This window comes from Acidithrix sp. C25 (genome assembly GCF_904848545.2).
Genome location: NZ_CAJHCI020000001.1, coordinates 1 through 115,343, shown reverse-complemented (window position 1 = coordinate 115,343; position 115,343 = coordinate 1). Strand labels below are relative to the sequence as shown.

Annotated in this window: 85 protein-coding genes, 1 tRNA gene and 7 pseudogenes; 29 read left to right on the top strand and 64 right to left on the bottom strand. The window is 49.0% G+C overall.

Features of this window, described 5'->3' with window-relative positions; genetic code table 11:
- Window positions 1–94: 94 nt before the first annotated feature.
- Window positions 95–580, top strand: coding sequence for a flagellar basal body-associated FliL family protein (locus ACIDITHRIX25_RS87150; protein ID WP_052603866.1), 486 nt, complete (start codon window positions 95–97; stop codon window positions 578–580).
- Between the two features lie 549 nt (window positions 581–1,129).
- Here ACIDITHRIX25_RS87150 and truB read toward each other — a convergent pair.
- The 19 genes from truB to ltrA all read right to left on the bottom strand — a co-directional run bounded on the left by truB (window position 1,130) and on the right by ltrA (window position 27,229).
- Window positions 1,130–2,074, bottom strand: a complete 945-nt coding sequence (gene truB, locus ACIDITHRIX25_RS87145; RefSeq protein ID WP_201732225.1) for a tRNA pseudouridine(55) synthase TruB — start codon at window positions 2,072–2,074, stop codon at window positions 1,130–1,132.
- A 20-nt stretch (window positions 2,075–2,094) separates the two neighbouring features.
- Window positions 2,095–2,484, bottom strand: a complete 390-nt coding sequence (locus ACIDITHRIX25_RS87140) for a ribosome-binding factor A (protein WP_052603864.1) — start codon at window positions 2,482–2,484, stop codon at window positions 2,095–2,097.
- 26 nt (window positions 2,485–2,510) lie between these two features.
- Window positions 2,511–6,227: a translation initiation factor IF-2 gene (gene infB, locus ACIDITHRIX25_RS87135; RefSeq protein WP_201732224.1), complete on the bottom strand. Its 3,717-nt coding sequence runs from the start codon at window positions 6,225–6,227 to the stop codon at window positions 2,511–2,513.
- 161 nt (window positions 6,228–6,388) lie between these two features.
- The gene (locus ACIDITHRIX25_RS87130; RefSeq protein WP_160291668.1) at window positions 6,389–6,583 is read right to left on the bottom strand and encodes a hypothetical protein; all 195 of its coding nucleotides are present in this window, start codon (window positions 6,581–6,583) and stop codon (window positions 6,389–6,391) included.
- A gap of 75 nt (window positions 6,584–6,658) precedes the next feature.
- A complete protein-coding gene (gene nusA / locus ACIDITHRIX25_RS87125; RefSeq protein ID WP_201732222.1) occupies window positions 6,659–7,699 on the bottom strand; it encodes a transcription termination factor NusA in 1,041 nt (346 codons plus the stop codon).
- A 61-nt stretch (window positions 7,700–7,760) separates the two neighbouring features.
- Window positions 7,761–8,309, bottom strand: a complete 549-nt coding sequence (locus ACIDITHRIX25_RS87120) for an LSm family protein (protein WP_201732221.1) — start codon at window positions 8,307–8,309, stop codon at window positions 7,761–7,763.
- Window positions 8,310–8,433: 124 nt separating this feature from the next.
- Window positions 8,434–10,164: a proline--tRNA ligase gene (locus ACIDITHRIX25_RS87115; RefSeq protein WP_201732220.1), complete on the bottom strand. Its 1,731-nt coding sequence runs from the start codon at window positions 10,162–10,164 to the stop codon at window positions 8,434–8,436.
- Between the two features lie 80 nt (window positions 10,165–10,244).
- The gene (ispG, locus tag ACIDITHRIX25_RS87110) at window positions 10,245–11,480 is read right to left on the bottom strand and encodes a flavodoxin-dependent (E)-4-hydroxy-3-methylbut-2-enyl-diphosphate synthase (protein ID WP_201732931.1); all 1,236 of its coding nucleotides are present in this window, start codon (window positions 11,478–11,480) and stop codon (window positions 10,245–10,247) included.
- A 184-nt stretch (window positions 11,481–11,664) separates the two neighbouring features.
- Entirely contained in the window at window positions 11,665–13,002 is a 1,338-nt protein-coding gene (locus ACIDITHRIX25_RS87105) for a M50 family metallopeptidase (protein WP_201732219.1), read from the bottom strand.
- Between the two features lie 41 nt (window positions 13,003–13,043).
- Entirely contained in the window at window positions 13,044–14,234 is a 1,191-nt protein-coding gene (gene dxr, locus ACIDITHRIX25_RS87100) for a 1-deoxy-D-xylulose-5-phosphate reductoisomerase (protein WP_249685609.1), read from the bottom strand.
- Window positions 14,235–14,514: 280 nt separating this feature from the next.
- Window positions 14,515–16,233 carry a phosphatidate cytidylyltransferase gene (locus ACIDITHRIX25_RS87095; RefSeq protein ID WP_201732218.1) on the bottom strand — a complete coding sequence of 573 codons (1,719 nt, stop codon included), beginning with the start codon at window positions 16,231–16,233 and terminating at the stop codon, window positions 14,515–14,517.
- Window positions 16,234–16,279: 46 nt separating this feature from the next.
- Entirely contained in the window at window positions 16,280–16,849 is a 570-nt protein-coding gene (gene frr / locus ACIDITHRIX25_RS87090) for a ribosome recycling factor (protein ID WP_052603857.1), read from the bottom strand.
- A complete protein-coding gene (pyrH, locus tag ACIDITHRIX25_RS87085) occupies window positions 16,849–17,592 on the bottom strand; it encodes a UMP kinase (protein WP_052603856.1) in 744 nt (247 codons plus the stop codon). Before pyrH ends, frr begins: the two co-directional genes overlap by 1 nt.
- A gap of 3 nt (window positions 17,593–17,595) precedes the next feature.
- On the bottom strand, window positions 17,596–18,390 hold the full coding sequence (gene tsf / locus ACIDITHRIX25_RS87080; protein WP_052603855.1) for a translation elongation factor Ts: 795 nt from the start codon (window positions 18,388–18,390) through the stop codon (window positions 17,596–17,598).
- Window positions 18,391–18,575: 185 nt separating this feature from the next.
- Window positions 18,576–19,439, bottom strand: a complete 864-nt coding sequence (rpsB, locus tag ACIDITHRIX25_RS87075) for a 30S ribosomal protein S2 (protein ID WP_052603854.1) — start codon at window positions 19,437–19,439, stop codon at window positions 18,576–18,578.
- Between the two features lie 906 nt (window positions 19,440–20,345).
- Window positions 20,346–21,131: an RNA polymerase sigma factor WhiG gene (whiG, locus tag ACIDITHRIX25_RS87070; protein ID WP_052603982.1), complete on the bottom strand. Its 786-nt coding sequence runs from the start codon at window positions 21,129–21,131 to the stop codon at window positions 20,346–20,348.
- 1 nt (window position 21,132) lies between these two features.
- Entirely contained in the window at window positions 21,133–22,104 is a 972-nt protein-coding gene (locus ACIDITHRIX25_RS87065) for a tyrosine-type recombinase/integrase (protein WP_201732217.1), read from the bottom strand.
- 1,495 nt (window positions 22,105–23,599) lie between these two features.
- Window positions 23,600–24,235, bottom strand: coding sequence for an acetate uptake transporter (locus tag ACIDITHRIX25_RS87060; protein ID WP_052603852.1), 636 nt, complete (start codon window positions 24,233–24,235; stop codon window positions 23,600–23,602).
- Window positions 24,236–26,086: 1,851 nt separating this feature from the next.
- A complete protein-coding gene (ltrA, locus tag ACIDITHRIX25_RS87055; protein ID WP_249685607.1) occupies window positions 26,087–27,229 on the bottom strand; it encodes a group II intron reverse transcriptase/maturase in 1,143 nt (380 codons plus the stop codon).
- A 1,757-nt stretch (window positions 27,230–28,986) separates the two neighbouring features.
- Here ltrA and ACIDITHRIX25_RS87050 point away from each other — a divergent pair.
- Window positions 28,987–29,724: a GntR family transcriptional regulator gene (locus ACIDITHRIX25_RS87050; protein ID WP_201732216.1), complete on the top strand. Its 738-nt coding sequence runs from the start codon at window positions 28,987–28,989 to the stop codon at window positions 29,722–29,724.
- Here ACIDITHRIX25_RS87050 and ACIDITHRIX25_RS87045 read toward each other — a convergent pair.
- From ACIDITHRIX25_RS87045 to ACIDITHRIX25_RS87020, 6 genes and pseudogenes are all read right to left on the bottom strand, one after another.
- On the bottom strand, window positions 29,680–32,574 hold the full coding sequence (locus ACIDITHRIX25_RS87045; RefSeq protein ID WP_201732215.1) for an FAD-binding and (Fe-S)-binding domain-containing protein: 2,895 nt from the start codon (window positions 32,572–32,574) through the stop codon (window positions 29,680–29,682). The genes ACIDITHRIX25_RS87050 and ACIDITHRIX25_RS87045 overlap by 45 nt on opposite strands.
- A 686-nt stretch (window positions 32,575–33,260) precedes the next feature.
- Window positions 33,261–33,509 carry a hypothetical protein gene (locus tag ACIDITHRIX25_RS87040; RefSeq protein ID WP_201732157.1) on the bottom strand — a complete coding sequence of 83 codons (249 nt, stop codon included), beginning with the start codon at window positions 33,507–33,509 and terminating at the stop codon, window positions 33,261–33,263.
- Between the two features lie 2 nt (window positions 33,510–33,511).
- On the bottom strand, window positions 33,512–34,378 hold the full coding sequence (locus ACIDITHRIX25_RS87035; protein WP_249685604.1) for an IS3 family transposase: 867 nt from the start codon (window positions 34,376–34,378) through the stop codon (window positions 33,512–33,514).
- On the bottom strand, window positions 34,378–34,698 hold the full coding sequence (locus tag ACIDITHRIX25_RS87030; RefSeq protein ID WP_201732214.1) for a transposase: 321 nt from the start codon (window positions 34,696–34,698) through the stop codon (window positions 34,378–34,380). Before ACIDITHRIX25_RS87030 ends, ACIDITHRIX25_RS87035 begins: the two co-directional genes overlap by 1 nt.
- 12 nt (window positions 34,699–34,710) lie before the next feature.
- Entirely contained in the window at window positions 34,711–34,941 is a 231-nt protein-coding gene (locus tag ACIDITHRIX25_RS87025; RefSeq protein ID WP_201732213.1) for a hypothetical protein, read from the bottom strand.
- 34 nt (window positions 34,942–34,975) lie between these two features.
- A pseudogene (locus ACIDITHRIX25_RS87020) lies at window positions 34,976–35,209 on the bottom strand (recombinase family protein); the annotation flags it as partial.
- Window positions 35,210–35,412: 203 nt separating this feature from the next.
- Between ACIDITHRIX25_RS87020 and ACIDITHRIX25_RS87015 the strand changes: the two are divergent.
- A complete protein-coding gene (locus tag ACIDITHRIX25_RS87015; protein WP_201732211.1) occupies window positions 35,413–37,596 on the top strand; it encodes an IS1634 family transposase in 2,184 nt (727 codons plus the stop codon).
- Between the two features lie 27 nt (window positions 37,597–37,623).
- Here the strand turns inward: ACIDITHRIX25_RS87015 and ACIDITHRIX25_RS87010 are convergent, their stop codons facing one another.
- From ACIDITHRIX25_RS87010 to ACIDITHRIX25_RS86995, 4 genes and pseudogenes are all read right to left on the bottom strand, one after another.
- On the bottom strand, window positions 37,624–37,869 hold the full coding sequence (locus ACIDITHRIX25_RS87010) for a recombinase family protein (protein WP_349632140.1): 246 nt from the start codon (window positions 37,867–37,869) through the stop codon (window positions 37,624–37,626).
- Between the two features lie 268 nt (window positions 37,870–38,137).
- Window positions 38,138–38,509, bottom strand: a complete 372-nt coding sequence (locus ACIDITHRIX25_RS87005; protein ID WP_201732209.1) for a hypothetical protein — start codon at window positions 38,507–38,509, stop codon at window positions 38,138–38,140.
- 931 nt (window positions 38,510–39,440) lie between these two features.
- Window positions 39,441–39,920 (bottom strand): hypothetical protein, encoded by a 480-nt coding sequence (locus ACIDITHRIX25_RS87000; RefSeq protein ID WP_201732208.1) that lies wholly within the window; start codon window positions 39,918–39,920, stop codon window positions 39,441–39,443.
- 127 nt (window positions 39,921–40,047) lie between these two features.
- Window positions 40,048–40,981 (bottom strand): annotated as a pseudogene (locus ACIDITHRIX25_RS86995) (IS1595 family transposase).
- 250 nt (window positions 40,982–41,231) lie between these two features.
- On the opposite strand from ACIDITHRIX25_RS86995, the gene ACIDITHRIX25_RS86990 reads away from it, so the two are divergent.
- Window positions 41,232–41,870: a TetR/AcrR family transcriptional regulator gene (locus ACIDITHRIX25_RS86990; protein WP_052604013.1), complete on the top strand. Its 639-nt coding sequence runs from the start codon at window positions 41,232–41,234 to the stop codon at window positions 41,868–41,870.
- 271 nt (window positions 41,871–42,141) lie between these two features.
- On the opposite strand, the gene ACIDITHRIX25_RS86985 is transcribed toward ACIDITHRIX25_RS86990, so the two are convergent.
- The 4 genes from ACIDITHRIX25_RS86985 to ACIDITHRIX25_RS86970 form a co-directional block, all read right to left on the bottom strand.
- Window positions 42,142–42,576 (bottom strand): reverse transcriptase domain-containing protein, encoded by a 435-nt coding sequence (locus tag ACIDITHRIX25_RS86985; RefSeq protein ID WP_201732207.1) that lies wholly within the window; start codon window positions 42,574–42,576, stop codon window positions 42,142–42,144.
- Between the two features lie 314 nt (window positions 42,577–42,890).
- Window positions 42,891–43,907, bottom strand: a complete 1,017-nt coding sequence (locus ACIDITHRIX25_RS86980) for a reverse transcriptase domain-containing protein (protein ID WP_201732206.1) — start codon at window positions 43,905–43,907, stop codon at window positions 42,891–42,893.
- The gene (locus ACIDITHRIX25_RS86975) at window positions 43,790–44,080 is read right to left on the bottom strand and encodes a hypothetical protein (protein ID WP_201732154.1); all 291 of its coding nucleotides are present in this window, start codon (window positions 44,078–44,080) and stop codon (window positions 43,790–43,792) included. Before ACIDITHRIX25_RS86975 ends, ACIDITHRIX25_RS86980 begins: the two co-directional genes overlap by 118 nt.
- Window positions 44,081–44,562: 482 nt before the next feature.
- Window positions 44,563–44,745, bottom strand: coding sequence for a hypothetical protein (locus ACIDITHRIX25_RS86970; protein ID WP_201732205.1), 183 nt, complete (start codon window positions 44,743–44,745; stop codon window positions 44,563–44,565).
- 949 nt (window positions 44,746–45,694) lie between these two features.
- On the opposite strand from ACIDITHRIX25_RS86970, the gene ACIDITHRIX25_RS86965 reads away from it, so the two are divergent.
- On the top strand, window positions 45,695–46,135 hold the full coding sequence (locus ACIDITHRIX25_RS86965; RefSeq protein WP_201732204.1) for a helix-turn-helix domain-containing protein: 441 nt from the start codon (window positions 45,695–45,697) through the stop codon (window positions 46,133–46,135).
- 137 nt (window positions 46,136–46,272) lie between these two features.
- Here ACIDITHRIX25_RS86965 and ACIDITHRIX25_RS86960 read toward each other — a convergent pair whose 3' ends face one another.
- The 5 genes from ACIDITHRIX25_RS86960 to ACIDITHRIX25_RS86940 all read right to left on the bottom strand — a co-directional run bounded on the left by ACIDITHRIX25_RS86960 (window position 46,273) and on the right by ACIDITHRIX25_RS86940 (window position 51,336).
- Window positions 46,273–46,749, bottom strand: a complete 477-nt coding sequence (locus tag ACIDITHRIX25_RS86960; protein WP_201732203.1) for a DUF4260 family protein — start codon at window positions 46,747–46,749, stop codon at window positions 46,273–46,275.
- Window positions 46,746–47,336: a TetR/AcrR family transcriptional regulator gene (locus tag ACIDITHRIX25_RS86955; RefSeq protein ID WP_201732202.1), complete on the bottom strand. Its 591-nt coding sequence runs from the start codon at window positions 47,334–47,336 to the stop codon at window positions 46,746–46,748. The genes ACIDITHRIX25_RS86960 and ACIDITHRIX25_RS86955 overlap by 4 nt, the downstream gene beginning before the upstream one ends.
- Window positions 47,329–48,150, bottom strand: coding sequence for an alpha/beta fold hydrolase (locus ACIDITHRIX25_RS86950; RefSeq protein ID WP_201732201.1), 822 nt, complete (start codon window positions 48,148–48,150; stop codon window positions 47,329–47,331). Before ACIDITHRIX25_RS86950 ends, ACIDITHRIX25_RS86955 begins: the two co-directional genes overlap by 8 nt.
- A gap of 119 nt (window positions 48,151–48,269) precedes the next feature.
- Window positions 48,270–48,476, bottom strand: a complete 207-nt coding sequence (locus ACIDITHRIX25_RS86945; protein WP_201732200.1) for a hypothetical protein — start codon at window positions 48,474–48,476, stop codon at window positions 48,270–48,272.
- A gap of 1,165 nt (window positions 48,477–49,641) precedes the next feature.
- Window positions 49,642–51,336 carry a hypothetical protein gene (locus ACIDITHRIX25_RS86940; protein WP_201732199.1) on the bottom strand — a complete coding sequence of 565 codons (1,695 nt, stop codon included), beginning with the start codon at window positions 51,334–51,336 and terminating at the stop codon, window positions 49,642–49,644.
- 322 nt (window positions 51,337–51,658) lie between these two features.
- Here ACIDITHRIX25_RS86940 and ACIDITHRIX25_RS86935 point away from each other — a divergent pair, with 322 nt between their 5' ends.
- From ACIDITHRIX25_RS86935 to ACIDITHRIX25_RS86925, 3 genes are read left to right on the top strand one after another with little or no spacing between them, the layout of a single operon-like run.
- A complete protein-coding gene (locus ACIDITHRIX25_RS86935) occupies window positions 51,659–52,864 on the top strand; it encodes a site-specific integrase (protein WP_349632131.1) in 1,206 nt (401 codons plus the stop codon).
- On the top strand, window positions 52,861–53,790 hold the full coding sequence (locus ACIDITHRIX25_RS86930; RefSeq protein WP_201732197.1) for a tyrosine-type recombinase/integrase: 930 nt from the start codon (window positions 52,861–52,863) through the stop codon (window positions 53,788–53,790). The genes ACIDITHRIX25_RS86935 and ACIDITHRIX25_RS86930 overlap by 4 nt, the downstream gene beginning before the upstream one ends.
- Entirely contained in the window at window positions 53,787–54,776 is a 990-nt protein-coding gene (locus ACIDITHRIX25_RS86925; RefSeq protein WP_201732196.1) for a tyrosine-type recombinase/integrase, read from the top strand. Before ACIDITHRIX25_RS86930 ends, ACIDITHRIX25_RS86925 begins: the two co-directional genes overlap by 4 nt.
- A 345-nt stretch (window positions 54,777–55,121) precedes the next feature.
- Here ACIDITHRIX25_RS86925 and ACIDITHRIX25_RS86920 read toward each other — a convergent pair whose 3' ends face one another.
- The 10 genes and pseudogenes from ACIDITHRIX25_RS86920 to ACIDITHRIX25_RS86875 form a co-directional block, all read right to left on the bottom strand.
- The gene (locus ACIDITHRIX25_RS86920; RefSeq protein WP_201732195.1) at window positions 55,122–57,698 is read right to left on the bottom strand and encodes an AAA family ATPase; all 2,577 of its coding nucleotides are present in this window, start codon (window positions 57,696–57,698) and stop codon (window positions 55,122–55,124) included.
- Complete coding sequence (locus ACIDITHRIX25_RS86915) at window positions 57,698–57,919, bottom strand: hypothetical protein (RefSeq protein ID WP_201732194.1); 222 nt, start codon at window positions 57,917–57,919, stop codon at window positions 57,698–57,700. The genes ACIDITHRIX25_RS86920 and ACIDITHRIX25_RS86915 overlap by 1 nt, the downstream gene beginning before the upstream one ends.
- A complete protein-coding gene (locus tag ACIDITHRIX25_RS86910) occupies window positions 57,912–59,210 on the bottom strand; it encodes a DUF2130 domain-containing protein (RefSeq protein WP_201732193.1) in 1,299 nt (432 codons plus the stop codon). Before ACIDITHRIX25_RS86910 ends, ACIDITHRIX25_RS86915 begins: the two co-directional genes overlap by 8 nt.
- Complete coding sequence (locus ACIDITHRIX25_RS86905; RefSeq protein ID WP_201732192.1) at window positions 59,207–61,591, bottom strand: AAA family ATPase; 2,385 nt, start codon at window positions 61,589–61,591, stop codon at window positions 59,207–59,209. Before ACIDITHRIX25_RS86905 ends, ACIDITHRIX25_RS86910 begins: the two co-directional genes overlap by 4 nt.
- The gene (locus ACIDITHRIX25_RS86900; protein WP_201732191.1) at window positions 61,591–64,635 is read right to left on the bottom strand and encodes a type I restriction endonuclease subunit R; all 3,045 of its coding nucleotides are present in this window, start codon (window positions 64,633–64,635) and stop codon (window positions 61,591–61,593) included. The genes ACIDITHRIX25_RS86905 and ACIDITHRIX25_RS86900 overlap by 1 nt, the downstream gene beginning before the upstream one ends.
- Complete coding sequence (locus tag ACIDITHRIX25_RS86895; RefSeq protein ID WP_201732190.1) at window positions 64,632–65,837, bottom strand: restriction endonuclease subunit S; 1,206 nt, start codon at window positions 65,835–65,837, stop codon at window positions 64,632–64,634. The genes ACIDITHRIX25_RS86900 and ACIDITHRIX25_RS86895 overlap by 4 nt, the downstream gene beginning before the upstream one ends.
- Window positions 65,834–66,481: pseudogene (locus tag ACIDITHRIX25_RS86890) on the bottom strand (type I restriction-modification system subunit M); the annotation flags it as partial. The gene ACIDITHRIX25_RS86895 and the pseudogene ACIDITHRIX25_RS86890, both read right to left, overlap by 4 nt.
- A gap of 392 nt (window positions 66,482–66,873) precedes the next feature.
- A pseudogene (locus ACIDITHRIX25_RS86885) lies at window positions 66,874–67,809 on the bottom strand (type I restriction-modification system subunit M); the annotation flags it as partial.
- Window positions 67,806–68,705, bottom strand: coding sequence for a restriction endonuclease (locus ACIDITHRIX25_RS86880; protein ID WP_201732188.1), 900 nt, complete (start codon window positions 68,703–68,705; stop codon window positions 67,806–67,808). The gene ACIDITHRIX25_RS86880 and the pseudogene ACIDITHRIX25_RS86885, both read right to left, overlap by 4 nt.
- A gap of 308 nt (window positions 68,706–69,013) precedes the next feature.
- Window positions 69,014–69,982 (bottom strand): hypothetical protein, encoded by a 969-nt coding sequence (locus ACIDITHRIX25_RS86875; RefSeq protein WP_201732187.1) that lies wholly within the window; start codon window positions 69,980–69,982, stop codon window positions 69,014–69,016.
- Window positions 69,983–70,208: 226 nt separating this feature from the next.
- Between ACIDITHRIX25_RS86875 and ACIDITHRIX25_RS86870 the strand changes: the two genes are divergently transcribed.
- From ACIDITHRIX25_RS86870 to ACIDITHRIX25_RS86840, 7 genes are all read left to right on the top strand, one after another.
- Window positions 70,209–70,538, top strand: coding sequence for a hypothetical protein (locus ACIDITHRIX25_RS86870; RefSeq protein WP_201732186.1), 330 nt, complete (start codon window positions 70,209–70,211; stop codon window positions 70,536–70,538).
- A complete protein-coding gene (locus ACIDITHRIX25_RS86865) occupies window positions 70,538–70,774 on the top strand; it encodes a hypothetical protein (RefSeq protein WP_201732185.1) in 237 nt (78 codons plus the stop codon). Before ACIDITHRIX25_RS86870 ends, ACIDITHRIX25_RS86865 begins: the two co-directional genes overlap by 1 nt.
- Window positions 70,775–70,968: 194 nt before the next feature.
- The gene (locus ACIDITHRIX25_RS86860) at window positions 70,969–71,574 is read left to right on the top strand and encodes an MT-A70 family methyltransferase (protein ID WP_201732184.1); all 606 of its coding nucleotides are present in this window, start codon (window positions 70,969–70,971) and stop codon (window positions 71,572–71,574) included.
- On the top strand, window positions 71,574–71,822 hold the full coding sequence (locus ACIDITHRIX25_RS86855) for a hypothetical protein (protein ID WP_201732183.1): 249 nt from the start codon (window positions 71,574–71,576) through the stop codon (window positions 71,820–71,822). The genes ACIDITHRIX25_RS86860 and ACIDITHRIX25_RS86855 overlap by 1 nt, the downstream gene beginning before the upstream one ends.
- 173 nt (window positions 71,823–71,995) lie before the next feature.
- On the top strand, window positions 71,996–74,179 hold the full coding sequence (locus ACIDITHRIX25_RS86850; protein WP_201732182.1) for a type IV secretory system conjugative DNA transfer family protein: 2,184 nt from the start codon (window positions 71,996–71,998) through the stop codon (window positions 74,177–74,179).
- A gap of 154 nt (window positions 74,180–74,333) precedes the next feature.
- Window positions 74,334–75,179, top strand: a complete 846-nt coding sequence (locus ACIDITHRIX25_RS86845) for a replication-relaxation family protein (protein WP_201732181.1) — start codon at window positions 74,334–74,336, stop codon at window positions 75,177–75,179.
- Window positions 75,176–77,035, top strand: coding sequence for a recombinase family protein (locus tag ACIDITHRIX25_RS86840; protein WP_201732180.1), 1,860 nt, complete (start codon window positions 75,176–75,178; stop codon window positions 77,033–77,035). Before ACIDITHRIX25_RS86845 ends, ACIDITHRIX25_RS86840 begins: the two co-directional genes overlap by 4 nt.
- Here ACIDITHRIX25_RS86840 and ACIDITHRIX25_RS86835 read toward each other — a convergent pair.
- From ACIDITHRIX25_RS86835 to ACIDITHRIX25_RS86825, 3 genes are all read right to left on the bottom strand, one after another.
- Window positions 76,998–77,074, bottom strand: a tRNA-Val gene (locus ACIDITHRIX25_RS86835). The genes ACIDITHRIX25_RS86840 and ACIDITHRIX25_RS86835 overlap by 38 nt on opposite strands.
- Before the next feature lie 64 nt (window positions 77,075–77,138).
- Window positions 77,139–77,771, bottom strand: a complete 633-nt coding sequence (locus ACIDITHRIX25_RS86830) for an inositol monophosphatase family protein (protein WP_249685672.1) — start codon at window positions 77,769–77,771, stop codon at window positions 77,139–77,141.
- Between the two features lie 200 nt (window positions 77,772–77,971).
- Window positions 77,972–78,820 (bottom strand): oxygenase MpaB family protein, encoded by an 849-nt coding sequence (locus tag ACIDITHRIX25_RS86825; protein ID WP_052604696.1) that lies wholly within the window; start codon window positions 78,818–78,820, stop codon window positions 77,972–77,974.
- Window positions 78,821–79,024: 204 nt separating this feature from the next.
- Between ACIDITHRIX25_RS86825 and ACIDITHRIX25_RS86820 the strand changes: the two genes are divergently transcribed.
- The 3 genes from ACIDITHRIX25_RS86820 (at window position 79,025) to ACIDITHRIX25_RS86810 (ending at window position 81,284) form a co-directional block, all read left to right on the top strand.
- Window positions 79,025–79,522, top strand: coding sequence for a hypothetical protein (locus tag ACIDITHRIX25_RS86820; protein ID WP_052604697.1), 498 nt, complete (start codon window positions 79,025–79,027; stop codon window positions 79,520–79,522).
- 96 nt (window positions 79,523–79,618) lie between these two features.
- On the top strand, window positions 79,619–80,419 hold the full coding sequence (locus tag ACIDITHRIX25_RS86815; RefSeq protein WP_052604698.1) for a Cof-type HAD-IIB family hydrolase: 801 nt from the start codon (window positions 79,619–79,621) through the stop codon (window positions 80,417–80,419).
- 721 nt (window positions 80,420–81,140) lie between these two features.
- Window positions 81,141–81,284, top strand: coding sequence for a hypothetical protein (locus ACIDITHRIX25_RS86810; RefSeq protein ID WP_160291729.1), 144 nt, complete (start codon window positions 81,141–81,143; stop codon window positions 81,282–81,284).
- Window positions 81,285–81,319: 35 nt separating this feature from the next.
- Here ACIDITHRIX25_RS86810 and ACIDITHRIX25_RS86805 read toward each other — a convergent pair.
- The 3 genes and pseudogenes from ACIDITHRIX25_RS86805 to ACIDITHRIX25_RS86795 all read right to left on the bottom strand — a co-directional run.
- A pseudogene (locus ACIDITHRIX25_RS86805) lies at window positions 81,320–81,439 on the bottom strand (Rv3103c transmembrane domain-containing protein); the annotation flags it as partial.
- 2 nt (window positions 81,440–81,441) lie between these two features.
- Window positions 81,442–82,317: a mechanosensitive ion channel family protein gene (locus ACIDITHRIX25_RS86800; protein ID WP_201732179.1), complete on the bottom strand. Its 876-nt coding sequence runs from the start codon at window positions 82,315–82,317 to the stop codon at window positions 81,442–81,444.
- A 248-nt stretch (window positions 82,318–82,565) separates the two neighbouring features.
- Window positions 82,566–83,498: pseudogene (locus ACIDITHRIX25_RS86795) on the bottom strand (IS1595 family transposase).
- A gap of 311 nt (window positions 83,499–83,809) precedes the next feature.
- Here ACIDITHRIX25_RS86795 and ACIDITHRIX25_RS86790 point away from each other — a divergent pair.
- The gene (locus ACIDITHRIX25_RS86790; RefSeq protein WP_201732178.1) at window positions 83,810–84,835 is read left to right on the top strand and encodes an IS630 family transposase; all 1,026 of its coding nucleotides are present in this window, start codon (window positions 83,810–83,812) and stop codon (window positions 84,833–84,835) included.
- A 298-nt stretch (window positions 84,836–85,133) separates the two neighbouring features.
- Here the strand turns inward: ACIDITHRIX25_RS86790 and ACIDITHRIX25_RS86785 are convergent, their stop codons facing one another.
- Window positions 85,134–86,573 carry a methyl-accepting chemotaxis protein gene (locus ACIDITHRIX25_RS86785; RefSeq protein ID WP_201732177.1) on the bottom strand — a complete coding sequence of 480 codons (1,440 nt, stop codon included), beginning with the start codon at window positions 86,571–86,573 and terminating at the stop codon, window positions 85,134–85,136.
- A gap of 273 nt (window positions 86,574–86,846) precedes the next feature.
- On the opposite strand from ACIDITHRIX25_RS86785, the pseudogene ACIDITHRIX25_RS86780 reads away from it, so the two are divergent.
- Both ACIDITHRIX25_RS86780 and ACIDITHRIX25_RS86775 read left to right on the top strand, forming a co-directional pair.
- Window positions 86,847–87,038 (top strand): annotated as a pseudogene (locus tag ACIDITHRIX25_RS86780) (transposase); the annotation flags it as partial.
- Window positions 86,971–87,228, top strand: coding sequence for an IS3 family transposase (locus tag ACIDITHRIX25_RS86775; protein WP_502756204.1), 258 nt, complete (start codon window positions 86,971–86,973; stop codon window positions 87,226–87,228). The pseudogene ACIDITHRIX25_RS86780 and the gene ACIDITHRIX25_RS86775, both read left to right, overlap by 68 nt.
- A 71-nt stretch (window positions 87,229–87,299) precedes the next feature.
- Here ACIDITHRIX25_RS86775 and ACIDITHRIX25_RS86770 read toward each other — a convergent pair whose 3' ends face one another.
- From ACIDITHRIX25_RS86770 to ACIDITHRIX25_RS86760, 3 genes are all read right to left on the bottom strand, one after another.
- Window positions 87,300–87,740 (bottom strand): hypothetical protein, encoded by a 441-nt coding sequence (locus ACIDITHRIX25_RS86770; protein ID WP_052604704.1) that lies wholly within the window; start codon window positions 87,738–87,740, stop codon window positions 87,300–87,302.
- 122 nt (window positions 87,741–87,862) lie between these two features.
- A complete protein-coding gene (locus tag ACIDITHRIX25_RS86765) occupies window positions 87,863–88,312 on the bottom strand; it encodes a DUF3293 domain-containing protein (protein WP_052604705.1) in 450 nt (149 codons plus the stop codon).
- A 1,242-nt stretch (window positions 88,313–89,554) separates the two neighbouring features.
- Window positions 89,555–89,935, bottom strand: a complete 381-nt coding sequence (locus ACIDITHRIX25_RS86760) for a hypothetical protein (RefSeq protein ID WP_052604706.1) — start codon at window positions 89,933–89,935, stop codon at window positions 89,555–89,557.
- Window positions 89,936–91,008: 1,073 nt separating this feature from the next.
- Here ACIDITHRIX25_RS86760 and ACIDITHRIX25_RS86755 point away from each other — a divergent pair.
- From ACIDITHRIX25_RS86755 to ACIDITHRIX25_RS86735, 5 genes are all read left to right on the top strand, one after another.
- Window positions 91,009–92,301 (top strand): alkyl sulfatase dimerization domain-containing protein, encoded by a 1,293-nt coding sequence (locus ACIDITHRIX25_RS86755; protein ID WP_052604708.1) that lies wholly within the window; start codon window positions 91,009–91,011, stop codon window positions 92,299–92,301.
- A gap of 570 nt (window positions 92,302–92,871) precedes the next feature.
- Window positions 92,872–93,255, top strand: a complete 384-nt coding sequence (locus tag ACIDITHRIX25_RS86750) for a PPOX class F420-dependent oxidoreductase (protein ID WP_052604709.1) — start codon at window positions 92,872–92,874, stop codon at window positions 93,253–93,255.
- 973 nt (window positions 93,256–94,228) lie between these two features.
- On the top strand, window positions 94,229–95,107 hold the full coding sequence (locus ACIDITHRIX25_RS86745; RefSeq protein WP_052604710.1) for an ArdC-like ssDNA-binding domain-containing protein: 879 nt from the start codon (window positions 94,229–94,231) through the stop codon (window positions 95,105–95,107).
- A gap of 162 nt (window positions 95,108–95,269) precedes the next feature.
- Complete coding sequence (locus tag ACIDITHRIX25_RS86740) at window positions 95,270–96,484, top strand: acyl-CoA dehydrogenase family protein (protein WP_052604711.1); 1,215 nt, start codon at window positions 95,270–95,272, stop codon at window positions 96,482–96,484.
- A gap of 258 nt (window positions 96,485–96,742) precedes the next feature.
- On the top strand, window positions 96,743–98,275 hold the full coding sequence (locus ACIDITHRIX25_RS86735; RefSeq protein ID WP_052604712.1) for an acyl-CoA carboxylase subunit beta: 1,533 nt from the start codon (window positions 96,743–96,745) through the stop codon (window positions 98,273–98,275).
- A 98-nt stretch (window positions 98,276–98,373) separates the two neighbouring features.
- Here the strand turns inward: ACIDITHRIX25_RS86735 and ACIDITHRIX25_RS86730 are convergent, their stop codons facing one another.
- From ACIDITHRIX25_RS86730 to ACIDITHRIX25_RS86720, 3 genes are all read right to left on the bottom strand, one after another.
- Complete coding sequence (locus ACIDITHRIX25_RS86730; protein WP_082058478.1) at window positions 98,374–99,246, bottom strand: MIP/aquaporin family protein; 873 nt, start codon at window positions 99,244–99,246, stop codon at window positions 98,374–98,376.
- Window positions 99,247–99,645: 399 nt separating this feature from the next.
- Window positions 99,646–100,659 (bottom strand): transglycosylase family protein, encoded by a 1,014-nt coding sequence (locus ACIDITHRIX25_RS86725; protein ID WP_052604713.1) that lies wholly within the window; start codon window positions 100,657–100,659, stop codon window positions 99,646–99,648.
- Between the two features lie 263 nt (window positions 100,660–100,922).
- Entirely contained in the window at window positions 100,923–102,494 is a 1,572-nt protein-coding gene (locus tag ACIDITHRIX25_RS86720) for an acyl-CoA synthetase (RefSeq protein ID WP_200891186.1), read from the bottom strand.
- A gap of 141 nt (window positions 102,495–102,635) precedes the next feature.
- Between ACIDITHRIX25_RS86720 and ACIDITHRIX25_RS86715 the strand changes: the two genes are divergently transcribed.
- Window positions 102,636–103,799, top strand: coding sequence for an acyl-CoA dehydrogenase family protein (locus ACIDITHRIX25_RS86715; protein WP_052604715.1), 1,164 nt, complete (start codon window positions 102,636–102,638; stop codon window positions 103,797–103,799).
- 112 nt (window positions 103,800–103,911) lie between these two features.
- Window positions 103,912–105,567, top strand: a complete 1,656-nt coding sequence (locus tag ACIDITHRIX25_RS86710) for an acyl-CoA dehydrogenase family protein (RefSeq protein ID WP_201732175.1) — start codon at window positions 103,912–103,914, stop codon at window positions 105,565–105,567.
- Between the two features lie 1,627 nt (window positions 105,568–107,194).
- Here ACIDITHRIX25_RS86710 and ACIDITHRIX25_RS86705 read toward each other — a convergent pair.
- The 3 genes from ACIDITHRIX25_RS86705 to ACIDITHRIX25_RS86695 form a co-directional block, all read right to left on the bottom strand.
- Entirely contained in the window at window positions 107,195–108,400 is a 1,206-nt protein-coding gene (locus ACIDITHRIX25_RS86705; RefSeq protein WP_052604717.1) for an FAD-dependent oxidoreductase, read from the bottom strand.
- 346 nt (window positions 108,401–108,746) lie between these two features.
- Complete coding sequence (locus ACIDITHRIX25_RS86700; RefSeq protein WP_200891187.1) at window positions 108,747–109,910, bottom strand: CaiB/BaiF CoA transferase family protein; 1,164 nt, start codon at window positions 109,908–109,910, stop codon at window positions 108,747–108,749.
- Window positions 109,911–110,571: 661 nt separating this feature from the next.
- Window positions 110,572–110,844, bottom strand: a complete 273-nt coding sequence (locus ACIDITHRIX25_RS86695; RefSeq protein ID WP_235347605.1) for a metal-sensitive transcriptional regulator — start codon at window positions 110,842–110,844, stop codon at window positions 110,572–110,574.
- Window positions 110,845–111,868: 1,024 nt separating this feature from the next.
- Between ACIDITHRIX25_RS86695 and ACIDITHRIX25_RS86690 the strand changes: the two genes are divergently transcribed.
- Window positions 111,869–114,298, top strand: a complete 2,430-nt coding sequence (locus ACIDITHRIX25_RS86690) for an enoyl-CoA hydratase-related protein (RefSeq protein ID WP_201732174.1) — start codon at window positions 111,869–111,871, stop codon at window positions 114,296–114,298.
- Window positions 114,299–115,343: the final 1,045 nt, after the last annotated feature.

The following is a 115,343-nucleotide window of genomic DNA, read 5'->3' as shown; positions in this document are numbered from 1 at the left end:
GGAATGTGTATCCTAGGCCCCTCGATTGACGTAAAGAGATAGAAAATTTTATCTCAATGAGGCGGCACGCAACTGGAAGTTAAGTGAGGATCGAATGGCTACAGCTACCAAGAAAGCCGAAGAAAGCTCGGCTAAAGAAGAAAAGAAGGGGTCAAAAAAGAAGCTCATTTTGATCATACTGCTGGTGGTTTTAGCAGCTGGAGGAGGGGGCTTTGGCGCATTGACCTTTCTTGGATCATCAAAACCGCATAAGGCTGCCTTTGTACCTCCCAAAGTTGGACCGATCTATGGCTTTGGTACCATCACAACAAATCTCTCAGATGGTCATTTGATACAGCTAGGGATGAGCCTCCAATTGGGAGTCAAAGACCTGACAACAGCGATCACCCCATTGAATAAGGATATGACCGACGTCGTAATTACTGATCTTTCGGGTTGGACCTACGCTCAGCTTCTGTCGCCCATAGCCAAACTCACCTTAAAGAAACAGCTAATTCTTGATCTAAATAAGATCGTAAAGGTAGCAACCGGTAAAAACGAAATCACCGACATCTATTTCACATCATTCATAATGCAATAGTCGCCATTGTCACCAATAGACGTTGGAGCAATTTGCCCGATAGGCTAGTTATGGATAATCTTTTAGAAACCCTCATCTAACATATCTAAAACGTTAAAACACCCACTAGCCCAACACAACATCAATGAAGACAAATTAGATAGATACGGCTGATACTCGGAGCAATCATAAATTGAGCAGTCACTAGGAGCCTAAACAGTTCACCAAATCCCAACAGGTCCTAGCAAAAACATCGCCGTGAGCGAAAAAGCCACTGCGTCTAATCCAGCCTACCATTTGATATACGATCGAAAACCAAGGCCCAGCCCAAACACAGAGCAAATTGAACATACGAGAGCTTGATACCATCCAGCTAAAATCGTAAACAAAAAGAGCATCTAAGCCGAGAAACCCCCGCTCAATAACGCCAAACAGGGTCCTTAGATATCGGGTTAGCCACATCATCAATATCTGATCCCAGGTACACAGACATGTTCTTTAGCAATCAAATCATCCCAAAAAATCTAAGGATATAAGCCAAAGACCAATAGCCTCCCTTGACAAAAGTCCTTAGAGACTCGGAGCCATAAAAACGATCTTTGGAATCAACATATCCCCACTGACCCCATAGATCCCGATCAGATTATCGAACGTTACCTCGCCATCACCCAAAGATCTATCATCGGACAAAAGCGCAACTAACGAATCAGAGCCACCTTCACCAAAATTACGTCCGCCACTAAGGGGAATTGGACCACCGTGACAGGCGCGCTGGAGTAGACCTGGCTCTATAAACATAGTGTCAAAAGAGGAAAGCACCTTAGAGAAAGGAAGAAATGAGTCCCTCGACAAAGAATCGATCTCCACACAATCATCTATGGAATACCCATCGGAGGAGGTACGTCGCAAAGAAGTCAAATGGCCATAGGTCCCTAACCTTTGGGCGATTGTCTCACCCAAGGTACGCACATATGTTCCACGCGAGCAGACAACGTCCACTGCCAGAATCGACGGATCGGATGTCAATTGGATAGAAAGTTCCACTATCTCAACCTCTACGGCTGCGAGTTCGACGGCCCGATTTTCACGAGCAAGGACGTGACTGGGGACCCCAGCTACCTTTTTAGCGGAAAAAGCTGGAGGCGTCTGCATTTGGTGACCGAGCAAGGACAGTGCCACAACGTCTAATTGCCCTTGTGTAAGAATAGGCACTGGTGCGCTCAAAATAACTTCACCAGTATGGTCAGCCGTATCTGTCGCTGACCCTAAAGTCAAACTAGCGCTATAAGCCTTAGTTGAAGAGTGGATATGTGGGATCAGCTTGGTCGCCTGTCCGACACAAACTACTTGGACCCCGCTCGCAAAGGGATCCAATGTACCCATGTGCCCAGCCCTGTTGTTTCCAGCTACGCGTCGCACAACAGAGAGGGCCCCATTTGAAGTAATCCCTATTGGCTTATCTAGAACGACAACACCGAAGGGTAAACCACCAGAATAGACTTTACGTCTGGCCAATCGTCAAACCACCAGGCAATTCATTCATCGCCGCCAGGCATATCCATCACATTTGGAGGGATAACCTTACGAAGAATCGACTCTATGGCAAGACCGGAGGCAATCGCTGGGTCAGCCTCAAAGAACAACAAAGGAGTACTTCTCATACGAACCCCATTTGCAATCTCGCGTTGAAGCTTCACCCTATTGGTGCTCAACCAATCTTCAAGACGCGGCGAAAGGTGATCAAAATAGACCTTGGCTCTGCGCAAGTCTGGGTCGACAACCACGGCCGTAACCGTAGCTATCGACTCGGAATCGATCGGTTCATAGTGTTTCTCCATGGCAAAAGCCAAAACTCTCTGAACCTCATTCGAGACCCTATCCATTCTCGGGAAAGAACCCCGCTTGGTCATCTGTCGATTAGCCATCTAAATTACCTCAAAGCACTCTAGCGTCAAAGAGCTCGAGGAATCTCGCGATCCTCGAAGGTCTCTATTATGTCGCCAGATCGCAGGTCTTGAAAGTCACTAAGGCCAATTCCACACTCAAATCCAGAGGCAACTTCGCGAACATCGTCCTTGAAGCGACGCAAAGAGGTAATCGAACCCTTCCAGATAACTACGCCATCTCGAAGGAAGCGAACCTTGGAACCACGTGTAATGGAACCATTTTGGACGTAACAGCCAGCAACAGCTCCAACCTTTGGCACTCTAAAGATATCGCGCACCTCGGCCTCACCCGTAACTACCTCTTCATACTCAGGAGCAAGCATACCGACCATGGCCGCTTCAATATCCTCGAGCATCTTATAGATAATCTCATAGGTTCTAATCTCAACGTGCTGTGCCTCGGCGGCCTCTCGACCACGACGATCGGGACGGACGTTAAAGCCGATGATCAATGCATTCGAGGCGGCCCCAAGGGAAACATCATTCTCATTGATTCCACCAACTGCTCGGCGTACGATACTCAACTTCACCTCAGGTCGTTCGAGCTTTCGAAGACTTTCAGTAACTGCCTCCAGCGAACCCTGCACGTCAGCTTTGATAATCACATTAAGAGTCGCAGTTTCCCCACGCTTAATCTGCTCAAAGAGATCTTCCAGTTTTGCACCCGGTGCCGCTCCACTTTGAGCACTCAGACCAGCAAGACGAATCCGCTGTTCGCGCATGGAACCGATCTGTCGAGCAACGCTAAGCTCAGCCGTCTCTCTAAATTCATCTCCAGCACTCGGAACCTCAGAAAATCCTAAAACTTGAACTGGAGTAGATGGCTCAGCCTCGTGAACTGGATTACCAGCCTCATCTATGAGAGCCTTGACCCTACCAAAGGCTGGCCCTGCCACCAAGTTAGAACCAACTCTCAGAACACCTTGCTTCACTATAACCGTCGCCACTGGGCCACGTCCAGGATCCAAATTGGCCTCCAAGACAACACCCTTGGCGCGGCCGACCTTGGTGGAGGTCAACTCCAACACCTCGGCCAACACAACCAGCTGTTCCAAAAGATCATCGACACCCAAATTCTGGAGAGCCGAAAGCTCAACCATTATAGTGTCGCCGCCCCATGCCTCAGGGACTAAACCATATTCAGAGAGCTGTTGCATAACACGATTCGGATCAGCGTCTGCACGATCGATCTTATTTATTGCAACTACTATCGGCACGTGAGCAGCCTTAGCATGGTCAATCGCCTCGATCGTCTGGGGCATCACCCCATCATCAGCAGCTACGACCAAAACCACGATATCGGTGACACCCGCACCTCGAGCACGCATAGCCGTAAAGGCTTCGTGGCCAGGTGTATCGATAAAGGTAACGAACTTGTTGTCGACTTGTGCCCTATAAGCACCAATGTGCTGTGTAATTCCACCGGCCTCTTTGGCAACGACGTTGGTCTCTCTAATTCGATCAAGCAGCTTTGTCTTACCATGATCAACATGGCCCATAACCGTCACAACCGGAGCACGCCACTCAGCTTCACCCTGTGGAACGATATCGTCGTCGGAGAAGTATTTGGCATAAAGCTCAGCCTCTTGTTCTTGTCCGGGGTCAACCAACTTAACCTTCGCGCCCAATTCAGCGGCGAAAAGCTCAATCGCATCATCTGAAAGCGTCTGGGTTGCAGTTACTGGTTCGCCCTGCAAAAGTAGGAATCGAACCACATCTCCAGCAGATCGATTGAACTTTGGCCCTACCTCTTGAGCCGATGATCCTCTTTCAATAATTATCTCGCCATCAGGCACTGGTGCATTGGATGGTATGTAGGACGTAACCTGAGTTGGCTCCAGCTCTTCCATATTCTTTCTACTGCGGCGCTTAGCGGCACGCTGTAGTGGTCGTCCTCGAGATCCAGCTGGCGACTTTCCACCAAAAGCTCCGCCCGGAGATGGGGTTGGAGTTCTAGAACCCGGAAATCCTCCACCAGTTCGAGGAGCAAAACCCGTTGAGGGACCACTCCTTGGGAAACCACCACCGCCACCTTGGCCCGCGCCACCCGGACGAGGTCCACGATCGGCGAAGTTACCTTGGCCCGCGCCACCCGGACGAGGTCCACGATCGGCGGAGTTGCCTTGGCCGCCACCGGGACGAGGTCCACGATCGGCAAAGTTACCTTGGCCGCCACCCGGACGAGGTCCACGATCGGCAAAGTTACCTTGGCCGCCACCGGGACGAGGTCCACGATCGGCGAAGTTGCCTTGGCCGCCACCGGGACGAGGTCCACGATCGGCGAAGTTGCCTTGGCCGCCACCGGGACGAGGTCCACGATCGGCGAAGTTGCCTTGGCCGCCACCGGGACGAGGTCCACGATCGGCGAAGTTGCCTTGGCCGCCACCGGGACGAGGTCCACGATCGGCGAAGTTGCCTTGGCCCGCGCCACGATCTGGGCGAGGTCCACGATCGGCGAAGTTACCTTGGCCCGCGCCACGATCTGGGCGATCACCAAAATTACCTTGACGTCCGCCTTCAGAATTACGATCAAATCCACCACCGGGACGAGGTCCTCTATTAAAGCCAGGACGATCGCCTTGTCTTGGATTTGGGGAATCGTTCTGATACCGTCCTCCTGATCCTTGACGATTAGAGCCCATCCCTGGAGGTGGCGGAATTGGCTTTCCCGAAAGCGACAAGGGCACCCTGGGACGCGGAGGGGGAGCCACGCTTCCACCTTTTGCACCTGGTTCTAGACTAGGGGCTGAATTGGCCTCCACGTCATTACGAACCACAGGTGGCCTGGTATCTCGATTTGGCCCCATTGACGATCGTTGACCATGTGATTCGGTAGACCTGAATACGCGACCGCGTGAATCACGAGCCTTTGGAGCAAGATTTTCCGATGAGCTACTTTTGTTCTCAGGCTTGTTCTCGGCCTCGGGAGCCGGTTGCACCTTTTGCACAGTGGCATCGGCATCGCTCTTTACGACAACCGTGCCCCTATCTAAATCTGGAGTAATGACTACTTTTTCCTCTTGTTTGGCTGGAGCCTCGGGTGATTTTACCACCTTTTGTGCTTGCTCATTATTCTTCGAAGATGCTAATTGTGATGGAGCAACATCAACCCTAGCGACAGGCTCTGATGGCAGAACCTCACTAACAGTGCCACTTACCGCTTTAAAGTTATCTTTAGCCGCTCGATCACTCTTGTCCGTGCCAGCCTCAGAGTCCCTAGGGGCATCCGCCCCGCGACGGTGGCTCTGCTTTGAATGGCCGGAATCTAAATGCCTACTGGTATCAGGCTCAGTTAGGGGCTCTGTCTTGGCTTGTACTTGTGCCTCGGGTTTAGCTTCAATTACTGGCGGTGCCTTGGCTTCGCTCTGTGGCTCACCTAGAGGCTGCGCCTTGACTTGTATTCGTGGCTCGGCTGCGGGAGGTTCTATCGGCGCTGACGCTTTACTAGCTATCGGATCCGCCGGCAAAACGTTAACGGCAGCATCGCCAGCCGCCACGGTAGTCTTTGTATCGCCGTGTGAGTGCTCTCCACCACCGGCCCTCTCATAGCGTCCAGCGCCTTCTCGAACTACCTTACGCCTAGCCCGATCAGCTTGAGCATCTTCTATGCTCGACGATGGACTCTTAATACCCATGCCAAGATCGTTGCATAGGTCAAATGCGCCCTTGTTTGAAAGCCCTAGTTCTTTGGCTAGGTCATAGACCCGTATCCGTTTTGCCAACTGCTACTTCAGTCCTCTCCTAAAACACTCATTCAAATTGAGAAATTATCGTCCAAATCAATACTGGACGAACATAGAATAACGACACGCAGACAAAACGGCCGCCTTCCAATGCTACACGGTTTTTTACGTTCACCCAATAAACGTGCGATATCGTCCGATTAGCACGTAACCACTTCGGTTACCTTGATACCTCTTTTAGACAAAGCATACATAATCCTAGTCGGATCCAAGCAAGTGCTAGCATCTGCATGCACCCAGTATCCCCGACCACAATCAATCTCCGTCGATTGGGCACGATTCTCCGAGATTCGAAGTCTAATCAACTTCGACTTCGAATCTCTTGTTCGACACACAATACAACTTCGCAAAAAGCGACTCTTTGACACCGGTAGTTCTTTCGTTACAACCAATGAATGGCCCTCCGCGAGCTATTCTTCGCCTTGGCCGGCCTCTGGTTGATCCTCGTCTTCGTCTATCGGAACCGAATCCAAAATCGCAGCTTCCTCGCCTGTTCCAATATCAATTCGCCACCCGGTCAAACGAGCAGCGAGTTTGGCATTGAGACCCTCCTTGCCGATAGCAAGAGGCTGCTCGGATGCATCGACGATTACGATTGCAGTTCCAGTGGCATCGTTTAGGTCTACCTCACGCACGTGGGCAGGCTGCAATGCTCGAGCTACAAATTCAGCTGGCTCCTCGGAAAATGGAATTATGTCGATTCGCTCGTTGCGCAATTCAGACATTACCATTCGAACACGAGCTCCCCTAGGTCCAACACATGCCCCAACGGGATCAACATTTGGGTCATTTGAAGCAACTGCGATCTTAGAGCGAATGCCTGGCTCGCGAGAGAGAGCTTTTATCTCTACTACCCCACTAGCAATCTCTGGAACTTCCAATTCAAACAATTTTTTCATCAGACCAGGATGAGAGCGAGAAACCACTATCTGTGGTCCCTTGTTGGTCCGGCGTACCTCGACAATATAGGCTTTGACTCTTACGCCATTGCCATAGCGCTCTCCCGGAAGCTGCTCTTGAAGAGGCAGCAGAGCCTCAACCTTACCCAAATTGAGCAAAGTGTAACGACTATCGGCTTGCTGTACAATTCCGGTAACAATGTCGCCTTCGCGTCCTGCATATTCCTCATACTTTAAATCGCGCTCTGCATCGCGAATACGTTGAAACATGACTTGCTTAGCAGTCTGAGCCGCAATACGGCCGAAATCTGTTGGCGTATCGTCCCATTCGCGAATTACATTACCATCTTCATCTAGGTCCTGCGCCCAAACCTGAATATCGCCAGAATCGGGATCAATAGTGACCTCGGCATCTTCAGCCGAATCAGGCCTACGCTTATATGCTGCAAGTAAGGCATTCGCCAATGACTCTAGAAGGGTCTCAACCGAGACACCCTTCTCTCGCGCAATCGCCTGCAAAGGCTCCATAAAGTCGCCACCAAGCCTCGCCATTGATATCATCCACCTTCCCGCTTTTTACACTCGACAACGAGCGTAATCATAAAATCTTTCGTTATTTCTTGTCTTTTGAGCCACTTTTGGGCGCCATAGTTCGCTTCTCACCAATTTGCCACTCAAAGACCGTCTTTGCTCGCTCAATATCAATTAATTCAATAACTTGAACGTTTGCGGAGCCTACGGGAGAATCAAAACCAATGATAACAGTCGAATCCTGCACACCTTGTATCCAACCCAAGACTCGTCGATCTGAAGAGACTCCACTCTTGAGCTTGATATTTACTTTGCTTCCGATGAACCTAGCGAAGTGAACCGGCGTTCGAAGAGTTCGCTCTAGACCTGGGGATGAGACTTCAAGCATATATTGACCCGAATAAGCCTTATCCACTGCCTCAATAGAATCCAACAACTCAGAGACCAAGGGTGTTAGCAGTTCAAGCTTACTTGCGTCAACATTTCCTTTTGGGTCGTCAAAGGTGACCCTCAAAGTATCTTTGGTCGCCTCAATCTCAAGAACCTCAAGTCCATTTGCTTTTGCCAACGGCTCCAACTGCTCATAGAGCATTTCAACCAGTTCCTCATTAAATGCAGATCCCTTTGCCAACTCACCCTCCGATCCTTCTCTAAAATCACAATAGCGCTAGAGCAAGACAAGCGTGGGCCATGGGCCCACGCTTGTGAAAACAATACACATATAGTCTATTTGAAAAACTAGTTAATTGGTCGTTTCAGGCACTCAAGGCACTATTGCCGATTAGTTCGACTACTGTTTCTGAGATCGAATCGATAGCTAAATTCAACGGAACACTTCTAGAAGAACCCGCAGAACGAAGCTTTATCTCAATTAAACCATTTGCAATCGTTTTTGGCCCCACCACCACATGGATAGGCATACCCATAAGATCAGCATCTTTCAGCTTGACTCCGGCGCCAACATCACGATCGTCCAATATGACTTCAATTCCGAGCTTTGAAAGTTCCCCATAGATCTGTTCTGCAGCCGCTTTGACCTCTTCGTTACCGCTGAAGTTAATTGCAACTAGATGTACCGCAAATGGAGCAATTGAGATTGGCCAGATCAACCCCGCATCGTCGTTGGAGACTTCAGCTACAACTGCTGGAAATCTGGAGACACCAATTCCATAGCATCCCATAAAGTACATCGTTTCGCTGCCGTCCTCACCAGAGAAACGAGCAGATCGAATCTTTTGTGGATATGTCAATCCAAGTTGAAAGGTATGTCCTGCCTCGACAGATCTCCTTAGATCCATTGGCGCCTCACAGCGTGGACAACTATCGCCTTGTGTAACCACCACTAGGTTATCAAAGTCGTCAACGGAAAAATCGCGACCCAACACTGCATCTAGGATGTGGATACCTTCAGCATTTCCTCCAACAACATAGCCTAAATTAGAGACAATTGAATGATCGGCAATAACATGCACTCCACGATCACCCATTGATATCGGACCAATCGAGCCAAGTGTAAGAAATGGATACTGCGCAAATTCCTCCCCAGAGAGCGGAGCATAGCCGTGAGGAACCTTCAATACCCGATCACCAGGGACCAAAGCTAAAGTAAGTTTTGAATCCTTGGACTTTAGCGCCATAGTCTTTATTGTCTCCGAAGCTCGCACCTCGATTCCCTTAGATTTAAGGAGATCGACAACTTCATCAATTGATTTAGCTTGGCCAGTTTCAACCTCGTAAGATCGACCCACCTCACCTTGGCCGCCACCTGAAAAGTTAGAGGAACGAACCGCAGCCTCAATATTCGCGCGATAACCGCAATTTGAACAGCTAGCAAAGTGGTCCTCGCCGATGGCTGCCGGAACCATAAACTCGTGATTTACGTCTCCACCAATTGAGCCAGAGTCAGCCTCAACTGGATAATATTCGACACCAATTCGATCAAAGATCCTACAGTAGGCATCAAAAATATTCCTATACGACTCACGCATGGCCTCCTTGGACTCATCAAAGGAGTAAGCATCCGCCATAACGAATTCACGGGTTCTCAAAAGACCAAAACGAGGACGCGCTTCATCTCGAAACTTGGTCTGAATCTGATAGACCGTAGCTGGCAAATCTCGATACGACGCTAAATCTGGACTAACAGCAGCTATGACGGCTTCCTCGTGGGTCGGCCCCAAAACAAACTTACCGCCTCTAACCTCTAGCCGCATTAAGACATCGTCCATAGTGGCAGACCGATTTGTCTCTTCCCATATCTCCACAGGCTGTAATGCGGGCAAAAGGACCTCTTGGGCGCCCGCATTGTCGAACTCTTGCCTAATAATAGCTTCAACCTTACGCAGAACCCTAAGACCCAGTGGCAGATATGCATATACACCCGATGAGAGTCGCCGAATGTATCCGGCTCTTACTAATAGCCTATGTGAGATCGCTTCCGCATCAACTGGGGCTTGCCTTTGAGTTTTCGCAACTAGACGTGTCATTCGCATCATAACAGCCTAACCGCGCTTCAAAGGGTCAAAGTTCTCTTAGCTACAAGTTGTTAACGCTAAGGCATCTTGGCTTATTCACTAAGATCGATCCGACGACGTATCTGCTCGATCTTAGTGATCGAATTATTAGCATCAACCCCTCGATTTTCCAAAAGCGCCAACCTATCGGCTTCAGCTTCGGCTTGCGCATTGGGATCTGCCGCAGCCAATCGAGCCTCCACTCCCTCTTTGGCTATCTTTTGAGCTTCTTCAACTAGCGCAGCAACCATCTCTGACTCTTTTACGACACCGACTATCTTGCCCTTAATAAAAAGATGGCCCTTTGATCGCCCAGCCGCAATTCCAAGATCTGCTTCTCGAGCTTCACCTGGACCATTGACCACACATCCCATGACTGCAACCTGAAGTGGGAGATTCAACTTCTCAAGTGCCTCTTGGGCAGCCTTGGCGACAGCTATAACATCAATCTCGGCTCGACCACAGCTAGGACACGCGATCAGATCAAGTCCCTTACGCTCACGAAGACCAAGGGCTTCTAGTAGAACACGACCTGCCTTTACCTCTTCAATAGGATCTGCTGTCAGAGAGTAGCGAATGGTATCGCCAATCCCCTCTGATAGGAGGGTTGCAATTCCGGCCGTCGCCTTTATGATACCGGCCGGAGGCGGCCCCGCCTCGGTAACACCTAAGTGAAGCGGGACGTCCACGGTCTCTGCCAAAATTCGATAGGCCTCAATCATCAAAACAACGTTGGAGGCTTTGACGGAGATCTTTACATCCTCAAACCCCACCTCACCAAAGAGGCTCAGCTCGTTCATCGCAGATTCAACGAGTGCCTCGGGGGTAACTCCATTGTACTTCTTATATAAATCCGGGTGAAGAGAACCGGCATTTACTCCGATGCGTATTGGAACGCCGCGATCTTTAGCCTCCTGAGCGACCAGCTTTATCTCGGCTGGTTTGCGTAAGTTGCCTGGATTCAAACGTAACCCGGCAACGCCAGCCTCAAGTGCAGCAAGTGCCATCTCCACATGAAAATGAATGTCAGCGACGATTGGGAGGGGAGATCTTGGAACAATTTGAGCCAGCCCTATAGCTGCTTCCCCATCATTACAAGTGCAACGTACAATGTCACATCCTGCTCCTGCTAGAGAATAGATCTGTGAAAGAGTCGCCTCGACATTGGCAGTCTTTGTTGTCGTCATTGACTGAATCGAGACCGGGCTATCTCCACCAACTTGAACTTTTCCAAGGTAGATTGACTTAGAGTGTCTCCTTGGCGCGCTAAATGTGTTAGATCTGGCCATCATATTCTCCTTTTAAAAACATTCCTTAAAAACGCCAGTAAATATATTCGCTGTAGCCTCTCCATAGATGTCGAGAGACCAAGACACCTGTCCACAACGGTCCTACAAAATCGCAAACATCCACGAGTGTCAAAAACTCCTCATCCGGAAAACTCTCAAAATCCCAAAGGCACTTATTGAGAATTCAGCCAAAAGGATTTGCTATCGGATGTGTTATATCAAGATATAAAGCCGTCAATCCTAAAAGAACGATAACAAACAATACGGCGTACGTGAGCGGAACCATCTTCATCATGTCGGCGTGATATTTCCTTCCCTTTCGAGAACGAATAGCCTCGTATGTTGCGATAACTACATGACCTCCATCTAGAGGCAGTAGAGGAGCGAGATTGAAGATTCCAACGAAAATATTGATTGAAAAAAGCAACGTTAAAACCGCCCCCAGCCCAACATTGGCAGCCTGGCTTGCCAGTCTTACAATGCCTACTGGGGATTCAAAACGAACACTTGCACCCGAACCTGAGACCGTGGAGGCCGGATGCTGTAGAGCATTCACGTACTTTGATATCCCGTTTGGACTAAAGTGAGAGACCAAAGCACCAACAGTAGCGGCGCTATAGGAGCTAACTACGCCAAATGGCTTTATAAAACTAGAAAAGAACGAGCTAGTCTGTGTCGGCTCGCTGAGTCGAACCCCTATAAGCCCATTGTTAGCTGCGGCTGGAGATAGCCCTTTTTCTACGGTGCCGGCTTTGACTGGAGTAACTTTTATGGAAATCGTGTGTCCATTCCGCAAGATCTCCAAGGTCAAAGAGTGATTTGGGGAATTCTGTATTGCGGTCACAAGATCATTAGCAGAGACCAAATTATGACCATTGACACCAGTGATGATATCTCCTGGCCGAATGCCAGCACTAGCAGCAGGAGATCCACCTGAAGAGAAAGTACTTACGGCGTCAACCTTAGCTTGAGCTGCATTAGGAACACCAACAAACAAAAACAAGACGACAAGGATCAAATATGCCATGACAAAGTGCATGAAAGAACCAGCAGCAGAGACCGCTAAACGTCGTGGATAGGTTGCATTTCTATAGGCCCGTGCTTCATCTGCTGGATCCACCTGCTCAAGATTGGACATACCCACGATCTTAACGTATCCACCTGCTGGGATCGCCTTTACGCCGTATTCAGTCTCACCTCGCTTGATAGACCAAATCTTTGGACCAAAGCCCAAGAAATACTCGGTTACCTTCATACCAGACCACTTTGCGGTTGCAAAGTGACCGAGCTCGTGAATCATGATCATGGCAATTAAGGCGACCACAACAATGAGCGTCTTAGCGAAATTTAGATAAAGAGCAACCAAGACCACAGCGGTCAATATCAGCGCTGTCCGAGCTAGGTTTCTCCACAGTTGTCCACGACTTGCGACGAGATCCTCGCCTAGAAGATCGTCACTTTCGTTGGAATTTCTTGGTCCATCAGAGATATCTTCTGTTATCTCTAGTTTGTCTGACTCCAATTAAACTCCTCGATTACTTCACGCAATTTAGGTGAAAAAATTCAATTAACCTTCGAATGCGCATCTACTACTTCTTGTGCTCGCACTCTTGCCACCTCATCCAACGCTATAACATCGTCAACTTGTTCCAAAACGCAAGATTCAAAGCGAGCCAACGCATCCTCCAACAGGGGGTATATCTCCAACCATTGAAATCTTCCATCCAAATATGCCGCTACGACCACCTCGTTTATGGCATTAAGCCAAGTGGTGGCACCATTACCATTCCGAAGTACATCAAAAGCAAAATCCAATCCCCGAAAAATATCTCTCCTAGGGGGCTCAAAGCTTAACGAAAAGGAATTCTGAAAGTCTATCGGCCCATAAATCGGCTCAAATCTCCCAGGATAATTGATTGCATAAGCAATCGGCAACTTCATATCTGGCCTTGACATCTGGGCAAGGATCGAACCATCTCTAAAGGCCACCATGGAATGAACTATCGACTGGGCATGCACCACAACCTCTACCTGAGAGGGAACAAGGTCGAAAAGCTCTACCGCCTCGATAATCTCTAGCGCCTTATTCATCAAAGTTGAAGAATCCACTGTAATCTTGGGACCCATCTTCCAGGTGGGATGATTAAGTGCCTCCTCTAAGGTCACCTTGGTCAGTTCTTCATAGGTCTTGGTCCGAAATGGTCCCCCAGAACTCGTAAGAATGACTTTATCGACCTCATCAGTCTTACCCCCTCGCAAACACTGATGGATTGCTCCGTGCTCAGAGTCAATCGGAACAATCATTGCGCCAGGCGTAGAACGTACGCGCCTTACGACCGGTCCACCGGCTACTAACGACTCTTTATTAGCTAGTGCCAGCCGCTTACCCGCTTCCAACGCGCCCAGGGTCACCCAAAGTCCTGCAAAGCCAACCACAGCGTTGACACTTACATCGGCTTCGCGAGCGGTCTCATAGAGGCCCAACGGACCAAAACGAACTTCCAGAGCCGGAAAAAGCTCCTGAATATAACGTGAAGCCACCTCGTTAGCCACAACCACTATCTTCGGATGGAACTCTCGAATCTGATCAACGAGCAGGTCCAACGACTTATCCACGCTCAGCGCCAAAATCTCAAAACGACCCTTTGAATCACGAACGACATCTAAGGTCTGTCGACCGATACTACCGCTTGATCCAAAGATTGAAAGAGTTGTAGTCAAGTTGCTGAGATCCATTTCCACAAAAGTATTCATAGGGCACTTAACTGTTAAATACCTTGAATCCACGATACGAAAAACTTTAAAACATCAAAGTTTATCCCCAGGTTAGGCTACATCAAGGACAATCACCTATCGACCTTACCGATTCGGAAATAATGTTGGTCGAATAAAAAGGTCGATGGCCGCCTCTATGTGATCAATCAAGACGACATCGGCTCCCCGAAAGCACCTTTAATCAAAAACGATAACTGGATAATACCTTCAAAAAAAATCCTTCAAAATTGAAAGTTACCATCACAGAAACTTCGTACCATCAAAGATGATGACTGAAGTACAAAACATAATAAAGAATCGGTGTAACGAAGATCAATGCGTCAATACGATCCAAGATGCCGCCATGACCCGGCAGGATGCTACCTGCATCCTTAGCACCGATCTCTCGCTTGATCTTAGATTCAACTAGATCTCCAACTGGAGCTGCAAAGGCGGTTATCAGTCCAATGGTCCCACCCAGAAGCGGAGTCACAGGATGTATGTGGCTCGTAATCAAAGCACCCACCAAAACAGAACCTAGAGCACCAAAGAGAAAGCCCTCGATAGTCTTGCCTGGAGATATTGTTGGAGCCAGCTTTCTACGGCCCAATGCCAACCCACCAAAATAGGCAAAGACATCGGCAGAGACCGTTACCAACAAAATCGCCATCATGTAGGCCAAGCCACGCCGGGGATCACCCGGAATAGGACGCATCACCAATGCTATGAATGCCCCACCCAAGCCAATCCAGGCAATACCTAAAAAGGTTACAGAGGCATTAGGGAGAATTGGACCTTTGAGTATTCCGGCGAGATACCAGACAAAACACGCAACCAACGAGATGCTCAAGACATAAGCGATGGCTGCAGCACCTTGGTAGTATGCACCGTATATCAACGCGACGCCACCTAGGATCCCTATCAGCTTGGCAGGCTTATACCCGCCAACTGGTGCATTTGGATGATCGGTGACCAGCATGTTGTAGAACTCAGACATTGCAATGACCACCGCTATGGTTAAGATAACCAAAACAGCCCATTGTCCCACCAGAAAACAGACTACAGCCAACGCTCCAAGAGCCGCTCCAGTCGCAATCCGTAAGAAAACTGACGACTTCTTAGCCCTAGCGCCCAATGTGTCGTTGGTATCGCCCTTCAGAGAATAGAGAACCTCACCCGCTGGGTTCGAAGAAGAAGCAGGTGGGTCTACCCTTCTTTCACCTCGCTTGTTTCGCGCCATTGTTTGATCATCCTTAATCGAACGCGACGGCCCCTCGGCCGGCGCGTTATTTTCACTTGGAGCACGCATTGGTTTTGTTTTAGTCTTGTCTCTTCGTCCCAATCTCGAGACAAACGACGAAGAATCCTCTACCAGTGGGGCGTCAAACCCTGCTGGAGGCAGATCGGCTGCATCGCCTTTTAAATCCCTTGAAACTTCTTTGTTAGAGGTTCGCATGTGACGGTGCTTTGGTTGAGGAGTAGATGCAGCGTTGTCACCGACCAAAGGAGAGACCTTTGTCCTTCTGGTCGAGCGTGTAGAGGACGATACTGTACGTACTGGGGTGGTGGATATACGTCGAGCATGCTTGCCTATGGGATAATCATCGAAACCTTCGAGGTCAATCACATCCTCCTCGATCAAATCGCCGCTGCTGGCAAAGTGCCGTCCAACGGCTACCTCACTTTGAGCGGAAAAAAGAGCCTCCTTGGTGGCTTCAAACTCGTCGTCAGCGTCCAGATGTCTTCGATTTTTAACCCATCGAAAAGCCCCTTCATCGACAGAGTCCAGATCAACATCGATTACCTCAGTGCGGTCAATTGCAAATTGGATAGGAATCTCACCAGTCGGAGCTTCCGTCCAGTGGGGTAAATCGGCGTCATAACCATCCGTATCGACATCATTTCGTGACAGAGCGCGTTTTTCTTGTCGCTCTCGCCACTTTGGTGACTTATCATCACCTAAAGAGTCGTACGATCCGTCTTGGCTTGCCTGAGTCACTAAATCCTCCTTGACTCCATCTACGAAGTCACCGCTGTACTCGATCCTAGATCTCCAAGAGTTCTTTCTCTTTACTTTCTAACATCTTGTCAATGTCAGCAATTGAATCTGCTGTAATCTTCTCCAGGTCCTTCTCTGCGCGGTCAAGTTGATCCTGATTGATCTCATTGCGCTTCTGGGCTGCCTCGAGCTCTTGACGAATAGTCCGACGAAGATTTCGTATGCCGACTCGTCCTTCTTCTGCGCGATGCTTTACCTGTTTCACAAGGTCCTTACGACGTTGCTCGGTTAGAACAGGAAAGTTCAAGCGAATGACAGCCCCATCATTGGATGGATTGATGCCAACGTCTGATGCCTGAATCGCCTTTTCAATAGCCCCAAGAGCACCTTTGTCATATGGAGTGATAACCAAAACTCTTGCCTCAGGAACTGAAAAACCAGCAATCTGCAAAAGCGGCACCTCAGTGCCATAATACTCAACTGGTAAACGCTCAACTATGCTCGATGATGCTCGACCAGTTCTAAATGCACCAAATTCACTGTGAGTATGCGCAATTACCTTTTGCATACGGTCTTTGGCGTCTAAAAGTGTTAATTCAATAATTGATTCATCCATTATGAAACCAGAGTACCTAAGAATTCGCCCCGTAGCGCACGAAGTATGTTACCTGGAGTCATTAAATCAAAAACATGTACTGGAATGTTGTTGTCTTTACAGAAAGTGATAGCCGTCAAGTCCATAACCTTTAGATCCCGAGCGACAACCTCCATAAAAGGGATGTAATCAAACTTGGTAGCAGAAGGATCTAATTTCGGGTCAGCACTATAGATACCATCGATTCCTGAATGTGTACCCTTCAGAACTACTTGAGCATCTATCTCAGCCGCCCGAAGCGCTGCAGCCGTATCGGTAGTAAAGTAGGGATTACCTGTTCCTGCTGCAAAGATGACAATTCGACCCTTTTCGAGATGTCTTATGGCCTTACGCCTGATATAGGGCTCCGCCAACTCGGCCATTTGAATCGCACTTTGGACTCGAGTCGCTTGACCCAACTTCTCTATCGCATTTTGGAGTGCGAGTGCATTTATAGTTGTAGCAAGCATTCCCATGTGGTCGCTTGTTGCGCGCTCGAGCATTGCGCCCGGACCAACTGCTCCCCGCCAAATATTGCCGCCTCCAACGATAATGGCCAGCTCCACCTGGAAGTCACGTGCCGCCTCGACAACCTCGGCAGCTATTTGATTTAGAACTAGCGCATCGATAATCTCATCCGAAGAGGAGCTAGCCAGCGCCTCTCCGGAGATTTTAAGAACAGCACGCTTCCACTTGGCCACTACCGGCTGTGAAGTCTGTGCCATAGCTTATTGGCCGATAAGAATTTGAGAAAATCTGGTCACTTTAGCTTGTCCTAGGAGTTGCTCAAGTGTGATTTTTTCATCCCGGATGAACCTTTGATCCATCAGACAGATGCCCTCATAAAAGCCACGCATACGACCATCAACGATCTTTTCAATCTGAGCATCAGGCTTTCCCTCGTTCCTAGAGATGGTCTCTAGGGTCTGGCGCTCGGCCTCCACCTCATCCTTGGGTACTTCGTCGCGAGAGACAAAGCGGGGACGCGAAAAGCCTATATGCATTGCGATATCATGTGCCAATTCGCGACTGCCACCCGACACCTCGACCAGAACGGCATTGACGCCGCGATCAGACTGAGTGTGCAAATAGCCATCGACTACAGAGCCTTCAGGTGCAACAAAGCGAGCTACCTTACCGACTTCGATCTTCTCCTTCAAAGTGGCCCTTAGCAGATCCAGGTCCGCCTCAAAGGTATCTTTAGCCTCTTCGCCCTTTTCGGCGACAGCAATCGTAATTCGCTCTAAGATTGCAATAAATTCCGAAGACTTAGCAACGAAATCGGTCTCGCACTTCAACTCAGCGATGGCGCCCAAATGATCGTCGATGACAACAAGCGCTACAGCTCCTTGAGAGTTTTCGCGGTCCTCACGCTTTGCCGCACCGGCCTTCCCCTTCTCCCGAAGGATCTGAGCGGCCTTCTCCATGTCACCGTCGGCATCTTCCAAAGCCTTCTTTACATCCATCATTCCGGCACCGGTCGCTTTTCGAAGCGTAGCCACATCAGCTGCAGTTATTGCCATTTTTTCACCCTAACCTTGGTTGTCGTAATAGTAATTTCGATGAATTGAGTAGTTCCAGACATTGAAAGTGGCCAACCACATGTGTGTCAGCCACTTCAGGAATCTAGATCTACCCTACTTGATAAACTCTTTGGGGATTGCTCCACCTGAAGATGACTCCTTCGAGAATCTCCAGGATTTTAATGTTAGGCTTCGCCCTCTGCTTCACTCTCTTTGCCACGCGCACGCTTTGAAGCGATTCGGGCTTCGCGCTCGCGTGCCTCGTCAGCGGCCTTACGTCGAGCCTCAGCTTGTGCAGATAGCCTCTTTGCCTCTTCCTCGGGATCCAACACTTTAGCCATAGAAACAACTTGGGGAAGAGTTCTGCGACCTTCCAAAACTGCATCTGAAACGATTCGACACATCAATTCGCCTGAGCGAATCGCGTCATCATTTCCAGGTATCACATACTTGATCACATCTGGATCACAGTTTGTATCTACAACTGCGACAATCGGGATGCCTAATTTGTTCGCCTCTGTAACAGCAATGGCCTCTTTTTTCGTATCGATGATAAAAAGGGCGTCCGGAAGACGATCGAGATTGCGCAGACCACCTAAGTTTCGCTGCAACTTCTCCAACTCACGAGAGAGAATCAGTGCTTCTTTCTTTGGCATGGCGTCAAAATCACCAGCTGCCTTCATTCGCTCATACTCTTGCATCTTCTTGACACGACCAAGGATGGTCTGGAAGTTTGTAAGCATGCCACCGAGCCATCGCTCATTCACGAAAGGCATTCCACAGACTTGAGCAAAATTGGCTATCGGCTCTTGGGTTTGCTTCTTCGTACCAACAAACAAAACGGTTTTGTCTTGTGCCGCTAGCTCGCGAACAAAAAGAAAAGCAGTCTCAATTCGCTTTAGGGTTTGATGAAGATCAATGACATAGATTCCGTTTTGCTCGCCATAGATGAATCGCTTCATCTTCGGGTTCCATCGACGGGTCTGATGTCCGAAATGCACACCGGCTTCTAGAAGCTGACGCATAGTTACAACAGGTTGCTGACTCATATTGGTTTCCTCCCACGGTTATACCAGTTTTGGAGCTCGCGCACTATTTTGTGCGACCGTTGGGACGCTCCAGAACTTGAATTAGTCGTCATACAGCTTATATAATCAATACAACAAAAGCGTCGTTTTAGAATGAAACCCCAAAACAAATCTGCTCAACTTCGATACATGGGACTTACATCGTAGCTATATTCAGACTCTAAGGCTAACCCATGACGATTTCGGCCTGCGATCCATCCCGGAATGCGAGAGCTCCACAGGTTTATGGATAAGAGATCCTCGCCCAAGGTACACTGAGCGTCTAATGGAGACCACTATTTAGCACCACAGTGAATTAGGGGGATGAAGTAGGGGGATGAAGTAGGGGGATATAGAGCAGTTGAACCAAAAAAAAGGGGGGCCAGTACGAAACAGGCCAGTACGAAACAGGCATGCGCTAACAAGGTCATACGACGATCAACAAAGCAGGATTCCTTGTTCGATGGAGTTATGCCTCCGTCGGTCATCGGGTATCGACCTAAAAAGAGATATAGGAGCGATCTTTGTTACCTATGTGGCACATTTATGGAACCAGTTCGTCTTTTACCTAATAAAAACAATTCAAAGATCCCGGCATCTTGGGGCATAGACGCTTATGACTGGTTCGGCTCTTCGATTTAGCTCTTCCATTTGGGCAAAAAAAGAGTAGCCTTGTTGTCTTGCGGGCCAAATCATTCTCGCTGGGCTGCCTAGCCAAGGAAGTCTCCCAGCACGCCTAAGTCGTGGTCCATAATGACCAAAACAAAATTTAGCTAATTGAGGGCAGATATGGTGATATGTCAACTCTCACGATAACTAGGCCCAGAGGGTTGGAGCATCCCTTAATAGCCGAATAGTAATGTGTTGAATCTTGGATGTGGCGGGAATCTAATTCTGAGAATCGAAATCGTTCAGCCGTAATCGGAGTTGCATTACAGCCTTGGTGTGGATCTGACAAACTCGAGATTCAGTGACGCCTAATACTTGCCCGATTTCCGCAAGGGTAAAGCTCTCGTAGTAATAGAGAGCCAAAACCATCTTCTCTCGATCGCCAAGTCGATTTACGGCTTGCGCGAGAAGCTGCTTTGTCTCTTCGTTCTCAAAAACTAGGACGGGACCAGTTGCTTTGTCTGGAATCGAATCACCTAAAGTACCAGAATCACCGCGCTCTGAACTGGCCAAAATCTCATCTAGTGCTGCAATTCCAAGACGTCGAGTTTCAGTAAGAATATCACCAAGATCCTTTGGTGTGATCCCCAACTCGGCGGCCAACTCTTCGTCGCTTGGACTTCGCAATAGCTTTGCCTCTAGCTTTACTATTGCCTTTTCAACCGATCGTGCCTTAGCTCGGACCGAGCGAGGCACCCAATCGATGGCTCGCAACTCATCGATAATCGCACCCTTTATTCGAGCAATTGCATAGGTCTCAAATTTAATCGCTCGCTCAGGGTCAAATTTGTCTATAGCATCAATCAAACCGAAAATGCCATAGGAAACCAAGTCGGAAGGATCTATGTTTCCTGGCAAACCGCTAGCGACTCGTCCTGCTACGTATTTCACCAGAGGAGAGTAATTCACGATCAACCTATCACGAGCATCCGAGCTCTTGGTTGTCTTGTACTCTTTCCACAAAAGAGTCACTTGATCTTGATCGTCTACTTCCACAGTTTGCATCTTAGTTGTCATTTGCCCTCGGATGGGTCTTAGCGTGGACCTCTTTGAGGCGGGCCAACGATACTTTTGTATAAATCTGCGTCGTAGCAATCGAACTGTGACCCAAAAGTTCTTGAACGGATCGCAGATCCGCACCGTTGTTCAATAGGTCTGTTGCAAAGGAGTGGCGCAACTGATGTGGAGAAATCGGAAAAAGCGACCAACGCTCCAATATTCGCCTCACATCCCGCGGAGTCATCGGGTTCCCCCTTGAATTCTTCAAAAACGGATTGTGAGAATTTACTTCCACGTCCACACCTTCATCCCCTGCATGGCCGAGCGTACTTGAGGAATCAACGGCAGCTCTAAATTGTCCTAGAGCCCTCAGTGCAGATCCAGAAAGAGGAACATCTCGTCTTTTTGAACCCTTGCCAAGAATCTGAACAAATCCTGAACCTAGTCGAAAGTCCGGCCACTCAAGTGAACACAACTCAGCAACTCGCAACCCTGAGCCATAGATCAACTCCAAAATAAGCCAATCCCGAAGATCGACCAGTGTCATTGAAATTTTGGCAGTCGTTTCGACTCTATCGATAAGCTCTCGCGTAACAGATTCACTTAACGGCTTTGGAAGTGAACTCGGAGTTCGCCCAACGCTCAATGCTCGCCCAAATTCATCCGGATCGTTCGGATTTTGCGATCGAACAAAATGCATAAATCCGCGCACAACGCTCGCCTTACGCAGGAGCGTGCGTTGAGACAGGCCAGCAGCACGACATGTTGAAAAATATCTCCGCAAATCATCATTTGAGAGTTGCACTATCTCATTCTCATGCGGATGCGAGACAAAATCCTTCAAATCGCGTCGATATAGCGCCAAAGAAGACTCAGCTAACCCACGTCGCGTTCCAAGATAACTATCGACCAGTGCAAGTCCTCGATCAGTAAGATCCAACTTAGATTCGAGCAACTGCCCTCGCGCGTATCGTCCCATAGCTCCCCAACTTACTACGGACTCACCGTTATAAAAATATGATGACTTCGAAACCAACAACAATTTAAGTTATCGGCAGATCTTGCCGAGAACTCAACACTTAGAATCTTGAAAATTAAAATATTCTAAGACAAACGATAGCACCAAATACCTTGATCATTTTGCTCCCAACTCTCCTCTTTAAAGCAAAACCTAAGTGGCTGGAAAGCAAAACCTAAGTGACTGGCGCCTCTCTGATTTAAATAAATTCTAAAGCAAAAAATGCAACCCAAAACTTTTACAGTGAGAGCTAGCCCTCCAAAGCGAACGTGACCACCACAGACTTATAACCAGAACAAACCGCACTCTGGATCGTTTCATAGTATTTATCTTGGGGGTTCAAAGCCTCGTTTGGAACAATCCTGGACACCTTAGCATTGAGCTGCTACCAACCTATTGGTGGAATACAAGTCCCTCCACAGCCCACTAAAGCCGCGACCAAAACAAAAAACGCGGTAGCAGCCAAATCAAATCGACCCTTGGTCCAACTTCCCCTTGGCCTTAAATTGCTCCAAATCCATTGCGATCAATCCAACACTTGGTAAAGCCTTATGGGAGCAAGACCTTATTAGACCTAAGCATCAATCCAAAACACAAATCCCTTCAAAGGAAAAGCGCTGGCACAGTGATAGTCACACAAACTATTTTATCCTGTGTTAGCGTTCCAAAACATAGGCAATGAAACGTTAGATAGGAAATACGTCTGGCTAGCTAAAAGAATTAAAAAGTTTTGATCTTGGAACGTTTCAATTAGCCAAACCCTCAAAATGAAAAAATCCTCTTGGATAGCTATAGGGATCACTCCCGTAGCATCGCTACATAAAATCATAAAAATTAAAACGGATACTAATAATGATCTTCATGAATACTAAAAGAAGCACTATCTAAAGCTCAGAGCTGGCTCCTCGATTAGGTCATATATGACACCCAGTCAGCTCTCGTCGCTCTGGTACCGCCTTCGCGGGGATGGCTTCGTCGATTGGTTCAATTGGCTAAATTGGCGCACATAGAGGATCGCAATATCATAGAATGACGAAATCTAGCAAGACTAATAGATCGGCTCAAAACTAATAATTCAAAACGCCAAGATTGGCAAACTAACTCCGGATCCCGAGCAAAGGAATGACATTAGAGAGAATTACTGACAACATAAGTACTCAAATACAATCGAAGGTTCGAGAACCAAAATTCAAGATTCCCGATAACGATGCTAAAACTCGCTCAAAGCACCATTACAGACTCGATAAAGTAATCAAGGTGGCTCAATTCCTAACAGCGTCAAGATCTAAAAAAAACGAAATCCTCTTAATCAACCGAGACCGATCAAGAGGATGGATAAGGATGATCCGGGGCCAAGAAGTCAAATTGACTTGGGGGACAGATCTCAGATAGTTCTTAAACCTTAATCCGGACATCCTTAAAAAGTTATCAATTTTTCATTACTCGGCGATCAACCTCACTTTACTTTGCCCAAAGGAAGAACTTCGCGCTTGTAGACAAAGGCCAAGATATCAGCGGCAGCCTTATAAAAAGCAATCAAAGCAAAGACAATTCCGACATAGCCGCCAAACTTTCCTATGCTTGCGGAACCAGTCCAGTTTGAAATAGACGCACAGGATAGCGCAATTACGATCAAGGCAAAGATCACGGCAAGTACTTTTTCGATCCTAAGGGCGCATAAAAAGTAGATGACAGTCATAAGTACATAACACGCTATGAACGCTCCAAAAGCTTTACCTCCGGCAGTACCAGCCATAGGTGCAAAGTGCCAAATCCAAAGGCCGACGATAATCCAAAAAGCTCCGTATGTTCCAAAAACAGCGTAAGTGAAGGTATTCCCTCGCGAGTATTCACCGAGGGCAACAATAATTTGGATCAAACCAGCTAGCACAATCCCTACCGGAATGATCAAGGCTGTCGCCTTTCCATCGAGGACTCCTGCATTGACAAAATTCAAAAGCAATGACCCAGTCGCAAAGGCAAGAACGCCCAGCGGGCCTGGATCGGCTCGATTATCTAGGACAGTTGGAGTCGCCGGATCCCATTGTGGCTCCAACCCTGAAATTTGGGCAGTTTTTTCGCGTGTACTCACGAATAATCTCTCTTTCTCTAACAGATCTTCTCCAGACGCGATCTGTTGTTGTAGATGATATATGACATAAGTCACAAATACAAATCAGACAAGTATACGTGTCTGACAATCATACGCCAAGGAAAAAAACAGGGCCAAAGGGCAGTCACCTCGCCAGTAATGATTCAAAACACCGCCAAGCTTCCAGCCATTTAATTCCTCGCCAACGCAAATGTGGCAGTTGAAGTTGGACGGGCAAAACCAAGGCAGTTCACATCACCCCGGGCAAATAGCGCCAGCGCAGCGTTCTTAACTCTTGGGCAATATCACGTCCTTATCTTTGGGCGATTCAATGGCAGGGCACTTGGGCGATTCAATACAGACTTGGGCACCTTATGTGAATAGGTCTTTATTGATGATGCAGTAGCCCAGGACTCTTAGCTCTAGTTTCGGGCACCGCCCCGTGAAAGCCCAGGTTATGACCATATTGGTGTCAAGATTTGGGCACTACAGTTGAGCAATCACCGTCTTGGTTCGACCTGAGGTGTCTACTATCCCAAGAATTGAGTAGATATCTTTTTGGGTAGCGGTGAGTGTCAGAATAGTTGGCACATTTGCTCAGTTCCAGATTAATGGTTTTCTGGCACCTTGGTGCCGCCAAAATTTAGTTAATTTAGGTTTCCCGTGGATCGACTTACCCGTGGTGGTCATTTGATTTAGTTGCCGACGATAAGTCGGCAACTAAATCAAATGACCACACTTAACTCTGCCAATTCAGACAACTAATTGACGATCTCTCATTGCTTTTGGCTTAGGAGATCGAAGATGTATAACAGAATCGTCGCGCTATCGTCGCGTAGCGGGCCAGTGGAGTTCGCAAATAGCTGCCTCCTGTTTGGTTGGATAGACTTCTAGCTCTTTAGCGCCGCCATTGGGGCTATTGAGTTGTGGAGCATTGCTAGTGGTGATGAGCAATGTTCCGTTCGTGCTGATTAGGTTTGTGGACGATCTTTATCTTCCCACACGAAACACACGTTGTAGCCAGCTGTCGACGCCGATAATTACCACACACCCCGCCTTCCTGCGACGAGGTCGCCTTGTGATTTGTTCGTCCACATCCCACACATGTGGGTTCGCCAATTGCTATACCTGCCTCTCTCAAAGCCATAACCAGACGTCCCACCAATGGAGGCGCACCGATCGATACTGCGTCAGGATGGGTTGAACGCTCGGTAGAGTGAAGCGAACATGGCAGGTTTAGCAGTCGTCTGATTGAGTACCCGGGCAATTGCCAAACGATCGGCTTCACCAACTGTGGCCGCAATGCTCTCAAGTATCATTTCTACCAATTAAAGAGGAATAATAAAGAGATCTTTTTCCAATTCCCTCACATCGAAATGTCAACCCTAGCTAAAAATCAAACTGCCATCGACAACTTTCATCTGATCGACTCTACATAGCTCTCCGAGGCCTGTAAGGTGCGAATTCGGCTAGAGCGCCCAACGAGTTGTATGGTTTCTCCCCTCCAAGAAATGCCCATTGCAGAACCGTATGAAATATCTACTCGTAATGGCCAAAAAGGAGGGCTTTAGCTTAACGCGAGCTGTGGTAAAACATTCAAAAGCGATGGCCACTTGTATGCATTCTTCGTGTCCACCAACTTGCAGTTCTCAATGGCCAGTAACAAGAGATCTACTCTATTCTTGGAGTAGTAGATACCCTAGCTCGAACCAAGAAGGTGATTGCTCAACTGTAGTGCCCAAATCCAGACACCAATATGGTCATGAACTGGGCTTTCATGGGGTGGTTGTCGAGTGGCGGGGAGGAACTTCCCCTCCCCGCTCTCACAGAACCGTGCGTGAACCTCTCAATTCACACGGCTCCTAGCGAACCGACTTTTGGTATTACCCCAAATGACCAGTGAGCCCAAAGATTGGGTTCACGTTCGGCTATTTGAGATAGGTATTTCCAAGCATTTGCTCGTATGCTAAGTCGCCTGTACTTTTTGCGTGCCCATCTAATCAAATAGATATTGATACGACGGAGGAGTTGGCCTAATCTGGATTTGTAGAAGCGTCCATAGTAGTTGATCCAGCCTAAGATCACCGGGTTGTAAAGCCTGGCGAGTTCGGCTATGGTTTGGCCTGTTTGGAGGTGAATACGAAACCGCCTAAGTTCTCTGCCCATTTCTTCTACCGCTTTATCTGAAGCCGCTGGCAGGAAGTTGTTAAACTGCTGCTTGAACTTATTGCGGGCGTAGCGTGGTGCAAAGGTAAATCCTAGAAAGTCAAAGCGTATTTGTTCGAACTCTCCTTTACGGTTGGAGTCCTTACAATAGACGATTTTGGTCTTTTGTGGATGTAACTCCAACTTGACCTGCGTCATTCTCTGACCTATAGCCTCTAGGATCTCTTCGGCTCGTTTCTTTGTTTCCACATGTACCAAAAGGTCATCCGCGTATCGTTCAAACGGGGCATAGGGTAAGTTCTTTACCATCCATTTGTCAAAAGCGTAATGTAAGAACAGATTCGCCAAAATCGGAGAAATCACCCCGCCTTGGGGTAATCCTTGCTCTCGATCTATTAGTTGTCCATCTTTGTTTTGCATTGGAGCTTTCAACCAACGTTTGATGTAGAGAATTATCCATGGCTCTGATACGTGCATAGAGACAGCTTTTAGCAGCAGTTCATGATCTATTGTGTCGAAGAAGGCCTTGATATCTAGATCAATGACCCAATCGTACTTCCAACATCTCTTGCGTGCTTTTTCAATGGCATCATGGGCTGAGCGATTCGGCCTGTAACCATAGGAGTCTTCGTGGAAGACCTCTTCCAATCTTGGCTCTATGTAGGCTTTAGCTACCCCTTGGGCGATGCGATCTTTGACGGTTGGAATACCTAGGATTCTTTTACCGCCATCTGACTTGTCTATCTCGACATATCTAGTTGCCGCTGGAAAATAACTTCCAGAAGCCATTCGATTCCAGAGTTGGTAGAGATTGTTCTTTAGATCCATCTCAAAGACTGAGATGGACTGCTTATCAATCCCTGGTGCTCGCTTTGTGTCTATTGTGATTGGCTTTTGCCTCTTTGTATGCTTTAAGTACGACGTACTTGTCTTTTGTCAAAAGCTTTTTCTTGTCGTGGTCTTGTCATTTGATCCCTCCCCCTCAACTTTTACCTTGAGAAGTTGTTCATTTGCATTTCCTGTTCACTCCATCCCCTTGGCTCCATCCTCATTACAAGGACTTCGTAGCTACTACGGGATGGTCCGCCCCAATCCATAGGCATTTGGTACTTTCCCTCTTGTTGATCTGCAACTTGTAGGTTTTTCCTCATCTTTGGGCTTAGCCCATGTGGGCTTAGCCAAGAACGTCTAGGACTGGGTTCTCATGTTCCACATAAACGCCTGATGTTAAGCTCACGCCACCTACACGCCGGATGCCCAAGGAGCACTAATTGGGTTAGTCTCCAAGTTGTCCCGAAAGTTCGACGTCCCTCGGTTTCGACATCATCCATACCAATTTCGAACGCTTCGTCAGTGGTTTGTTTTCACTCGTCTTCTTAACTCATACCTGAAAGAGTCATTGCTCTAACTTTTCCGTACCGCTTTGGACAACAGTCTTTAGCTAATGCCCCGTACGGTGGTTTGGAATCTCCTCCCAAAAGGCGATCCCGGAGGGCCTACCTCCATCATCTATGTAGCATTGCAGTGTGATTGTTATCAGCTTCTACATGATTTACAACCTCTTTCATTCATGACGCACGCCGAAAGTAGGGTTAGGTGCCGAATTGGTCGTAATGCATACCAAGTGAACTGGAGCCCTATCATCTAGTTTCCTAAATGCCAAACAATAACTTATCTATCATTTGGAAATCTTAACAAGTCCCAAAAATCCTCGTAAAATTCTAGTTTTTGTCAAAGGGGTCGTCGTATGAAAAAGCTAAAGCAACAAGAACCTAGAGTCACTTTTTTGGGTCTCGCTACAGTGGTGACCGTGGCTCGCTTTGTCGATCAGTGGGCAAGCAGTCTCAGCTAACCTTGTTTCGACGAAGGGACTGGCCGACAAACCAGTTTCATAATGAAACTTAGGCTCGAACCAATAACTAGCGGACTCATCATTCAGATCTCATCGAATGTCGTGGCTCTTCGATATCGATGGGCATCTTGGCTAAATTGGCGCTGGCTCAGGAGTTCCGGGCAGTTCTCAGACGAATGAAGCCTTCTCTAAAGACGAGACTCATCATAGATCTGGTCAAGAATCACCACGGGATATAACCATCCTTCAAAGAACCACACTTTAATTGTTAGAGTTCCAATGGGGCTGTGGCTATCGTAACGAGTGTTATTCCAACTTCGCAAAGGTAGTCTCATCAGCGATTAGCAAATCGATTACCATCGATATTCGCCCTGGCGAATCCCCTGCGAAAGCTTTGTACCGATAAAGAGGTCGCTGCGGACTAAAGGTATTGACAACGGGGCCAAACTGACCTTTTGTCGCTTGGGTCGGCACTAGTTTGCTAAGGATAATCAAACCTTAAATAGTTATTCAATGTGATCTTTGCGGATGTTTGCCACGGCTAGCCAAACGGAGTCGATTACCCAAGCTTCTTTGTGCTGGGGTAATCGAACCTAGTTTGGCATCCCGATAGATCACCTGAATCGATAGTTACCTTCATTGAATACGGTCCACAACTACGAGCTATCAGTCCTAGCGATCCTCATTCAACTACTAACATTGAGGTAAAAGCGGCTAAAGAAGGTAAATACTAGTGAACGACGACGCCAGAAAGAGCGTGATTTCAAAGACGGTCTCAATCTCTGAAGCACTAACCGAGGAGCTTCGCTCGAAAGTCCTCGATGGAGACATCCCAGCCGGGTCTCTGGTTACCGAAACGGAAGTAGCTTCAACCTATGGAGTTTCACGTCCAACGGCGAAGTCAGCGATTCAATCTCTCACTCATGACGGCTTACTACGCCGTCGTCCAAACAAGCCTGCCTATGTTCCACATTTGAGCAAAAGCGACATAGAGGATCTATATTTTGTTCGAATTCAGATTGAGACATCTGTCGTTCGCCATCTGGCCAAAAACAACTTGGCTCCATCGGCAGCACTAAAGGCTGCCGATGAATTGGCCGAATTGCCAGAAGATGCCCCCTCATCCGTCTTTGCCTATACCGACCTCGCATTTCACGCCAGCCTTGTGGATGCCACTAATAGCGAGCGATTAATTGAACTCTATAGAACACTTCTTGATGAGATAAGGCTCTCAATGGCTCAAGCTCGTTACGCTCTCGGCCAACAGAGAATATCTTCGGAACACCATGGAATCTACTTTGCAATAGAAGAAAGAAACGAACTCCTAGCCGTGGATCGCCTTACCGACCATCTAAACGGGCTTGCTACGCCCTTTGCGCCAACCAAGCCAAAAAATAGTTTCGTCGCTAACTGCATAGCCATAGATCTACCGAGTTGCACGTTCGACAAGAGATATGAATGGCTCAAATGAGACGCCCAACTCATCGCTTAGAGTTGCCTCACAAGTGCTAGCAAAAGAAAATGCACCGTCAAAGACGAGGCCCTTCAACTCCATAACTTCGTCCCGAAGAGCAGACTTGACTACTTCGGGGTACAACATTCCACGATTGCCTCCGGCGCCACAGCACGTCGCCGATTCAGGCACTACGACAACATTGGCTAGCTGCTGAGCAATTCCCACCGCGGTTTCAGAGAGTCCCACCCGGGTAAGGGCACAAGTTGGATGAATCAAAACACGATCTAACCGATTAGTAATCGCGAGACGCGGTAGCAAGTCCTCAATCCAAACTATAAGATCCCTGATTTGAAGGTCCGAATGATGGCCTCTATTGGCGGAGGTCAAGAGATCACCTCTAACGCCAAAGGATTGCCGTCCTAACTCCTGCATGAGACTATGCGTACATGAAGTTACGTCACAGATAATCGGGATCTCTCCAGAACGAGTCCAACGCCAAAATGAATCGACCGCCTTATTGGCCGAGACCGAAGCTCCGTCTTCGTAGCCGTTATGCGACCATGGTTGAGAGCAACATACTCCCTGGACATCCTCTGGTATCTCAAGGTAAATTCCGGCTCGACCGGCGACCCTAAGAACTAAATCAACCACAGACGCACCATCGACGTTGCCCTGGCCAAACATCCGCGAGACACAAGATGGAAAATAGATGGCATCTGGTCTACGTCGCAGCGTTGGGCGCGCAATTGATATGGAAGTTCCCAGACTGACCGGCGGGCTAGGTAAAACAATGTCTAACTTGCGAAGTTGCGTATTCAATTTCTCTAGTGATCGATTCCCCACAACCTTCGTAATGCGCTTGTTGACCACCAATGCCCCTCTAGTCGCTGTTTCTATTAGCGAGAATCGCTCGGCTGCCAACTTTGCGACGAACTGCGAGGTCTTGGTCTTTGCCATCGATCGGTCGTGATCCACCAAATCTGCGGTATTGATGCCCATTGGACAAACCGTGGCACACATACCATCTGCTACACAGCTATCTCGGCCGGCGTATTCGTACTCGCGCCACATTTGCTCAGCCTCATCAATTTCATCATCTGCCAAAAGAGACAGATGGCTCCGATGGGCTACGATACGCTGCCTTGGGGTCAATGTGACATACCTGGTGGGACAGACATGCTCGCAATAACCACATTCGATACACTTGTCAATTGTGTTATCCCCAATGATCTTGATGGCCTTAATTTTCTCCAGATGGACATTAGGATTATCATTTATAATCACACCAGGATTCAACAAACCGTACGGATCGCACAGTGTTTTAATCTCCTTGAGATACCCATAGGCCTTTGAGCCCCACTCCTTTTCTACAAAAGGAGCAACCGCTCGACCGGTTCCATGTTCAGCCTTTAGTGACCCCTCAAGTCCAACCACCAAGTCGATCACTTCGTCCATAAATGTAGAAAAATGAAGGACACGAGACTGATCGGACATGTCGTCACAGACAAGAAAATGGACGTTCCCAGCTTTGGCATGGCCGAAGATAACTCCCGCATATCCATATCGATCAAACAAAGCGTTCAAAGACGACACCAACTCACCAAGATGGATTGGCTCCACCGCTACATCTTCCAAGATGACGGTAGTACCTGGTGCTCTTTCACCACCGACGCTCGCAAAGATACCGTCTCGAACAGACCACAACTGAGCCCTCTCCTTGGCGGAAGTCGAAAATGGAGTATCTGCCACCAATGCAAGCTCATCCACAACCCTTTGTGCGCCTTCGATCAAAAGTTCAAGAGCCTCGCTGCTCGAGGCAGCTAGGTCAAAAAGCAACGCTGCAGAACCAGTCGGTATCGTCTCAACCACCGCAGGGACGCCGACACGACCAACCACCGAAGTTAGAGATGCATAATCCAATAACTCGACCGCAGCCGGATTGATAACGGCTAGATCCCCAACGGCCCTAGCCGCGTCTTGGTCGGAAGCAAAAAAAAGTAATCTACTTGCCCGATAAGGCTCTATCGGAAGGGTCGATAGGGTCGCTTTAGCGATAAACCCCAGCGTACCTTCGGCGCCAATCAACAGGTGAGAAAAGATGTCGCATGGATCATCAAAGTCCAAAAAGGAGTTCAGCGAATAACCTGTTACATTCTTTATACGATATTTTCTTTTGATTCGATCGCGCAATTCGATATCTGACCGTATCGCGTCGCGAATTCTAAGCAGCCCATTGACAATCTTGGGCTCATCCCGTCCAAAACGCTCTCTATCTGCAGCTTTAGAGGTGTCATATCGGTGGCCGTTGTACAGCACAAACTCCAACGAGACAAGAGTATGGTAGGAGTTCTGTATCACTCCTGCTTGCATGCCGCTGGAGTTATTAGAGAGAACTCCACCCATCATCGCCGCCGATTTGGAGGCTGGATCCGGTCCAATCTTTCTTCCAAACGGAGAAAGCTTCGCATTCACCTGATTGACGGTTACACCAGGCTCGAAGGATACCAGATCCCCACCACCATGCACCGAGATACCTCTAAAGCCAGTGCGAAGTTCACCGATAATTCCTTCTCCAACGGTCTGACCTGATAGAGATGTACCCCCTGCGCGAAATGTAATTGGAATACCCTCGTTTCGAGAGAAATCTATCAACGCCAAGGCATCTTCGATTTGGCCTAGACGGACAATAGCCTGAGGTTTATATTCAAAATAAGAGCCATCCCGAGAATAGACCGAGCGATAGAGAGCGCTTGTAAGAACTCGGTTCGAGGGGTATATTCTAACTAACTTTTGCCGAAGTGGATCCTGAGGTGCCACCTTGACCACACGCTTAGAAATTCCCCTAAAAACTCTCGATCCGCTCATCCAAATCCTCCATCAATACGAACAAAAATGAAAAACAGACGACGGCCAACGACGAATTGCCAAAAGCGATTAGGAGTGTTCACAGGACAAGAGCAAAAACCCCAAAATACACACTGGCGAATAAAGTGTGTCGGTCATCTGTCTGTCCCTTAATTCAAACTATACATCATCGATCAAAGATTAACAAAGTAGATTTCCGTAAATTTCAACCAAGTGGAAGGCTTCCATTTAATTAATCCGCTAATAATGTGAGCTTTGTATCCATAATGTAGATGGAGGAAATTGTTGTGAAGTCCAAAAGGCATACCCCCGAACAGGCTTTCAAAAAGATCACCGAAGGGGACAAGGCGCTAAAGCGAAGGTGCAGCCATAAGTCAAGCTGCCCGGAGCGCCGCAGTCACTAAAGACCACCTGGCAGCTTGGTAAGCCTGAATCCACAGAAATGGACCAGCTTGAGCCCCTCGGTGTGAATCCAAGTCGGTTTTTTGGAACTGATTTAGGTTTGACGGAGGGTCTATGGCTTAAATCTGGTTTCAGAGTGCCAAATATGACCTATTCCCTTTGTGATTGAGCCTTTTTGGTCATTTTTGAGATTCTGAAATCTCATTTTGGGTATAGTAACCTAATCCCTTGTCTTCTAGAGCAGTTCCTTCAAGTAATATTCAGTGTGTTAGGTATCCAGATGTTCAGGTGATGGCGATCTCAAACTTTCTGATCCGATCAAGAGCCTCTAAGAACTTATCCTTATAGTGCCAGTGTTCTTCAAGATGCAGTATTACTTTTCTAGCTGAACGAGTGATATGTCCTGCGATCTGAAAGTAACACCGTCGAAGCTTTGGTGTGGTTATTACAGTTTCTGTAATAGCACCTATTCGTGCCAGGTTGTGTGCAGTTGCACCGTGCCAGGTTTGAGGTTCCCCAAGGAAAGTAGACACGCTCACGCAGCTTTATCTGCTTGTTGTAATCCTACTTCGAATGCTATTGGACTTAGGTAGTTGTTCTGTTCGCGTCGCCGGGTGGTGTTGTACCAGTTGATGTACCACTCGACTCCAGCTCGCAGTTCTTCCATATTGGAAAAGACATGTCGATAAAAGTACTCATGTTTGAAGATAGACCAGAATGACTCCGCTGTTGCGTGGTCGTAACACGATCCAGTCTGTCCCATCGAACGAACAATCCCAGCTTTTTTGCAGAACTCCACTACCTTGCGGTCGCTGAATTGTGCACCTCGATCTGTATGTAAAATTGTCCCTTTTACCTGGTCATTGCGTAGTTTTACGGCTTGATACAAGGCGTCTGTCACGATCTCGGTTCTCATATTGTAAGCTAGAGCCCAACCAAGCACCCTAGATGAGCACTCGTCACGTATTGCGCTCAAGTAGACGTCACCGGTTCCGATTTTCAAATATGTGATATCCGAAGTCCAGAGAGCGTTTAGTTTCTCCTGGGAGAAATGACGTTTTACCAGGTCTTCTGGGTATTTTGCTTTAGGATCAGAGATGGTGGTGGTCTTGAAGAGTCGTGGCGATATCCCGCAAATACCAAGGTCTCTCATGTAGCTGGCAACCGTATTGTGGTTCAATTTGATTCCAGCATCGAAAAGATCAGCGGTGATCCGTGGGGATCCATAGACACCGTGTGATTTGCTGTGAAAGTACAGGATCTTGGCTTTTAGCTTTTCACGACATATGGCTGCTCCAGACGGGTTTTTCTGCAATTCGATCCATTTGTAATATCCGGACCTGGATACTTTTAGCAACCGAGCCATCCGATTGATTTCAAAGTTAGCGCACTCCGCCTTCATCAAAGAGAATCTCTCCGCTTTGGTGGGGTTTGAGCAAAGTACGCTGCCGCTTTTCCCAAAAAGGCATTATCCTTCTGTAGTTCTGCGATTTCACGTCTAAGCCTGTTGAGCTCGTTTCTCTCTGCGGTTTCGAGAGGAAGTCCGGTGGCGGTATCGATCGCCTCCGCTCGTCGACGCTCATCACGTACCCACCTGCTAAGGGTGCTTCGCTCTATTGAGAGTTCTTGTGCTACTTCCCGAACGCTTCGACCAGAGTCGATAACTCTATGGGCTGCATCTACCTTGAACTCCAGCGTGAACTTCCTTTTGCTGATTGCCATTGTGACATCCCTTCAACCAACATCGTATGTTGGTAATCTGAGTGTCCACTTTCTCTGGGAAAGCTCAGCCTTTGCATAGTCACGAAAGCTTTTGCTTCTATCAAGCAGCCTCCATAGGCTAGTCTGGCGCAGATGAGCTACAAAGATGCGCTTTGCGTCGCTATAGTGCCCGATCACAGAGCGCGTCTCGTCATACTTGTTCTTGTTCAGTGGCAACGTGGCTAGACGTACCGTGCGCTTCATAATGCTAACCATAGAGTGAGGCTCGGAGATCGGATCATGGAGTTACCTCTTTGGCCACCTCTTGAAGCCGTTCCATAACCTTTTTGTTTTTATGGTTATGCGATCCATATAGCCAGCCCGAGAAGACGGTTACGATTTCGATGACATCGTTTGTCAGATCTTCTTCAAAGGTTGAATCCTCGCTAGCGTTGATAATGATTACTTCGACTCCAAAATGCTCACAAAGAGACAAAACAAGCTCTGACCCAAAACGAAGCAGTCTGTCCTTATCCCATCTTTCGCAGAATTCCCGAAAAATCGCCCCAATTGGCCCCTTTTGAGTTGATTTTTGAGGATTTTCGGCTTGTGTCATTTATAGATGCCCTGGTAGATGGGTATTAGGTCTTTTTGGGTCGCGAATGTAGTGTCCTAATTTTTGAGTAGTGTTGATTATGACTTGCATTAGCTCTGACATGGTGCTATTGTCTTGTTGTGTTTATCCGTGAAACTCCAACAGTTAATAAAAAGACCGGCGTTAGCTACAGTAAGTACCAACTCGTTGAGTCCTACCGCTGTGAAAAAGGTCCCCGTCAACGTATAGTAATGACCTTGACCGAACTGGACCTGGATAAGTCATTGTGGCCAGCTCTGGCCAATGCAATTGCCCAGAGACTCTCTGGAGTAACCTCACTCTTTGAATCAGATCCTATTATTGCCAGATACGCAGATCTGGCAATCACTAAGTATGCAATTCGTTCCGAAGTTGCAGCCGCTAAAGAAACAAGAACTACTGAGGCTGACCTTGAGATGGTGGATCTCTCTAGTGCTAAGACTATCAATAGTAGAAGTATCGGTCCAGAACTCATAGGAAACTCGTTCTATGAAGCTCTTAGCTTCGATAAGATCCTAGAGAGTGCAGGTCTATCGGGTGAATCTCTTGGCATTGCCAAGGCAACGATAATAGCTCGTCTTATTCATCCTGGATCTGATCGAAAGACCTATTCTTATATCAACTCCAACTCTTCATTACCTGAGATATGTGGTATCGATCTCTCTAAGTTTCACAAGGATAAGGTCTATGCAATTGCAGATAAGCTCTATGACGCTAAAGCCGTCATAGAGCCAGCACTCTATAGAGCTAGCTCTGATCTCTTTAGGACGAATACCAGGCTCTTTCTCTTTGATCTAACCAACACCTACTTCGAAGGTTCTACTAAGGGGAACTCCCTAGCTAAACATGGACATTCCAAAGAGAAGCGTTTTGATTGCACATTAGTTTCTCTGGCACTACTTGTTGATCACCGGGGACTACCCATCTACTCAGAGATACATGAGGGCAATACCTCTGAGCCTAGAACTCTCATTAGCGTACTTGATGCCTTGGAGTCTCTATCGGATGGATCTCTCTTTGGGGATGTTGTTCCTACCATTGTGATGGATAGGGGAATTGCTACCAAGGCAAACCTAGAACTTCTCATTAAGCGCAATCTCAACTACGTAGTAATTGAGAGAGCTAACAAAAAGAGCCTCTATCGAAGCCATTTCATGGAGATGGAAGGCTTCACCGAGATCTACGATGCCCAAGGATCCCCAGTACTGGTGAAAAAGCTCCAAGTGGAACCACAAAAGCCACAAGGACAAGTGAAAACACAAGTACAAGGACAAGTGCAAACGCTAGAAGAAGACACCGGCACTGACGACAATAGCAGTAATGGTGCCACCAGCAAGAATACCGGCGACAGCAGCAGCAAGGGCGACAGCAGCACCGACACCAAAATCATCAAGAGCGACAGCAGCACCGACACTGACGACTATATCCGTAATGGTGCCACCGGCAACAATATCAGCGACAGCACCGACACTGATACTAACGCCACCTCCATCTCCTCCTCTTCCACCTCCATCTCCTCCTCTTCCTCCAACAACAACACCACAACCGTGGTGTTGTGTCGTTCTTTGGGGAGATCCAAGAAGGAATCAGCGATCTCTAGTCAAGCTAACGAGAGATTCTTAGTAGATATCACTTCGTTGAATACCTCAATCACAAAGGGTTCTATATCTAAGACCACAGTTGTCTCAGAGCGTATCGGACGCATCAAGGCCAAGTACCCAAGTATTGCTTCCAAATACGAGATATCCCTTGAATATCATCAAGACCATGGCAAGATCATCAAAAAGAGACGCTTTGACAAAGTAATCAATCTCACTATTACAGAAAAACCCACTAAAGCCAAAGATGATAATCTCCAAGGAGCCTACGTCATAGACACCAGCCATAGCGAGCTAGATGCAGGTGAGATCTGGAATATCTATACGACTCTCACTAAAGTAGAAGATGCCTTTAGATCCCTCAAGAGTGATCTTGGACTTCGACCGGTCTATCATCAACTAGCTAGCCGAACTGCTGCTCACCTCTTCATCTCAGTACTTGCCTATCACCTCCTTAGTGCTATTGAGCTGACCTTGAGGCAAAATAACGATAAGAGAAGATGGTCAACCATTAAAGAGCAACTCAACAGTCACCGCCGAGCCACCATAGTTCTTACATCAGATAAAGGCGTTGTCTATCACATCCGCACTAGTGGTGTTTCTGAGCCGGTTCACAAAGAGATCTACCGTCTCTTAGGAGTTAGTGATCCCCTTAAACGGATAAAGACCATTGCGACGCATTTGTAGTGTCCCAACGTAAGACCACATACTCAACTAGCTGGGAGAATAGGTTGATTTTCGGAAAGATGGGTTATGACTGAGCACCAGCCGCCCAACCTCGCCGGAGCAAATCCAAGAGATAAGCACTTTTAGTCCACGCTTATGGTAGTTGAGTCCTGACCCTACATCGGAGATGATCTCATAGCTCCACCCGTTTGCGGCGCAATAGCTCTCTAGGAGAGCCACCTGGCGAACCAAGTCGTCTTTTTGAGCGTTGGTTGACACGCGGGCATAGGCGATGGTAGCTCTGGTGGATGGAGCTTTATGAGGAGTAATAGCACGAAGCTTAGATAGGTCATAACGCCTTCTGCCTCCTTGTGTGCGTATAGGAGGATCGATACGTCCTTCTGCTTGTCATCTCCGTAGCGTCATGGGGTGTACCCCAAGCTCCTGTGCTGGCACCCCAATAGGCACTAACCTCGTCATATAGGCATTATAGTAAACTTCGTTCAAGAGTGCTCAGCTGGAGAGTAGCAGTAGCGAGCCCCATGGAGGTGACAAAGCGCCCCTAAAAGACTTCACTACCCAAGACGGCCAGATCAGAGACGGTCAGAGGGAGTGCTTGAGCTTGATTCGTCGGACTTTCAGGATGACGGACACCTAGCACTAAAACCTCTGATGTGTACTTTCCGATCTTTCGTGGTCCAAGATTTACAACTGCCAAAATATTGTGGCCCACCAGGTCATCCTCGGGGATAAGCGCAAACTGACCGATCGAACGCCGAAGGCCAAGTACGCCAAAATCCAGTGTCATCTCCCTGGAAGGAGACCTAGTACCAACAGCAAAGGGCGCTGAGATCACACGGCCGACCCTAATATCAACTCCTTGAAAGTATCCAAAATCAACCTCCGCCTTTGAAGCGGCTCTTTCGTTCTCCATGGATAATTCCACCCTTGTAAAAACAACTATGCGTTCTCGGAATTCAAAATAAAACCGAGACGCCTCAAAAACATAATACCGATCTCGCTCGATCAAATTCAACAAACGCTTAATCTTCAATCGCTCATAACGCGCTCTAGCGACTAACCTTATTCACTTTGATCTCAAAGAATCTGTCCAGCTCCCCAAGGTCAGTTCACGACCATTTCAACATATCAGTCGGGCCAAGTACGCCCAGTCAAAGTCCCATTTATTGATATGATTCAAACTTCGAACTATAGCGATTAGATACGCCGAATATGAGCCGCTAACAACCCAGATCGTTATCCGCTTGAGCATATTTGGATTGATTACATAAAAAGCCTTCGCAGTTCGTCTCCTGGAATTTTAATAGAGCATAAAATTACAATCTCGATTCACCCCCATAAATAGCTATGCCACACCAAAACAAAAAATGGCTCTCCTAACCCTCATGTGGGTCACCAAGACCCCATAACTGATAAGTAACGCCTGTACGATAAGAACTTTTGGGTCTTTAAAAGCATTGAATGAAACGTGCACGGTTTGTGACCTCTAAATTTGAAGTTACTAACACACAGATTTAGGAGATCTAACCGTGCACGCTAACTCTCTAGTCAAGCAGTTGCTTGACGTTAAAGGTGTCATTGTCAACGATATTTTTACCTCAAAAGATGAAATTGTTGTAGATGTCAAACTTGCACGATCCAAACTCGCATGTCCACCGTATTGTTGAATAAGCCGTAAATTCAAAACAAAATACCGCTACGACATCAGAACTTATCAACTCTCGCTGGAGACATCTTGACATGGGAATACGTCGTACTTGGATCTCTTGTGCCCTACGGAGACCGAAATGCCCCAATCATGGAGTAATCACTGAGTCCAGGACTCCTGAAATGGGAGATAAAGTTCAAGAGATGCCGGGTCGATCTTTGACAGAGAATCGCTTGGGTAAATTGGTCTCTGGGTGGCAGGTTTTTGTGGATGTACGTTGTTCGCACAATGAAACAAGTACACGGGTGCAACGAGGGGCAGATAACGGGTCGATCCGGACGTCAAGTGCTCCATCAACGATTCGGAGATCACCAGCGCGATTGAATGCTTCACTAAGCAATGCCCTCGCCTCGTCCATGAGTGTTGCCCCTAGGCGGATACTATGCAGTGGTACTCGAACAGGGATAGCACGTAACTCTTGGTCAAGGCGGTCAACTTCGCTTCGTGTTTTCGCTGCTATTGCTGTGAGTTCTTCGTTTTGTGCCTTGAACTTCAACATTGATGTCCACATCGGCTCCTCGAGTGCGACACCTATCGCTGCTTCTGCCTGAGATAGGGCGAGACGTGCCTTACGTAATTCAGTCTGGGCTGTCTTTTTCGCAGGATTTAGGACCATCCGAATAGGTTCGTCTCAATAAACGCGTAGAAGTCAAGTGCACCGTGCGCGAAGTGTTCTCTTGTATAACGGAGTGTGTTTTCCTGACGCCAGCGAGCAAACACACGATGAGTTATCTCTGGAATCCTTATAAAGACTCGCTAGCCGTGGCCAGTTTCGCCCCACGGGTCGAGATAAAGGGATATTCTTCGGTGAGGGCGCAGGTGTTCAATAGACGATCGACCAACGATGATCGACTATCTCTGCGGTTGAATCGGTATATGAAATCTTCTAAATAGAGTTGTTTGTATACTTCTCTTCCATGGTAGGTGCCATCGATGAACTTCTTGGTATTTCCAATCAGTGTGTAAATCCATTTGAAAACTTCGTGCGCACTTTCATGACTCGATAACGTTACTGTGTGGTTTATACCCATCTCTCTCGCACACGCTCGATAGGTGGGTGGGGTTGCCATCGGTTTCTAGAGCGATCTTCGAATTAACGCGTCTTTCTAAGACATCAAGCACTGTTTCGGTGGTCGTATTGTCAATGACTTCCATGAAGCAATGGATAGGCGCACCGCTAGCTAGAGACACACCGATCATCACAGTAGTTTGGTCAGTTCCCCTACCTTATTTTCCTTCTCCATGGCTTATCCCACCAAGGCAGAATTCATCTAGCTGGACTTTCTCATTGAGTTTGTAAATGGAGTTTCGCTCCGACATTGCTTTGCGGAGCTTGTTTAGCATCAACCAAGCAGCTGGATACGAAACACCTAACTGTCGTGCCAGGGTGGTACCTGCAATCCCACGCTTGTCGTTCGAAACAAGATACGCCGCTAGGAAGCAGTTCGCGAGGGGAACCCTACTCTTATGAAAGATCGTGCCAGATGTAACGCTCGTTTGGCGGTGCCAAGATTTACATTGAAAAAGTGGAGCTCGAGATGCTGCATTTCTTGAAATGAATTGGCCCTAATAAGGTAAATTGATCAGAGTCACACTTTGGACATCTAAAGCTCTCATAGCAATAACGATTTGATCAGATACTCTTCACGCGCTTATTGCGAAGCGGAAGCGTACCATAAAGGCTGAAATATCCGCCTAGACCGCTTAATCGAACATCTGTTCTACTAGAGATTAGCTCCAATCTGGTCTCGGTGGAGGCGAAACTTATGAAACCTGATAAGTATGAACTTAAAATTTCCTGAAAACATCTTCAACTCCGGGGCTCAGCTTCATACTATTCTCGAAAATCCAAGTGTAACTTTACGTATAAAACTTTACGCAATTCAAGGTCATGGCAACATAAGCTGGAGCCGACTAAACTAAGCACATGCCGGCCAATACAAAGATAACCAAACGTACTCGCAACCCCCGAGGACAAGGAGACCATCTCCGCGAAGAGATAGTTCTTGCTTGCATTCGCCTGCTCGATCAAAGCGCATCCGAACTAACTCTCAGCCTTAGATCGATAGCCAAAGAAGCAGGAATTGCAGCCCCTTCCATCTCCCGCCATTTCCACGACGTCCACGAGATCATCGATACCGTTATCGCTAGGGAGCTTAATGCCTTCCTACGTTTACTTTATGAAGCCCGATCATCTTCACAGAACCCAAGAGACCAAATCATCGCTCTTGTGCAGGCCTATGTCAACTATGGGATTCAATCGCCAAGTCGCTATCGAGTCCTCTTCAGTCGCACATATTCACCAGATTGGAACGAAGATAGACACCCAATGGTCGAAACCTCCCCGCTGATGGCTGAAGCCTTCGCTATCGTCACAGACACCATACAAGAGTGCATAAATATAGGAATTTCGACTGCAAGTGACACTACACTGGGCGCGGTATTGCTTTGGTATGGCCTTCACGGCCTTATAACTTTACGTCAGTCAATTACAAGCTTCCCGTGGCCTGATCTAGACGTCACCGTCGATCGAATTCTTCGAGACTCCATAGCTTTATCCAACTAAAAAAGTTCAGTCAGCTTCACCGTCCTTGGGAAATTTGTCATCTCGTATCACCAGGAAATGGATAAGATCCGCAGCTAGAAAACTCCTAAAGCTTTCGCGGATGCGAGTAGCTGAGTACGCTATGACAACCCCGCCATCGAGCAATTCTATCGATCGCTCGCCGTTATCGTGACTTGATACGAGCCGGGTTTAATGGAGACTCAGTTACCTGTGAACCAACTGGTTCTCAAGGTCTAGTTTGATATTAGCAGATGGAGTTCTTCTCTCAAGATTAGGAGTCTCCACTATTTCCGGGGCATATCACTTTCAACCAACGTTTGATGTAGAGAATTATCCATGGCTCTGATACGTGCATAGAGACAGCTTTTAGCAGCAGTTCATGATCTATCGTGTCGAAGAAGGCCTTGATATCTAGATAAATGACCCAATCGTACTTCCAACATCTCTTGCGTGCTTTTTCAATGGCATCATGGGCTGAGCGATTCGGCCTGTAACCATAGGAGTCTTCGTGGAAGACCTCTTCCAATCTTGGCTCTATGTAGGCTTTAGCTACCCCTGGGGCGATGCGATCTTTGACGGTTGGAATACCTAGGATTCTTTTACCGCCATCTGACTTGTCTATCTCGACATATCTAGTTGCCGCTGGAAAATAACTTCCAGAAGCCATTCGATTCCAGAGTTGGTAGAGATTGTTCTTTAGATCCATCTCAAAGACTGAGATGGACTGCTTATCAATCCCTGGTGCTCGCTTTGTGTCTATTGTGATTAGCTTTTGCCTCTTTGTATGCTTTAAGTACGTCGTACTTGTCTTTTGTCAAAAGCTTTTTCTTGTCGTGGTCTTGTCATTTGATCCCTCCCTCTCAACTTTTACCTTGAGAAGTTGTTCATTTGCCAATTACAACTAGATCTGCTGTTTACTCCATCTCTTTGGCTTACATCCTCATTACAAGGACTTCGTAGCTAATCCCGGTAGGGACCGCCCTTACGGGCGGCCCCCCGGACAGATCCCATCGAGTCGAACTACCGCAATGGGCTCCTGCCTTGGGTTCTGGCAGCGAAGCGCACGCTAGGATAGGGGTGCGCAATGCGGGCAGGGGGCAGCCATCGGTCGCTAATTCGACTGAAGCGATCCCAGGTCATCCGGTTGCGCTGGCTTCGACGCCGAAGCGTCTCTCGCCAGAGTCGTCTCACCTGTTTACGAAAAGCCGACACCGCGTCGATGTTACCAGGAACGGCGTAGTAGCTGAAGTGTCCCCTCAACACACTCGCCAGCCACCGCCCCTGTTCAGGAATGGACTGGTGACGACGACGCCGAAGTTCGATTCTTATCTGCTTCAGCTTCATTCTCAGTCGTTTCTTGATAGTGACGCGCCTGAGCCAGAAACGCCCGTCCTTGGTCTTTCCACAGATGTGGGTAAATCCCAAGAAGTCGAAGGTCTCCGGCTTTTTGAGGCCCCGCTCCTTTCGGTTCTGAGCCGCAAAGCGACCGAACTCGATCAGGCGGGTCTTGTCCGGGTGCAGTTCTAAGTTGAACTTCACGAATCGTTCACGAAGGTCGCTGAGGAACTGCCTTGCATCACCAAGATACTGGAATCCAACCACGAAGTCGTCGGCAAACCTCGAGACGATCATGTCGCCTCGTGCATGCTTGTATCTCCACTGTCGGACCCAGCGGTCGAAGACATAATGAAGGTACACGTTAGCGAGCAGTGGTGAAACCGATGCCCCTTGTGCTGATCCTTCGGTCGTCTTTGTGCACTTCGCATCCTCGATGACTCCTGCGGCCAACCATTTGTCGATCAGTCGCAGGATTCTTTTATCCGCAATGCGATGCTCGAGAAACTTCCTCAACCACGTCCGATCCAACTTGGAGAAGAAGTCGCTGATATCAGCGTCGAGTATCCAGTTCACCTTTTTCTCTAAGATCCCGACCGCCAGCGCATCAAGCGCATCGTGGGGGCTACGTCCTGGTCGGAACCCGTAGGAGAATCCGAGAAAGTCTTCTCGTATATAGCGTTCAATACCTCCACCACCCAACGTTGGATGATTTTGTCCTCCAGCGTTGCGATACCGAGTGGGCGTTGTCGTCCATCTGGTTTTGGTATGTATACCCTACGAGAAGGGCTTGCCCGATAGGCACCGTTGTGGACCCTTTGAAGAAGATCCTCGAGGTTCTCCCTCAGATTCTCTTCGTAGGAGTGCCATGTCACGTTATCGATTTCATGGCGCAGCCTTCGGGTTAATCGCTAAATAGGCGGCCTTCAGGCGGTCTGAGTCGATGTGGTGCAATAAGTGCTGTGAACTTTGCTTGCTTGTCCTTTCTTGCTACTTCGCGCACACGATCCAGCCCGTTTGACACACCTTGTCCGCAAGTGGGTCCGGTTCTGAGTCCGGGGCGTGTTAGGTCGGTCGTGTTCCCCTTGGCCAACCCCCTTTCCTCCACTACCTCCTTTCCTCCACTACCTCCGCTACCGGTCCCCCGGTTTTGTTCGACAGCTTCGTAGGTAATATGGGGTTGTCTGACTTCCCGCGCTCGTTCATCTCAGGCGTACGACCTTAGCCTTTCCTGAGCGGCCCACTGGGTGATCAACCCGACTGGCGAGCGCGGGATCTCCCGGTTCTCGCGCATGGAGGTTCCGTAGGTGCCATGGTTCTCTGACCGCGCGGGGCCCACAAGCAACTTGCGATAGCGCTAGCGGTGGTGTTGCCTTCCGCTTCCATAGACAGCGTCAGCACCTCGAATTCTCTGATTACGCGGCTCAATAGCCTGGCCTGCACGTGCCCCTGTCAACGCTTCGCCTGCGTCCTCGCGGACGCCGACGCATGACTCGGGGTCATCGTGGTTCGCTAGACCTTCGATGTAGAGCTCTTTCATCTCTTCCTCCATACCGGTTTATCTCGACGCACCTACTGGATGGTCCGTCCCCAATCCATAGGCATTTGGTACTTTCCCTCTTGTTGATCTGCAACTTGTAGGTTTTTCCTCATCATTGGGCTTAGCCCATGTAGGTTTTTCCTCATCATTGGGTTTAGCCCATGTAGGTTTAGCCTCATCATTGGGTTTAGGCCATGTGGGTTTAGCCCATGTAGGTTTAGCCTCATCATTGGGCTTAGGCCATGTGGGCTTCGCCAAGAACGTCTAGGACTGGGTTCTCATGTTCCACATAAACGCCTGATGTTAAGGTCATGCCACCTACACGCCGGATGGCACCATATAGCCAAAGGGAGCACTAATTGGGTTAGTCTCCAAGTTGTCCCGAGAGTTCCTAGTCCCTCGGTTTCGACATCATCTATATCAATTTCGAGACACTTGCCGTAGTTGATGAAGATGGTTCGTTTTCACTCGTCTTCTTAACTCATACCTGAAAGAGTCATTGCTCTAACTTTTCCGTACCGCTTTGGACAACAGTCTTTAGCTAATGCCCCGTACGGTGGTTTGGAATCTCCTCCCAAAAGGCGATCCCGGAGGGCGTAGTTCCATCATCTATGTAGCATTGCAGTGTGATTGTTATCAGCTTCTAGGTGATTTACAACCTCTTTCATTCATGACGCACTGCGAAAGATGGGGCTAAGTAACTGGGGCCAGAACTTCTGCAAGTTTCATTCAATACTGTTAAAGGCACAAAGTTCTTATCGCAGAGGCGTCACTTATCAGTTGAGGGGGTTGGAGAACCACATAATGGTTGGGAGAGCCGACATACCTGGACCCCGCTAAAAGCTGAAGGTCCAACTCAGAGTCCACTCGACCGAGTGAACTCACGGGATTATCTATAAATAAGAAGCATCGTTCTTGCGACAGTAAGTCTGTTTTTCATGCACATGGTTTGAGTAAGACACTTTTAGTGGCCCTATCCACTGCTGACTCAAACAAATGGTTACTCCTTATCGAAGACCGCTTGAGAGGGCAAACACCGGAAGTTCACACCGCGTCTGATTATCAACTACTTGGCCCAATCCGTCAACGACAGAGACGGCTCACAGAGGCTCAGGTGAGCGAAATGGTCGCTCGTTACGAAAGTGGAGCCACAGTGTACGAGCTAGCTGCTGAATTCGGCTGTCATCGCACGACTGTCGCCGCGCGGCTCAAGAAGGCTGGAATCGCGATGCGCTTCCAGTCTCCGACGTCCGCAGCCATCGACTCAATGGTGCGTCTGTACGGATCCGGACTTTCGCTCCTGGAGGTCGGCAAGCAACTCGGACTCTGCGCGAACACAGTGCGGAATTGCCTACGGGGACGCCCGATCGAGGCGCGCAACGACGACTAGCTCTTGGTGGTGCGTCCGATCGCACTGGATCCGTCGTCCAATTAAGTACCTGGCCCCCAAGTGACGAGTTCGCAATCAAAGAAACCACCTCGCACACCGGAAAATACTTGGCGTACCTAGTGCTGGCGTTCGTCCTATTACGAGTTCCCTCGCCGCCAGGAATGGATGCGCTTTCGCGGAATGATTGCCCCTTGTCGGTCCCTCATGCCAAAGCCCGCAGCACGGTCCACGAGAATGTGGGCGAACCAACTGAGCGCAATAATGGCGGTGGGGACGGAGTGAAGCAGAGCCGATATGAGCAACACCAGCAACGGCGTGAAGGTTCGATGGAGCATGTTGTAGGAGGCGATGGCGCTTCGCGGAATTCGACCAAGAGCCCCATTTTCCTGCCCTATGGCCAGAACGAACGCAAGATCGGGGGCCGCGAACCCGACTAGTACGAGCCACCAAGGTGTGCCGGTACGAACGGCCAACGCGATGGCACCGGTGAGCACTGCCAATCCCGGGATCAAAAGGAAGGGTCTCGAGGCCGACGTGCGACCAGTTGCGGCCAGTTCGGCACCGACGTCGTTACTCGTCGCGTCGTGGAATGTGTTGTTGTGTTTGGACGTCATGCCCGACTTGGTGAGTTCAGCCCCTCAGACCATCGCGGTAGTGCCATCTCAATTCCCGCGATGAGCCGCTCGAAGCTGCGGTCGATATCGGCGGGTAGTCCGAATCCGCCGCCTATCTCAAGAACTACGAAACCGTGAAGTGCGGCACGTAAAGCGCGAATTGCGTCGGTGGCATCATCCTCTCGCAAATCGTAACCAGTGAGGACAGCAGCGACAATCTCAACGACGGCGAGATCAGCTGCCATGCCTTCGATGTCCTCCGAGGTGAATGGGCGCTGGATCAGGGTGTAGCGGCCCGGGTGTTCGAGTGCCCATCGTCGGTAGGCCCACGCCATTGACATGATGGCATCACTACGCGACCGTCCGACTGTGGAGCGCACAAGCGTGTCAGCTAACTCCTGCTTAGCTCGTAAGGCCATGCTTCGTTGGAGATCGTCCACGCTATCGACATGCTTGTAAATGGAGGGCTGGCGTACTCCGAGACGCTGCGCGAGTACGGCGAGCGTAAGACGCGACAGACCAACTTCGTCGACGATTTGTTCAGCTTCGTCTATGACCCGTAGCCGGGTCAGTCCAGCCCTAGGCACGGTTTTCCAATTCTCCGAAGAAGCGCCGAATCGCACCAGCGGTAATCTCAGACTGCTGCGACTGTGGATAGTGTCCTGCCTCGGGCACCATGGTGACTTGTCCGTGCAGGGCGTGTGCAATCCAGTCCGCCTCATTCTTGGGGTCTGGAAAATCGGGATCCTGCTCGCCCATGACCACCAGTGTGGGCTTCGAAACTTCGGCGAGTTTCGCCTCCGCGGCTGCGTGGCTCGTCCGCGTGGTCAGTGAGAATGCCTTGGCGTGTCCGGGTCGGCGGATGCTCGCTACGACTTGGTCGCGATACTCCTCGAAGTCGTCAGGCTTTCGGCCGACGTAGAGCTTGGGTAGGTACGACTTCCACGAGAGTGCTGCCCACAGTGGGGCCATTGCAAAACGAAGAAAGATACGCGACACAGCACTTGCCTTTGGATCACGAACAAAAGGCCCAACGAGAACGAGGCCGAGGACAAGGTCCGGCCTCCTGGCGGCGACCAGAACCGCCGCACCAGCGCCCATCGAATTTCCGACGACGAACGCGGGCCCACCGAGCTGGTCGATGAGGGCGACAATGTCGCTCGACGTCTCGACGTCACCGTAGGTCTTGAAAGAGACGTCGCTGTCGCCGTGACCGCGAAGATCCGTGCAGGCGACCCTGTAGCCAGCGTCTCGCAGTATCGGAGCAAGCATTCTGTATGTGCCTCGCAAGTCGCCCATGCCGGGCACGAGCACAACTAAGGGGCCGTCGCCATCAAGGTCGTATGCGACACGCCCTTCCGGAAGGGAAAGGAACTGAGTGCGGGCAGAATTCTTTTTCATGTGGTTATTATATATAGCTCTTAGGCTAAGTGCAATAGCCTTATCAAATTCCGTTTGTCCTTATTTATCGCGGTCTGAACTGAGCGTATGACAGAACGCTCCTGGCATTGGCGTCGCAATCAAGCAGCTGTTCCGGCTATTCGCGCGGGGTGAAGGATGCGTTCAGGATCGTTAGAAGATGAACGCAAAAGTGCCGCGCGATGCTGAGGAATCAGCAGAGCTGGGGCGAACCCAGATCCATTAGATTCAATTGTTCTCGTAGTAGCTCTGGGGAGAACCTTGCGGGACGCTACTAAAACTTTGGTGGCCCTGTCCACTGCTGACACAAACAAATGGTTACTCCTTAACGGAGAACACTCCCGAAGGAATACACAGGAAAATCCCCCTTCGTCTGATTATCAACTACTCGGCCCAATCCGTCAACATCAGAGGCGGCTCTCCGAGGTCCAAGTGAAAAAAATGGTCGCGCGTTACAAAGGAGGAGCCACTGTCTACGAATTAGCAGCTGAATTCGGCTGTCATCGCACAACTGTTGCCGAACGGCTCAAGAAGTTAGAAATCGTTATGCGAGGCCAGTCCCCGACGCCGGAAGCAGTCGACTCAATGGTGCGTCTCCACTCAAGTGGACTTTCGCCCTTGGAGGTCGGGAAGCAACTTGGGTTTTGCGCAAACACTGTGCGGAATTGTCTGCGGGGACGTCGAATTTGAGCGCGTTGCATTAGCGCATCTTGATCAATCGTTGTGGCAATTCATAACTCCCGCATAGATCTCGGTTTAATCGTCTTTGCCTAGAGACACCCATTGTCGACAACGTACAATTAGAATTCTGCGGATGGGTGAGACGTGCGCTCACCTTGCTAGCGTTCTGCGGCACGGTATTCCATCAAAGCAAATGCGCTTACCCGCAGACTTTCGTGCATCAATTGATGCGGCAGCGATCTAACGCTGCTTCACCCGCAACACAATTTTACCATACTGCTCGATGAACCTCACAAGTCCGATCAAGTTCTTCTAAGAAGGCCCGAACCCACGCGGCCATTGATGCCGGTCGGGGTGTTGCTTCGGCAGCGACTGGTTAGTGGAATGGATCCCCGTGTCCCCATGCGAACTCATATCCCACGACACCCGATAAGGACTGTTGAGGTCGTACTGTGTGATGTGGTTCGAAGATCCGTCAAGAGGGGCGTAGATTCGACCTTCGCGATCTTGTCGGAACCCTGTCACAATCGCGTTTGAGGAAGGTCCGCGTCCTCGGCTGTACATCGTCCCCATTCCGAAAGACCCCGAAGTGGATTGGCCCCCTGTGAATCCAGTTCTCTCAGTAAAGCAAGGCATGCCAAACCTCCTGTACGCATTGAGTACCGCTAAGCCAGATTATATGCCCTAACGGCTCGTGAACAGTTGCAATGACTTGCCCCTGAGAGTCACGTAACGAACCCACCCGAAGTTGCTCGACACATTGGTTCGGCCCGTTATCTTTCGGCCGTGACGCTAGGCGCCCCACTTGGCAGCGACCATTGACCAAATTGTGGATTGGTTGCCTATCGCCAGGGAATCCTTGCCGACGGGTTCAAGTAAGTACTTCGCAACATTGGGAAATGTCCGCGGCGCTGACGGAAGCGAAACTTGAGATGGCGAGTTTCGGAAGTTCATATGCAACTTTCCTCCAAGCCATCGACGGTACTCATAGTGCGCTGGCAAGGCAAAGTGTAGCCCCGCGTGTATTTTGCGTTGGGACTGATGTTCCCTCATCAGCATGTCTGAAAGGAAATACAACCACGCCACGGGATGTTGTTCTCGCATTGGAAATCGGCCTCTGTCATCGTCGGTTGGCACGAACAGCGCAAGTTTCTTATCCGGATCAGGAAAGAGGTGAAGTTCACCAAAATCCTTGAGATGTTGGACCAATAAGACCGCCGCAGTCCATAGATCCGGAGTGAAACTGGGTGCAATTATTTGAAGTCGTTCGGCGACCGAACCCGAATAGACGAAGTCAGGTTTAACGCTATACGGGGGAATCATTGAATAATCGATCGCAATATCGTGTGGGGCATATATAGGATCAAGCCATCCCAGTTCTGTGAAGGGCGTATTACCGTCACCGGTCAGACCAAGCACGAAAGGAACTGCGTAGGCATCAACCCAGATCATCTCTGCGAGAAGACGACACGAGTCGTCGCGCGTAATGGTCCCGATTTCTAACAGATTCTGCGCGATGTACTTCGCGTATCGCGCGCGCCCACTTACATTGAAGGCGAAGTGAGCCAGGCGGCAAGCTTCGGCGTAATTGGCTAAGGTTGCATCTTGCTGTAACGAGCGACGGGCCATTCGATTTCGGATATAGCTCAAGTGCTCCGCGGCAATAACTCTCGTCGCTGGAACGAGGGCCTGATTGATGCCTTCCGCGAGAATGGACTCCTCGCGATCGTATGACGCCGTCTCGTCAACATTGAGGAAAACGGTCCAAGCTGCCCGACAAACTGCGGCCATCAACGCGAATTCGTGGCTCAGACGCAACTTGAGGTGCTTGACTCGAGTGTCATTCTCAGACATTTGATTGGCATCCGAGCCCAACTTGTCCCGAAACAATTCGATCACGTTCATGTGTGTCATAGCGGGAAACGTACCGTCACTACTTACTCCAAAGTGAAGTTCGCTACTGAACGCCCATGACATCGCAGGCACGAGAACCTTGAGATCATCGAACGCAAAGAGCAGCATGAGTTCTTGAAACTCTTCATCGCTCGGGAAGTCAAGAAGCTCAAGGTCCTCCGTTGCCCCCACCGTCGCCTGACGGATACAACTGTAGCCACCAGAAATGACATAATTAAGGTACTCCAGGTCCAATGCTGCGTCGTCTGGGAGATGGTTGAAAGATGGCAGCCGGATGAGCTCGTCAAAGAAGATCTCGGAGTCGATCAGCACAAATTCTGGAGTATCTTCATCTCCCTTTAGATCAAGCGAGGCAGTTTGAACCGACTCGTCGTCAGGAAACACGGTCTTCACGTACTCGAGCAGACGCAGCAGGATCTTTGCGATCATCACCAATGGCATGTCACGAATTTCCTCAGCCTCTGGGTCGACTGCATTCAGCGCGGCAACGATGAGAATTGCCCCGCGGATTGCTGCATCGTCCCCACTTTGTCGACGTGCATTGGCAGCACCTTCGTCAATAAAAGTAGGCACGACCCAATCTTTGCACGGATGCAATTCCCCTGAGGACGATACCGTTGACCACTCGATGTTGCACTTGCGTTCTGAAGGTTAAAATCGTGATGCGCGATTAGGTTAGTTTCGCGAAGGGCGCAGTCAGGGAGTCAGCGCAACGCCTGTACGGAAACCCTCGTTATGAGGATGTCGTCATAACGGGGGTTATGCCGAGTTCGTGATTATGCCGAGGACTGTGTTAGAGACCAGTAAATAGGAGGCGACCCGGAAAAAAGATCGGCATAATCCGGCGACATTGTCCGAGACTCTCTTTGGAAACCACCAAAGAAAGCGGATCAATATGAAGAAACCCATAACTGTGCGAATGGCGGGGCCGTTGGCCCCTTACGCCGCTGGCTACAGAGAGCATCTCGCCAGGCAAGGTTATCGATCAACCATCACGAAGCATCTGCGGCTAATGGCACAGATCAGCCGGTGGCTCACCAGTCGGGGCCTGGATACGCACAGCCTCACACCCGCGGGTCTCGAGGAGTTTTCTTCCTGGAGGGAAGATTCTGGCTACGTCACCTCATTGTCGCGGCATAGTGCTGCTCTGCTGTTTGACTACTTGGTCGGTGTTGGAGTAATCACTCACGTCGAAGTAATCGTCGCGGAGGGACCATTCGACGAGGTTTTGATTCGCTACGCACGTTACCTCACCGACGAACGGGGCTTATCGACGTCCAGCGTCGTTCAATACGTTAAGGCGTCTCGAAATTTTCTGCGGTGGCTACGCGCCCACGGTGATGTCGAGTTACGAGAACTTAATGCTGGCGTCATCAATCAGTTCGTTCTCGCGACGTGCCAACGAATGAAGATCACCACCGCGAAACTAACAGTTTCGAAGTTGCGCTCTCTCCTACGTTTCTTCTATCTCGAAGGAATCACCCCAACCGCAATGGCGCCGGCTGTGCTCGCCGTCGCGCCGTGTCGTCAGTCCTCGCTGCCCAAGGCCCTTGACGCCGCCGCCGTCACCCGTCTCCTTAAGAGCTGCGATCGCCGAACAGCATCGGGCGCACGGGACTTCGCCGTTTTGATGTTGCTGTCGAGGCTTGGTCTGCGTGCGAGCGAGGTTGCCGGGTTACAGCTGAGTGATTTCGATTGGCGACGGGCGGAAGTCACTATTCGAGGCAAAGGCAATCGCCAAGACAGGCTTCCGCTCCCGAGCGACGTTGGCGATGCCCTTGTCGCCTGGCTGCAACGAGGTCGACCGCGCTCCGTGTATCGTTCGGTGTTCGTTCGAGCATGCGTGCCATTTCGCGAGATCTCCGGGAGTGGCATTTCGGCGATCGTGAGGCGCGCCTGTGGTCGAATTGGGCTGCCGCCCGTCGGTGCTCACTGCCTACGACACACCACGGCCACGCGGATACTGAGAGCCGGAGGAAGTATGGCCGAGGTTGCACAAGTGCTTCGCCATCGTTCCCAGCAAACGACGGCGCACTACGCAAAAGTGGACCGACTAGCGCTCGTGGCCGTGGTGCGCTCGTGGCCGGGAAGTGTCGCGTGACCAGTCTTCTTCAACACGCCGAAGAGTATCTGACAGCCCGCCGGGCACTCGGCTATAAGTTGCGCAGCGAAGGCTATTTGCTCACCAGCTTTGTGACGTTCGCCGATCAATCCGGCGCGGAACTCATAACGACGGAACTGGCGATGATCTGGACTCTACGGGCGGTGGATACCCACCTCCACAATATGGCTAAACGAATGCGAGTGGTTCGATTCTTCGCGCGCTATCTCTACGCGATAGATCCCAGACACGAAGTCCCGCCGGACGATCTATGTCCCAGTCGGGGACACCGACCCACCCCCTACATCTACAGCGACGCGGAAGTTGCGGCGTTGATGAACGGTGCGAAGGGGCTTGACGCACCACTTCTTGCGATCACCCTGGAAGCGCTTATTGGTCTGTTGGTGACGACGGGCATGCGAATCGGGGAAGCCATCGCGCTTAACTTCGGTGACGTCAACTGGGACGAGAGTCTGCTGACAGTGCACAACGCCAAATACGGAAAATCTCGAGAGGTTCTGTTGCATCCGAGCACCGCCCAAGCACTGAGGCACTACGTTGGCGAACGAGACCAACACATCCGACCAGTAGACCAGAGTGTCTTTGTGTCGACACGAGGTACTCGGATTAACTACAGCACGGTCCGCCAGGCATTCGGCGCACTGCGCAGCCGCACCTTCGTCGGAGAAGCGTCGTGCCGACCACGCATTCACGATCTTCGACACACCTTTGCCGTCAACACGCTGTTGAGTTGGTACCGCGACGGTGGCGACATTGCTTCACGCACGCCACTACTCTCAACCTATCTCGGCCATGCCAATCCGGCGAGTACATATTGGTATCTCTCGGCGGTGCCGGAATTGCTATCGCTGGCGGCGCAACGCCAGGAGCATGCTTTCACCCTCACGCTCGAGGGGCGATCATGAGCACGGTCGCCCCGACGTTAGAGGCGTTCTTCACCGATCGACTCATCAATCAGCGCCAAGCCAGTGCGCACACCGTGGCCGCCTATCGAGACACGTTTCGTTTGCTCCTCGCGTTCGTGCATGAGCGCTCCGGGACCGCACCCAGCGTGCTCGACTTCGGTGATCTCGACGCCCTACTCATTGGTGCGTTCTTGGACCATCTTGAAAATGAACGACACAACAGCACCCGCACGCGGAACGCCCGGCTGGCGGCGGTTCACTCATTTTTCCGATTTGCCGCACTGAGTCATCCCGAGCACGCGTCCCTCATACAAAGGGTCCTGGCAATTCCCACCAAGCGCGGTAGTCGAACTGATGTCTCGTTCCTCGACAGATCAGAGATAGCTGCACTGCTGGCAGCACCAGACCGAACGCGATGGATCGGTCGTCGTGATCACGCCTTGCTCGTCACGGCCATCCAGACCGGGCTGCGGGTATCGGAACTTACGGGGCTTTGTCGTGAGGACGTCGCTTTGGAGAAAGGTGCGCACGTTCGTTGCCTCGGGAAGGGTCGAAAGGCGCGTTGTACTCCGCTCAACGCCGACACTGTTGTCGTGATGCGCAGGTGGATGGATGAACAAGGAGGAGAACCTCGAGACCCGCTGTTCCCTACGAGTCGAGGGCGACCGCTCAGCCGTGACGCTATAGCACTGGTCGTGGCGAGGCACACCAAGACCGCTCTACGCACATGCCCGTCGCTCAAGCACAAGACGGTGTCACCGCACGTACTGCGACACACGACTGCCATGACCCTGCTGCAGAGCGGCAACGACGTCGCAATCATTGCAATGTGGCTCGGTCACGAATCAATTGAAACATCACAGATTTACATCCACGCCGATCTCTCAATTAAGGAACGAGCGCTGGCGCGCAACGCGCCGTTACAAACCACGCCGGTTCGCTACGTTGCAACCGACCGGCTCGTTGCCTTTCTCGAAGCGCTCTGATTATGCCGATCTTTTCTTCCAGATCTCCGCCCATCGCCAGGCCTTGACACGTTTCTCGGCATAATCACGAACTCGGCATAACCCTTGGAATCCGCAGATGGTCTTGTCAATCTCTTCGATTGCTATCTTGAATCTCTTCGAAGCCAGACTGAGACTGTGGGCATCGCCACCTCCGAACTCATCGAGTTCGTTTCGAAGTTGGTGATATCAAAGTTTCTATCTCCGACCCGGCCAGGGATTGCCTGCGGGTATTTCGAATCATGATTCGCAATAAGTAAGGATGAGAATGTAAAGCGCTCGTGGCATCGTGATTAGATGCCGACATCTCCATGCACCGAGCGAACATTAGGAATTAGTGTACTTCTTAACCCGTTCCCAGAACTCTTGGATTCGCTTGAGCTCTCGCTCCATTTCTACGATCGTTGGAGCCGTGTAATTTGTTTCCTCACTTTTATCGTGCCTTCTGGCCCATGTAGTGACGTTCCCATAACCGGTTTGAAAATCTGTGTTGTCTTGGTCGGTGACTTTGGCAAAGACTCGAAACTGCTTCGCTTGCACGTTGCCCGTGCCTCGGTCAACAGCCGTAAAAACGATCTCACTTCGCACTATGCGTTCCCACGTCTCAGAAACCTTCCCGGCCCAATCAGACGAGGCTTTCTCGAAATCATCAGACAACATAGTTGACTGATTATCCCTAATTCTCACCAGTTCAGTCCCAAGGGACGCAAGACGGGCTTTCGCGTCCTTGGCTTTCCACGGATGGTTGTCGACAATTAGGCCCGGTTGTTTCGCTCCGTTTCGTTCAATCGCTCGCTCGGTTACGGTCACTTTGAGTTCGCCTGAAATCTTCACAATTTCACCAAGAAACACCAGATCGTGGGTAAATACTATGACTTGACGGTCCTGCGCGATCTCCACTATTCGGCGGGCTGCTTTGTCACGACGCTCATGGTCGAGTGAAGACATCGGGTCGTCGAAGACAACCACAGACTTGGATTCATCAAAGTGGACTTCTGTGAAAAATCCTGCAAGACCTGCGGCCGTCTTCTCGCCTTCACTTAGCACTTGGCGCGGGGAGTTGCCCGCCGCACCTAGAAGCGCAGGCTGGTGTCGGAGTTTGCCCTTCGTGCTCCCCTTGTCGCCAAGGACAACATGCTCGAGTTTCATTTGCTCCGATTCACGCACGAAGTGGTCTTTGACGACATCGGTTACATACTTGCGAGCAAGTTCCGCGCTTGCTTTCGTGGCTGATGCAGTGCTGATTCCACTGGAAAGGTCACGGAGAACCTTCTCGTGCTTTAGGCGTGCGACTTCCTTTTTGATCGCGCCTTTCTGATCGGCGACAGCAATCTTGTCTTTTAGCTCGTTCGTCGCTGTGGTCGAAGTTACGAGCGACTCCTGGAACTTGGTCTCGTCAATCTTGCCTGACTTGGCCGTGATGCTGATTGCCAGCGACCGCAGAGCCCTAACATCTACATTCGCCAGCTCTATCAGCTTGTCCAGAGTCTCACCGCGCAACCGCTGTCCAAGTCTTTCCTTGGCTGATTGAGCGACTGTCAGCGCCGACTGTAGAACCGTACCTAGTTTCTTGTCGTCCTTCTTGATGAAATCAATCGCTTTAGTTGCTTCAGTCGTCGACACCTCAAACTCTTTGATCGCTTCTCTCGAATCGACAAACTTCTGTTCTGCTTCCTTGGCACGCTTCTCAACATCGTTGTGAACGAACTGATGGAACCTCGTGAGCCTGTCGCGAGCCTCGTCCCCGAGTGTTTGATGGCATAACACGCACAGAGAGCCATCTTCAACAACGGGGAATTCTTGATCGGGATATGCATCTTCCATTGAATAGCGCTCAGCGGATTCCCAGAGAATGCGCCAAGACTCTGAGCCAACATTCGCAAGCGGTTCCTCAGCGAATGATGTTTTTGATGCGTTACTCGCGGCCGATCGGAGTTCCTTGGCATCGGTCTGCTGCCTGATCACAGCTTCAGCAGCGCTTATGCCGAGCAATCCTGTCACGCGGTCCAAGTGAATAGCTAGAGCCTCGATACGCGACGCTCCTTGATTGAGCCGAACCTTTTCTTTGTGAGGATCGGTCGTCTTGAGACGAGCCTCTTCCTGAGTTAGTTCAGCTAAAGTTTGATGGGCATTTTCATCCAATATAAGGATCGAATCAACATCCGCCTCGGACGTATTTGGCGAAAGGTCACGTACGAACTTCTGAACGGAAGTTCCCGTCGTGAGTGCTGGTGCCACAAACTTCGTCGACTGACCAGCTCGGACCAACTCGTCTATGAATGCTTTGACCATATCGATGTACTTAATGAGTTGATCGAAAACACCCAGAACGGAAGGGCGGTAACTGAGTTCTGATTCACGGTCGAGATAGTCATCACCACAGGCTTTGTCGTAGAAATGCGCTTGCTGTAGCGATGGGTCGTCAAGTTTCGCCCAGTCCTTCTCGAGTCGACCTCCGATCGACTCATACGTGATCTTGGCACTTTGTATTCCTGTGGACGCAGCGTAGGCATCAGGGAGTATGTCTTCGCGATGGCGAGCTCCGACGATGGCCTTCACCAGACGGGCATAGCCGGACTTGCCAGTCCCATTATCACCGTAGATAACCGTAATTCCGTCTAGTCCGAACGTCAGATTCTGCCCACCCAAGAGAGCGTTGATGTTTTCGAGTTCGCTGACGCTGACCAGTCGAGTTGTGGCACCAGCCTGAGCACCCGAGGGCAGATCCGATGTGGATAGCGCTGGGGTTTCCTCGATTACTGAGTTACTGACTATCGCATTTGCGACACTTTCGATGTAATCACCGTCAATGACTTCAACACGGGCAATTCGCTTGAGAAAGTTGCGCTGCCACACCGGAATTCTCTTAGCCCACTCGATTATGTCGTCCTCGATGCCAGCCATCAAGTCGCTCCCGCTCCTGCTAAAAGTTCGGTCCGGTGGAGTGCCGACTCAACTGCACGTTCCTTAAAGTTAGACGGATAGTCGTACTTGTACTTCAAAAGAAGCCTTCGCATCTTGGCGCGCATGTCGGCCTTGAAGCGAATATAGATCCGCGGCTCTCTAACGTCGAAGAAGACCGCCGAAATATGTCTAGACCCTCGTAAGGCAACCAAATCAGGCATCAGTGTCCTCTACGTCCTTCAAATCAGTAAACTTGACCGCCATCGTGGGGTTTCCTCTTGTCAGCTTCTTGATAGTCAAATCATCGGCCTTGTTGTTCGCGAGGCGAAGGTTATTTTCCGAACCGAGCAATGCCTCTTTGGTCTTTTGGAGATGTTCGATGGTTTTGTCGATCTCGTCAATTGCCGTTTTGAACTTCTTGGAGGCCAGATCGTAATTCCTAGCGAAGCCAGTCTTAAAGGCTTCCAAATCATCTTCGAAGTTCGTGATATCTATATTCTGCTCACGTACTCGGGCCAACTCGGACTTGTAGGTCAACGAGTTGAGGGCCCCGTTTCGCAGCAACGTGATCATCGGAATGAAGAACTGCGGTCGAATGACATACATCTTCGGGAAGCGATGCGACACGTCGACGATGCCACCATTGAAGAGCTCGCTGTCAGGTTCGAGGAGAGATACGAGGATTGCGTATTCACAACGTTTCTCGATGCGATCCTTATCCAACTCTTTCAGGAAGTCTTCATTTCTCTTCTTGGTCGCTGTTCCGTCGTTCTCGTTTTTCATCTCAAACATGATCGAGATGAATTCTGTGCCCCCTTCGTCGGCCTCACGAAAGACGTAGTCGCCCTTGCTTCCTGTGCGTACATCGTTATCTTTCTCGAAGTACGCCCGTGGGAACGCAGTAGCGCGAATCTTGTTGAACTCGATCTCGCAATGCTGTTCAAGCGTCTCGCCTACCATTTTGGTAGAGAGCCTCGCTTTCATGTCCTTTAGACGCTCAATTGCGTCGTCTCGATCTTTGATTTGCGTCTCGTACTTCTCCTTTAGGGAATTCGCCAGCAACTTCTGCTCAACGTCCTTGGCCTCAAGATCGCGCTTCAGGCCGTCTCGCTCCTTCTCGACACCTCCGAGTGCTTCTCTAAGTGCCAGCCTCTTGGCGACGTCAGCAGACTTCAATTCTTCCTTAAGACGAGCGATCTCCGCGTCCTTCTTGGCAACATCGTCTTTGAGCTCACCAGTGACTCTCGCCTGGACGAGTTCCGCGCTCGATTTGAGTTCCTCTTTAAGCCGAGCGATCTCCGCGTCCTTCTTGGAAGCCTCCTTGTCCATCTGGCTGGCGACCTTCGTCTCCGCCAATTCAATTGCGGTCTTCTTGTCCTGTTCGGCAAGAGCCAACCGCTCGTGCAGCGCCTTGTCGAAGGCCTCGTCTCGCACCTGATTCAGAATGTCTGCATATCCCGCTTCATCAATCTTGAATGCTTTGCCGCAGTGTGGGCAGGTAATCTCGTTCATTTTTGCACCTCCGTTTCTTCGATACTTAATTCAACTTCTTCTACCTCTGGTGTCGGTAGGAGCGATTCGGGATCAACGCCAACCACTTTGCAGAGTCCGACAAAGTGTTCGTGGTCAAGTTGATTCATGAATACGAAGACCGAACTGATTGCTCCATTGATCTCGTCAGGGTTAACTGTCTCGTCGGTCTCAGGCGTCTGACTATGTGAGTAGGCGTGTGCATACCGTGTGAGTTGTTGTCGGAGCGCATCGGCATCGCCTTTGTAACCCGAGTCGATTAACAATTTCGTTGCATTTCGCATCGAGGCAGTGAAGTCACCTACCCAGTCCGGTCGCTTGAACGCAAGAAAAGATTCGAGAATTCGACGGATGACATTTGGAAATAACAGTTGCGCATCCAAGCGATTTTCGAGAGAGTCACTTGTATCCAACCTCTTCTTGGCGTCGACGACCGAGATGAAGGCATGGTGATAGCTCGAACGGATCTTCTTACGTACCGCGTCGGACTCGGGCCATTGAATGAGAACTGGTTGACGTCGTGTCAGGCCATTCGATGTAATGTGCCGTGATTTCAGTTCGTACATGCTCACCGGAAACCTCGCCTTCATCCCCGCACCTCGATGAAGGCCCTCAAGTTGAACGTCCCACTGTTTGAATAGGTCGAAGTTGTGAGTTAGGAGGACAAGTTGTTCGACCTCATCGTTCAGTGTGGCGGTCCAAATGTACGTCGAGATACCCATAAATACGTTGCTGTCGAGACTTGAGACAGGGTCATCGATGACAACTATTGGTTTACCTTTGGAGAGATCGTGGCAAGCCACCCCTTCAAGAAAATGTACAAGTGCAATTGCAGATCGCTCACCGACGCTTAGGCCGATAGCTGGTTGCCCGTCACGAGTAACGACATATCGGCCATCTCGGGATTGAAAAGAAAGTTCACTTCGACCTAGCAATCGAGCGACCTCTCGTGTCAGAACATCAGCTGACGGAGTTGGATCACCCTCTACGTTCTGGAGTGCGGCGATCTCTGTTTCTATTTCATCGATTCGGGCCTGAGCACCAGATACCTTTGCCTTTGCAGTCGTAAGATTAACGGCTTGGTTGTCGATTTCCTTCTCTTCCGCCTTAAGGTGATGTCCCTCGATCTCATTGGCGGTGGAAGTGAGAAGCTGATCATGTTGAGTGACCCGATTGTTATGCTTCCTACAGACCATGTCCATAGCTGATCCGTCAATCGCGGGTGCATTAACCAAAGTGCCCTCGACAATATTAAGCACGTTCGTGCGCTTTTTCTTCATGCGCTGAAGGATTTCGTCTGCCCAACGCTTGAGTGCATCCACTTGATCTCGAAGACCTTGGGCGGCTTCATCAAAGTCGGATCGAAGATCCTCAAACAAGAGACCGCGTGTCGGAATCTGTTGAACTAGAGCGTCACAATTGACGACGAGGCTTTCGAATTCACCACTCAGGCCGTCGAGCTCACGCTGCATTCGAGAGACCTCATCGGAGAAGTGCTGTTCAATATCGTGCAACCGATCTGTAGGCAGCGGCTGGCCACAAAATAGGCAGGTTTTCAAGTGCTCATGTAGAGCCAGTCCATCCTGGACCCAAGATGTTGCCTCGGGGTGCGCAGTCAGAGTATCCAGCACTATGGCCACCGGAGTTTTGGCGAGCAACGATTCGGCTCGCGACTTTAATTCAGCTGCTGGATTAAGCGAAAAAGAATTTCTTTCCACCTCTTCGCGATTGTCGCTAGCGACAAACCTTGTCTTTTCAGCGATCTCAACATCCGTCAGCGTTTTCCACGCAGTACGGTCGCCTACATACTTGCGACCAACAACACCGGAGTTGTAACTCGCGCGACTTCGGAAACCCTGAACGCGAGAAAGGTGACCGACCACGGAAGCCGACACACGCTCGTAGGAAGCTGTAGCTGCGCGCTCGGCAGCTAAGGCTTCAGCTCGGCCAGTGTCGCGATCGTTTGTTCTCGCAACGAGTTCCTCTTGCAGGCGCTCGATCCTGGCCTCGGCTTCGGCGGTCCTTTCGCCCAGCGTCAAGACCGCGTCAATGTTGGGACTACCTTCGTGAAAACGTAGGCTCCGCTCGATATAGGTTTCGCAGAACACGTGGAGGCGATCAAAGACCTGATCGTCGTTGCCGTTCGTATCACGACGCGAACCCAACTCTTCCACCTTAAGGGAGAGGTTTTGATAGCCATCGGTTACGTTGCGGGTTCCATCAACTGCGCGGGCGAGGGACGTCTTTCCTGAACCATTCGGCCCGTAAATCACGTTGATCTTGGCAAAGTCCGGCAAAGTTGTGGCCCATCGGTAGTCAACAAAGATCCCGCTGTCCTTAATCCAATCAAGACGGCGAATCACTACTCACTCCTATCCGAACTGACGCCGAAGAAGCGGTCAAAGAAGGTCGCCAGGCGTGTTAGAACGCGTTGTTTCATTTCGCCGTGACTACCGTCAGCCGCGAAGCGCGACACCGGTGGCAAAATCTTCGTGACAGCGGTACCAGTGGTCTGAATCACGCCATCGCGGAAAGCTGTCTTGATGTACGCTCGCGTCTCATCAGGGCGAAGTCCCTCTAACTCGATGATCGTCTCTAATTCCGCGTTGCGTCGTGTTGCAATGAATGCCTGCCATTCCTGATCGACTTCCCCTGTGGCCGATACAGAATCGACGAATGCTTCAATGAGATCCTTCTTATTTCGCAGACTTGGGCTGGCATCAACGGCTCTGGTGATCGATGCACGGAGTTCGATATCGTCACCATCGCCTCGTTCATCGCGATATTTCTCAACGAGCAAAAGGATGTAGTCGACATTGATCTCAACTTGCTTGATGAGTTCAATCTCAAATACAAGGTCATCATTGATTAGCTCTCGTTCAGCCTCAGAACCACGCCTGAACTCCGCGTACAGATCAAGATAGATGCTGCGATAATCCTGCCCCTGTCGCTCTGTGAGAATCTCGTTACCAACGAAGTCGTCGAATGATGTGAGGATGTTCTGCAGCCTCAAGATTGATCCAAACAGAACGATGAACTCCTTCTGCGCAGATTCTCCAGTGATCGGAGTTCCGAGTGGAAAGTTTTGGAGTAACTGGGCGACCTTGTCGTCGTATTCGGAGTAGTAGTCGCCATATGGTTTGAGGAGCACCACACCCTTCGCATCTTTACTACCAAAAAGAGCAATGGCGTCGTTCGTCTCTTGTTCCAAGTCACGAAATGAAATGATGTTGCCAAAGGTCTTGACTGAGTTGAGAATGCGGTTTGTTCGCGAGTACGCCTGAATGAGGCCGTGTGAGCGGAGATTCTTGTCCACCCATAGAGCATTGAGTGTCGTGGCGTCGAATCCGGTCAAAAACATATTGACGACAATGACGAGATCAATCTCACGACTCTTGATGCGTAGGGACAGGTCCTTGTAGTAGTTCTGAAACCTGTCGGTAGATGTGTCGAAGCTCGTCCCGAACGTCTTGTTGTAGTCATTGATGGCCAATTCAAGGAAATCTCGGGAGTTCGTATCTAGAGCATCTGTCTCGAATCCTTCTTCACCAAGAAAGCCATCAGACTCCTCTTCGTTAACAGAAAAGCTGTAGATCAGACCGACTTTGAGGCGCTGCGCATGGGACACGGTGTCTTGCTGCCTCTGGAACTCGCCGTAGTAAGCCTTGGCGGCGCCGATCGATGAGGTCGCCAATATCGAGTTGAAGCCAGCCAGGCGTCGGTCACCCAACTTGTAGAAGCTCGTTCGCTTCGTCTTCTGGTCGAAGTGCTCGAGGATGTAGCCGACGACCTGCTTTACGCGTTCTGGTGCGAGCAGAGCCCGCTCTCTATCAATCGCTGAGACCTGCTCTTCGGCAATGCCTTCTGGCAGTTTGATTGTGTTCACATAGTCGATACGGAACGGCAGGACATTCTTGTCACTAATTGCGTTAACGATCGTGTACGTGTGGAGTCTTTCTCCAAAAGCTTGCTCCGTTGTCTTCAGCTGTGGATTTCCGCCACTTCCTGAGTTGACTGCAAAAATTGGGGTGCCAGTAAAGCCAAAGAGGTTGTAGCGCTTAAAGGCCTTCGTGATCGAAGTGTGCATGTCACCGAATTGAGATCGGTGGCACTCATCGAAGATGATTACAACGTGGCCGGAGTAGATGGCGTGACCCTTATTTGCAGCAATGAATGTCGACAACTTCTGAATAGTCGTGATGATGATTCGCGCATTCGGATCTTCGAGCTGACGTTTGAGTACGGCGGTCGAGGTGTTGGAATTCGCTGCGCCCTTTTGGAACCGGTCGTATTCGCGCATCGTCTGATAATCAAGATCCTTGCGGTCGACGACAAAAAGAACCTTGTCGACTTCGGGCAGCTTGACTGCAAGTTGCGCAGCCTTGAAGCTCGTTAGCGTTTTGCCGGACCCGGTTGTATGCCAGATATAGCCACCTGCGGCAATCGTGCCGAGTTGCTTGTAGTTGACCGACGTGGCGATCTTCTGAAGCATTCGCTCCGTCGCTGCGATCTGATACGGCCGCATTACTAAAAGCATCCGGTCCGCTGTGAGCACACAATACTTGGTCAGAATGTTCAGCAGAGTGTGCCGAGCGAAGAAGGTCTTTGCAAACGAATTGAGATCTTGAATTGGTTTGTTCGCAGCGTCCGCCCACCAAGAAGTGAATTCGAATGAATGCGAAGTTTTTCGAACCCGTCTCGATCCTGCGGCTTCGCTCAGGTGTTGACGGCGCGTTGTGTTTGAGTAGTACTTCGTCAAGGTGCCGTTACTGATGACGAAAAGTTGCACGTATTCGAAGAGACCAGAGCCTGACCAGAAGCTGTCGCGCTGGTAGCGGTCGATCTGGTTGAAAGCCTCGCGAATGTCGACTCCACGGCGTTTCAGCTCGATGTGCACCATCGGTAGTCCATTGACGAGTACCGTGACGTCGTAGCGGTTCGATCGAGATGCGCCGCCATCGCCTTGGCCGATTTCATATTGATTTATGACCTGGAGTTGGTTGTTGTGGATGTTCGCCTTGTCGATGAGAAGCACGTTCTTCGTGGACCCATCGTCGCGGCGCAATAATTGGACATAGTCCTCTTGGATCCGTATGGTCTTCTCAACTATGCCGTCGTTCGCTCCAGCGATTCGCTCCGTGAAGAATTGTTCCCATTCCGCTTTTGAGAACTCAATTCCATTCAGTTTCTCGAGTTGAGTCCGTAAATTCGCGATCAGTTGTGCCTCGCTGGTGAGCGGCAGGTACTGATATTTCTGATCACCCAAGAGTCGAATGAACTCCTGCTCAAGTTCACTCTCGGACTGATATGCGATCGAAGTTGGCTCGTCCGAGGTGAATTCCGCGACGACCGTGCTCTCCGCACTTACGGCGATCGGCTCATAGTGTGTTGCCTTCGCTTCGCTCATGTCACCTTCTCCCTGAAGGCAAGAAGGTGATCGCGGTAATACTCGTACTGCTTGCGGCGCGCAACCAGCTCGGCGGGAAGACCAATGCTGAGGTCATTCACAAGTGAATCGAAGTTATCCAGGATCGTAACGATCCTGCGTTGTTCGTCGAGACAGGGTATTGGGATCGGATAGTTTTTGACCTTTTGTGCATTCAAATTTGACTGCGAGCCTTCTCCTAGCGCCCTAAGTCGCTCATACTCGTTCGCTACCCAGTGAAACACATAGCGGTATTCGGCTCGAGAGGGGTCGATCTGAAGGTTGCAACATGCTTGATTAGTTGTTAGCGGAATCGCGTTGATCGCTACCTTTGCGGCCGTTGCCCCATACATGGCTACAATCACGCATTTCGCAGGAATCCACTTTGCAGATGAGTTACGCAGACCTTTCTCAGTGATCGTCATCCCAGTAGACCAAATTTCGACTGAGTCAACTTCTTGGGTGCGTAGCCAGGGAATGTCACCGCCGTAATAGTCGGCTCGGCCGGATGAGGGGGTGCCACCTGACGACACTTTCGTGCAAACGTCGCCCAAAGTTGTCCACCGCACCCCGTCCTCGGCGAAGGTTAGTAGTGTGCGCCTGTAGTGGTCATATTGATGCTGTCGGGCTTCCAGCTCCGCTTCCAGCTCCTTGAAAAGATCAAGAACTTTTACGATTTCTCGCTGCACTTCGAGAGGCGGAATCGGAATTCTAATCGTGGCGAGTTTGTCGCCCGATATTCGTCGGACTTTCGTTCCCGTAATGCTCCGTTTCTTTTGGCTCCGAAACTGATCGGATTGGAAGAAGTACGAGACGTACTTCGGTTCGAGGGAATGATGATAAATGTAGGCATCACCGCTCACGGCGGCCTCTCGACTTCCCAGCCAGGCAACGGCCTTTCCAACTGCTTCATCGTCCTCGCTAGTTGTGGCGATGACAAGATCACCTGGCGCAGCTGTTCTGAGTCGCTGGGCGGTGGAGGGAATTACAAAGGAGATTGTTTCTGTTGCCCAGGTGTCGTAAGTCGTGTGAATTTGCCCATAGTGAATTGCAGGGACGCCAGCATCTATAAGATCGATCTTTTGCAACCCATTTCCCCGAATGAATTTGCCTGCTTCACCGAGTGTTTTGACCTCAACTCCATCGGGGCATGACTTCTTAATCAGATCATCGATTCGACTCACGATTGACTCTCCAGGTCAGCGACGATGGCATCAATCTGAGTTCGCAGTTCGGACTGCCGGTCAACGATGTGAGCGATCTTCACGTTAAGTTCGGCAATGTCAATCACTTCGCGGAGGTCCTCCTGCTCGACGTAGGACGATACGCCAATGTTGTAGCCATTTGCAGCGATCTCCGTATTTGACACGTGTCGCGCGAAGTGCTCAATGTCTTTTCGTTCGGCAAAGGCATCGAGCACTTTCTTCTGATTCGCCGCTGAGAGCTTGTTCTTGCTCCCCACACGGACGAATTCAGCGGATGCATCGATAAAGAGAATCCCGTTGTCGACCTTGGACTTCTTTAAAACGATGATGCAAGTGCCAATCGTGGTTCCAAAAAAGAGGTCTGGTGGGAGTTGAATAACGGCGTCGACGTAGTTATTGTCAACGAGGTACTTGCGGATTTTGGCTTCAGCGCCTCCCCGGTAAAGAACTCCGGGAAACTCGACGATCGCCGCAGTACCGTTGACTGCGAGCCACGACAGGATGTGCATCGTGAAGGCAAGGTCAGCTTTCGATTTCGGAGCAAGAACACCTGCCGGTGCAAAGCGCGGGTCATTTATAAGTAAGGGGTTGCTGTCGCCCTCCCAATTGATGGAGTAAGGCGGTTCCTTCTATAGTTCAGACGTGTTACAAACCAATACGAATACCTGTACGAATGTGCTCTAGAAGGTGTTGAGAGATAAGTGGGGTCCTTGGGCTTGCGTACTTCAAGGACGAGCAGACATGGGTCGAATCGGTTGGATTGAGTCGCCACGAGAAAACGTTCCTGAGAAGTGAATCTTGCCTAAGAGACCGTTTCGCCTTCGATCGCAACAGGAACGGCAGTCCGGGAATGATGCCTAGCCGCTGTTCAACCTCTTCGAGGTTATCCCATTCGTCAAGCAGCGACGAGCTGTAGCTCCCTCTCCACGTCGAGCGCTGCGCCCGGCAGAGCCGCCAGTCCGTCTTTTCTAAGTCCTCCGTCACTGCAACACATCATATCACAACACAGTGACATTACAAGGAAAGGAGGATTGGAAACAATCGCTTCGAATGGCTCATCGTCCCAGTGCGCGGGATCAATCAGAGTGTCGCCGTGAGCTATGTCAAAGCTTTCGTAGTTAACGTCGTGCAGAAACATGTTGATACGGGCAAGGTTGTAAGTCGTTAGGTTGATCTCTTGCCCAAAGAACCCCTGTCGTACGTTCTCCTTTCCTAGTACCTTCGCGAACTTCAACAGGAGAGAACCGGAACCACAGGCCGGGTCGTAAACCTTGTTCACTTCAGTCTTTCCTAATACGGTGATCCGAGCCAATAGTTCGGAGACCTCCTGCGGCGTATAAAACTCACCACCTGACTTCCCGGCGCTTGAGGCGTACATTTGCATGAGGTACTCATATGCATCGCCAAAAAGGTCGATCGTGTGGTCGTCGAAGTTACCGAGTGGCAAGTCGCCGATCGCGTCAAGAAGCTTCACTAGCCTTTCGTTCCGCTTAGCCACTGTGGCACCGAGCTTGCCGGAATTAACGTCAAGATCGTCAAATAGGCCCTTCAGGTCATCTTCACTATCGGCCCCAACCGCAGAGCCCTCAATGTTCTTGAAGACTCTCTCTAAAGTTTCGTTGAGGTTCTCATCCTTGGGGGCACGTTTGCGCACATTCGCAAACAACTCACTCGGGAGGATATAGAAGCCTTTCTCTGCCACCGTCTCGCGACGACCGAACTCTGCGTCTGCATCACTGAGCTGCACATAATTGAAGTTTGGCTCCCCGGCCTTACGTTCACCCGCATTGATGTAAGCGGTGAGGTTTTCTGAGATGAAGCGATAGAAGAGCATTCCGAGTACGTAGGTCTTGAAATCCCAGCCGTCAACGCTTCCTCGAAGGTCATTGGCAATTCGCCAGATGGTCTTGTGAAGCTCAGCTCGCTGGGCTTCTTTAGTTGTTGGGCTCATTCGAAGAAATCCTCATCAACGTCAACGATCTGGAGTGTCTGTTTCACTTGTACACCAACTCGATAGCGAATCATTAGTTCAGCGAGCCGCGAACCATCAATTAAGACGACGCGCGTAGGAACGCTCTTGGCGTAGTCAACTGCACCGGAACTGAAGCGCCCGGTAGTAATAAAGACGCCCTGATTTGCCTGTTGACCCTGCAGCGCGCCGACAAAGGATTGAATATCTGGACGTTGCACTGAGGAGGTCAATGCGTATCTCTTTGCTTGAATGTAAACGCGACTCAGACCCAATACGTCTTGATCAATGATTCCATCTATTCCTCCGTCATTCGACAATTGTGTACGCGTCGCTCTTGTATCAGCACCCCCATAGCCCATGGCAACAACGAGATCTACCACAGCCTGCTCAAAGAACGCGGGATCTTGTGAATGCAGTCGATCCAGCAAATCTGATGCGACTTCTTCGTTAATTCGAGTTATTCCTTCTTCGACAAGTTCATAAGGATCAAGTTCCTGACGGTCGGAGTTCATAACCGGATCGGTCAACTGCTTTTTCCAGGAATCCTTGTAGCCCTCGATTGCTCGAAGATCTGATTCAACAAGTCTCACCGGGTGATCGTGGAGGAGCTCACGACCTTGGTCCGTTATGGAGTGGTGACCTCTGGATGGGCGCGATATCGCCTTTGCTTTGACGAGATAGGTGATTGCCCAACCAATCCGATTTTCAAACTTGAGTTGGCCGGAGTTGAGAGTCTCAGCGCGCTGCTCGTCAGTCAAGCTGATCGCATTTGCAACCAGGTCGTAGAGTTCTCGACGTCCCCGGACATTACCGTCAGAAAGACTTTCAAGTACTGGAACCATGTATCGGTCCCAAGTGGGCATCTCGCTTGTCATGACGCCACCTGCGAGGATCGATTAATCCGAAATATCTGTGTGGCAATAGAAAACAAGCGGTTACTTTGTACCGCAATTTGTCGATTTCTATTTGCCATTTCTGTCACTATGTCTTCCTCTTCCTAATTGTCACCTTGTATTCATGACACACGATGCAACTACAACATTGAGATCGATCGTAGGTTCGTAGCCTGAACTCGCGAGACGTTCAACCTCGACGCAATTAGTAGAGGCAGGTGGGGCTAAGTCTCAATACTCGCATTATACCTCGTCAAAGTATATTTCTCAATGGCTAAATTGGCGCGTCGCTACAGCGTGTCGTTATTCCACTCCCACGCGATTCCGCTGAACAGGCCGCCGTAGAGATCATGAAAACGTGCCCTCGTGGATCCGTTCTGAGAGAGACTCAGAATCTGGTGCTTGGTTGGCTCGCCGGGAGCTTGCAGGTGAGTCAGACCTGAAAATTGCCAAACCCGATCAGGACATCGACCAAGAAATGCCACCTCGAAGATGGCAAGTCGAGTGGGTTCATGGAAGCCTCGCCATTCACCGACGAGAACGTTCGGATCATCAAAGTCCGGTTCGGGCAATCGGCGAAACTTGAGATCGTAGGCCTGGCCTCGTCGCATCGGTTCCTTGAAGTAAAAACGATCTTCGAAGTGATCATCCACACGTCTTCGCTCTGAGGAGAAGTCACCCACTGTCTCGATTTGTCCTTCTTGGGCGCTACTGATGCCTAGGTAGTCTGCCTTATCGAAAGCAGCTACAAAGCGATAGTGCTCGCGAGTCTCTTGCCACTTCTGACCCTTCACGATGGTCTGGACCTGAACGAACTCATTGACGATTCCGTTGTGCGACTCTGGGACATGAAATGGCAATGGAGACTTCGGATACCAACCTGTTGTTAGTTGATTGCGGAGGTTCTCGATTGCGGACGCGACCTTCTTGCGAACGGCGTCGATCTTGAGATTTGCCTTCTGACCGTAGTGGATGTAACGCTCCGGTAGCCCATCAATATTGCTCGAAGTTGGTGACAGCGCGAAAGCGTCGAGCAGCATCTCGGGTTCAGGGTCATGAAGAGATTCGATCGCTGAAATCAGACGCTCTCGCAGCACGTTAAATGGTTCATCTTCACCACCGAGAGCCTGCCGCAATGCTAAGGCCTTTGCAACTCTTGGCGGTGTGAATCCTTCGCGCTTGAGCATCAAAAGCAGGTCACGGCGGAGCGGTTCGCTCTCGCTCCAGTTGGTGCTAAATGGTGATTCCAGTGCGTCCACCTTTGCCTACTTCCAACTTTCATCCAACTTAAGTGGTTGTTCCATTCACGCGACATTTTCCTTCATATTCTCGAGTTTCGAGCTTCAGAAATTCCCAAGGAGTTCGAGAAGCAAAGCGTAAGCGACCCGTAGCAACGGATCACTTACAGAGAATCAAAAACCACAACCACCTAAGAACATGGAGGAAAAGACAGATGGAGAATATCAAGACTAAGGCAGTGGCATCATGAGTGAACTGACACCTTTCATCGGCGGAGGAATCGTAACGCGTGAGTCCAGGCATGCGTTTCGGTCCATCAGTCGGAATAGAGCCAGCACCGAAGTCAGGATCGCCAGGGTCGATGGATCAACGGACGTTGCAGTTACGAAACTTGATGGCCTGACGATGGCGACTGGATCAGCGATGCAACAGATCGTCCGAATCGCCAGGGTCCAAAGGGAGCTGGAGCAATTGGCTCCCGAAGCGTCGGTTCGGCTCAATTTTCTGGCCGACGATCATCTCCTCGGATGTTCGGAATTACTGGCGGACCTCCGGCGTGAGATGCGTCGTAACTGATGATGACAATGGCTGCCCTGATTATTGCGATTGCTTCCCTTTGTGTCACAGGCCTGGGAATAGCAATCGGAGCGGTCTTGCGTCGTCGGACTGATCGAAAGTACGAAGCACTAGCGCAACGCATTGATATCGACTCACGGCTGGAGTACCTGACGGTGCAGACCCTCGGCGCGATGAGGGACACGACGCGGCAGTATCAACGTCGCACGGGTGGTTCAGATGACTTTGTTGTCTAACCAACAACATCGGCTGATACAACCGAACTGGGGCCACAGAAGGGCGCTGATAACCGAAGGTGATCCGAATATAGGTGTTCAGGTCGGTAACCAATATCACACGTCGACCCCTTCCAATCCGGGTCTATTCGGCGGATAACTAAAGGCAGAACGGCATATCAGAGCTGCTCGCCTCATCGAAAGGAGAAATACATATGAAATCGAATCACACAACATCACACAACTCATCCACCGAGAAGAAGTACTCGGTCATCCTGGCGGACCCACCATGGGACGTTCAACAAAAGGGTGCCTACGGAGCGGAGCGCCATTACGACCTGATGACGCTCGAACATATCAAGGCCATGCCAATCGCGGATCTTGCTACCGACAACGCACACCTGTGGCTTTGGGTCACGAACGCAACCCTTCGAGAGGGCTACGACGTAATGGAAACGTGGGGCTTCACTCCACGCTCTCCCCTGACCTGGATCAAGCCGCGCTTCACCCTGGGTGTCTACCTGCGAAACGCTACCGAGCATCTAATTCTTGGCACAAGGGGTAAGGCCCCGGTCAAGTTCAAGAGCCAGCCAACGTGGATGTTCGCGCCCCTGCAAGATCACTCTCACAAGCCCGAAGAGCAATACCCGGTCATCGAACGAGTCTCTGGTGGAGGGCCGAAACTTGAACTCTTCGCCCGTCGACGCCAACCCGGTTGGGACGTATGGGGAAATCAAGTCGCCTCCGACATAGAAATACCGGGTTACCCCGTACCGAAGAATCCAGATAAACGAGCTGCCCGCCGGCAGAAGGAGTTGTGATGATCGATGTCGAACAACTCGCCGAACTCCCTACTCAGTCGCGCATGGCGTGGAGCGCTCGTCCTACTTGGAACCGCCGTCCTCCTGTCGATCTGCGTCGAAATTATCAGTCGAATCTGGGTGATACTCGTGGTCATCCTGCTCGCCATAATGGCGCTGATCGCCACGGTGACCGTGCTGCTTTACTGGCGCGACCGAACGCGTTGGTAACTGCATTCCCAATTCGTTGGGGGGAGCATCATGAGTAGGCGCCCCACCAATAGGGGTCGCGGACGACCGGCAACATCGAAGGACTTCCGGATAGTAACTGTTCCTCACAGCAAACCCAATCCACGCGATCTCGGACGCGCGTTTCTGGCTCTGGCAATCCACCGAGCGAAATTCCGCGTCGACAGTGAAGCACTAGAAAAGGAGGCCAGCGATGGGTCGCCGCAGTAATCCAGCCTGGCGATGGCGACAAATCTGGTGGCCACGACCGTTGACCCCAGACCTAGCACTAGAACTGCTCGATCGCATTGCTGCGGATCGACAACTCGGCTCTGTGGCGCTTGAAGCACGAGTATCGAAGGGTCAGGTTAGGTACTTCGTTGGCGTTCACGCTCACCACTTACGAGAGTTCGAGTCGTTGGCCGCTTCGCTTGTTCCAGGCACTCGCTTGAGTGAGCCCCAACCGTTGGCCCGCCCACGAGTCGCGTTTGCCGGTCGCCTCAAAGTTTCGCATCCAACACTGTCCTTGAATATAGATCGGGTCACGGCAACTACTCGAGCCGTCCTGGCCGGACTAGCAATGGCGACTATGAAAGACGAGACCGTCGTCCTACAAATTGTTCTGGGTACTCGGCTTTCCCCGCGATTCGTGACCAGCGACACGCTCGACCCGACCCAACACTGGTTCGATTTACTGATACACGGGACTCGACCGGCGAACTCCGAGACGCGCGCCAGTATGAAGCATCGGGCAACCCTTCACGGCTGTAAGGCAACTATTCGAATCGGATCAACTGCCGAGTCGAAGGGACGCGCTCGTTCGCTTATATCTGGAGTTTTAAATGGACTCCGAGTAGCCCAGGCCGCTGGAGTGCGCATCAGTCTCCTTGGCGACAACGAGCCTCATGTTCTTCACGCCTCACTGCCGTGGCGCTGGCCCCTGCAACTCTCGTCAAGAGAGATGGTGCTTCTCATGGGCTGGCCCCTGGACTCTACGGGCGAAATGCCACTGCCGGGGCACCCGCCAACGCATCCGAGGCTCATCGCACCACCCGAACGACTTGTGGAATCAAGGAGCCCTTTCGCCGAAACCACCGCACCGGGAATCGACATTCAGTTTGGAATCGGTGGGAGCGACTCCCTGCAGCACACTTGGCTGCTCGGGCCGACATCGTCTGGTAAGTCGACCGCAATGTTGGCGCTCATCATGGACGCGATCCGCTCTGGCCGGGGTGTGCTCGTCATTGATCCCAAAACCGACCTCGTTAACGACGTCCTGGCCCGCATTCCCGATGACCGGGCTGATGACGTGGTCGTCATCGACCCCACGGATTCACGACCAGTAGGACTAAACCCCCTGCGAAACAATGGTCGGCGCGCGGCCCTGACGGCCGATTCGCTGCTCGCAGTATTCAAAGAGCTCAGCGGTGATGCGTGGGGACCCCGCACCGAGGACGTGTTCATGAGTTCCCTTCTCACCCTGACTCAGTACGAGGGGGCAACGCTGACTATGTTGCCTGCACTTCTGACTAACGACCACTTCCGAAGGAAACTGATCCGCAACATCAATGACCATTTTGGTCTCAGTAGTTTCTGGGCGGGATACGAGGCAATGAGCCCCCAGCAGCGGGCTCAGGTCATTGCGCCCACCATGACCCGCCTACGTCAGTTCTTGTTGCGACCTCAACTTCGTGCCGTACTCGGTCAAGCACAACCGAGTTTTGATCTCCTCGACCTCTTTACTAAGCGAAAGATTGTGCTGGTGTCGCTCAACCGGGGCCAAATTGGCACGGAAAGCGCTCGTCTGCTCGGTTCACTCATTGTGGGCCAACTCTGGCCGCTAGTGCTAGCTAGAGCGGCTCTACCGCCCGAACGACGGCGAATTGTCAACGTCTTCATCGACGAGGTCCAGGACTACCTCGCACTGCCGACTGACCTCGAGGACGCTCTGAGCCAGGCTCGAAGTCTGGGTGTCAGCTTCACGATCGCCCACCAGTATCGACGACAACTTCCCGTAGGGCTTCGCTCGGGAGTTGACGCCAATGCGCGTAACAAAATCGTCTTTGGTCTTAACGCCGAGGATGCTGCAGAGGTCGCCAAACAGGCACCGGAACTCGAAGCGAGAGATTTCATCTACCTGCCTCGATTCGCCATTTATACGAACCTGGTGCAGGACGGCTTCTCAACGGGCTGGTTCTCGGGACGCACACTCCCACCAGAGGCCGCGACACGTGAACCAGTGTCCCTGCGGGTACGCTCGGCAAACTTGTATGGACAAGACGCCCATGAAGTGGAGGTGGAGGCGCTCCGACAGATCGGCATTAAGACCGACGCCGAGCAGCACGATGATCCCAATGAGCAAATTGGTCGACGACCCGTGAAGGGAGATCAACCATGACCACCCTTCAGATCGATCGTCAGTTCGAGACGGCTCAAAGATTGCGAATGGTGCCAACCTTCGGGGTCCAATCCTCTTGCCGGGACGAGACTCTGCTGGATTCTCAGCTCAATCAGTCCCTCGAGGGTGCGCCCAGCCAGGTCGGGAGTCGATCATGAGTGCTTCTCAATATGGCGAGCTCGCCCAGCGTTTGAGCGATCGGGACTGGCAAATTCTCTCGACCGTGAGAGGGTTTAAATACCTGACCACTCGACAACTAGCGCGTCAGCACTTTGGTCTCTCCGACCCCGCTGGTCTCATTCCGAGAACTGCAAACCACGCCCTTGCGCGGCTTCGCGAACTTGGCCTGTTGGTCAGCCTCGAGCGCCGCATTGGGGGCGTCAGGGCAGGCTCGGGCGGCTTCGTCTGGCAGATCACGGACCTCGCCAACAGAGCTCTTTGCATCCGCCATGGCGTGCCGAGTGGCGCACGGTTGCGTACGTTCGAACCTGGAATCACGTTCCTCGATCACACGTTGGCGATCGCTGAAGTCGTCATCACTCTGCAAGAGACATCTCAAGGCGGTGAGGTCGTTCTGAAACGGGTCCAACTCGAACCAGAGAGTTGGCGCAATTATCTCGGGTTCGCAGGCGAACAGAAGTGGCTTAAGCCAGATCTCGCCGCGATCACGCTGACGGGAGAGTTTGAGGATCACTGGTTCATCGAGGTAGACCGCGCGACCGAACCGCCCGGTCGAGTCGTGAAGAAGTGTCTGCAATATCACGAGTACCTTCGCACAGGTAAGGAGCAAAACGAGCACGGTCTCTTTCCAGCCGTCGTCTGGGTGGTACCAAATAATCGACGAAGAGAGCAACTCCGACAGCGCTTAGCGAATGAATCGTTAATCGATCACCGACTTTTCACCGTCGTCATGTCCCAGGAATTGGCCAAACTGGTCTCTCTTGGGGCGACGGAATATAAAAAGGCGCGCGATGATTGCAAGGAGGGTGACGAATTATGAGTGACATTCCTAGCGACCGACCGACGTTGGTTGGAATTCCAGCGCAGCAAACACTGGACTTTTCTCCCCAACAGAGCGTTAATGAAGTGAACGTAACTGGAGGAAAGTCGCCTATGTACCCCGCTACTGCCACACCGACAACCAATCCGCTTGACATGTTTGCTCAAGCACTCGCCCCAAAAGTCGCCGTCAGCTACTTACGCGTGTCGACCCGAGATCAAGCTCGTCGAGGTGGCGGTGACGACGAGGGCTTCTCAATTCCAGCTCAACGCGACGCAAATAAGCGTCGAGCCGCCAGTCTGGGGGCAATCGTTATCAAGGAGTTCGTGGATCGAGGTGCATCAGCTCGTTCCGCCAATCGACCCGAGCTCCAACGGATGCTCGAATATCTGGCTGATCACGAAGTGGACTACGTAATTGTCCACAAACTTGACCGCCTCGCCCGCAACCGAGCAGATGACGTGGAGATCACTAAGGCTCTTGACGCATCGAACGTGCGTCTCGTATCAACCACCGAGTCAATCGACGAGACGCCCTCAGGAATGCTCCTACATGGCATTATGTCGAGCATTGCCGAGTTCTACTCGAGGAACCTCGCCGCTGAGGTTATGAAAGGAATGTCCCAGAAGGCCCGGTCGGGAGGAACTGTTGGTCGAGCGCCACTCGGATACCGAAACCACCGATCTGTTGACTCAGAAGGACGCGAAGTTCGTACGGTCGTCATTGACCAAGAGCGTGCGCCGCTAATTAAACAGGCGTTCGAGCTCTACGCCACCGGTAGTTGGACCGTCGCAGCACTAGCGGAGCACCTCAATCAACGCGGACTCACTACAACGCCAACGCAGAAACTTCCCTCCAGGCCCATCACTGAAGGCTTACTACACAAAGTCCTTACCAATCCCTACTTCAAGGGACTTACCAAATTCCAAGGGGCGCTCTACCAGGGACGACACGAGACGCTCGTTGACGAAGTCACATGGCAGCGTGTTCAAGACATTCTCACTTCGCACAACAACGGTGAGCGAACGCGAAAGCACCCTCACTTCCTCAAAAGTACTGTTTACTGCGGACAATGCGGTGAGCGATTGATGGTACAGCGTGCCAAATCGGCCAGTGGAATGACCTATCCCTACTTCTACTGCGCCGGGCGACACTCGAAGCGGACCACCTGTACGCAACGAGCGGCGCTCATCTACGAAGTCGAGACCAAGCTAGAGCAGCACTATCAACACATTCAACTTGATACAGAGTTCAGAGGTCGCGTGGAAGCGATGATCCGAGAGGAGTTCGTAAGTTCACGTGCCCAAATCGAAGAGAAAAAGCGCGAACTCAAACGCGAGCAAGAAAAATTGGAACGACAGCGTCAGAAGTTAATGGAGGCTCACTACGCCGGGGCAATCCCAGTAGACCTGTTGGGAAGCGAGCAAGAGCGTATTGGTAGGGCACTGCAGAAGGTCATCGCAGAACTCTCGGCGATTCGTACCGAATTCGAGATTGTCGAAGTCAACTTAAAGCAGGCTCTTGATCTAACGGTTGATTGCGGTGCCGCCTATGAGAATGCTCCGGACCACATCAAGAAGTTGTTCAACCAGGCGTTCTTCGAAAAGGTTTTCGTGTTTGAAGTTGACGATACGCCCGGCGAAGTTCGACTCGAAGCGGAGTTGAAGCCACCATTCGACACCCTGTTTGGTGACGAGCTCAAGAATGCGGACGCAACGAGGCGGATATCCCCGGCAAACAAGAAGCCCGCTGGCAAATCTTCCAGCGGGCTCCATAACCCAGCAGTTCGCCAGGTCAATTGTTTGAGTAACGCGTTAATGGTGGGCGCTAAGGGACTCGAACCCCCGACCTGCTGAGTGTAAATCAGCTGCTCTAACCAACTGAGCTAAACGCCCGAAAGGACTCATTAAACTCTAGCCACTTATGTCTAAGTTTCAACCTAGTTCAACGATAAATCGTTCAAGGCTGGGATATCTTCATCTTTGGCAAACTATCGCAAATGATCCCAGCCAAACTTTCATCAGCGGCCGCCATGATATGACGACGCCCGCCAAAGAAATCTCCCCTCAACAACCTTTGCGGATCTATCACTTTTGCAAACGCGCCTGCCTCTTCGATAATCGCCACACCTGCCAAGTAATCCCATGTTGCGAGTCCACTATAGGAAAAATCGACAAACGCGTCAAGCTGCGACGACGCCACCATACAAAGCTCAAGGGCTGCAGACCCAAATGCCCGAAATTGACCCCAGCCAAGATGACGAGGTGGATATCCGTTGACAGCGACGACTGATTTAGATAGCGATCTCTCTCTGGCTTGCACATGGATTTGATTCCCGTTCCAATATGCTCCCTCACCTCGCAATGACCAATAGGTTGAACCGTTGGTAAGCTCCCCAACATATCCGCCCAAGAGCTCATCGCCTCGTATTAGGGCGCAAGAGATTGCAGAAAACGGAATCCCCCGCGATGCATTGGTGGAGCCATCAACAGGATCAAGTACGACGGTTAGAGCTGAGTCACTTGAAAATGATTTGGTAAATCCCGACTCTTCTGAGAAGACGTTGAATCCTCGTTTGACAAAGAAATCTATGCAAAGGTCGTCAACTTCAACGTCGCCTTTATGTTGACCTGGGATATCATCGGTTGGACCCCACTCAAGTTCCCCACCGTGTATGAGATTTCGAACCGAAGTCGTAAGGTCATTGCATTCTTCTATAAACCTTGAATAATTGATAATCTCATCCTCGTCTTAATCACTTGCCTATATAAGTCTAAATACTACAATTGCAGTTAGCGAGCAGGGGATCGCCGAGCCGAGCGGAGGTCATCGTACCACTGCAACTTAGCCTGTCGATACATCGGATGCCCAGGTAGATAGAGTCGAAGAAAAATTCCGAGTGCCCAAACCACCTTTCTTCGCAAGATCGATACCACCTGAGATCGATTTATCCCATAGTGCTCCTTCGCAAAAGCCGGCAATAGATCCAGCGCAGAATCCGCTATCAGCGGCCACAGTACCGAAAGTACTCCCGCGCCATCTGGAAACTGAGGCTTCACAAGATCGTCAAACGCCTGACGCGCACCATTTGAAATACCGATATATGGAGCATTCGCTATAGCATCGCCAAGGTCCGAAACATTCAACACCACCTTAGATGGTGATGCGCCAAGGCCGAAAGCAATGACGGATTGCTCTTGTAGATAAAGATTTTTTTCCTCAAAGGATAATTCATGAACAAAAAAACAATAGCTAGTCAACATTGAATCCACAAAACAGTTGTGGATAAATGCAAGTAATATCGGATCATCTGCGCGATATGAGATTCCACTTTCAGGATCTACACCAACTACTCGCCGATGTATAGCCTTGACACCTTCAATTTCATCCCAAGCTTGAGATTTACTTCCAAAGGTCGTTGTCATTACAAAGTTTGATGTACGCGCCAAACGTCCCCATGGATCACTTCTGTAGTTGGAATATCCAGCTACGGCCGCCATTGATGGGATAGACAGAGCTTGAACAAGCAGCGCCCTTATACCTCCGATAAACGAAGTGGGGTCTGCATGGATCCTCCATGAAATACTTTCAGGGCCCATAATTCCCAGGGAGTCACTTTTCGAAATTGAATATCTGTCCATAGCCCGCCTTGTAACATCTCAGAGCCACCACCAGAACGACCAAATCGGAAAGATCAATGGCACTTCGGGAAAGTTGTCAACGGCTTCAATCCTAGAACTCTATCGAAGATACACGCAATCATCCACCATTTCGAACCTAAATGTGCGTACCACAGAAGATCGAAACCCCTTATTTATCGAACCAAGACATCTAAGCTATAGCAAGTGAGTACTAATAGAGCCAAAAGCGACGATATCTTCAAACGGCTTCGAGGCTACTTCGGTGGGCCAAAGCCATATAATGATGCCCCCAAGCACGGTCTCACCTCATTGAAAGCTCACATATTTCTCCCAGCCTTAGTCTCTTTCGCGTGCGCACCACTGTTGTCAAGCTGTGGTTCGTCGGCTGGTACCAACGGGACGAAGGCATGCCAACTGGTCAATCAAGCACTCCTAGAGCTCAAAGCACCAATTACACCCCAAAAGAATCAAAATGCGTTGGGACTCCTCCGTCGAGCACTACCCTATGCTGCGATTGCCGCAGGATCAAATGGTGACTGGCAGCCCCTAGAGGCAACACTTTCGGAGACGAATAGGGTGAAGATCACAAATCTACAATCTGCACTAACCGCCGAATGCGCTAATGGTAATGCAGGAAATATTAACGGTTCTGGAGTCTTCGAGCAGGCGTCCATTCCACAGAACTCAAATAGTGCTGGATAGTTGCGCCAGATCACAATTCATAAGGAATGGTCCGATTGCATCTCTTGAGTGTCTACCGTAATGAATTGATAAATTCCGAAGTGGAGATCTAAACAATTGATCAAATTACTAGCAACCGACCTAGATGGAACTCTACTTGACGCAAACGGAAAAGTAAGCAGACAAAATATTGACGCAATCGCTGCGATCAATAAAATGGGCATACCAACGATAGCAGCGACCGCTCGATCCCCGCGTTCGGCTAGCAAGATATCAAAGACAGCTGGCCTTGGCCCCTATGCCATTTGTGCAAATGGGGCGATCGTATACGATTTGCAGTCGAAGACCCTACTGCGCCATGATCCGATTAGTCAAAAGGTATCCAAATCAATAATTTCAATCCTTAGGGATGAATTTGAAGCTGTAATCCTGGCTGGAGAATACGTTGACGACTTCTTCGCCGAGGCAAATTTCTTCAAAAGACCCATTCCCGATTTGATCATTCCAACAACAAAAGACCTACTGACCAAGGTCGATCAGGGCATGACAAAAGTGATCGGCAGAGTCCCAGGAAAAAGCTCCGAAGAGCTTCGAGATCACCTAGCGCCAATGCTAAGCCAATTTGTCGACGTAACGATATCGGGACCTGATTGGATTGAATTTGCTGCACACGGAATAACAAAAGCACACGGAGTTACCATTGTGTGTGAAATAATTGGTATCTCTCCGTCTCAAGTAGCTGCCATAGGAGACCAAAGAAACGATCTGGACATGCTAAATCTTGTTGGCTATCCATTTACCCTACAAAGCGCTCATCCGGACTTATTCTCAATTACTGATCGCGTCGTTCCACATCACGATGACTCTGGATTTTCGCAATTGGCGCTCGAGATCGAAAAGATAATTGCACAAAATTGAGTCATGATATACAAAAACTAGCGCACGGATTCTACAAGAGACCTTATTCGCGCGGAAACAAATCGAACTCTAACTTCCATTGAATTTCAAAACACGTATCCACGATGGCCAAAGCTAGTAGCCACTAAGATTTCTGCCCGCCTCGTTATTCTCGGAGTGTCCGCGACCTTCAGGTTTGCATGAATACTGTCAAGGTTGAGGTCGCAATCAATTGTGAAAAACCATCCATCCATTGATTTCACCAATAGGGTGCAATACAAAAGCCACCTCTAGGGCCCGTGTGAAAAAACTTTCCTGGGCAACAGAGATTGAAAACCTACTCGGCGCCTAAAGCGTACGACAAGTTTGTATAGATCTACCAAAAGTCCGCTTACACACAATTTGTAGAGAATCACTGATTCAATCCAAACCGCACCACATACTGGTAATGAGCAATGTTCCGTTCGTGCTGAATAGGTCTGTAAACACACTTTGGAAACTGCTATTCCGCATGGTTCGCGATTAATTTTTCTTGGTGAAAACTCACCGCGAACCATGCTGAATGATGCATCAGACCTAACATTGCTCATTTTCATCAACGTAGCTTCAAGATGCCAAAGTGGTGGAGGTGCTTGGTGTCGAGGTCGAGCTATTGCTTGGGATTGAGGTTGAAGTAGTTCCAAACACAGTTGTAGAGGTTGAGGTTGAGGTTGAGGTCGACCCGTGAGATCCAGTGGTCGTTGTGGATCCACCTAAAACTGTGGTAGTGGTGGAAGTTGTAGTTGACGAAGTTGTGGTAGTAGTGGTGGTGGTGGAAGCCTTCGGAGCAACCGTCGTTTCAAGCGGATGTGCAATAGTTGTAGTAGTAGTTGGAACGACTGCATAAATTGGAACAGGCTCAGCTTTTGGCTGTGGCCTTAGGTCCAGGTAAATCCCCAATAATGCAAAAAAAAGCACAGACAATATAACTGTCGATCGGCGCGGCCGATGAAATCGTCGAAACTTCACATCAGTGCTTTGATTTGAGATCTCATGGCTCATAGTCACGGCCCGAAGTTATAATTTACTGAATCAGGGTTAAAGAGCGCACCTGATTGACCCAACAATGTAATACCGCGCATCCTTATCTCTCGACCAACTTCCCATTGTTGTGCTGGCAAAGTTCGGCCCAAAATCCTAATCGTAACCATTCCTGGAGATATCGTCTCGATTCCCGTTACAACCAACGGGCCTACCAATACATTGACCCAACGAGGATCTTGAGTAATCGAAGTTGCTAAATTCTCCAACTCGCGTCGAACCATCGCAAGATCTACGTCTTGGCGAATTGGAAAATCAACTACGACCTGAGACCATTCTCGCGATAAGTTGACTACTTGCCTTATCTCCGAATTTGGCAAGATGATCTGCTCTCCCGAAAGGTTTCGAATTCGCGTAATCCTAAGAGTCACCTCTTCTACGGTTCCCGTAATTCCAGCTAAGACCCCCGGAGCCGATATACGAATAATATCCCCCACTCCATATTGCCGCTCAGCAAAGATGAAAAAGCCCGCCAGGAGGTCCTGAACGACCGTCTGGGCTCCAAATCCAAGCGCAACTCCAATAACGGTTGCAGGAGCCACAAGCGAAGTGATCGGAACTCGAAGCTGAATCAGAACCAGAATCAGAGAGACACTGTAAATGATCGCTACTGCTGCCCAATCAACGGCTTGGACGACAGCAGAGACGTACTTATTTCTCTCAGAGAGGACGAACTCATCTCTAATCTGTTGCGACGCCACTCGCTTTAGATAGCTTGAAACCTTAGTACCAACAAAGTGCACCGATCTTGCAGCCAAAACAGAACCGATAACCATCAGAGCAACCACGAGTCCAACGTCTCGCACCCAGATACCGATTGCCTCTGTAATACCGCTCACATTTATGTGCACCTCTTACACAATAGCCAAATCACATCGACTATTGTCAAAAAAACTACCCCATGGAGGCGCCGCTGTTTCAAATTACGCCAATGAACTCTGGCTCCCGCTTAAATGTACGCATCCCCAACTCGCCAACTGGCCAAATGGTCAACTACCCGAGTTGATACTTTTCTTGCGATGTCTGGCCAAACAACTTGATAAAACCACTTTAAGGGGCCATTACTCGAAAATTTAAAGCATACTTATCAAGTTTCGTAAGCAAGAGCCATTTTGGAGTCAGATTCGCGGAGTAGCGGATGTGGAGACGCAAACACACATGTATTGAGAAGTCGCTCGACCAATGACATTTCAAAGTGCCTTGGGTTGAATCGGTATGCGAATTCCTCGAGGCATAAGTTGCTTATGTTCCTCACGTCCGTGGTATGTTCCGTCGATAAATTTCTTGCAGTTCCCAATTTAGGATCTTGAGCCATTTGAATGTTACATGTGCTTGTTCGTCTTTGGATAGAGTGAACCCGTGCGCTAGTCCAAGGTCTTTCAGCACATACCCCGTAACTTGGGTTACCATCACTTATCAGCTTGGTGTCGGAATCTAAACGTCTCACAAAAACATCTTTGGGTGATTTAGCAGTGGTATCTTTGATTACTTCCATGAAGCAATGAGTAGGAGCACTATTGCTAATCGACACTCCAATTAGAACATTGGTTAGTTTTGTTCCCTTTCCTCTTTAGCCTTCGCCATGGCTCTCACCACCTAAAAAGAACTCATCTACTCAGGCGTTTCCTCCAAGTTTATATAAACCATCTCGCTCAGCCATTACGCTCAGCCATTACGCTCAGCCATTGCCTTAGGTAGCTTATTTAGCATCAACCAGCCAGTCGAATAAGATACTTGAACGAATTTAGCAGGGGCTCTGATGGCTAGGGGGTAGTAGCCGAAAGACCACGCTTGTCGTTGGACAATAGATAGATAGCGGAGAACCACTTGGATAAAGAGATATGGCTTCGATGGAAGATGGTTCTGGAGGTAACGCTAGTTTGACGTCGACAAGATTTACATTGAAAAAGTGGAGCTCGAGACGCTGCATTTCTTGAAATGATTTGGCCTTACTAAAGTAAATTGATCGAAGTTACACTTTGAGCATCTAAATCCCTCACAGCAATAGCAATTTGATCAAATGATCTTCACATGCTTACTTTGAAGCGAAGCGTACCATAAAGCCTGAGAGATCCACCATGCCACCTTAGTAGAACATCTGTTCTACTAAGGATTAGCTCCAATCTGGTCTCGGTGAAGGCGAAACTTACGAAACTTGATAAGTATGATTTAAAGATGACCCAGTCCCGAAGTGTACCAAAACCATCACCAGCGAAGACATCTAAATCCGCCCACACCCGAGCGATGCTAAACCATTTATTCGCATAACACTCTGAAATGCTCCAATGAGCCCTTTTAATTTCTTGTAAGGTGTGTTAATCTTCTCATGACATGCTTACACCCGAGGAACTCGCCACTATTGAAGCATTCATGGCGAAGACTGAAAACATCGACGAATATAAGCGGGCGCTGGCAGTTCTCACCCTTGAAGATGGGAGTCCCCTCAACAGGACAGGCCTCTCTGTCAAGCATGTACAGCGAATTCGACGGTCATTCCGCAGCGTTGGCACTGAGGCATTCAAGGACAAGCGCCATAACAACGCTCCGGTACTTCTCTCAAAGTCTCAAAGAGATGAAGTGGCAATCATGCTCACGACTACAACTCCCAATGACCACGGCTATAGCAGTTCCCCGTTTTGGTCAACACGGATCCTGGCTACAGTACTCAAGCGCAGATACGGTGTTCTCTATGCCTCTAGGACTAGCTATTACGTTCTGTTTCGGGAAAGTAAGTTCAGCTTCCATCTGCCGGGCAAACAGTACGAGAAGGCTGATCCACAAGCGGTAGCTGAATGGAAAGACGAGCAGCAAGAACGTCTGAAAGAGGCATTCTCTGATCCAGATACGGTGATTCTCTGTGAAGACGAGATGGTTCTCACTCAGGCGACAACTACTCAGAAAGTGTGGATACCGAAAGGAACCACACCAGCTGTAATTGAGACCAATGGAACCAGAATGAACCGGAGCATCTATGGGTTTTTGAACCTCAAGACAGGCAAGGAGCATGCATTTGCAACAGAGCGCCAGACTATGCATGAAACAGCGGCCATACTGCTGGCGATCCGCAAGATCTACCCAAGAGAGAAGATTCTGCTTATATGGGATGGGGCAGGATGGCACAGAGGGAGCGTCGCTCAAGAGGCAATTAGGGAGCATCACATCGAAGCAGTCCATTTCCCTCCGTATTCTCCGCAACTCAATCCCCAGGAACACGTTTGGAAGCAAGGGCGCTCTGCTGTAACCCACAATCGCTTCATTCCCAAGATTGAACCAGTCACAAAGGAATTAGTCGACTATCTCAACACGACGACATTCCCATACTCTTTGCTTGATTTCAAGGAGCAAGTCAGAGTGTGAGCTCTATAGTTCCACCGATACGTGAAATAAAATCTAGCCAAAGGGACCCAAAGGGATGCAGATTCGAACAATCCAATGATTCCAATCCGGATAAGTTAAGTGACTCTAGTGCTATATAAGGCGTTCATGAAATGACCCAGACCCACCGAATTAGTAGGATGAAAACAAATCTAAACAGATTAGCGCAGTCAGCTTTCGAGTGCAACGATCAACAAACTCATCGATGCTACGACTAAGGGCTAGTAGCGCGAGCCATCGGCTCGATCGTTCAGGGCCAAACCTATCTAGCATCAAAGCGTTATGCTAGATAGGCAACCCGAACTCCGCCCCAGTGGGCTCCATTTACCCAAATAGGAGATGAGACATCCTTCATAAGGGCGTACTTTCCACCACCCATATCTCGTCGGTAAGTCTGCAATAGAACATGCTCTTGATTTCTTCCCGCAGCAAGTCCAGTTCGATCCGCAAAAATTCGTCGATTTCTGCAATTGGCAGCATTCCAAATCGGATCAGGTCCTTGGGGCTTGGAGAACTTTAGATTATGGGTAGGTAAATATCCATTTCGATCAACTGCCACACAAAAAACTACCCGCTCATCCATCTCAAGAGCCTTCTCCTGGGCCGAGACAAAAAGTTCATCGCTCAGACGAACAAACTTGGTTAAGTGTTGGATAGGGTTGCTTCCAGACACAGGAACGTAATCTGAATCAAATAGTTCAGATTCGCTAATCTTTCCGCTTGAGAGCGCATTCTCCAAGAGACGCGAGAACTCCGCGGCCGTGTTGATCGCCAAGTTGATAAAGGAGGTATCGATCGTCTCCACATCCGAGGTATTGGCCGTCTGCAACAGCACTTCGACGGAGTCCAAAAGGTCTGAACTCTTCGTCTTAGCCAGACCAAGTTCCTTAGAACTTGAATCCACCCCTTCAATTAGCATGGCCAAGGAGTTATTGAATGAAGTCATCTGGCCGCTAGATTCTTGTGCCGCGTTTGCCATCTCTGAGACATCTCCATCCACCTTGGCGACTGCCACTGAAACACCTGAGATGACTTCAGCTATCTGGTTAGTCCCAGCTTCAGTCGCGCTGGCCCCTTGGCGGGCCTTTTGGGCACTAGCTTCGAGGCTTCCAACCCGATCTGTCAAACCGGCCAATTTGTCGCCTATCGAAGCAGCCATTGAAATTGTTTGATCTGCTAAGTCTCTGATGGAATTAGCAATAACAGCAAATGAGGTTCCATGCTTGCCAGAGCGTACTGCTTCAATCCTGGCATTAAGGGCCAAGATGTGGGTCTGTTGGGCGATCTTATCGATTTGAGAAGCAACTCCTGCGACCGACTGAAGCTCCACACCGAGCTCTACGAGTTCATCACTAGTGCTAGATACCCATGAAGCCAACGTCCGAATCTCAGACAACGAGCTTCCCACGGTGCCTCTAGAAGACTCTAGGAGACTATCGACATCTTGAGCGACCACTTGGGTAGATTGAGCAAGTTGAGCAACTTTTTCATTGGATGAAACAACATCCCTAGCGACACCACCCATCTCTTGAAAATACTTGGCCTGTTCTTCAAGCTTTGTTGCGAGACTATCTAGCATTCCCCAGATGTCCACAACATCGATTCCAAGGCTTGAAGCCGAAGCGACCATTCGCGCCACTACAACTTCCGTACTTTCAACGTTGAAAGTACCGAAGTTGGAGCGACTCGTCGTCGCCTTATGCATACCTCTGGTCAACATCCGCATTTCGAAACCGCCTCAAAGACCCAACCTGTCATAGAATCTTGTATCGGCGCATCAGGGCTTTCATTTAGTTTTGTTATCAAACTATTCAAAAAACTTTAGCTCACAATTGAAATGTAAAGCAAGTAACCACTGACCTCCTCGGTTTGCCATTCTTATCCTAAAAAAACCAAAATCAACATCCTGAAACTAAGGTGTATGAACGAATCCCACGCCAAGGAATGAACCTTCTCACGATACGCGACACGACTCTCCCTAAATCAAAGGAGAATGGTAGTCATGGGAGAATTGCATCCAAAAGAGGCAACGCCTCGTAGAAAGTTTGACTCGGATTTCAAAAGTGACGCAGTCAAACTTGTAGAGATTGGAAATCGATCCATTAAGCAGGTGGCTAATGAGTTGGGTATCCCGGAGGCAACTCTTAATAATCGGGTCTACAACGTTCGGAGAGCAAAGAAGGCTTCCGGTGAGACTACACCGAACCTCATTGAAGAAAGAGCTCGTATATCAAACAGTCTTCGGCACCAGAGAGGAGGCAAGAATAGAGATCTTCGACTGGATCCAATGGTACAACCGGAAGAGGAGACATTCAAGTATTGGTGACATTTCGCCAATTGATTTTGAAAAGTCAGCTATGGTGAAAGCTGCATAGATAAGCGGAGTTCCGTGTCGCGTTTGGTGAGTAATTCCAGAAATTCGCATCTACTTGACGAAACTCTAAATTCAATTCTCCACCAGGGCCGCTGCCTGGATAGGCGTAATTCCAACGGCCGCAGCTGCCTCTGCTAACGTCAACGAATCCTCTATAACGAGCTTTCGAAGAGCTTCCCTTGCAAGTTTCAACGCATCACTATGAGATCTTCTAAGGGCGGCGGCGATTGAATCGTAGTCCGCAGTACTACTGTCTTCAAGCCTAAGGATATCGACTCTTGTCGCGGAAAAAGTAGGGCCATCATTGACCGGCTTTGTCGTATAATTTCGTCTAAATTCAATACACAACGGTTCCAGACCCATAGATAAAGCAACTACCGAGCGTAGCTCCCATTGAGCAGAAACTGGATCCGTAGCCAAGGAAGACAGATCGGGGTCATCCAACAAGGAGGCAAGCCAGAGATTTTCTGCAACCCTTCGCAGAGTTATCTCAAGAGTCACCTTTTCTGTCAATTCCCTATCCCTCACGCCATAATAAGTCGACCACAAAGAAAAATTAGTTAAGCCTTTTCATCAATTACTTATCCCGCATAAAAAAACAAACGCATATAATTCTTCTAACGGTCGACCTAAAATCAAAGTGCAAGAGCCGGTCGTGACCTTGATACATCAACAAGCCATAGGTGATCGTCGAAGATATAGTAGTAACCAGCCTGTCCAAAGTCTCGAGCCAGGCGATCAACCAAATCGAAGCCTTTTGCAAAAAATGCAGTGCCACTCTCGCTCCAGCCACTGCTCCAACCTCGACTGGGCCAAAATTTGACTTTCTGGTTACTTAACTCCAATAAGAGGCGTGCCTGTCTTGCGTGGTTAGTACGGCTTGACAACCTCTGCGCATTTGGATTCCAGGCTGTCAAGATAAAAAAAGGTAATTCAGATGCATATACCGAGGCAGTCTCGACAAACTTGCGATAGGAATCAGCGAGTAATTTGCCATCACAAAGTAGATAGGAATCTCTACCAATAAAAACCTCCAGAGAGACCTCGCTCCAGAGCTCCCAGATCTCATCACTAACTTCAACCATATCAATTCAAGATAAACCCCACGAAGGGCAAAACAGCAGTTTCGTTGGTTTCTGTGAGTGAACACTCCCCTTCTAAATCCTATCCAGTCGATCTCGAGACTTGGAGATAATTATTAGCGTATCCGCCTAGCAATAACACCACTTAGGAACATAACCACCGAGTGGCACTTCTAAGTAGACCTGGAATAAAACCAAGATATTATAGACAGACCCCGACTAGGCAAAAAGGCGTTTATTCTCCAGCCAGCAACCTAAAAAAGCTTGTAAAATATTTATTTGGAGCTAGGGATAAAACTTCTTCGAATTTCGCTTCACGATAGCGTGAACGAATAGAAGGTACGATTATTGAAGTTGAGAAAAACTATGCAGCTTACCAATTGCACCAATCGATACCATTCGAATTTGAACAACGCCAATCAGAAAAAAGCGCCGCATCTCTTATCTCAAAAATAGATCCGATCAAAAAAAAACCGATACTCTCCTGCCCAAATCAAATAGCGAATGCAAAAATAGGCGAATCGCAAATGCAATAAACACTAATATTCTCAATGGTGGCCAAAGATTTAAGATAGTAGCGGAGATTTATATGCGCGAAAGTGCGAGAAGTCCTGTTCTATCGCTCTTCTACTATTGCCTTGATCGCGTTGCTGGTGCTCTATATCGTCAAATAGCGTCTTGGCAGTTTGCATCAACTTCTCAGAGGGCGATGGCGAAGCCGAGTCTTTGCGAGGGGCATTGGCTAAAGTAACTGCGGTAGCGGCTTATCTTTAAATAGCTTAGACTCCAATTCAACCGTGGTACGGCTCTAATTATGAAAAGAAACTTCGCTCAATGCAAACTTCGCTCTCTCCAAGATTGGCACGATACTAAAGATACCTTGGGAAGCTCGCACCTTTTAATATCTCACCAAAACCCGGACCCTAGTCGGATAGGCACGACTCATTGCCGAGCCGTGCCCCCTTAAGATCCTGGCGGGCAACTTTCATCGCACTAGGCTCAAGCCTTATGAAGGCCCCTTTCGGGACCCGGTCATACAGTTACCAATTTGCCATGGAGGTATAGCCTTTACGACGTAGGCTTGTGACCTTCTGAAGTTACTACTAAAGTTCCGACCGATCGATCTTATCCCAATGTGTTTCGTCAGTAGGACCACACTGTGGCGTTAGCCATGTTAATTTGCCTTCCTAGCCTATGAGGTTCTATGAATCACGTAACTAAGACCGTCTCGTAACTAAGACCATTTCACACCTTGGCACCACAGAGAAGTCTGCTTGGCTCCGCACCAGGTAACGTCTCACCAGGTAATGTCTCAAGGTGTATCCGTCTCATTGCAAGCGCGCGTTTCGCTTTGCCTCCAATTGAATATTTCACCAATCCGTATGCTCGCATCCCCATCGACCTTCCTTGTAGTTGGCTTGCCCAATTGCTTGGGCGGAGATAGCGGCTTAGAAATGTTCCACCGAAATAACATACGCTGGGGTTAGGGCCTGCCTTTTCACCGGACGGAATTATTGTCAGCGCGCATCTATAAGACAATGATTCGACCGTTCCAGATAGCTTTTGGTCTAAGCCCATAAGCAACTTTGGCTTGTTTGCAATAACGATCTTTAACCAGCAGTTCATATATGTTGCTCATACCCAGCTAGGCCTACCTCCATGCTGCCTGGTTCCTTATTGTCTGGCCCCTTAGGGCCTTGTCGCTGGCAGTGTCGGCTTCACCTCACGGATTTGGCCTACGAGATTCCCCGCGGGTACTTTTCCGACAGCTCCACACTTAATGCTAGATAAGGCATAGCAACTGCATTCTGAGTCAGAAAATATTACCCGAAAGAGTTGATCTATGAATTGCACAATTGGCTCCTAGAGCGACATCGATCATTACACAAAGTCGATTCCGCCAATCTTTCCCGATGAAAACTCCTTCCTAGGAGGTCGCTCACTCAGTTGTAGACAAAGCTAGTGTCGTGATCTCTAAAGACCTAAGCTGTCCTATCACCAAGAAACAGTCTTGGAAGAAGTACACCAGAAGAATGTCGTCATGGGTAAAAGGCACACTTGTCGAAGCCCTTGAATCCACAACACAACAGGCCAAAGCAAGGCATGACCTTGTGAATGCAGCCTATAGGTCGCAAATGGACTCGAACTCACATCTAGGGAAGGGAAGGTAGTCGTGAGGGAGATAAGTTTTACTGTGCAAACGGGGATGTTCTCCAAGTCGACCTCAACGCTGCTTTGAACTTGCTACATAGATGCTCGGATCAAGAGATAACTCTCTACAGCCCGTATAGGGAAGTCCGAGGTATCTCAATAGCTCGTTCTCCAGCGCAACGATGCGTCAAGGGGCACGAGTTGAAGGAGACCAAAATCTCCTATCAAACGCGTGCGGATAAGCCTAAAGGCTCTGAGCAGTTATGCTAAGGTTTTTGGCAGCAGGCCTAGAATCTACGAGCCAAAAAAAGATAGATTAGGCAGGACCAAAAAGCAGTGACTTTCTCATAGTCAGCCCCATTAGCAAAGGTAGACCGACAGAGATCGACTTGGTCATTAAAAAGCTCGATATCAACTGTATCTAACCACCCCAACTCGTTAGAAGTTCAAATTAGCTTTAGATGCATCAGCCAAGATTCAGTGTGAGAAGATTAAAGAAAAATACGTTGAAAAACTGATCGCTCAGACAGCTATCCCAAGGACGTTAAATGGATATCAAGGAACGCTCGACGCGCGCTTGGCAAGGAAATATAGACGATACCAAAACTGAAAATTTGAATACCGCAGATAATCAGATCTATGAAATAACTGATCGAATTGCCTTCGTGCACTCCTTTGCTAACGTGGCTGTTGTTGATGTCGGAGAGACAATCACAATGGTCGACACAGGAGGGTATGGGCTGGCCAAAAAAGTCCATGCGGCCGTTAGATCCTGGTCAAAAAAGGATCTCGAAGTCGCAATCTACTCTCATGGCCATATAGACCATGTCTTTGGAGTCCCGGTCTTTCAGGCGAACCAGAGCCGGCCTATCACGGTTATCGCCCATGAGAACCTCAAGCATCGATTCGACAGATATATTGAAAGCGCTGGCTTCAACGAGATAATAAACAAGCGACAATTCCAAAATCATAAATTCGTGTGGCCGAAAGACTTCCGCTATCCCGACCGCGAGTATCGTCAAACATTGGAGTTGAAGGTCGGCGATACCGACATAGCTCTGAGTCATTCCAAGGGAGAGACTGACGACCATACCATGAGTTGGTTTCCCGAATCCAAAATGCTTGCATGCGGCGACCTCTTTACCTGGGTATCGCCAAATGCGGGTAATCCTCAAAAGGTTCAGCGGTACCCAAAGGAATGGGCAGAGTCACTAATCGAAATGGCCCAGATCGGGGCGGAACTCCTCATACCTGGTCATGGACTACCTCTTTTTGGGGCCGAAAGGATCAAGACCACACTTTTGAATTCAGCCGAACTGCTTGGGTCGATAGTATCTCAAACCCTTGCAATGATGAATGAAGGCCTCATTCTATCGGAGATAATAAAGACGCTAAGACCACCCTCACACCTTCTCGAACTGCCCTACCTTAAGCCAATATACGATGAACCCGAATTCATAATTAGAGCGGTTTGGCGCAAGTATGGTGGGTGGTACGAAGGCGAGCCAGGCGATTTAAAACCGCCATCCCTTGATGCCCTATCCTTTGAACTTCTCTCTCAAATCCAGAGTATTGACGCATTTCTAGACAGAGCAGAAGAACTTTCCTATAAAGCCGACGATCAATCAATGAGGATCGCCTGCCAGATGATTGACATAGCATTCAACTCACTTAAAGAGAGTCAAAAGGTCGCAGACCTACGCGCTTCTATATACCTTCGTCGATCAGAGAGAGAACTATCCTTGATGGCAAAGGGCATCTATACCTGGGCTGTCCGTGAAGCGACCGACCGGTCGCAAACACTTCAAAATAAAAGCTCCACTCAACTAGACCATCTCTAGTCAATAGTCAACGCCCAAATACCTGCTTAGAAGGTACAAACACAAAAGTCAAAAACCATAGGGAGACCATGTGAAATCAAGCAATAGAAGTCAGTATCAAAGATTGGAACTATCCACCGTTACTGGAATCCACATCCTCACAGGGTCTCTCACCGCAACGAATAAGTCAAGCAGTACTCTTGTTAGTCACAAAAAGCTTACAATATTGCTACCCAAAAAGCGTACTGTCAAATAGCACAACAAAACCTACTCTCTCCAGGTAGTGCTACCGTCTTTAAAAGCATGGAATCCACAAGGTAAAATCGCCTCAATTGATCACTCCGTCCCTGAGACAAAGTCTTAGCAATTAGACGTCACGACGGGGAGTCTAGAAGAACCAGTAATTAAAAATCTAACTCCATTGAAAGGAACTTCCAGACTGAAACATAGATAGATCACTCAGAGCACACGGTATTACAAATATTGTCAAAATCTACAGTCCGAATGCACAAAAATCCACTCAACCCATCAGCTACGGAGTATATTTATCACTATTAGATACAGTGCGCAAATCTGCTCAAAGGAGAACCGATGCTTACCGAATCCGACATAGCACTCTTGAAGGGAAAAGAATTCGCCATAATCGGCACCAATTCCCAAGAAAAGGGGCCGCAGTTAACACCAGTGTGGATCGACACCGACGGTACTAACGTGATATTCAATACGTCAAAGGGCCGAGTAAAACACAGAAATATCTTAGCCGACCCGAATATCACCATATGTATCGTCGACTCAGCTAACCCATACCATTGGATCAGCATAAGTGGCGTTGCAGAGATGACCGAGGAAGGCGCCGACGCGCACATCGACTTTCTGGCAAAAAAATACCTAGACCAAGAGTCCTACCCTTACCGAGGCCCTGGGGAAGTTCGGGTCATCGTCAAGGTAAGACCAACATCGCGCGCCAGTTCATAGGGCGTTTTCCTTTAGCTTTAGTGAGATGAAGAGTCTTTGTGAAATCCCTCGAATTGCTATGTCCGTTCAATTCACGAGCAAACCTAGACTCTTTCATCTAGCTATTTAAATCATCAAATTGGCTTTCACAGCCTCGATTTTACAACAAACATATTAACGTATAGTAATCTTTATAAAGTAGCATTATTGTGAAATTCAATGATTAAAGTCAATATTGATACGAGCTACGAGACAAGCAGTTATTTCTTAAGGCTCCACTAAACAATGATTACCATGTTTCATAATTTATCGATAATTATTTATGAATTATCTAGTGCTATTTTGGAATATTTTGACAGTAATTCTATAAATATATCGCAAGGCTTGAGTGTATGCTAAGGACGCAATTCTCAGTTAGTTCACCTCTATCGACCGAGTATACCATGTCGATAGAGGTAGTTAGTTCCACAGATTTGCCAAACTGACAGCATTATCCAACTCGTTTCCTAAAACAGTTACATCCTACATTCCAAATAGCTCATGTTGATAATGGAACCCAAACGCCCCGCACATCGATCTTCGCATCTTGAGAAAACACCGTCGACCTCACACGCGCACGTAAAGCCACTCTCGCGTAGTGACGGAATGCGACGGCCAATGTGGTACAATCGTTAATCAAGCCGTCGATCCTCTCGGGCATATCTCTCAAACTTGACCAATCAAAAACAGCTCTGATCTTTTTCAACCTTTCAATTCTTACAAATCGCTACAACTTAAAACTTTCAGCTCGTGTCATTCGATGCTGTCACAGGAGTCAGATAGCCTCAACTGTAAAGCGAAAACCACTTTCACAATCTCGAGAAATAGTCGTTGTTTGTTGAGAAATTCTTCTGGTCTATCAACGACTTTGCAAAGATAATAGCGCAGCGTACATATCAACTTCTTCTCGCGAACCATCGCCAATCCAAATGCCAAATAGCAAGGTGTAACAAGGATGACGATAACCACTACTCCAAATCTAAATAATGCGGTCCTAGAGCGGCTTCATCGAGAAGTATCCGGGATAATTTCTCAAACTGACTGGGCTAATATCGCAAAAGCGAGCGCGCTTTTAAATAATTTCTCCCCTAGAAATGCAGTCCTGATATCGATTCAATCCAAGGACAGAGGCACGCCAGTGAGTCATCTCTGTGGCTACAAGAACTGGCAAAAGCTTGGCAGATCTATCAAGGTTGGAGAAAAGGGCTATTCCATTTTGGCACCGATCTTTGAAGCCAAATCAAAGCCTCAGAATCCAACTTCAATGGCTGAGCGCTACGAAGAACAAGCAGAGGACGAGCCAAAAAAGGTGACGCGATTTAGATGGGTAACCATCTTCGACGTAAGCCAGACCGTAGGCGCAGAGATAACACCGCCAGCTCCTCAGCTGTTGACTATGGTTGCCAAACAAGCGCCTGAATTGGTGATCTTGCTCTCGCGAGCCATCGCCAATCGGGGATTTGAGGTGATCTACAGCCATCTAGAGGGCGCAAATGGCCTCAGCGACTTCAAATTGCGTCAAGTCGTAATCCACCATGAACTACCGCCAACACAACGAGCAAAGACGTTAGCCCATGAACTCAGCCACATAATCCTGCACCAAAAGGGAGTTCGCTCTAGGGCTATTGCTGAGATTGAGGCCGAAACAACTGCCTTTATTGTGATGTCTAACTTTGGAATCGATTCAGACGACTACAGTTTTGCATATATAGCTAGCTGGTCGAACGGGGATCTCTATTCCGTAATAAGCGTCGCGGAAAGATCTCAATCTGCAGCCCGAGAGATCACTGCAGAGTTAGTGGGGTCAAATGAATATCCACACCAAGACTACTAACACACTTGCAATAAAACACCGGATATTTGTTTTTAGCTCACCCATTCAAATTCGCCAGTGTATCTTTTGTTAGATACCAAACGAAAAAACAACCAATGCTTTGATTGCCTAATGATTTGCTTGATTTCACATGACATTTAAGAACAATATTCGAGGCGGAACATGACCAGATCATCTGCGAGCTTAGCTTCGACCTTCTTCAATGACGAGCACATCGCCGTTGCGGAAGCGGTCGACATCTACCTTGACTCCTTAGGAGATCGCAAAAACGAACTTTTAAGCAAGATCTTCCAAGAGAAACGCTATCCCGAGGAACTCATGGTAGCGATGGCAAAACTTGGACTTTTTGGAACTTTAATTCCCAAGGATTATGGTGGATCAGAGGTCGGACTTCTGGCTATGGTCGTAGCAATGGAGAGGTTTTCCGCCTATGGACTTGAGAACACCCTAGCTTTACTCACCACAATGGATACCTTAGCAATAATGGAGGGTGGCACGGAGCCCCAAAAAGCCGACTTGCTTCCGCGAATAGCCCAGGGCGAACTCAAGCTAGCATTTGCTATAACCGAGCCTGACGCTGGAACGAATTCATTCAATATGAGACTTAGGGCGACCAAGGAAGATGACGGATACCACCTAAATGGCGAGAAGGCCTGGATAACCGGAGTTGATCGTGCCGAAAAGCTTCTCGTTGTCGCGCGGACAACCTCCATCGCGGATCTCAAGGCCGCCAACCTGCCAAAGGCATATGGACTGTCGCTATTTCTAATACCCACAGATCTAGATAATCTAAAGCTCGACAAGATGCGCACATACGGAATAGAAGGATTCTCGCAATTCCACCTTCATTTCGACGACTGTGTAATACCGACCGATTCGTTGATCGGAGAAGAAAATCTCGGAGCAAAAGTTTTGTTTCACGCACTCAACCCAGAGCGCATAGTGGGGGCATCCTTCGCGGTGGGGATGACTGACTACTTCGTCACCAAAGCAGTCGAATACGCAAAAGAACGAAAGGTATTTGGGGATCAACCCATTGGATCCTACCAAGGGGTTGCTCATCCATTAGCGCGAATCCGCACGAACCAAGAGGCTGCCCGACTACTGACCTACCAGGCTGCAAGCCTTTACGATAAAAAAGCTCCCTCTTCGGTCGTTGGAACTTATGCAAATATGGCCAAATATCTTGCATCCGAGACCTGCTTCGAAGCAGCTGACCGGGCCATTCAGACCTTTGGAGGAGGAGGTTTCGTGGAAGACAACATGATAATTCAGATGTTAGCCGGAGCACGTCTATCCAAGACCGCACCGATAAATAATGAGATGGTTCTCAACTTTATAGCCGAACACGACCTTGGCCTACCTCGCTCATATTAGAAAGATTTAAAACCTAGAGCCAAAGACCTCCAAAAAAGTCAGTAAAAGTGCGCTCGCGATATCCAACAGGCAACCACGGACTTTCAAGTCTGGGATTTGCTTGTTCGGTGAAATATGATTTATTAGTAAATAAGGTATTGGTGGTTTTGAAAGTCCTAAGGAGCTACGGCGCTCGAGGTTTAGACCTAAATAACTCAAACAACTTTCAGGACCAATCATCCGATCAATTGATCAAAATAGATAAAAGGGGTTACCGATATGGGCAACCGGCAAGAGCGTCTATTGCGCGCTATCGAACGAGTAAAAGCTGGTGGACCACCGCGAGGTCACGCAAAGCTGGTCGAATCAAATCGACTATTTGTAAGAGATAGGCTCAAACTTTTCTTCGATAATCAAAATGTTGAAGCCGAAGTTGGAACGATGGCGCGCAACTTCGAAGAAGAGCTTGCCTGTGATGGAGTTGTGACCGGAAGCGCGACAGTCTCGGGGACCAAGATCATATTTACTGCTAGCGACTACAGCGTAAAGGCAGGTTCGATTGGCAAATACCACGGTGAAAAGTTAATTCGCGCACAAGAGTCCGCCATTAGAGCAAAACGTCCAATACTCTATCTAGTAGACTCATCCGGCGCTCGAATTGACGAGACGGCTGGCCATCACGTGGATAAAAAAGGCGGAGGACAGCTCTTTTACCTCCATTCGATAATGTCTGGTTTCATACCTCAGGTCGGCGTATTATACGGCACCTGCTTTGCTGGCACCGCTTACACTCCTGTCTTTTGCGACCTCTTAGTTATGATGGAAGATGCAGCTATGGCCATCGCATCACCTCGTATGGTTGAAATGGCGATAGGACAAAAGCTATCTCCTCAAGAACTAGGTGGTGCCAAGATGCACGCTGAGGTATCTGGCTCAGTAGATTTCATCGCCAAGACCGAGGTCGAAGCAGCTGATATCGTAAGAGCGATCTTTGAGTACCTTCCCTCTTCATGTGAAGAAAAGACCCCGCTTCGCCCCGCCAAACTCCCGAGTCGAAGCCCAGATGAGATCGATGACATAATTCCTGACGATCCGAATCGTCCCTATCAAATAAGAGATCTAATCGATGCCTTCGTGGATGCAGATAGCTTCTTGGAGGTCAAAGCGCACTATGCGAAAGAGCTTTGCGTTGGATTCGCCAGAATCGATGGAAGAGCTGTCGGAATTGTAGCGAACAATCCCGCTGTAAAAGGTGGCACCATCTTCCCCGAGTCATCAGACAAGGGAGCCGAGTTCGTTTGGCTCTGTGACGCCTACCAAATTCCCCTGGTCTACCTGGTTGACACACCAGGCTTCATGGTCGGAAGCGCAGTTGAGAGGGCTGGAATCCTAAAGCGCGGACGCAAGTTTATCTTCGCCACATCTAGCGCTACAGTGCCACGAATCTGTGTAATCGTTCGCAAATCCTATGGGGCAGGAATCTATGCTATGTCTGGTCCTGCTTACGATCCCGATGTTACCTTAGCGCTTCCATCTGCAGAAATTGCAGTAATGGGACCAGAGGCAGCCGTAAATGCCGTCTATTTCAACAAGCTAGCAGCGATTGCTGATCCAGAGGAACGAAAGGCGGAGACCCTACGCCTGCGTCAGGAGTACAAGGAGAGCTACAACATCTATCAGTTGGCGGGTGAAATGGTTGTAGATGAGTTAATAATTCCAAGCGAGCTCCGAAGCCAACTTTGTCACTATTTGGACCTTTATCAGAATAAGGTCACGCTACGGCCAACTCGTCGCCATGGCACAATCATCTAGCCCATAAAAGGTAATTAAATTATCAATTGATGATTAGCGTTAGCCCGATCCCCTTTTTGATCGCAGTCAACCGCATCGAACCCGGAAGAGAAACATTCCTATTGCGCCTCATCTGATGACGGGGCGCTGGTGTGGTGACCCTTTGCATCCGTTACAAGCTCACCTAGGATTCCTTGAGCCGCCATTGAGGCTTTAAGGTCACCCCCGCGACCTCTCAATATAAATGCAAAGACAACTCCAAGAAGACTACCAACTAGCGGACCAACGATATAGACCCAAATGTGAGAGTAGTTTCCTTCAAAGACCGCTGGTCCCAATGTTCGAACGGGATTCATCGATGCACCGCTGATTGGCGAGGCCCACAGGCCAGCCAAAGCAATATAACCACCAACCGCCAAAGCCGAAAGTCCACCGACGTTTTGAGCACCTGAGGACGTTCCCAATATCGTAGAGATCAATCCAAAGGTAAGAAACACCTCCATCGAACCAGCCTGAAAATCAGTAATGTTATGCCCAGGCAACGTCATGCCCAAATTCCCATGGTTGCCCAAGGTGGCATCTAAAAACCAACCCGCCAGGAGAGCCCCGGCAATCTGAGCGGCAAAATAAGCAGGAATCCTCTTGATAGGAAATTCCCGACGCAGAGCAAAGGCAATTGTGACAATTGGATTCAGATGGGCCCCAGAGATCGTTCCCATAAAAAGAATTATCGCCGTCACCATCAAACCCGGAGCTATAACGTCCGCACCTCTCGAAATGGCCCCATGCGATATAGCACTCACAACACTGCCGCCGGCAGCGACGGTGACCAAAAGAAAGGTGCCTACCAATTCAGCCGCGATTCGGCGCCACTCAAAGGCCAAGTTATTGAAGTCAAATTCCCAAATGGCGCGATGCTTGTTAAAAACCATCTGGCCTTCAATTGCATTTGCCGAAGGAGAAGACGATATCTCGGGGACTTTCTTCGTCATATCAAACACCTTTCATAATCTGAGTTGCTCGAATTCCACCAAATAAAAAGTGCCACAAGCCAAACCACCAATGAGAGCGAGATACAACAAGAAGATAGCGACTCGATCCCAAAAATCAAAATGATCGAAAGATATAGCATCAGCTAAACCATCTTAGAGGAGACTTCTCTGCCGGGAATGGCTACCTTTCAAAAATTACACCGTCTCTAAAGCACTAACAGGATCGACAAAATTCATGCGAAAAACAAACGATCTCTAAAATGCAAATCCAGATCAAACCCTTAACACTGGACAATTCCTTTGAGATTAGAGATCCGTTGAAACTTGCACTTCCAAGAAGACCTTACTCTTGGGCAATGGCCAAAATCAATCACCCGAAGCTAAAGCGGCCATCTACTTCTAGTTCAAGCCTAACACCAAAGAACATTCCGGCCATGAATACCAGCCATTTCGAGCCAAGATTGAAGCCGCTTGGTCCTGTGTAGCGGGAGATGCATCGGATGGTATTCCCGGAAATCCAAGGCTATGCCAAGTTGAAATAGAGAATTGATAGGCGCCAAAATAACCATTACCCGTATTATCTTGATAGTTTCCTCCAGATTCGCACCGTCGCAATGCGGCAAGCGAAGCAGCAGATATCGGTGCTGGATGACCTCCCCAATTTGAAACGCCAGCACCCCTTCCAGCACCGCTCGAAACACTCGATAGGCCACTAGAGGTCGGCGCCCCCTGGGAGCTCTGGGCGTTATGGGCCGAAACTACCCTTTTGGCTTGAAGTTCTAGGGCTAGCCTCTGGGCGATCTGTTGTTGAACGAGATTGGAAATTTGTGAATTCACTGAAGCCAACGTCGATTGTTCACTAGAAACCGCAGCCAAGAGGCTACTCTCTGAAGCATCGATCCTCGCCTTAGCAGTTGTGGCCGCATCCTGCGCAGCCTTCGCGCTAGCCAAGTCGCCACTCAGCGTACGAAGAGCGGAGTTGTAAGAGAAGATTGCGGTACTTACGTCAAGTCCCATAACACGCTCAAACTCAATACGAGCGACATACTCACTTTGCGACATGGATAATTCTGTAAAAATATCGGTGATTCCCGAGAGGTTCATATATTGGCTTATGGCAATCTTAGATAATAGGGCTTTGTGCTTTTCCACATTCGCTTGGGCCGTTGCGAGCCGCCGTTCGTCACCTTTGAGCTGAGCGTTCACAGTGGACAACTCAGCTACAGCTTGAAGATGCGCAATGGAAAGGGTGTGAATCTGGCTACTTTGATCCGCAATAGTAGTAGCAAGTTGCGAGGCCTCAGCTTGTAGAGACGACTTGGAGATGCCATATGCCGAATCGACAAAGACAAAAGGCGTTACATAAAGAATAATACCTACTACGGAGACTGTAACGCGTCCGGCAAGCTTCATTTGACTACTTATCATTCACTTGTGAACCGTAGATACTCCGTGATGCTCTCATCAAACACATCAGCCACTATTGTGCCAACGCACCGGCTTGTCCAAACCAATAAACTAATCAAAATCATAATGCTATAAGAAAATACCCATGCAGCCCTTAGGAAATAAAAGTATCCATAGCGGATCGTTACAATTCACCAGCTAAAACCTCCCCTGGATTTAGATAAGGGAGGCTCTAGCTAAAACAAATAAGTTCCACTGACCTGAACTATCTATCTTAATACCGAAGAAGAAGTTCCGGTGAAGTCGCCTCTTAGCGTTCGCTTTAGCACTTTACCAGTGGCATTTCGGGGCAAAGCATCCACAAAATAAATTATCGTTGGCGCTTTGTATCGAGCCATCTTTGACCTAGCAAAATCAATTATCTCCGAAGAAGTGCACTCAAAACCGTCAGCCAGAACCACAATCGCGGCGACAGTTTCGCCCCACTTATCATCGGGCACACCAATTACAGCCACATCCATGATCGCCTCATGGCGAAATAGCACTTGTTCGACTTCTATTGGATAGACATTTTCGCCACCGGAGATGATCATGTCCTTTTTACGATCGACCAGGGTGATGAACCCCTCTTCGTCCATCTTGCCAAGATCTCCGGTATGAAACCACCCATCAACAATTGCTTCTTTGGTAGCTAAACCCAAACCCCAATATCCCTTAAAGATATTCGGGCCTCTCACACAAAGTTCACCAACTACTCCTGGCGAAAGTAGTTCTCCCTGCTCTCCCACTATCTTGGCATCCACGTGCATGACCACTCGTCCAATCGATCCCGCACGAAGGCGAATTTGATCACTCGAAAGCACCGAGACCATTGGAGAGGTCTCGGTCATCCCAAACCCCTCTAAAAACGAAACGCTGTGGTCGATAAAGAAGTCAATAACTGGTAATGGACAAGGAGCACCGCCGGAGACTCCAAAGCGAAGAGAGCTCAAGTCATAAGAATCAAAATCAGCGACCCTAGATAGCGCCGCCCACATCGCAGGCACCATAAAAAGACAGGTAGCTTTAAACTCTTCAAGAAGACGAAGTGTTTCATTTGGATCGAAGCTCTCCTGGATGTAGTTGGTAGCCCCAATGTAGATCAAAGGTAGGCAAAAGACGCCAAGCCCTCCGATGTGAAAGAGCGGTGCTGAGGTGACAGTTATATCATTATGAGAGACTCCATCAAGGCCCCCTAGCAGGTTGATCGCATTCCATGTCATATTGGAGTGAGTAAGCATCGCTCCTTTAGGCCGACCTGTGGTACCCGAGGTGTACATAATCATTGCCACGTCGTCGATGAGTACTTGGGATGGATATGGATCGACTGAGCCCTTTGAAACAAAGTCCTCAAAGGCCATTACGTCAGAGGCTACTAGATCGCTCGCTCCTGATGAAGGTTGCCCTATTGAAATAGTTCGTCGTACGTGAACGCCCTCGGCCTCACATGCAGTCACTGCCACCTCTTCAAGCTGAGAGCTATAGAACAATGTTGTCGCACCTGAGTCAAAGAGGATGTAGGCGACCTCCTGGGACGACAATCGAAAATTAATAGGCACCGCTATCGCACCAAGTTTCGCCACCCCAAAGACTATCTCTAGAAACTCCACACTATTTAGACTCAGAAGTGCCACCCTGTCGTATGGCCGAACGCCAGCCGCGTATAGTGCATTTGCAACCTGATTGGTTCGTGCTTCAAAGTCCTTATAACTAAGACGTCGGGTCTTGCTCATCAACGCAATGCGATCACCCTCAATATGAGCTCGACGGCTGATCCATTCACCCATAACGAATGTACTCATTTGTTATCCTTCACATTCCATCATCGACCTGAGATAACATGAGCTTATCAATAAACGATTTGTCAATTTGAATGCAACGCAAAATCAGTTCACAAGTTGTCGATTGACTGAAATATTCGAACCTAAAAGGCGATCTTTGAGATGCAGACAAAAATACCAGAAAGCCTCCTGACCATCCGATCGCAAGAGCGTCAAATGCTCTATCAGATGGTCGCTAGATTTACGAAAGAATACATTGTACCTAATATCGAGGGTTGGGAAGACCAAGGCGAGGTTCCACGATCGCTCCATAAAAAAGCAGCTGAACTAGGTATTCTCAGCGTAGGGTTTCCGCAAAACGTAGGGGGAATCGGCAACATAATCGACTCGATGATCGTCTCAGAGGCTATCATCCAAAGTGGTGGATCGAGTGGCATCTGTGCTGCCCTTCTAACCCTGGGAATAGCAATCCCACATATCATTGCCTCGAATGATCAATATTTAATCGAAAAGTATGCCAAGCCAACGATGAGCGGCGATCTAATTGGCTCCTTAGCGATCACCGAACCCAATGCAGGATCAGATGTAGCTGCAATAACGACTTCAGCGACGAGAGATGGCGACAGATTTTTGATCAATGGCGCCAAGACCTACATCACTTCAGGCTACCGAGCTGACTTTGTGGTTGTCGCCCTAAAGACATCTCCTACTCTCGGCCACAAAGGGATCTCCTTAGTCGTGGTCGAAAAAGGTACAGAGGGTTTCACTGTAACTAGAAAACTAGAAAAATTAGGATGGCACTGCTCCGACACCGCTGAACTCTCATTTTCCAACGTGATTGTAACTAGCAAAAACCTCATCGGCGAGGAAGGTAGCGGATTTAGCGCTATCATGGCGAACTTTGCCACCGAACGCCTCTCTATGGCTAGCCAAGCGTTAGCCAGCGCAAAGCGATGTATTGACCTGACCATGACTTGGGTTCAAAATCGAAAGGTATTCGGAACCGAACTCTCAAAAATGCAGTTAACTCGACAAAAACTAGCCGAGATGCAACGGCAGTACACGGTAGCCCGAACGTTTCTCTATGACACCGCTATCAGATACGTAAATGGAGAAAAGGTCATAATGGAAGTCGCTATGGCAAAAAATACCGCGGTATATGCCATGGAGGCGATAATAAACCAGGCACTTCAACTCCATGGCGGAATGGGCTACATGCGCGAAAACGAGATCGAACGACACTATCGAGATGGACGAATAATGGGAATTGGTGGAGGAACAAATGAGATCATGAATGAGATCATCGCCAAGCAACTTCAAATTTGACGACCCTCGAACCCACTACTAAAGAGTTAGCAAGTCGCGCGAAGGAGCAAGTAACAGGAATTCTTACAACTACCGCGCGATCCACTCCCACTACCAGATGCAAGGAAGAATAATGAACACGAGAGAACACAACTACCCGACTCACACTGTTACAAACCAAGTTCCGCCAATGGAGGACTACAACGTCTTCCTCACGAATCCGCTCTTAGCCAACTTTGTTCGAAACCATATTCCAAGAGATGACTCAATTGTTGACTACGCGAGCTGGCTCGGTCGCGGAGAAACGTTTGAACTTGCACGTCTGGCCAACGCTTATTCGCCAGTGTTGAAGAGCTACGATCGAATTGGAAATCGGATAGATAGAATCGACTTCCATCCTGCTTACCATCAGTTCATGGAGCAATCCATCAGAGCGGGTATGGCAAACTATCCAACTCCCAATGGTTCAAATAGTCATCTGCGCCGTGGCGCTCTCTTGTATCTCGCTTCTGAAGTAGAGCCCGGCCATTGCTGTCCAATATCAATGACTTATGCAAGTGTTCCGGTTCTAGATAAATGTGGCTCCGAATTCAGAGATATTGTCGAAAAGCTTCGAGAGCCCACATATCAACCAGACTTGGGCTCTTGGCAGACAAAAACCTCGCTCACCTGCGGTATGGCAATGACCGAAAAACAAGGTGGAAGCGATGTACGCGCCAACACGACCCACGCCGAAAATACAAAGAGAGGATTCTGGTACGTTACAGGTCACAAATGGTTTGTATCTGCTCCCATGTCCGATATCTTCCTAACTTTAGCCCAAACCGACGAAGGGCTCAGTGCCTTTTTGATCCCTAGAGTTCTGCCCGACGGAACATTGAATCGACTTTTGGTTCAGCGTCTAAAAGACAAGATCGGCAATCGATCGAATGCGTCCAGTGAAATTGAGTTCCTAAACGCGCATGCATACTTAGTTGGTGAAGAAGGTCGAGGAGTAAAGACAATTATCGATATGGTTGGCCACTGTCGATTGGACTCGATGATTGGTTCGGCTGGTCAGATTCACTTTGGTGTAGCGCAGGCCATTCATCACACAAGGCATCGAGCCGCCTTTGGAACACAATTAATCGAGAAAGATCTAATGCTAAACGTCCTCTCAGACATGGCACTGGAATCTAGCGCTGCAACGCTCCTCTCGATGAGACTTGCACTCGCGGACGACCTAGCCTTGCATAATCCCGAGGAAGCAGCGCTTAGAAGGATCGGGGTTGCGCTAGGAAAGTTCTATGTCTGCAAACGAGAACCAGCCTTGATTGCTGAAGCTCTCGAATGCATTGGTGGAAGTGGGTACGTTGAAGAAGCACCAATCGCTCGGATGTTTCGCGAATCACCGCTCAATGGCATCTGGGAAGGGTCGGGGAACGTGAATGCACTCGACACTTTACGGGCAATGGAAAAAGATGACGCCGCCACCAATGCGCTAATCGACGAATGTAGACCCCAACTAGGAAATGTAGAAACATTCGACGCCGCATTCAACAACCTGCTAAAGATGCTTACAAATGGGGATGACATCCAATGGCGTGCTCGATCAATGGTGGAATACATGGCCAAATTGCTCCAAGGATCAGTCATGTTAGAGTACGCACCGCCGGCAATCGCTGAGCTTTACTGTAACTCCCGACTTTCCCCGACTTACTCTGGCTCAATATTTGGAACATTGGATCGCTTTGATAATCCAAAGAAGTTCATCGACGAATTCTTTCCCGAGGACAATATAATCTATTGAAATACACTACGGCTCCCGTCTTGGCGGTTTCTAATAGTGGTCATGGACCTAGATCTAAATTTGCATATCCTACAGTAAATAATGTTAATTAAGCATAGGAATAACACATATGTGCATTTTCAGGGACTGAACCCAGCGAAGCATCACCTATTCGATTGACACATCAGACGCAAATAAGCACATGAATGGATTTACACAGGCCAGCATAAGACCAGGTACAACTTTAACTAATTGGCCAAAGAGCCTCGTTTTCATCGTTGCCGATCGCAAAATCCTCTTTTTCTAGATAGCCCTCTTAGTCTCTCAATTTCATCCGATGCGCTTTCGAGATAGTTGTCGCGATTGATGCAGATGGTTTCTTCTCACTCTTCTAGCCAACCCGTACTTGAAATAGTCTTTACTTGAGCTTTTTAAATACCCCTTTGAAGAAGGCTCTTTGACTAATTTAACTAATTCACCATTCCACAATTGACATAGCCCTCCGAGGTCTCCTCTCTGGAGTAGACCTCCCCTAGCCATCGGAGTGCTAGGGCCCATCGTTTATCTTTAGTAGTGCAGTGTGATTGTTATCGCATTGTAGGAGATTTACCACCTCTTTGGATTATGCCTCATAAAGAAAGTTCACTCTAGATTCAATAAACCAAATCAGCTTTCTTACCTAGCCAATAGCAATTCCATCAACTGGTTCATTTAGCTTCTTAGTTAGCAGCGAACCATAGATGGCGCCATCGCCAAAGCTAAAGACTCCTCCATCGCTTGCGACTAGCCAGTAGCCCTTGCCATCTGAGGTGGATGTGATGCCTACGATGCCCTACGGATTCAAGTCGTCTATGAGTGTCCCCGCTGCGAGAGTCGCTACATCGTTATTTTAAAGATGCCCAGAATGCAACCTTTTGCGTACCCGTATTGGAACGGGTGGTCTTTGTCCTCATTGTGACGAACCAGTCGCCCACGTCGATCTCGATAACTAACCTTCCATAGTTAAATCCAGAGCTCCATCAAAGTTCCCGTAGGTATTTTGATGTACCCAGCATTTTAAGTCGACAATCACCACAAATGCTTCTGTTGTGATTGTGGATTTGTTTGTTACAAAGTTGGTGGTAGTGAGAGATGTCCTAAATAGTAATGAACCAGCCATATTTTAAAGATTTAATCTAAACAACTAGTTCGCCAGACAGCTCAAATTCCATCAAATATCGTGCTTTTAGGGGTATTGACATCCGTCTCTGCTACGCTAATGCGTACCCAGGAGAACCGATTGGTTCTGCGATAATGGAGTCTCCTTTAAACCCGGGGCGTATCAGAAATCCGCGTACCGAATAAGTCGGCATGTGGGTTCTTTGTTTTTCCGGCGTGCGGCTCGTTTAGAACGAGTTCCCATATCACGCTCCCAAACTTTCTCAAGGTGATCACCGAGAACAAAGAGTGCAATATTGGCAAGCACAGGAAGCAAAATTCCGCCTTATATGAAGTGATTGATTACACGAAGTTGAAGGATATACCTGAATCAATTGCGAAGCGAATCATCTTCATCCGAAATAACTAAAGATCGAAATAGTTCTCGTTAGGTCTGGGCCACTCCCCTAACCTAACGATCTCGCTCTTCAGATATAGCCTAAAAGGAGTTCTACATTGGGTTAGGTGCTATCGCATCCACAGATTCCAGATACTGACGAACCATCAGCAAAACAGCGGCCCCTTCTCCAACGGCCGATGCAATCTGTTTGGTGCTTCCCTTCCGCAAGTCACCAGCTACAAACAAGCCAGGCAGAGAGGTGCCCATAGTTCCGTGACTGTCGACATATCCGACACCATCGGTATCGACCACGTCAGAGATAAACTTGGAATTGGGGGTCAAACCAATAAAGATAAAAGCGGCCGGAGCCTCGATCTCATGCTCGATTTTCTCTTGTTCGTAGCGCACTTGAGTGAGCTTACCATTGGGACCTTTCACGAATTCCTTAACCGTTGCTGACGTGATGACTTCGAACCTCGGATCCTCGCTAATTCGTTCACGTAATATCTTTGACGCAGTAAGTTCTGGACCATTCTGCAGAATAGTGACATGGTCGACAAATTTTAAGAGGTGCAACCCCTCCTCGATCGCAGAATTACCTCCGCCTATAACGATTATATTGGCCGCTCCGGCGTAAAAGGGACCATCACAGGTTGCACAAAAGTGAACACCCGCTCCAATTAAATCCTCTTCGCCTTTTACATCAAGACGTCGATAAGTGGATCCCGTGGCCGCCACCACCGCACTCGCGCGGTAGGTAAGGTCTCGATCTGTAACCACTTCCAAGAAACCCTCGCCAGGTAAAACTGACTTTACCTCCACGCCAGAGAGCATCTCGACACCATATCGTTTAGCATGCTCGACGTAGAGAGCTGACAATTCCGAACCGCCTACCCCTTGAGGAAAACCAGGATAATTATCTATACGCTCAGTAACACCAGCCTGTCCCCCGAAGGCGCCTTTGTCCAAGACGAGAGTGTCTATTCCCTCTCGAGCGCCATAGATAGCTGCGGACAATCCAGCGGGACCCGCTCCAACAATAATCAAGTCGTATGCGGACTTTGTTGCGGTAATCTCAATTCCAAGACGTGATGCCAACTCAGCGTTATCGGGCTCCACCAGATAAGTGTCATCTGGGAAAATGACAACCGGAATAATAAATTTGCCACCATTTCTAGCTTCAACCTCGGCACGTGCCTCGAGGTCGGCCTCCACATCGAGAAATTTATAAGGAATACGTTGATCAGCTAGAAATTGTTTGGCCCGTTTGCAATCGGGGCACCAATTGGCGCCTAAGATTTGAATTTCGCGCTCCATGACGCTCCTCTGGTAGAAAACTAAATTACCAAAAGTCACAAACCCGCAAAGGTAGCCTCTCATTCCACTTCATATATAAATGTTTAAAGAGCTCAAGACGCCATTTACATCTCCGACACAGATCGCAAAAATTCGTAATATGGATCTATCGAGAGGACTTTGATCCGAGAGACGATCTCTCTTTTTGAGAGGTGGCAATTGCACATTTAGACCCAGAGATCAACGAATAAGACAGAGCTCGACTACGGCTTGAAAATTACACAAAGCCTCCTCAAAATGGGAATCACATCATATCCAATCTTTAATCCTCCAAAACAGATATTGATCGAAGCTCAGTTTCAAAAGACTAGCTAGAGAGCCACTGCCGAATCTCCTTAGAATCTTCGCCCAATTTAGGAGGTGAATATCGATAGCTATTTGGAGTCTTAGAAAAAGAGATCGGATTGCGAACAGTAGCAATCTCACCACCATTGTAATCTTGGTTAATCGTTGGATTCAGTCCTACTGATCGAGCAAAGGCGATGCCATCGTCTACAGTATTGATGGGACCCGCTGGCACACCCACGCCGACAAAAATATCGAACCACTCACTCTTGGTCTTGCTCGAAAGGGTCTGATTCAACTTCTCTCGCAGCACGCCCCGGTTACGATTTCTCTCCTCATTAGTCGCAAAGTTGGGATCTTCGGCTAGAAAACCTAAGCCGATAGCGTTCGCGAATCTTTGAAATTGTCCATCATTTCCGATTGCGACGACGATCTTGCCGTCACTGGCGTCAAATGGCTCATATGGATAGAGACTTGGATGGGCATTGCCCATCCGGTTCGGAACCACATGACCAACTGTATAAGCGCTCGTTTGATTCACCATTCCCGAAAGAGCAGAGGCTAAAAGGCTTACCTGGAGGTTCTGACCTTCAGAACTCTTGGATCGCTCAAATAGCGCTGAGACAATTCCCAAAGCGCAGTGAAGGCCTGTAATCACATCAATAACGGCAAATCCAGCCCGCATCGGATCAGAATCCGGATCGCCGGTTAGGCTCATCAATCCCGAAATGGCTTGAACCATAAGATCATAACCTGGGATGCTGGCCCCCAAATCACTTCCAAAACCACTAATCGATGCATAAATTATTTGGGGATTTATCTCCTTGGCCCCTAAATAATCGAGTCCAAACTTGGCCATTGCACCGGAGCGAAAATTCTCAATCATCACATCGCTCCGACGTATCAGTTCCTTTGCGACCGAAACGTCTTGTGGATCCGATAGATCCAGCACTATTGATCTCTTATTTCGATTTATCCCCAGATAATAAGTGGAATCCTCTCCAAAACTCGGAGGTTTCCACGTGCGAGTCTCATCGCCCAACTTGGATTCAACTTTTATTACATCAGCGCCCATATCACCCAATAACATCGTGGCATATGGTCCCGCTAGAACTCGAGAAAAATCTGCAACGACAATTCCCGACAACGGCCCATCACTAATGGCTCCAACCTGGTCTTTATTCACGTAATCTTCCTCCTGGTTATCACGGTCAGCCCAGCCAGCTAAAACCTATGGGAAAATCTAACCTATCGACCAGCCATTCTCAAAGAAAATCCGAATCCATGGAGGCGATCTACTTCAAAGAAGACCACGAGACCTGATAAAAAGGGTTTAATCCAAGAAGTTAAAAGCACGAGCGACTAAAAAGTGGGGGCGTTGTCATTCCAATCGGCGCCTGGTAGCTGGAACTTAACATTGCTTATATTGCTACCGATCACAGCGGAATCCCTCAAGATAATTTCTGGACCTTTCATGGCATAGCCTTCGGCAAATCAAATCTAAATAGATGGCTATAGCTAAAAATGAGCCAACTCCAACATCATCTCAAAGCCATTGTAAGGAATTGGTCCCAACACGAGCTATCTGCAAATCATAAGCGGAGCTCAGCTGCGCAACATCTATTTGACGACGCCAAAACAGAACACGCCATCTCGAACCAATATTCGACCTATGACCTTGTGGCTGTTCGAAATATACCAAAGCTCAGATATCGAGATGGGGCGAGCTTAAAACCGTTAGACCAAGGTTGACAAGTAGCAACTCAATCCACAAAGCCATCTAGTCGCTCTGTCACTCACGAGATCCAATGAGCACATATAAACCTATAGTTAACGCCCACGAACAGCTAGGCTAGCCTTCCAAACATCTTTTCCAATTGAGTGATATCGTATCCGCTCTCTTGAGCTTTAACGGGATCCGAAAGACATGATCTCAATCCTGCAGCTACGAGCTTGAAACCCACTTGGTCTAGGGCCTTGCGAGCTGCCGCGATTTGATTCACGACATCGCTGCAGTCTCTGCCGTCGCTAAGCATCTTCTCAATTCCCAAAATTTGCCCAGAGATCCTGCGAAGGCGTACTTGGAGGTTTTCTATAGTTTCGTCTGGTATTTCAATCACGTTAGACCCATCCATCACATTTCTATATTCAAAATTATATACCCCCAGAGGTATCAAACACACAAAAAATTAAGATAGCAAAGAGATAAATGGCAATCTTCGCAACCACCATGCCACCCGCCAGTTAACAAATGCTTTATTTTCGGGACTGATCAGATCGTCCCAAAGCGCATATAAGAGACTGCGGCGACAAAAGGCCATCGAACCGACACGATCATTCAAAAAATTATTATGTGCTACTCCAGCCAATAAAATTAAGACAAAAAAATGTTATACAAAAGGTAAGACTTATCGCGTTAAGGTATTACAAAAAATCATGGTCTCAATTTCCAGCAATGATCTCAAAACTACTATCAATTAAAAACATATATTAACCCAACAGTGGAATCACATCTCGAAATTTTCTCAAAAGTACCTTAGTGCACTCTCTAATCTAATAATTATTTCAAATCGACAGTTGAAAGAATCTTTCATTTCACCAATCAAACCTCGATGTGGCCACCATAACAGATATAATTCGCTAACATGAATATCAAACGTCCGTCTCACCCTGCCCATGAGGGTGAGCTTTGGCCATAATCATTGCTTCTGCAACCTAGACTCGCACATTTTGAGAGATATTATATTTAATAAAGATCCCATAATTAGCAACTTAATTAAAAAATAATTTCAAATCTAGACATCCAATAAGGATGCGCATCTTGCAAGCTACAAGGGGATTTTCTATCTCAACATAAAATCAATTATTAAAAATTATATGGATTGTTAAATTCATCCACATTTTGAATAATCCAAACCAAGGGCTCTTTGAACCAAAAGCTTCTAGCAATTGAAATTCGCCAAAGAACTTTCGCCCAATTCCGATATGCTCACTTCCCACTCTTAAAGGTAGTAGAAATATCTATAGGGAGATCTTGAGATGATCTTGCGCCAAACTGCCTTGGCACGGTGCACGAGAAAAGATTCGATTGCCCTAAAAATTAACTTTAGAAGCTATACCTAAGGAACGAGACAACCAACAACCATGAAAGATCATTCACCTCTCTACAAAGATGGCAATCCCCAAACCTTTGAGGGGACGGTGAACTATGACCAACTTGATCCAAGAACGCCCGTTATTATTGGAGCCGGACAGAGCTCTGAGCGAATCTCTACCTCCGAATACAAGGCAATGTCACCGATTGATCTTGCAGAAACAGCAGCAAAAGCGGCGATTTTAGATTGCGGCATAAAAAGCGACCGACTGTTCAAAGCTATAGACACAGTAGCAGCTACCCGACAATTTGAAAACTCTAGTCCAAGGGCGTCTGCGCCTCTGGGTCGCTCAAATAACTTTGTAGCATCGGTAGCAAAACGTCTAGGGATAACTCCCAAACGAGCCATTTTGGAAGTTACTGGCGGACAATCTCCCCAAAGTCTAGTAAGCGACTTATGTCAAAAAATCTATGATGGTACGAGCGACATAGCTCTCGCATTCGGCTCCGAAGCAATATCGACCACACGCCATTACAAAGATCTACCGGATAGACCAGACTTCTCTGACCACGCAGATTGCGACCTTGAAGATCGAGGATATGGACTAAATGGCATCGTATCCTTGCATCAATCAAGTCATGGCTTGACAAATGCACCTAGTCAATATGCACTCTTTGAAAATGCCAGAAGGATTCGCATGCATAAGTCAAGGCCAGATTATGCCATTGAAATGGGAACCCTCTTCGAACCCTTTACCAAAATCGCTGCACAAAACTCGCACTCTAGTGCGCCTAAGGTTCGAAGCGCACGCGAGCTTACGACGCCCTCTGACAGTAATCGCATGATATGCGAACCCTATACCCGCTATCTAATAGCTCGAGACCAAGTAAACCAAGGAGCTGCTTTGGTAATAACGTCGATCCAAACCGCGCTACAACTAGGAGTTCCAATCGATAAGATGGTCTTTCTCCATGGCCGCTGTGATGTAGCGGAACGACCTCTAATTGAGCGAGACGACCTGTCAAAGAGCCCAGCTGCGGTGTTGGCATCTAAAGCTGCGCTAGAAATGGCCGGCATAGGAGTCGATCGAGTCAACTTTTTCGACCTCTATAGTTGCTTTCCGATTGCCGTCTTTAATATATGTGACGGACTCGGAATCCAGAGAGATGACCCTCGCGACCTGACTATCTCCGGCGGTCTCCCATTTTTTGGAGGACCCGGTAACGACTACTCAATGCATGCAATCATCCAGGCGACAGAGCGACTCCGCCAACATCCAGGCAGTTATGCATTTATAGGAGCCAATGGAGGCATGCTCTCGAAATATTCAGTTGGAATCTACTCTAACTCCCCGTGTCCGTGGCGGGCTGACAATATGAGCAGCCGGATCCAACAAGAAGTCAATCAATGGCCATCGCCCGGTTTTACATTTTCACCAGAGGGCAAAGCCACCATAGAGACTTATACAATCAAGTACTCCAAATCAGGCAAGTTCGCAATAGTTGTGGGGAGATTAATCTCCAACAACAAGCGATTCTTTGCGAGAACCCAAGATGGCGACGAAGCGACACTCCAAGCGTTGGAGAAAGATGACCTTGCGACCTTCCAAATCGAAGTAAAATCCTATGGCTTTGGAAACCGATTTTCCCTAGACAAAGCCACGCAGGCTATCAAGGACGAAGCCGATTACCTTGAAATAAAAGAGCCCTATGAGTTTATCAAGGTCCAAAGATACGGCCACAGCCTAGAGATCACGATAGATCGCCAAAGCGAATACAATGCCTTGAACACCAAGGCACATTGCGAACTGGACTCAATCTTCGATAACTTTTTCAATGATTCGCAATTATGGGTTGCGATTCTTGCTGGCGCTGGGGATGTGGCTTTCTCGAGTGGAAACGATTTTGGAATGACGATCTTTGGAAGAGATGTATGGATCCCAAAAAACGGACTAGCAGGTTTGAGTCAAAGAAAAGTTATCAACAAGCCGGTCATAGCCGCAGTAAACAGACTCGCGATGGGCGCAGGATTTGAGATAGCACTAGCTTGTCACATGATCGTTGCCGACGACAATGCGCAATTCGGCTTCAACGAATCGAGAACGGGGCTCGTTCCAGGCGCTTTTGGGATGACAAAAATCGAAAGGACAATTTCACCACAGCTAGCTAACGAATTGATCCTAACAGCAAAGCGACTGAGCGCTAGCGAAGCTTTCAACTTGGGTATTGTCAACCAGATCACTGAAAGCGGGAAGGCTTTAGATGGTGCGCGGGAGTTAGCCAAAAAAGTTATCGCAGCTTCGCCCACATCAATTCGACTCTCTCTTGAGATCCTTGAGAAATCTCGAGAAAATGGCAGTCGCCTCGACCTCGTCAAACATCAAGCTCAGGCATTGGATCAACTCATCGCCTCCGACGACCTCCAAGAAGGATTGGCTTCATTATTGGAAAATCGGCCTCCCATGTGGAAAAATCACTAATTCGCCAAAGCGACCCTTGATCGCCCTCCTAGATCATCACATCAACTCAGCCGAAATGATCATAAAAAGACAAGTATTCCTAAACCCAGCGGTGCAAGACATAATCTTATTGAAAGGATATTAATGCGAAACTATACACTCCATCCTCAAGTCAGCTGCAGATTCGAACACCTTATTGGCCGCACATCTATGTTGACCGTTGCCATGACAACGGATGGAAACTTCATCAACCAACCAGAGATTCAAACCGATCAAAGTTAGGGACAATGCTTTCGGGCAAGAGACAAGTGCACCAGGATCCCTAAGACCTAAGGGGATTTCCGATTTCGAAGCCAACTTGACAATTGGCCCTGTTTTCCAATAAGACCCAAAAGCATCTAAGCCATAACGGCTTAGGACAACACTTTAAATGACGACAGCCAAGCCGACAGATCAAGGATCAAATTGACGAAGCTCAGCTAAGGTCATCTCCGTCCAAAGAAAGCAAACTCCGTCAAAGAAGTGTGCTAGATACCCTATAACGCCCACGCGCAAACAGGATCTCTGAGACCTTCCCGTAAAAGAAGTACCAGAGGATCAAGCTATATATTTACAACTCAAAAATCACCGCTGACCACACGCGCAGAGATCATGCCAAAATTCCAGACGGAAATATCCTGCCTTGCATTTGCGCAAACGATCCAGCTAAGGTTAAATGGCGGCCAGTGCTTAAATACTACTATCATCGACCAATCAAATAACACAAGGCCAAGGTCGACTATCTTTCTGAATAAAAAGATAAATCAGGGTTGTTATTCAGTTTTAGCCGAAGCCTCATCTAACCCCTAATGCCTATCTTTTGCAAGCAATCCAATTCAATCACTCAAGCTTTACGCCAGTGGCAAATGTCAGTTATCGCAGTGGACTTTGACCCAAGAGAAGTCAAGAATCTACAATCAACGATACCTCAATCTACTCAAAAGCACTACCATGAATAGGTGGGGTGGGTCAAAAATAGTTGATGGCAACACCCCACTGATTAATCCATAAGATTCCTGGCAGAAGC

Excerpts from the sequence above, each read along its gene's own strand:
- ACIDITHRIX25_RS87150 (WP_052603866.1), top strand. The coding sequence starts at position 95 with ATGGCTACAGCTACCAAGAAAGCCGAAGAAAGCTCGGCTAAAGAAGAA.
- ACIDITHRIX25_RS87140 (WP_052603864.1), bottom strand. The coding sequence starts at position 2,484 with ATGGCTAATCGACAGATGACCAAGCGGGGTTCTTTCCCGAGAATGGAT.
- nusA (WP_201732222.1), bottom strand. The coding sequence starts at position 7,699 with ATGGCGAGGCTTGGTGGCGACTTTATGGAGCCTTTGCAGGCGATTGCG.
- ACIDITHRIX25_RS87115 (WP_201732220.1), bottom strand. The coding sequence starts at position 10,164 with ATGACACGTCTAGTTGCGAAAACTCAAAGGCAAGCCCCAGTTGATGCG.
- ispG (WP_201732931.1), bottom strand. The coding sequence starts at position 11,480 with ATGGCCAGATCTAACACATTTAGCGCGCCAAGGAGACACTCTAAGTCA.
- dxr (WP_249685609.1), bottom strand. The coding sequence starts at position 14,234 with ATGAATACTTTTGTGGAAATGGATCTCAGCAACTTGACTACAACTCTT.
- frr (WP_052603857.1), bottom strand. The coding sequence starts at position 16,849 with ATGGATGAATCAATTATTGAATTAACACTTTTAGACGCCAAAGACCGT.
- pyrH (WP_052603856.1), bottom strand. The coding sequence starts at position 17,592 with ATGGCACAGACTTCACAGCCGGTAGTGGCCAAGTGGAAGCGTGCTGTT.
- tsf (WP_052603855.1), bottom strand. The coding sequence starts at position 18,390 with ATGGCAATAACTGCAGCTGATGTGGCTACGCTTCGAAAAGCGACCGGT.
- rpsB (WP_052603854.1), bottom strand. The coding sequence starts at position 19,439 with ATGAGTCAGCAACCTGTTGTAACTATGCGTCAGCTTCTAGAAGCCGGT.
- whiG (WP_052603982.1), bottom strand. The coding sequence starts at position 21,131 with ATGCAAACTGTGGAAGTAGACGATCAAGATCAAGTGACTCTTTTGTGG.
- ACIDITHRIX25_RS87065 (WP_201732217.1), bottom strand. The coding sequence starts at position 22,104 with ATGGGACGATACGCGCGAGGGCAGTTGCTCGAATCTAAGTTGGATCTT.
- ltrA (WP_249685607.1), bottom strand. The coding sequence starts at position 27,229 with ATGGATCTAAAGAACAATCTCTACCAACTCTGGAATCGAATGGCTTCT.
- ACIDITHRIX25_RS87045 (WP_201732215.1), bottom strand. The coding sequence starts at position 32,574 with ATGAGCGGATCGAGAGTTTTTAGGGGAATTTCTAAGCGTGTGGTCAAG.
- ACIDITHRIX25_RS87035 (WP_249685604.1), bottom strand. The coding sequence starts at position 34,378 with ATGAAGGCGGAGTGCGCTAACTTTGAAATCAATCGGATGGCTCGGTTG.
- ACIDITHRIX25_RS87030 (WP_201732214.1), bottom strand. The coding sequence starts at position 34,698 with ATGGCAATCAGCAAAAGGAAGTTCACGCTGGAGTTCAAGGTAGATGCA.
- ACIDITHRIX25_RS87025 (WP_201732213.1), bottom strand. The coding sequence starts at position 34,941 with ATGAAGCGCACGGTACGTCTAGCCACGTTGCCACTGAACAAGAACAAG.
- ACIDITHRIX25_RS87005 (WP_201732209.1), bottom strand. The coding sequence starts at position 38,509 with ATGGAGAACGAAAGAGCCGCTTCAAAGGCGGAGGTTGATTTTGGATAC.
- ACIDITHRIX25_RS87000 (WP_201732208.1), bottom strand. The coding sequence starts at position 39,920 with ATGGTCCTAAATCCTGCGAAAAAGACAGCCCAGACTGAATTACGTAAG.
- ACIDITHRIX25_RS86990 (WP_052604013.1), top strand. The coding sequence starts at position 41,232 with ATGCCGGCCAATACAAAGATAACCAAACGTACTCGCAACCCCCGAGGA.
- ACIDITHRIX25_RS86985 (WP_201732207.1), bottom strand. The coding sequence starts at position 42,576 with ATGGATCTAAAGAACAATCTCTACCAACTCTGGAATCGAATGGCTTCT.
- ACIDITHRIX25_RS86970 (WP_201732205.1), bottom strand. The coding sequence starts at position 44,745 with ATGAAAGAGCTCTACATCGAAGGTCTAGCGAACCACGATGACCCCGAG.
- ACIDITHRIX25_RS86960 (WP_201732203.1), bottom strand. The coding sequence starts at position 46,749 with ATGACGTCCAAACACAACAACACATTCCACGACGCGACGAGTAACGAC.
- ACIDITHRIX25_RS86950 (WP_201732201.1), bottom strand. The coding sequence starts at position 48,150 with ATGAAAAAGAATTCTGCCCGCACTCAGTTCCTTTCCCTTCCGGAAGGG.
- ACIDITHRIX25_RS86935 (WP_349632131.1), top strand. The coding sequence starts at position 51,659 with ATGAAGAAACCCATAACTGTGCGAATGGCGGGGCCGTTGGCCCCTTAC.
- ACIDITHRIX25_RS86925 (WP_201732196.1), top strand. The coding sequence starts at position 53,787 with ATGAGCACGGTCGCCCCGACGTTAGAGGCGTTCTTCACCGATCGACTC.
- ACIDITHRIX25_RS86920 (WP_201732195.1), bottom strand. The coding sequence starts at position 57,698 with ATGGCTGGCATCGAGGACGACATAATCGAGTGGGCTAAGAGAATTCCG.
- ACIDITHRIX25_RS86915 (WP_201732194.1), bottom strand. The coding sequence starts at position 57,919 with ATGCCTGATTTGGTTGCCTTACGAGGGTCTAGACATATTTCGGCGGTC.
- ACIDITHRIX25_RS86910 (WP_201732193.1), bottom strand. The coding sequence starts at position 59,210 with ATGAACGAGATTACCTGCCCACACTGCGGCAAAGCATTCAAGATTGAT.
- ACIDITHRIX25_RS86900 (WP_201732191.1), bottom strand. The coding sequence starts at position 64,635 with ATGAGCGAAGCGAAGGCAACACACTATGAGCCGATCGCCGTAAGTGCG.
- ACIDITHRIX25_RS86880 (WP_201732188.1), bottom strand. The coding sequence starts at position 68,705 with ATGACAAGCGAGATGCCCACTTGGGACCGATACATGGTTCCAGTACTT.
- ACIDITHRIX25_RS86870 (WP_201732186.1), top strand. The coding sequence starts at position 70,209 with ATGAGTGAACTGACACCTTTCATCGGCGGAGGAATCGTAACGCGTGAG.
- ACIDITHRIX25_RS86865 (WP_201732185.1), top strand. The coding sequence starts at position 70,538 with ATGATGACAATGGCTGCCCTGATTATTGCGATTGCTTCCCTTTGTGTC.
- ACIDITHRIX25_RS86860 (WP_201732184.1), top strand. The coding sequence starts at position 70,969 with ATGAAATCGAATCACACAACATCACACAACTCATCCACCGAGAAGAAG.
- ACIDITHRIX25_RS86855 (WP_201732183.1), top strand. The coding sequence starts at position 71,574 with ATGATCGATGTCGAACAACTCGCCGAACTCCCTACTCAGTCGCGCATG.
- ACIDITHRIX25_RS86850 (WP_201732182.1), top strand. The coding sequence starts at position 71,996 with ATGGGTCGCCGCAGTAATCCAGCCTGGCGATGGCGACAAATCTGGTGG.
- ACIDITHRIX25_RS86845 (WP_201732181.1), top strand. The coding sequence starts at position 74,334 with ATGAGTGCTTCTCAATATGGCGAGCTCGCCCAGCGTTTGAGCGATCGG.
- ACIDITHRIX25_RS86840 (WP_201732180.1), top strand. The coding sequence starts at position 75,176 with ATGAGTGACATTCCTAGCGACCGACCGACGTTGGTTGGAATTCCAGCG.
- ACIDITHRIX25_RS86825 (WP_052604696.1), bottom strand. The coding sequence starts at position 78,820 with ATGGACAGATATTCAATTTCGAAAAGTGACTCCCTGGGAATTATGGGC.
- ACIDITHRIX25_RS86790 (WP_201732178.1), top strand. The coding sequence starts at position 83,810 with ATGCTTACACCCGAGGAACTCGCCACTATTGAAGCATTCATGGCGAAG.
- ACIDITHRIX25_RS86785 (WP_201732177.1), bottom strand. The coding sequence starts at position 86,573 with ATGTTGACCAGAGGTATGCATAAGGCGACGACGAGTCGCTCCAACTTC.
- ACIDITHRIX25_RS86775 (WP_502756204.1), top strand. The coding sequence starts at position 86,971 with ATGAGTTGGGTATCCCGGAGGCAACTCTTAATAATCGGGTCTACAACG.
- ACIDITHRIX25_RS86765 (WP_052604705.1), bottom strand. The coding sequence starts at position 88,312 with ATGGTTGAAGTTAGTGATGAGATCTGGGAGCTCTGGAGCGAGGTCTCT.
- ACIDITHRIX25_RS86760 (WP_052604706.1), bottom strand. The coding sequence starts at position 89,935 with ATGAACTGCTGGTTAAAGATCGTTATTGCAAACAAGCCAAAGTTGCTT.
- ACIDITHRIX25_RS86755 (WP_052604708.1), top strand. The coding sequence starts at position 91,009 with ATGGATATCAAGGAACGCTCGACGCGCGCTTGGCAAGGAAATATAGAC.
- ACIDITHRIX25_RS86750 (WP_052604709.1), top strand. The coding sequence starts at position 92,872 with ATGCTTACCGAATCCGACATAGCACTCTTGAAGGGAAAAGAATTCGCC.
- ACIDITHRIX25_RS86745 (WP_052604710.1), top strand. The coding sequence starts at position 94,229 with ATGACGATAACCACTACTCCAAATCTAAATAATGCGGTCCTAGAGCGG.
- ACIDITHRIX25_RS86740 (WP_052604711.1), top strand. The coding sequence starts at position 95,270 with ATGACCAGATCATCTGCGAGCTTAGCTTCGACCTTCTTCAATGACGAG.
- ACIDITHRIX25_RS86735 (WP_052604712.1), top strand. The coding sequence starts at position 96,743 with ATGGGCAACCGGCAAGAGCGTCTATTGCGCGCTATCGAACGAGTAAAA.
- ACIDITHRIX25_RS86730 (WP_082058478.1), bottom strand. The coding sequence starts at position 99,246 with ATGACGAAGAAAGTCCCCGAGATATCGTCTTCTCCTTCGGCAAATGCA.
- ACIDITHRIX25_RS86725 (WP_052604713.1), bottom strand. The coding sequence starts at position 100,659 with ATGAAGCTTGCCGGACGCGTTACAGTCTCCGTAGTAGGTATTATTCTT.
- ACIDITHRIX25_RS86720 (WP_200891186.1), bottom strand. The coding sequence starts at position 102,494 with ATGAGTACATTCGTTATGGGTGAATGGATCAGCCGTCGAGCTCATATT.
- ACIDITHRIX25_RS86715 (WP_052604715.1), top strand. The coding sequence starts at position 102,636 with ATGCAGACAAAAATACCAGAAAGCCTCCTGACCATCCGATCGCAAGAG.
- ACIDITHRIX25_RS86710 (WP_201732175.1), top strand. The coding sequence starts at position 103,912 with ATGAACACGAGAGAACACAACTACCCGACTCACACTGTTACAAACCAA.
- ACIDITHRIX25_RS86705 (WP_052604717.1), bottom strand. The coding sequence starts at position 108,400 with ATGGAGCGCGAAATTCAAATCTTAGGCGCCAATTGGTGCCCCGATTGC.
- ACIDITHRIX25_RS86690 (WP_201732174.1), top strand. The coding sequence starts at position 111,869 with ATGAAAGATCATTCACCTCTCTACAAAGATGGCAATCCCCAAACCTTT.